The 113,391-nt window shown below is 60.6% G+C and carries 106 protein-coding genes (2 of these 106 running past the window's edge); 40 read left to right on the top strand and 66 right to left on the bottom strand.

Annotated features, from left to right (window positions below; genetic code table 11):
* A protein-coding gene (locus tag FHX06_RS21945) for a methyl-accepting chemotaxis protein (RefSeq protein WP_183880845.1) crosses the window boundary here: on the bottom strand, positions 1-570 show its 5' portion. Its footprint begins 1,374 nt before the window's first position; 570 of the gene's 1,944 nt are visible here — the first part of the coding sequence; it begins with the start codon at positions 568-570; its stop codon lies off the left edge, out of view.
* 311 nt (positions 571-881) lie between these two features.
* Between FHX06_RS21945 and FHX06_RS21940 the strand changes: the two genes are divergently transcribed.
* Positions 882-1,628, top strand: a complete 747-nt coding sequence (locus FHX06_RS21940) for a TlyA family RNA methyltransferase (protein ID WP_112543123.1) — start codon at positions 882-884, stop codon at positions 1,626-1,628.
* On the top strand, positions 1,625-2,875 hold the full coding sequence (locus FHX06_RS21935) for a class I SAM-dependent RNA methyltransferase (RefSeq protein WP_183880843.1): 1,251 nt from the start codon (positions 1,625-1,627) through the stop codon (positions 2,873-2,875). Before FHX06_RS21940 ends, FHX06_RS21935 begins: the two co-directional genes overlap by 4 nt.
* Before the next feature lie 4 nt (positions 2,876-2,879).
* Here the strand turns inward: FHX06_RS21935 and FHX06_RS21930 are convergent, their stop codons facing one another.
* The 4 genes from FHX06_RS21930 to FHX06_RS21915 form a co-directional block, all read right to left on the bottom strand.
* Positions 2,880-3,353 (bottom strand): SRPBCC family protein, encoded by a 474-nt coding sequence (locus tag FHX06_RS21930; protein ID WP_162733302.1) that lies wholly within the window; start codon positions 3,351-3,353, stop codon positions 2,880-2,882.
* A 4-nt stretch (positions 3,354-3,357) separates the two neighbouring features.
* Positions 3,358-3,720: an ArsR/SmtB family transcription factor gene (locus FHX06_RS21925; RefSeq protein ID WP_112542922.1), complete on the bottom strand. Its 363-nt coding sequence runs from the start codon at positions 3,718-3,720 to the stop codon at positions 3,358-3,360.
* A 294-nt stretch (positions 3,721-4,014) separates the two neighbouring features.
* Positions 4,015-4,767: a crotonase/enoyl-CoA hydratase family protein gene (locus FHX06_RS21920; RefSeq protein WP_183880841.1), complete on the bottom strand. Its 753-nt coding sequence runs from the start codon at positions 4,765-4,767 to the stop codon at positions 4,015-4,017.
* Between the two features lie 10 nt (positions 4,768-4,777).
* Positions 4,778-6,556 (bottom strand): acyl-CoA dehydrogenase, encoded by a 1,779-nt coding sequence (locus FHX06_RS21915; RefSeq protein ID WP_183880839.1) that lies wholly within the window; start codon positions 6,554-6,556, stop codon positions 4,778-4,780.
* Positions 6,557-6,865: 309 nt separating this feature from the next.
* Here FHX06_RS21915 and FHX06_RS21910 point away from each other — a divergent pair, with 309 nt between their 5' ends.
* Positions 6,866-7,858, top strand: coding sequence for a transporter (locus FHX06_RS21910; RefSeq protein WP_112542919.1), 993 nt, complete (start codon positions 6,866-6,868; stop codon positions 7,856-7,858).
* Positions 7,859-7,913: 55 nt separating this feature from the next.
* Here the strand turns inward: FHX06_RS21910 and FHX06_RS21905 are convergent, their stop codons facing one another.
* The gene (locus FHX06_RS21905; protein ID WP_112542918.1) at positions 7,914-8,399 is read right to left on the bottom strand and encodes a BA14K family protein; all 486 of its coding nucleotides are present in this window, start codon (positions 8,397-8,399) and stop codon (positions 7,914-7,916) included.
* A 143-nt stretch (positions 8,400-8,542) separates the two neighbouring features.
* The gene (locus FHX06_RS21900; RefSeq protein WP_112971118.1) at positions 8,543-9,787 is read right to left on the bottom strand and encodes an aromatic ring-hydroxylating oxygenase subunit alpha; all 1,245 of its coding nucleotides are present in this window, start codon (positions 9,785-9,787) and stop codon (positions 8,543-8,545) included.
* Between the two features lie 393 nt (positions 9,788-10,180).
* On the opposite strand from FHX06_RS21900, the gene FHX06_RS21895 reads away from it, so the two are divergent.
* From FHX06_RS21895 to FHX06_RS21885, 3 genes are all read left to right on the top strand, one after another.
* Positions 10,181-10,789, top strand: coding sequence for a DUF6656 family protein (locus tag FHX06_RS21895; RefSeq protein ID WP_112542917.1), 609 nt, complete (start codon positions 10,181-10,183; stop codon positions 10,787-10,789).
* An 89-nt stretch (positions 10,790-10,878) separates the two neighbouring features.
* A complete protein-coding gene (locus FHX06_RS21890) occupies positions 10,879-11,853 on the top strand; it encodes an L-threonylcarbamoyladenylate synthase (protein ID WP_183880837.1) in 975 nt (324 codons plus the stop codon).
* A 19-nt stretch (positions 11,854-11,872) separates the two neighbouring features.
* Entirely contained in the window at positions 11,873-13,303 is a 1,431-nt protein-coding gene (locus tag FHX06_RS21885; protein WP_183880835.1) for an FAD-binding oxidoreductase, read from the top strand.
* 67 nt (positions 13,304-13,370) lie between these two features.
* Here the strand turns inward: FHX06_RS21885 and FHX06_RS21880 are convergent, their stop codons facing one another.
* The gene (locus FHX06_RS21880; RefSeq protein ID WP_183880833.1) at positions 13,371-17,093 is read right to left on the bottom strand and encodes a DUF1217 domain-containing protein; all 3,723 of its coding nucleotides are present in this window, start codon (positions 17,091-17,093) and stop codon (positions 13,371-13,373) included.
* Positions 17,094-17,393: 300 nt separating this feature from the next.
* Between FHX06_RS21880 and FHX06_RS21875 the strand changes: the two genes are divergently transcribed.
* Positions 17,394-17,960, top strand: coding sequence for a DUF6101 family protein (locus tag FHX06_RS21875; protein WP_113213016.1), 567 nt, complete (start codon positions 17,394-17,396; stop codon positions 17,958-17,960).
* 76 nt (positions 17,961-18,036) lie between these two features.
* Here FHX06_RS21875 and ubiA read toward each other — a convergent pair whose 3' ends face one another.
* From ubiA to FHX06_RS21850, 5 genes are all read right to left on the bottom strand, one after another.
* On the bottom strand, positions 18,037-18,996 hold the full coding sequence (gene ubiA, locus FHX06_RS21870) for a 4-hydroxybenzoate octaprenyltransferase (protein ID WP_183880831.1): 960 nt from the start codon (positions 18,994-18,996) through the stop codon (positions 18,037-18,039).
* A gap of 167 nt (positions 18,997-19,163) precedes the next feature.
* Positions 19,164-19,973 carry a MipA/OmpV family protein gene (locus FHX06_RS21865; RefSeq protein ID WP_112971098.1) on the bottom strand — a complete coding sequence of 270 codons (810 nt, stop codon included), beginning with the start codon at positions 19,971-19,973 and terminating at the stop codon, positions 19,164-19,166.
* Positions 19,974-20,091: 118 nt separating this feature from the next.
* Entirely contained in the window at positions 20,092-20,670 is a 579-nt protein-coding gene (locus FHX06_RS21860) for a histidine phosphatase family protein (protein ID WP_112971099.1), read from the bottom strand.
* A gap of 48 nt (positions 20,671-20,718) precedes the next feature.
* Positions 20,719-21,978 (bottom strand): SAM-dependent methyltransferase, encoded by a 1,260-nt coding sequence (locus FHX06_RS21855; protein WP_183880829.1) that lies wholly within the window; start codon positions 21,976-21,978, stop codon positions 20,719-20,721.
* A gap of 133 nt (positions 21,979-22,111) precedes the next feature.
* Positions 22,112-24,421 carry a Tex family protein gene (locus tag FHX06_RS21850; protein WP_183880827.1) on the bottom strand — a complete coding sequence of 770 codons (2,310 nt, stop codon included), beginning with the start codon at positions 24,419-24,421 and terminating at the stop codon, positions 22,112-22,114.
* 238 nt (positions 24,422-24,659) lie between these two features.
* Between FHX06_RS21850 and glyS the strand changes: the two genes are divergently transcribed.
* On the top strand, positions 24,660-26,837 hold the full coding sequence (gene glyS / locus FHX06_RS21845) for a glycine--tRNA ligase subunit beta (RefSeq protein ID WP_113015045.1): 2,178 nt from the start codon (positions 24,660-24,662) through the stop codon (positions 26,835-26,837).
* 48 nt (positions 26,838-26,885) lie between these two features.
* Here glyS and FHX06_RS21840 read toward each other — a convergent pair whose 3' ends face one another.
* The gene (locus tag FHX06_RS21840) at positions 26,886-27,095 is read right to left on the bottom strand and encodes a tautomerase family protein (protein WP_113015046.1); all 210 of its coding nucleotides are present in this window, start codon (positions 27,093-27,095) and stop codon (positions 26,886-26,888) included.
* A 97-nt stretch (positions 27,096-27,192) separates the two neighbouring features.
* Between FHX06_RS21840 and FHX06_RS21835 the strand changes: the two genes are divergently transcribed.
* The gene (locus FHX06_RS21835) at positions 27,193-28,107 is read left to right on the top strand and encodes a LysR family transcriptional regulator (RefSeq protein ID WP_183880825.1); all 915 of its coding nucleotides are present in this window, start codon (positions 27,193-27,195) and stop codon (positions 28,105-28,107) included.
* 32 nt (positions 28,108-28,139) lie between these two features.
* Complete coding sequence (locus tag FHX06_RS21830) at positions 28,140-28,661, top strand: DUF523 domain-containing protein (protein WP_183880823.1); 522 nt, start codon at positions 28,140-28,142, stop codon at positions 28,659-28,661.
* Positions 28,662-28,698: 37 nt separating this feature from the next.
* Here the strand turns inward: FHX06_RS21830 and FHX06_RS21825 are convergent, their stop codons facing one another.
* The 10 genes from FHX06_RS21825 to FHX06_RS21780 form a co-directional block, all read right to left on the bottom strand.
* Entirely contained in the window at positions 28,699-30,522 is a 1,824-nt protein-coding gene (locus FHX06_RS21825) for a methyl-accepting chemotaxis protein (protein ID WP_183880821.1), read from the bottom strand.
* 279 nt (positions 30,523-30,801) lie between these two features.
* Complete coding sequence (locus tag FHX06_RS21820; RefSeq protein WP_183848139.1) at positions 30,802-32,625, bottom strand: methyl-accepting chemotaxis protein; 1,824 nt, start codon at positions 32,623-32,625, stop codon at positions 30,802-30,804.
* A gap of 348 nt (positions 32,626-32,973) precedes the next feature.
* The gene (locus FHX06_RS21815; protein ID WP_183880819.1) at positions 32,974-33,426 is read right to left on the bottom strand and encodes a plant virulence effector HPE1-like domain-containing protein; all 453 of its coding nucleotides are present in this window, start codon (positions 33,424-33,426) and stop codon (positions 32,974-32,976) included.
* Positions 33,427-33,625: 199 nt separating this feature from the next.
* Positions 33,626-34,897 carry a phosphoribosylamine--glycine ligase gene (gene purD / locus FHX06_RS21810; RefSeq protein WP_183880817.1) on the bottom strand — a complete coding sequence of 424 codons (1,272 nt, stop codon included), beginning with the start codon at positions 34,895-34,897 and terminating at the stop codon, positions 33,626-33,628.
* Positions 34,898-34,988: 91 nt separating this feature from the next.
* Positions 34,989-36,926: a DUF2207 domain-containing protein gene (locus FHX06_RS21805; protein ID WP_183880815.1), complete on the bottom strand. Its 1,938-nt coding sequence runs from the start codon at positions 36,924-36,926 to the stop codon at positions 34,989-34,991.
* 34 nt (positions 36,927-36,960) lie between these two features.
* Positions 36,961-38,232, bottom strand: a complete 1,272-nt coding sequence (locus tag FHX06_RS21800) for a 3-phosphoshikimate 1-carboxyvinyltransferase (RefSeq protein WP_183880813.1) — start codon at positions 38,230-38,232, stop codon at positions 36,961-36,963.
* Between the two features lie 83 nt (positions 38,233-38,315).
* On the bottom strand, positions 38,316-38,867 hold the full coding sequence (locus FHX06_RS21795; RefSeq protein ID WP_112972466.1) for a LemA family protein: 552 nt from the start codon (positions 38,865-38,867) through the stop codon (positions 38,316-38,318).
* Between the two features lie 103 nt (positions 38,868-38,970).
* Positions 38,971-39,930: a glycine--tRNA ligase subunit alpha gene (locus FHX06_RS21790; protein ID WP_112541957.1), complete on the bottom strand. Its 960-nt coding sequence runs from the start codon at positions 39,928-39,930 to the stop codon at positions 38,971-38,973.
* A 133-nt stretch (positions 39,931-40,063) separates the two neighbouring features.
* Positions 40,064-40,255, bottom strand: a complete 192-nt coding sequence (locus tag FHX06_RS21785; protein WP_183880811.1) for a hypothetical protein — start codon at positions 40,253-40,255, stop codon at positions 40,064-40,066.
* 18 nt (positions 40,256-40,273) lie between these two features.
* A complete protein-coding gene (locus tag FHX06_RS21780; protein WP_113206937.1) occupies positions 40,274-41,134 on the bottom strand; it encodes a S49 family peptidase in 861 nt (286 codons plus the stop codon).
* Positions 41,135-41,328: 194 nt separating this feature from the next.
* Here FHX06_RS21780 and FHX06_RS21775 point away from each other — a divergent pair, with 194 nt between their 5' ends.
* Positions 41,329-42,672 (top strand): Nramp family divalent metal transporter, encoded by a 1,344-nt coding sequence (locus FHX06_RS21775; protein WP_183848130.1) that lies wholly within the window; start codon positions 41,329-41,331, stop codon positions 42,670-42,672.
* Positions 42,673-42,732: 60 nt separating this feature from the next.
* On the opposite strand, the gene FHX06_RS21770 is transcribed toward FHX06_RS21775, so the two are convergent.
* Positions 42,733-43,509 carry a tRNA1(Val) (adenine(37)-N6)-methyltransferase gene (locus FHX06_RS21770; protein WP_183880809.1) on the bottom strand — a complete coding sequence of 259 codons (777 nt, stop codon included), beginning with the start codon at positions 43,507-43,509 and terminating at the stop codon, positions 42,733-42,735.
* A gap of 3 nt (positions 43,510-43,512) precedes the next feature.
* Positions 43,513-43,740 carry a DUF2007 domain-containing protein gene (locus tag FHX06_RS21765; protein WP_112541384.1) on the bottom strand — a complete coding sequence of 76 codons (228 nt, stop codon included), beginning with the start codon at positions 43,738-43,740 and terminating at the stop codon, positions 43,513-43,515.
* Between the two features lie 109 nt (positions 43,741-43,849).
* Between FHX06_RS21765 and FHX06_RS21760 the strand changes: the two genes are divergently transcribed.
* The 4 genes from FHX06_RS21760 (at position 43,850) to moaB (ending at position 48,351) form a co-directional block, all read left to right on the top strand.
* Positions 43,850-44,866, top strand: a complete 1,017-nt coding sequence (locus tag FHX06_RS21760) for a polyprenyl synthetase family protein (protein ID WP_112972471.1) — start codon at positions 43,850-43,852, stop codon at positions 44,864-44,866.
* Between the two features lie 201 nt (positions 44,867-45,067).
* Positions 45,068-46,900 (top strand): tetratricopeptide repeat protein, encoded by a 1,833-nt coding sequence (locus tag FHX06_RS21755; RefSeq protein ID WP_112541386.1) that lies wholly within the window; start codon positions 45,068-45,070, stop codon positions 46,898-46,900.
* A gap of 6 nt (positions 46,901-46,906) precedes the next feature.
* On the top strand, positions 46,907-47,800 hold the full coding sequence (locus tag FHX06_RS21750; protein ID WP_183880807.1) for a 4-(cytidine 5'-diphospho)-2-C-methyl-D-erythritol kinase: 894 nt from the start codon (positions 46,907-46,909) through the stop codon (positions 47,798-47,800).
* Positions 47,800-48,351, top strand: a complete 552-nt coding sequence (gene moaB / locus FHX06_RS21745) for a molybdenum cofactor biosynthesis protein B (protein ID WP_112972474.1) — start codon at positions 47,800-47,802, stop codon at positions 48,349-48,351. Before FHX06_RS21750 ends, moaB begins: the two co-directional genes overlap by 1 nt.
* A gap of 23 nt (positions 48,352-48,374) precedes the next feature.
* Here moaB and FHX06_RS21740 read toward each other — a convergent pair whose 3' ends face one another.
* Together FHX06_RS21740 and FHX06_RS21735 are read right to left on the bottom strand one after the other, a co-directional pair.
* A complete protein-coding gene (locus FHX06_RS21740; RefSeq protein ID WP_113014694.1) occupies positions 48,375-48,689 on the bottom strand; it encodes a hypothetical protein in 315 nt (104 codons plus the stop codon).
* Between the two features lie 181 nt (positions 48,690-48,870).
* Complete coding sequence (locus FHX06_RS21735) at positions 48,871-49,389, bottom strand: glycosyltransferase family 2 protein (RefSeq protein WP_112972513.1); 519 nt, start codon at positions 49,387-49,389, stop codon at positions 48,871-48,873.
* A gap of 138 nt (positions 49,390-49,527) precedes the next feature.
* On the opposite strand from FHX06_RS21735, the gene FHX06_RS21730 reads away from it, so the two are divergent.
* Both FHX06_RS21730 and FHX06_RS21725 read left to right on the top strand, forming a co-directional pair.
* Positions 49,528-50,685 carry a PA0069 family radical SAM protein gene (locus tag FHX06_RS21730; protein ID WP_113014695.1) on the top strand — a complete coding sequence of 386 codons (1,158 nt, stop codon included), beginning with the start codon at positions 49,528-49,530 and terminating at the stop codon, positions 50,683-50,685.
* Between the two features lie 280 nt (positions 50,686-50,965).
* Entirely contained in the window at positions 50,966-51,658 is a 693-nt protein-coding gene (locus tag FHX06_RS21725) for a ribonuclease HII (protein ID WP_112541391.1), read from the top strand.
* Between the two features lie 142 nt (positions 51,659-51,800).
* Here FHX06_RS21725 and FHX06_RS21720 read toward each other — a convergent pair whose 3' ends face one another.
* The 11 genes from FHX06_RS21720 to FHX06_RS21670 all read right to left on the bottom strand — a co-directional run bounded on the left by FHX06_RS21720 (position 51,801) and on the right by FHX06_RS21670 (position 63,080).
* Complete coding sequence (locus FHX06_RS21720; RefSeq protein WP_112541392.1) at positions 51,801-52,292, bottom strand: F0F1 ATP synthase subunit B; 492 nt, start codon at positions 52,290-52,292, stop codon at positions 51,801-51,803.
* A 3-nt stretch (positions 52,293-52,295) separates the two neighbouring features.
* Positions 52,296-52,916, bottom strand: coding sequence for a F0F1 ATP synthase subunit B (locus tag FHX06_RS21715; protein ID WP_183880805.1), 621 nt, complete (start codon positions 52,914-52,916; stop codon positions 52,296-52,298).
* Between the two features lie 78 nt (positions 52,917-52,994).
* Positions 52,995-53,222, bottom strand: coding sequence for a F0F1 ATP synthase subunit C (locus FHX06_RS21710; RefSeq protein WP_003588243.1), 228 nt, complete (start codon positions 53,220-53,222; stop codon positions 52,995-52,997).
* Between the two features lie 67 nt (positions 53,223-53,289).
* Positions 53,290-54,042 carry a F0F1 ATP synthase subunit A gene (locus tag FHX06_RS21705; RefSeq protein WP_112541394.1) on the bottom strand — a complete coding sequence of 251 codons (753 nt, stop codon included), beginning with the start codon at positions 54,040-54,042 and terminating at the stop codon, positions 53,290-53,292.
* 60 nt (positions 54,043-54,102) lie between these two features.
* Complete coding sequence (locus FHX06_RS21700; protein ID WP_112541395.1) at positions 54,103-54,441, bottom strand: AtpZ/AtpI family protein; 339 nt, start codon at positions 54,439-54,441, stop codon at positions 54,103-54,105.
* Between the two features lie 283 nt (positions 54,442-54,724).
* Positions 54,725-55,903 (bottom strand): cell wall hydrolase, encoded by a 1,179-nt coding sequence (locus FHX06_RS21695; protein ID WP_183880803.1) that lies wholly within the window; start codon positions 55,901-55,903, stop codon positions 54,725-54,727.
* Positions 55,904-56,270: 367 nt separating this feature from the next.
* Positions 56,271-58,169 carry a potassium transporter Kup gene (locus FHX06_RS21690; protein WP_112541397.1) on the bottom strand — a complete coding sequence of 633 codons (1,899 nt, stop codon included), beginning with the start codon at positions 58,167-58,169 and terminating at the stop codon, positions 56,271-56,273.
* Between the two features lie 18 nt (positions 58,170-58,187).
* Entirely contained in the window at positions 58,188-59,165 is a 978-nt protein-coding gene (locus tag FHX06_RS21685; protein ID WP_112972478.1) for a magnesium transporter CorA family protein, read from the bottom strand.
* A gap of 404 nt (positions 59,166-59,569) precedes the next feature.
* Entirely contained in the window at positions 59,570-60,709 is a 1,140-nt protein-coding gene (gene apbC / locus FHX06_RS21680; RefSeq protein WP_113211453.1) for an iron-sulfur cluster carrier protein ApbC, read from the bottom strand.
* Between the two features lie 564 nt (positions 60,710-61,273).
* Positions 61,274-62,005, bottom strand: a complete 732-nt coding sequence (locus FHX06_RS21675; RefSeq protein ID WP_112541401.1) for a LuxR family transcriptional regulator — start codon at positions 62,003-62,005, stop codon at positions 61,274-61,276.
* A 259-nt stretch (positions 62,006-62,264) separates the two neighbouring features.
* Positions 62,265-63,080 (bottom strand): IclR family transcriptional regulator, encoded by an 816-nt coding sequence (locus FHX06_RS21670; protein ID WP_113148452.1) that lies wholly within the window; start codon positions 63,078-63,080, stop codon positions 62,265-62,267.
* A gap of 112 nt (positions 63,081-63,192) precedes the next feature.
* Here FHX06_RS21670 and FHX06_RS21665 point away from each other — a divergent pair, with 112 nt between their 5' ends.
* The 5 genes from FHX06_RS21665 to FHX06_RS21645 all read left to right on the top strand — a co-directional run bounded on the left by FHX06_RS21665 (position 63,193) and on the right by FHX06_RS21645 (position 67,280).
* Entirely contained in the window at positions 63,193-63,954 is a 762-nt protein-coding gene (locus FHX06_RS21665) for an SDR family NAD(P)-dependent oxidoreductase (RefSeq protein WP_113148453.1), read from the top strand.
* Positions 63,954-64,871, top strand: a complete 918-nt coding sequence (locus tag FHX06_RS21660; protein WP_113211451.1) for a 2-dehydro-3-deoxygalactonokinase — start codon at positions 63,954-63,956, stop codon at positions 64,869-64,871. Before FHX06_RS21665 ends, FHX06_RS21660 begins: the two co-directional genes overlap by 1 nt.
* 31 nt (positions 64,872-64,902) lie before the next feature.
* The gene (locus tag FHX06_RS21655) at positions 64,903-65,535 is read left to right on the top strand and encodes a 2-dehydro-3-deoxy-6-phosphogalactonate aldolase (protein WP_113211450.1); all 633 of its coding nucleotides are present in this window, start codon (positions 64,903-64,905) and stop codon (positions 65,533-65,535) included.
* A gap of 4 nt (positions 65,536-65,539) precedes the next feature.
* Positions 65,540-66,427, top strand: coding sequence for an SMP-30/gluconolactonase/LRE family protein (locus tag FHX06_RS21650; protein WP_113014705.1), 888 nt, complete (start codon positions 65,540-65,542; stop codon positions 66,425-66,427).
* A 223-nt stretch (positions 66,428-66,650) separates the two neighbouring features.
* Positions 66,651-67,280, top strand: a complete 630-nt coding sequence (locus FHX06_RS21645; protein WP_113014822.1) for a PRC-barrel domain-containing protein — start codon at positions 66,651-66,653, stop codon at positions 67,278-67,280.
* 61 nt (positions 67,281-67,341) lie between these two features.
* Here the strand turns inward: FHX06_RS21645 and FHX06_RS21640 are convergent, their stop codons facing one another.
* The gene (locus FHX06_RS21640; RefSeq protein WP_409564432.1) at positions 67,342-68,682 is read right to left on the bottom strand and encodes a putative bifunctional diguanylate cyclase/phosphodiesterase; all 1,341 of its coding nucleotides are present in this window, start codon (positions 68,680-68,682) and stop codon (positions 67,342-67,344) included.
* Positions 68,683-68,837: 155 nt separating this feature from the next.
* Positions 68,838-70,550, bottom strand: coding sequence for a response regulator (locus FHX06_RS21635; RefSeq protein WP_113211449.1), 1,713 nt, complete (start codon positions 70,548-70,550; stop codon positions 68,838-68,840).
* A 183-nt stretch (positions 70,551-70,733) separates the two neighbouring features.
* Between FHX06_RS21635 and mutL the strand changes: the two genes are divergently transcribed.
* Together mutL and FHX06_RS21625 are read left to right on the top strand one after the other, a co-directional pair.
* A complete protein-coding gene (gene mutL, locus FHX06_RS21630) occupies positions 70,734-72,554 on the top strand; it encodes a DNA mismatch repair endonuclease MutL (RefSeq protein WP_183880801.1) in 1,821 nt (606 codons plus the stop codon).
* 67 nt (positions 72,555-72,621) lie between these two features.
* On the top strand, positions 72,622-72,849 hold the full coding sequence (locus tag FHX06_RS21625; protein ID WP_112541961.1) for a DUF2093 domain-containing protein: 228 nt from the start codon (positions 72,622-72,624) through the stop codon (positions 72,847-72,849).
* Here the strand turns inward: FHX06_RS21625 and lpxK are convergent.
* The 6 genes from lpxK to FHX06_RS21595 form a co-directional block, all read right to left on the bottom strand.
* Positions 72,846-73,889, bottom strand: a complete 1,044-nt coding sequence (gene lpxK / locus FHX06_RS21620; protein WP_183880799.1) for a tetraacyldisaccharide 4'-kinase — start codon at positions 73,887-73,889, stop codon at positions 72,846-72,848. The genes FHX06_RS21625 and lpxK overlap by 4 nt on opposite strands.
* Positions 73,890-73,993: 104 nt before the next feature.
* Positions 73,994-74,716, bottom strand: a complete 723-nt coding sequence (locus FHX06_RS21615; protein WP_113206950.1) for an HAD family hydrolase — start codon at positions 74,714-74,716, stop codon at positions 73,994-73,996.
* Between the two features lie 9 nt (positions 74,717-74,725).
* On the bottom strand, positions 74,726-76,045 hold the full coding sequence (waaA, locus tag FHX06_RS21610) for a lipid IV(A) 3-deoxy-D-manno-octulosonic acid transferase (protein WP_183880797.1): 1,320 nt from the start codon (positions 76,043-76,045) through the stop codon (positions 74,726-74,728).
* 166 nt (positions 76,046-76,211) lie between these two features.
* Positions 76,212-76,460 (bottom strand): DUF4170 domain-containing protein, encoded by a 249-nt coding sequence (locus FHX06_RS21605; protein ID WP_112541413.1) that lies wholly within the window; start codon positions 76,458-76,460, stop codon positions 76,212-76,214.
* 55 nt (positions 76,461-76,515) lie between these two features.
* The gene (locus FHX06_RS21600) at positions 76,516-77,322 is read right to left on the bottom strand and encodes a 3'(2'),5'-bisphosphate nucleotidase CysQ (RefSeq protein WP_113205167.1); all 807 of its coding nucleotides are present in this window, start codon (positions 77,320-77,322) and stop codon (positions 76,516-76,518) included.
* A 16-nt stretch (positions 77,323-77,338) separates the two neighbouring features.
* Complete coding sequence (locus FHX06_RS21595; RefSeq protein WP_183880795.1) at positions 77,339-78,688, bottom strand: TldD/PmbA family protein; 1,350 nt, start codon at positions 78,686-78,688, stop codon at positions 77,339-77,341.
* A gap of 114 nt (positions 78,689-78,802) precedes the next feature.
* On the opposite strand from FHX06_RS21595, the gene FHX06_RS21590 reads away from it, so the two are divergent.
* Complete coding sequence (locus FHX06_RS21590; RefSeq protein WP_183880792.1) at positions 78,803-80,614, top strand: monovalent cation:proton antiporter-2 (CPA2) family protein; 1,812 nt, start codon at positions 78,803-78,805, stop codon at positions 80,612-80,614.
* A gap of 68 nt (positions 80,615-80,682) precedes the next feature.
* The gene (locus FHX06_RS21585) at positions 80,683-81,072 is read left to right on the top strand and encodes a hypothetical protein (RefSeq protein WP_183880790.1); all 390 of its coding nucleotides are present in this window, start codon (positions 80,683-80,685) and stop codon (positions 81,070-81,072) included.
* 31 nt (positions 81,073-81,103) lie between these two features.
* Here the strand turns inward: FHX06_RS21585 and FHX06_RS21580 are convergent, their stop codons facing one another.
* Genes FHX06_RS21580 through FHX06_RS21570 form a run of 3 tightly spaced genes read right to left on the bottom strand, consistent with a single transcriptional unit; the run spans position 81,104 to position 84,659 of the window.
* Positions 81,104-81,985, bottom strand: coding sequence for a patatin-like phospholipase family protein (locus tag FHX06_RS21580; protein WP_112972492.1), 882 nt, complete (start codon positions 81,983-81,985; stop codon positions 81,104-81,106).
* A 21-nt stretch (positions 81,986-82,006) separates the two neighbouring features.
* Complete coding sequence (gene rsmD, locus FHX06_RS21575; RefSeq protein ID WP_112541417.1) at positions 82,007-82,567, bottom strand: 16S rRNA (guanine(966)-N(2))-methyltransferase RsmD; 561 nt, start codon at positions 82,565-82,567, stop codon at positions 82,007-82,009.
* A complete protein-coding gene (locus tag FHX06_RS21570) occupies positions 82,548-84,659 on the bottom strand; it encodes a pseudouridine synthase (protein WP_183880788.1) in 2,112 nt (703 codons plus the stop codon). Before FHX06_RS21570 ends, rsmD begins: the two co-directional genes overlap by 20 nt.
* Positions 84,660-84,749: 90 nt before the next feature.
* Here FHX06_RS21570 and FHX06_RS21565 point away from each other — a divergent pair, with 90 nt between their 5' ends.
* Complete coding sequence (locus FHX06_RS21565; protein ID WP_112972494.1) at positions 84,750-85,187, top strand: nucleoside deaminase; 438 nt, start codon at positions 84,750-84,752, stop codon at positions 85,185-85,187.
* A 63-nt stretch (positions 85,188-85,250) separates the two neighbouring features.
* On the opposite strand, the gene FHX06_RS21560 is transcribed toward FHX06_RS21565, so the two are convergent.
* Together FHX06_RS21560 and ileS are read right to left on the bottom strand one after the other, a co-directional pair.
* Positions 85,251-85,880 carry a hypothetical protein gene (locus FHX06_RS21560; RefSeq protein ID WP_112541420.1) on the bottom strand — a complete coding sequence of 210 codons (630 nt, stop codon included), beginning with the start codon at positions 85,878-85,880 and terminating at the stop codon, positions 85,251-85,253.
* A gap of 131 nt (positions 85,881-86,011) precedes the next feature.
* Entirely contained in the window at positions 86,012-88,918 is a 2,907-nt protein-coding gene (gene ileS, locus FHX06_RS21555) for an isoleucine--tRNA ligase (RefSeq protein WP_113211442.1), read from the bottom strand.
* A 473-nt stretch (positions 88,919-89,391) separates the two neighbouring features.
* Here ileS and FHX06_RS21550 point away from each other — a divergent pair, with 473 nt between their 5' ends.
* Positions 89,392-90,606, top strand: coding sequence for an MFS transporter (locus FHX06_RS21550; RefSeq protein WP_113211441.1), 1,215 nt, complete (start codon positions 89,392-89,394; stop codon positions 90,604-90,606).
* Positions 90,607-90,668: 62 nt separating this feature from the next.
* Here FHX06_RS21550 and FHX06_RS21545 read toward each other — a convergent pair whose 3' ends face one another.
* The 4 genes from FHX06_RS21545 to FHX06_RS21530 form a co-directional block, all read right to left on the bottom strand.
* Positions 90,669-91,652 (bottom strand): bifunctional riboflavin kinase/FAD synthetase, encoded by a 984-nt coding sequence (locus FHX06_RS21545; RefSeq protein ID WP_113211486.1) that lies wholly within the window; start codon positions 91,650-91,652, stop codon positions 90,669-90,671.
* A 14-nt stretch (positions 91,653-91,666) separates the two neighbouring features.
* Positions 91,667-92,515: a TIGR01459 family HAD-type hydrolase gene (locus FHX06_RS21540; RefSeq protein ID WP_113211440.1), complete on the bottom strand. Its 849-nt coding sequence runs from the start codon at positions 92,513-92,515 to the stop codon at positions 91,667-91,669.
* Positions 92,516-92,744: 229 nt separating this feature from the next.
* Complete coding sequence (locus FHX06_RS21535; protein WP_183881071.1) at positions 92,745-93,233, bottom strand: SRPBCC family protein; 489 nt, start codon at positions 93,231-93,233, stop codon at positions 92,745-92,747.
* On the bottom strand, positions 93,208-93,564 hold the full coding sequence (locus FHX06_RS21530; protein ID WP_112541424.1) for an ArsR/SmtB family transcription factor: 357 nt from the start codon (positions 93,562-93,564) through the stop codon (positions 93,208-93,210). The genes FHX06_RS21535 and FHX06_RS21530 overlap by 26 nt, the downstream gene beginning before the upstream one ends.
* A 147-nt stretch (positions 93,565-93,711) precedes the next feature.
* Here FHX06_RS21530 and FHX06_RS21525 point away from each other — a divergent pair, with 147 nt between their 5' ends.
* The 4 genes from FHX06_RS21525 (at position 93,712) to FHX06_RS21510 (ending at position 97,999) form a co-directional block, all read left to right on the top strand.
* On the top strand, positions 93,712-94,353 hold the full coding sequence (locus FHX06_RS21525; protein WP_113211439.1) for a dihydrofolate reductase family protein: 642 nt from the start codon (positions 93,712-93,714) through the stop codon (positions 94,351-94,353).
* A gap of 450 nt (positions 94,354-94,803) precedes the next feature.
* Complete coding sequence (gene groES / locus FHX06_RS21520) at positions 94,804-95,100, top strand: co-chaperone GroES (RefSeq protein WP_004675403.1); 297 nt, start codon at positions 94,804-94,806, stop codon at positions 95,098-95,100.
* A 56-nt stretch (positions 95,101-95,156) separates the two neighbouring features.
* Positions 95,157-96,794: a chaperonin GroEL gene (groL, locus tag FHX06_RS21515; RefSeq protein WP_112541426.1), complete on the top strand. Its 1,638-nt coding sequence runs from the start codon at positions 95,157-95,159 to the stop codon at positions 96,792-96,794.
* 758 nt (positions 96,795-97,552) lie between these two features.
* Positions 97,553-97,999 carry a hypothetical protein gene (locus FHX06_RS21510; protein ID WP_113014718.1) on the top strand — a complete coding sequence of 149 codons (447 nt, stop codon included), beginning with the start codon at positions 97,553-97,555 and terminating at the stop codon, positions 97,997-97,999.
* 112 nt (positions 98,000-98,111) lie between these two features.
* On the opposite strand, the gene FHX06_RS21505 is transcribed toward FHX06_RS21510, so the two are convergent.
* The gene (locus tag FHX06_RS21505; protein ID WP_113211438.1) at positions 98,112-98,822 is read right to left on the bottom strand and encodes a glutathione binding-like protein; all 711 of its coding nucleotides are present in this window, start codon (positions 98,820-98,822) and stop codon (positions 98,112-98,114) included.
* 203 nt (positions 98,823-99,025) lie between these two features.
* Between FHX06_RS21505 and FHX06_RS21500 the strand changes: the two genes are divergently transcribed.
* Positions 99,026-99,475, top strand: coding sequence for a DoxX family protein (locus FHX06_RS21500; RefSeq protein WP_112972501.1), 450 nt, complete (start codon positions 99,026-99,028; stop codon positions 99,473-99,475).
* A 72-nt stretch (positions 99,476-99,547) separates the two neighbouring features.
* On the opposite strand, the gene hisG is transcribed toward FHX06_RS21500, so the two are convergent.
* The 3 genes from hisG to hisS are packed head-to-tail and all read right to left on the bottom strand — an operon-like array spanning position 99,548 to position 102,877.
* Positions 99,548-100,243, bottom strand: a complete 696-nt coding sequence (gene hisG / locus FHX06_RS21495; protein WP_113205172.1) for an ATP phosphoribosyltransferase — start codon at positions 100,241-100,243, stop codon at positions 99,548-99,550.
* Positions 100,240-101,361, bottom strand: a complete 1,122-nt coding sequence (locus FHX06_RS21490) for an ATP phosphoribosyltransferase regulatory subunit (protein ID WP_183880786.1) — start codon at positions 101,359-101,361, stop codon at positions 100,240-100,242. Before FHX06_RS21490 ends, hisG begins: the two co-directional genes overlap by 4 nt.
* Position 101,362: 1 nt before the next feature.
* Positions 101,363-102,877 carry a histidine--tRNA ligase gene (gene hisS, locus FHX06_RS21485; protein WP_113211436.1) on the bottom strand — a complete coding sequence of 505 codons (1,515 nt, stop codon included), beginning with the start codon at positions 102,875-102,877 and terminating at the stop codon, positions 101,363-101,365.
* Positions 102,878-103,011: 134 nt separating this feature from the next.
* On the opposite strand from hisS, the gene FHX06_RS21480 reads away from it, so the two are divergent.
* The 3 genes from FHX06_RS21480 to FHX06_RS21470 all read left to right on the top strand — a co-directional run bounded on the left by FHX06_RS21480 (position 103,012) and on the right by FHX06_RS21470 (position 104,625).
* The gene (locus tag FHX06_RS21480; protein ID WP_113211435.1) at positions 103,012-103,767 is read left to right on the top strand and encodes a hypothetical protein; all 756 of its coding nucleotides are present in this window, start codon (positions 103,012-103,014) and stop codon (positions 103,765-103,767) included.
* 44 nt (positions 103,768-103,811) lie between these two features.
* A complete protein-coding gene (locus FHX06_RS21475) occupies positions 103,812-104,195 on the top strand; it encodes a hypothetical protein (RefSeq protein WP_113211434.1) in 384 nt (127 codons plus the stop codon).
* A gap of 70 nt (positions 104,196-104,265) precedes the next feature.
* A complete protein-coding gene (locus FHX06_RS21470; protein WP_112541434.1) occupies positions 104,266-104,625 on the top strand; it encodes a DUF305 domain-containing protein in 360 nt (119 codons plus the stop codon).
* 63 nt (positions 104,626-104,688) lie between these two features.
* Here FHX06_RS21470 and FHX06_RS21465 read toward each other — a convergent pair whose 3' ends face one another.
* Positions 104,689-105,738, bottom strand: a complete 1,050-nt coding sequence (locus FHX06_RS21465; RefSeq protein ID WP_113211433.1) for an aldo/keto reductase — start codon at positions 105,736-105,738, stop codon at positions 104,689-104,691.
* A gap of 255 nt (positions 105,739-105,993) precedes the next feature.
* On the opposite strand from FHX06_RS21465, the gene FHX06_RS21460 reads away from it, so the two are divergent.
* Complete coding sequence (locus FHX06_RS21460) at positions 105,994-106,698, top strand: HAD family hydrolase (RefSeq protein ID WP_112972508.1); 705 nt, start codon at positions 105,994-105,996, stop codon at positions 106,696-106,698.
* 17 nt (positions 106,699-106,715) lie between these two features.
* On the opposite strand, the gene FHX06_RS21455 is transcribed toward FHX06_RS21460, so the two are convergent.
* Both FHX06_RS21455 and FHX06_RS21450 read right to left on the bottom strand, forming a co-directional pair.
* Positions 106,716-107,213, bottom strand: a complete 498-nt coding sequence (locus FHX06_RS21455; protein ID WP_113211432.1) for a hypothetical protein — start codon at positions 107,211-107,213, stop codon at positions 106,716-106,718.
* Positions 107,210-107,839: a DNA-3-methyladenine glycosylase I gene (locus FHX06_RS21450; protein ID WP_112541438.1), complete on the bottom strand. Its 630-nt coding sequence runs from the start codon at positions 107,837-107,839 to the stop codon at positions 107,210-107,212. Before FHX06_RS21450 ends, FHX06_RS21455 begins: the two co-directional genes overlap by 4 nt.
* A gap of 210 nt (positions 107,840-108,049) precedes the next feature.
* On the opposite strand from FHX06_RS21450, the gene FHX06_RS21445 reads away from it, so the two are divergent.
* From FHX06_RS21445 to FHX06_RS21435, 3 genes are all read left to right on the top strand, one after another.
* Positions 108,050-108,802, top strand: a complete 753-nt coding sequence (locus tag FHX06_RS21445; RefSeq protein ID WP_113211431.1) for a L,D-transpeptidase — start codon at positions 108,050-108,052, stop codon at positions 108,800-108,802.
* A 136-nt stretch (positions 108,803-108,938) separates the two neighbouring features.
* Positions 108,939-109,610, top strand: a complete 672-nt coding sequence (locus FHX06_RS21440) for a L,D-transpeptidase (RefSeq protein WP_112541440.1) — start codon at positions 108,939-108,941, stop codon at positions 109,608-109,610.
* Positions 109,611-109,730: 120 nt separating this feature from the next.
* Positions 109,731-110,453 (top strand): outer membrane protein, encoded by a 723-nt coding sequence (locus FHX06_RS21435; RefSeq protein ID WP_281413420.1) that lies wholly within the window; start codon positions 109,731-109,733, stop codon positions 110,451-110,453.
* A gap of 69 nt (positions 110,454-110,522) precedes the next feature.
* Here FHX06_RS21435 and FHX06_RS21430 read toward each other — a convergent pair whose 3' ends face one another.
* The 3 genes in view from FHX06_RS21430 to FHX06_RS21420 are tightly spaced (at most 51 nt apart) and all read right to left on the bottom strand, a layout consistent with a single transcriptional unit that may run on beyond the window.
* Positions 110,523-110,963, bottom strand: a complete 441-nt coding sequence (locus tag FHX06_RS21430) for a hypothetical protein (protein WP_112541442.1) — start codon at positions 110,961-110,963, stop codon at positions 110,523-110,525.
* A 51-nt stretch (positions 110,964-111,014) separates the two neighbouring features.
* Positions 111,015-112,325, bottom strand: a complete 1,311-nt coding sequence (glcF, locus tag FHX06_RS21425) for a glycolate oxidase subunit GlcF (RefSeq protein ID WP_183880785.1) — start codon at positions 112,323-112,325, stop codon at positions 111,015-111,017.
* Position 112,326: 1 nt separating this feature from the next.
* Positions 112,327-113,391, bottom strand: the 3' portion of a protein-coding gene (locus tag FHX06_RS21420) for an FAD-binding protein (RefSeq protein ID WP_183880783.1). 141 nt of this gene lie beyond the right edge of the window; only the last 1,065 of its 1,206 coding nucleotides appear in the window; its start codon lies beyond the right edge, outside the window; its stop codon occupies positions 112,327-112,329.

Raw genomic sequence — 113,391 nt, 5'->3', positions numbered from 1 at the left:
CGTGGTCTTGAGGTCGCTGTTGGCATCCGCTTGCGCGGCAGCGAGAGCCGTCGACTTGTCACGAGCGAGCGACTTGATCTTGGCGGAAGCGGCGCGGAAGCCGTCAAGCTGGCCCTTGGTGGCGTTGACACCGATCTTGACGACGTCTGCGATCGGGGTCTCGGTTTCCTTGCGGGCCTTGGCCTGCGGCTCGGCAAGCTCATGGAAATAAAGGTCGGCAGCCTTCTGCATGTCGTCGATCATCGACAGCAGTTCGGGCTGGGAAGCGGCGGTCTGTTTGGCTGCGGCAATCGCCTTCAGCATACGCTCGCGGTTGGCAAAAATATCGCCATAGGTGCTGTCGCTGCGGAAGAGGATGAAGCCGCGCAGGTTGACGGCCTGCTCCAGCATGGCCTGGAGCGCGTCATCGATCTGGTTGACGAGAAGCTCGGACTTTTCCTGTTCGGCGGAAGCGCTCGCCGATGTCGTTGCCTTGGAATACACGAAAGCGGAAACGGAAACGAAAATAAGGATGAGTGCTGCGAAAGTGGCCGCAAGCTTACCATTCAAGGATATGTTTCGGGCGAACATCGGTCAATTTCTCCTGGCGACATCAGGCGCGACAAGGGGCGACCACGCAAATGCGCAGCCACAAGACTTCTTGATGAGGAACATGATCGGCGGGGAGGACGCGGGAGCCTTCATGGCACCAAGCGATTCAAAGGCGAACCGCTACAATCAATGTGAACCTAGGCGGGCCGGATTTAAAATTGTTTAAATTTGTGCGTCGCAGCACAAGTTGCTTCGAATTATTCCAGACCGACGATGTGAGACCGTGCCCGCGTATCGGCAATATCAACAAAATGCTTGCAACCCGAGGCTTTGCCGGTCATTCACAGCCAATGTCCGATCAGAACAGCCAACGCCTCGACCAGCTTCTCGTCACCCTCGGCCTTTTTGCGAGCCGTTCACGGGCACGGGACGCCGTGTCACGCGGCACCGTCAAGGTCGCCGGCAAGGTGGTGACGAAGGCCGGCGCCATCTTCGGGCCTGACGCGGCAATCGAGATCGACGACCCCGCGCAGGATTATGTTTCGCGTGCAGCATTGAAGCTCGTTGCGGCGCTCGACCATTTCGGGCTCGACCCGGCAGGGCGGCACTGTCTCGATGTCGGCGCTTCGACCGGCGGCTTCACGGAAGTGCTGCTCGAAAGGGGGGCTGTGCATGTCACGGCCATCGATGTCGGCCACGGGCAGATGCATCCGAGAATATCAACCGATACGCGCGTGACCAATATCGAGGGGCTCAATGCCCGCAACCTGACGGCTGAGGACATCGACCATGCGGTGGACTTCGTCGTCTCCGACGTCTCGTTCATCTCGCTGAAGCTGGCGCTTGCTCCCGCTCTCGATATTGCCGAAACGAATGCGATCGCCGCGATCCTCGTCAAGCCGCAATTCGAGGCGGGGCGCGAGGCGATCGGAAAGGGCGGGCTGCTCAAGGATCCGGCCTCCGGCCCCGACGTGGCGGCAGAACTGGAGCGCTGGTTTACTGAAGATATGGGCTGGAAGAGTTTAGGGCTCATCCCCTCGCCGATTTCAGGCGGAGACGGCAATCAGGAATTTCTACTGGCAGGGACGAAAGCGTGAGCACGGAAACCATCACCATCGACAGGCTCGGAGCACAGGGCGACGGCATTGCCGCCAGCCAGGACGGGCCTGTCTACGTTCCCTTCACACTGCCCGGAGAGACGGTGGCGATCGCCCGCGTCAAGAACCAGGGCACCGTCATGTCGATCGCCTCGGCCTCCGCCGACAGGCAGGAGCCGCCTTGCCGGCATTTCGGGCCTGACGGCATCAACGGCACCTGCGGCGGCTGCACGCTCCAGCATATGGCCGACGCGCCTTACCGCGCCTTCAAGCGGCAGCTTGTTGTCGACGCGCTGAAGTCCAAGGGGCTGACGCCCGAGGTCGGCGAAGTCGTCGCCGCCCATCCCGGCGAGCGACGGCGAGTGGTGTTTGCGGCGCGCAAGACCGAAAAGGACATGCTCATCGGCTTCAACCAGGCCGAAAGCCATCATATCGTCGCCATCGAGGAATGTCCCATCTCGTCGGCCGGGATCATCTCCCGGCTGCCGGCGATCAGGGCAGTCGGAGCGGCGATCGCGACCAATGCAGAGGCCTTCCGCATCGCGGTTCTGGAAACGCTCTCCGGCCTCGATCTTGCGGTCGAAGGCGTGAAGAAGCTTTCCGACCAACAGCGTCGCAAGGCGATCGAAGTCGTGCTCGGCCTTCGCGGCATCGCCCGCGTTTCGCTCGACGGCGAAATTCTCATCGAACCATCCAAGCCGATCGTCGAATTCGGTGGCGTGCAGGTCTCGCCGCCGGCCGGCGGTTTCACGCAGGCGACGAAGCCTGCCGAAGAAGCGATGGCGAAGCTCGTGCTTGCCCATGTCGGCAAAGCCAAGCGAATAGCGGATCTCTTTGCCGGCGCCGGTACCTTTTCGCTGCAGCTTGCCCGCCTCGGACGCGTGCATGCCGTCGAAGGAGACGCCAAGGCGATCGCCGCACTCGACCACGCGGCGCGCAATACGCAGGGCTTGAAGCCTGTCACAGTCGAGAAGCGCGATCTCTTCCGCCGGCCGTTGATGACATCGGAGCTCAAGGTCTACGACGCCGTTGTTTTCGACCCGCCGCGTGCGGGGGCCGAATTCCAGTGCAAGGAACTGGCCCGCTCGGCGGTGAAGAAGATCGTCGCCGTCAGCTGCAATCCGCTGACACTTGCCCGCGACCTCGCTATCCTCGTCGAGGGCGGCTACCGGATTACCTCGGTAACGCCCATCGACCAGTTCCTCTGGACCTCGCATGTCGAGGTGGTGGCAACGCTGGAAAAGTAAGCGGTCAGGCGACCTTCTCGCCGGCGAGGTAGCGGCCGAGCTGGTCGAGCTGTCCGGCGATGCCGGCTTGGCGATATTCGACCTTGTCGCCGCCGTCGAGGATCGTGATCTGTTCCGTTACCATGACATGCGTGCCTTCCGGCACCGGCGTCAGGCTGATCGTCGTCAGTGACGAGGAGATGCGTCGCTCGTTGTGCGACATCGTATAGGCATAGACGATACGGCGATCCCGGACGATATCCTCGTAGCGCGCGTCGGCGACATATTCGTCACTCTTGCCGAAATTGAACCGGCTGATATCGCGGCCGCCGACGCGGAAATCATTCTCGGTATAGGTGGTTGTGAAGTCCTCGCCGATCGCCTCCCACTGCAGGCGCGCCTTCGGATCGGACCAGGCGGCGAAGACACGCGGGGCCGGCACATCGTATGTGCGTTCGATGGAGAAGGTGGAATGGAGGGTACTGTACTCTTCCTGCATAGTCTTACTCCTTTTCGGTCTTTCCAGGGTTCTCCGGCATATCCGGATTGGCTTCGAGATAGGCACCGAGCCTGTCGAGACGGTGCTCCCAGAGGATGCGGCGCTCATTGATCCAGTCTTCGGCGGAGCGCAGCGCCTGCGGCTCTATCCGGCAGGTGCGAATACGGCCGGTCTTTTCCGAACGCACCAAGCCGCTCGCTTCCAGCATCTGCAGATGCTGGAGGACGGAAGGCAGCGCCATGGGCAGCGGCTCAGCCAGTTCTTTCACAGAGGCTGGCCCTTTGCAGAGCCGATCGACCATGCTGCGCCGGGCCGGGTCCGCCAGAGCCTGAAACATCAAATCAAGTGCATGCGATTGGTTAGGCATACGCCTAACTATAGGCACGGCAGGATCGGAGTCAATAAATAGTTTGGCAAACGCCTAACTATTCTGAGCCTGGAAAAGGTGCAGCCGGGATGCAGGCGGCCCAAAAGCTTCGCAGCGCGGGGGTTAAGCGCGCTGCGAACGGACGATGGCCGTGGGTGAATTCGGACAGAGGGTCGTACGAAACACGTCACGCCCGGACGGTTGGGGGGATCCGTCCTCTATTCAATAATTATTCTATGCTTAAGGGATGCTTTAAATTGACAACTGATAATATTAGCTGATTTTTAGGGGTACTCAGCGACGCATGAAAGCCTCGAAAGCCGCGCGGGCCTCAGCCGTTTTCAACCGCGCTGCGAAATGACGGGCCTCTTCGTCAATCCGCGCAATAATCTCCTCACGCGGGCCACGAATAAGATCGCGGGCAATCTTCAGCGCTTCCGGAGGCTTGGCGGCCAGCTTCGCGGCGGCAGAAAGCGTCTGGTGTTCTACCTGTTCCGCGGTCGTCACTTTCCAGATGAGACCGGCCAGCCTGGCGTCTTCCGCCGAGAAAGCCTCGCCGGCAGCGAGCATCGCAAAGGCGCGCTGCTGCCCCATGATGCGCGGAACGATCAGGCTGGAGCCCGCTTCCGGCACGAGCGCCAGATCGACGAAGGGCGTGCGGAACTGGCTGCGGTCGGAAGCGATTGTCAGGTCGCAATGCAGGTTGAGCGTGGTGCCGATACCGATCGCAAGACCATCGACGCCCGAGACGAGCGGTTTTTCGGCTTTGGCGAGTGCGTATAGGAAATCGATCAGATCCTGCCCCATGCTGCCGCCCATGGCTGCAGCGAGGAAATCGCCGATGTCGTTTCCGGCGGAGAAACAGCCTTCCGTGCCGAAGAACACAGTCACCCTGACGCCGTCATCGCTGTTTGCGGCATCCAGCGCATCCGTCATCGTGCGATACATGTCACGCGTGAAGGCGTTCTTCTTCTCCGGCCGGTTGAAGCGGATGACCTGGACAGCGCTGTTTTCCGCGTATCGCTCGATGATGACGGGCTCGCTCATTTTCATCTCCTCAGGCAAGGATGGCACGGGCTGCGGCAAGGCTATCGGCGCCGTTGACGACACGGTCTTTCAGCGCCGCCGTTTCGGACAGAAGATTTTCAGCAGCGAAGCGGCAGAGCGCGATGCGGCTCCCGCCTGCCCCGTCCTTGGTCTGGGCCAGACCACCCTTGGCAAGATAGCAGCCGGTGAGTGCAAGACCGAAAAGGCGCTGATAGGGCGTCGCGCCCGCCAGAGCCTCGGCGGACCTGCTCTCGGCAAGACGCGCGAGCAGCCAGCTTGTCGCCTGCTCCAGATCGGCAAGGGCGGAATCCAGCCTGTCCGCCGTTGATCCGAAACCGTCGAGGTTTGAACTGCGAACAGCCCCGGCGATCGCCTTCAACTCGGTGATGAGGCCCCCGACCTGCTTGCCATCAGACAAAGGCAGCTTGCGGGTGACGAGATCGATCGCCTGGATGCCATTCGTGCCTTCGTAGATCGGGGCAATGCGGGCGTCGCGCAGATAGCGGGCAGCACCTGTTTCCTCGATGAAGCCCATGCCGCCATGAACCTGAATGCCGAGAGAGGCGACATCCACGCCGGCATCGGTAGCAAAGGACTTGGCGATCGGCGTCAGGAGAGCGGCGCGTTCCTGCCAATGTTCACGACGATCGGCAGCGCGGTGCGCCATATCGATTGCGTGGGCGCAGGTATAGGCAATGGCGCGTGAGCCCTGCGTCAGCGCCTTCATGGTGAGCAGCATCCTGATGACATCAGGATGCTCGATGATCGGGCTCATGCCCGGGCCGCTCCAGCCCGGCGCCTTGCCTTGGGTGCGCTCCTTGGCGTAAGCGATTGCCTTCTGCGTCGCCGCTTCGCAGATCGCTACCCCCTGCATGCCGACAGCGAGGCGGGCGTTGTTCATCATGGTGAACATGCAGGCGAGGCCCTTGTTCTCTTCGCCGATCAGCCAGCCGACCGCCCCCGTCTCATCACCGAATTTGCCGTCGCCATAGATCATGGTGCAGGTGGGCGAACCGTGGATGCCGAGCTTGTGCTCCAGCGAATGGCAGTGAAGATCGTTGCGAGCGCCGAGCGAGCCGTCCTCGTTCACGAGGAATTTCGGCACGAGGAAGAGCGAGATGCCGCGTGTGCCTGCGGGCGCATCCGGCAGGCGTGCAAGGACGAGATGGATAATGTTGTCGGCAGCGTCGTGCTCGCCCCAGGTGATGAAAATCTTCTGGCCGAAAATGCGATAGCTGCCATCCTCGCGGCGTTCGGCACGCGCCTTCAGCACGCCGAGATCGGAGCCTGCATGGGGCTCTGTGAGGTTCATGGTGCCGGTCCACTCGCCAGACACCATGCGCGCCAGATATCTGTCCTTCAGAGCTACGCTGCCGTGCACGTTGAGCGCCTCGACGGCGCCGATCGTCAGGGTCGGGCAGAGGGCGAAGGCCATGGACCCGGAATTCCACATTTCGAGTGCCGCGACATTCAGCATGTGCGGCAAGGCCTGGCCGCCGAACTCCTCCGGCGCGGTCAGACCGTTCCAGCCGCCGGCTGCCCAGTTGCGGTAAAGATCGCGCCAGCCGTCCGGCGTTCTTACCTCCCCGTTGGAAAGACGGGCGCCCTGGCGGTCGCCGATGTCGGCGAGAGGGGCGATTTCCTCCGTGGCAAATCGTCCCGCCTCGGTCAGGATGGCATCGACCAGATCCTCGCCGAGATCGCCCAGAAGGCCGCTGCCCATCGCTTCGACCATGCCGGCAACATGCTTCAGCGTGAACGCGATTTCCTCGACAGGCGCCTTATACATCTTATTTTCCTCGCTTTCGGCGCACGCGCGGCAAAGCCGGCGCGCAAGCCCCTCCAGCTGAAGAGCTAATTGATTTTTACGTAAACGTCAATTTGGTTTCCGTCGATAACCTCTGACGTGCGCGCCTTTTCCCTTGTGCACTTGCACAAACAAACGTCATGGAGAAACTCTAAGCGTGTCGCGATCTTTCAGGTCGGCAGCCGCGCAGAAGGTCTTTGTTTTAAGCGTGCCGCTATTGCAAAACCGCTGTGCAGTTTTGAGCGACTTGCTTTAGTAGGATTGATCGCTTTCGCGAGAGGATCGGCAATAATGGATACCTTGCCCGTCAACATACCCGGTCTCGTATGGGCCTACCGTTTCTCGCCGGAAAGCAAGAAGGCCGTGCGGCTGCAAAACAGCGCTACGGCCGCGGAACTGACCGCCGATGACGGATTCTACTGGCTGCATCTCAATCTCGCCGATGCCCGCGTGCCCGCCCTGCTCGACACGCTCGGCGTGATGGATGACGCCAAGTCGGCGTTGACCACCCGAGACACGCATGCCGTCCTGACCGTCGATGAGCAGATGCTCTACGGTACGCTGGTGGACTGCCAGCGCGAATTCGATCAGGACACGGCCGATCTCGGCTGGTTGCATTTCGCCATCTCCGACCGTTTCATCATCACCACGCGCCTGCAGCCGCTGAGAAGCGTCGAGCGGACGCGCGTCATGATCGAGAAGAATCCGGGCAAATTCACCCGTCCCGTCGATCTGTTCGAGCTGCTTGTAACCGAGTTCCAGCGCACGTTGATCTCCGTCGTCATGGAACTCACCGAAGAGCTCAACCTCATCGAGGACTTCGTCTACGACAACGCGCCGCGTGACGAACGCCGCAGGCTAGCTCCCGTCCGTCGCACGATCGTCCGTCTGCATCGGCACCTCCGCACAGTGCTCGCGCTGATGCGGCGAGCCGCAGCCTCCGATGAAGACGAAATGCCCTTCGGCTTCGACGATATTGCCGGGCGGCTGACGAGCCGGCTGGAGACTGTCGACCATGATGTCTACGCGCTGCAGGACCGGGCAAGGCTGCTGCACGAAGAAATCGACTCCAAGCTCTCCTCGGAGACGAACCGCCACCTTTACATCCTGTCGATCATGACGGCCTTCCTGCTGCCACCGACGCTGGTCACAGGCTTTTTCGGCATGAACACGGCCAACCTGCCCTTCGCCATCGGCGACCACGGAACGGAATATGCCATCGGGCTGATCATCGCCTCCATCGTGTTTGCGTGGTGGCTCCTGAAGCGCGTGCATATCCTCTAAGAAAAAACGCCCGGCTCACAGGGCCGGGCGTTTCATCTTGGACTCTGGCTCCGCCTCAATAGTAGGGCGAATAGCACTGCTGGCGCGGACCGTTATAGGGCTGGAAAGTATTGTCGTAGGCCCTGTACGACCGGTAGCGGTCTTCACACCAGGCGACATGGCTCGGATTGATGCCGGTGGGCGCGGGCGCGGGTGCATAGTAGCGCGGCTGAGAGGCGATGGCTCCGCCGATGACTGCACCGGCACCGAAGGCTGCCAGCGGATACCAGTAGCCCTCATAGTGACGGTAGCCCGGGCGATAGTAGGAATAACCGCGATACCCGCCATACCAGCCGGGTCGATAGGCCGGACGGTATCCCGGATAATAGCCGGGGCGATAACCCGGACGATAATAGCGACGATATTGGACGTTTTCGACAGGCGAAGACTTTTCCACCTGCGGGGCGGCCGGCATCTGGATTGCCTGCGACGGCACAAAGCTCGTCACAACGACAGCGGCGGCCACAACCGCAGTCGCGACCTTCTTACTCAGCCCAAACATTGCATATCTCCGATCAAGAGCGAAAAAGCCTGCCGAAGAACGGATAAAACGGAGAAATGTTCCCGTACAACCCGTAAACGGCCCTCACGCTCATTTCTACCGGAGGCGAAATGAACCGGACATTAACCGGGTGATCTTTGCTCTCAGGCAACGACCGAGAGCTTGGCCTGATCGCCCTGCAGACGGTTGACCATGAAGTTCGAATACCATTCGAGGAACTGCATGACGCCGCCTTCATGGACCGACGAATAAGGACCAGGTTCGTAAGCCGGCGAGCGGATACCGAATGCGTTCTCTTCGACGATGCGGCGGTCCTGATCGTTGGTTTCGGTCCAGACGTGGGTCAGTTCCTCAAGATTATAATCGACGCCTTCGACGGCATCCTTATGGACGATCCATTTGGTCGTCACTGCCGTCTCATTGGCACTCAGCGGCAGAACGCGGAAGGAGATGGCGTGATCGCCGAGCAGATGGTTCCACGTCGTCGGATAGTGGAAGAGCAGCATCGTGCCGATACGGCTGATCTTGACGTCGTCGGAGAGCGGGCGCTTGACGGCGGGCCTGCCGGACATGGTGTAGCTTTCGGCGTCCTCGATCAGCGGCATGCGGGCGGTGCGGAACTGTCCATCTGGCGAGATCTGGAACTTGCTCGGCAGACCTGCGGCCTCGCAGCGCGCCCAATGGCCGGCGATCTCGGGATCGTCGGCACCACCATCCGTGCCGGTCACGCTCGGCGCTTCCGGATAGGTGCGGCAGAGCTCAGGATGATTTGCGGCGCAGTGATAGCACTCGCGGTTATTCTCCCATACCAGCTTCCAGTTGCCCTTCTCGATGATGGTGCTCTGGAATGCGATCTTAGCCTCGCTGATGTGATGAGGCGCCATATAGGGCTCGATCTTGTCGCGCACGGACTGGAAGTCCGGTGCGTTATTGGCGAGGCAGATGAAGACGTAACCGGCCACGATTTCGCAATGAACCGGCTTCAGTCCGTAGCCGCTCTTGTCGAAATCATCGCCCATGTGGCGTGCGAAGGCGAGCTTGCCGTCGAGGTCGTAGGTCCACTGGTGATAGGGGCAGACGAGGCGCACCGACGAGCCGTGCTCCTTGGTGCAGACGCGCGAGCCACGGTGGCGACAGCTATTGTGGAAGGCACGAATGACATTGTCGCGTCCGCGCACGATGACGACGGGGTATTCGCCAATCTGGACGGTAAAGTAAGCGCCCGGCTTCGGCAGTTCGCAATCATGGCCGATGAAGAGCCAATCGCGATAGTAGATCATCTCCATATCCAGACGGAAATAATCCTCGTCGATGTAGAAGGGCTGTTCGAGACTGAAGCCCTCGCGGCGGCTCTTGAGCTGGCGCAAAACGTTGCTGCGAATATCCATCTGCCTATCCTCGTGCATGTGGCTGCTACTCTTCTCAGAGCCCTGCAGCGGAAGCGCGCCCGCTTCCTTCTCCATCAGGAAAACTCGTCATGGCGTTATTTAAGCACCGAGCATGCCGGCCGTTTGGTTGTAAAGCGACATCCGCTTCGAAATTGACGACAGGGAACCGAGCGGCCCTCAGAAACACTCACCAGCCTTTGATTATCGTCAATTGCGACATTTCTTGGTGCTTCAGACACAAGCGAATCCAATGCGCCGGGCACAGCTCTATCGCATTTGCGACATGCGGCCCTCAACCTTCAGCTCCCGTGCCTTCTTCCCGTTATTTTAACAGGGCGTTAAGCATGAAATTCTATCCTTGTCGGCGACCCTTCACAGCGAAGACTGCAAGCCATGGCCAAACTTCGATATTTCGACACGCGGGAAGAAATCAAGCCTGCAGAACCGCGGCTTCAAACCAAGCATTCGGAATTCCTGCGCACCGGCCGTATCAGCCGCCGGCGCGAGGACTGGCTGCCGGAAGAACGCCGCTATCTCACACATGACGAAGTCGCCGAAAAGACCGCACGCAAGCTGCAGACAGCCGGCGAAAAGACCCATCAGAACATCAACGGCTTCCACCGCTCGATCCAGTTTCCCAAGCTGATTTTCCATAGGACGCTGGCCGATAGCCCCCATCTCGGCTACTGCCATGTCACGGCCGCACGCACCAAATTCGCCCGCTACGACGAAGTGGCGTGGGCCTTCTACATCGCCAACTTCTATTCCGACATCGGCGATAACGACAATTTCTTCGACAATATCGCAGTGCAGAATTCCCGCATGTATTTCGCCGTGGCGATCAAGGCGGGTGAAAGCACGCCGGAGAGGATGGTGGTCGACCGCTCGGTGCGCGGCAATGGCCTGCTCTTCCGTACCAACGATCCGCAGATCGCCATCCGCAACATCCTCCTGCTCGGTGCCCGCAACGAGCAGCTTCGCCAGATCATTCGCCAACTGTAGCTCCAGCGACAGCTGATCCACCGTTCCGGGCGGGATTGATCGCGCCGCAAGGAAGGCCTAATGACTGCCGCAGCAAAACCGGGCAGGACATGGCAAGAATAATCGACATCAAGGCGGACAGGCAGACGGCACTCGAAGCCGGCTGCGCGGCACTTGCCGAAGGCTTTGCGATCGCCATACCGACCGAGACGGTCTACGGCCTTGCCGCCGACGCCACCAATCCGGCGGCAATCACCCGCATCTATGAGACAAAGGGGCGGCCACGCTTCAATCCGCTGATCTGCCATATGGCGGATCTTGCCATGGCCGCGACCTATGCGGAATTCGATCCCATCTCCCGTGCCCTGGCAGAAGCCTTCTGGCCGGGCCCGCTGACGCTTGTACTGCCGCTGAAATCAGGTACCGCTATCCATGCGCTGGCGACTGCAGGCCTCGACAGCGTTGGGATCCGTATACCCAAAGGTTTTACCGGCGATCTCATTCGTGCCTTCGGGCGGCCGCTTGCAGCTCCGAGCGCCAATACGTCCGGCAAGGTGAGCGCCACGAGCGCTGCCCATGTCGAAGCCGATCTCGGGGGAAAGATACCCCTCATCCTCGACGCCGGCGCGAGTGCCGTCGGCGTGGAATCGACGATCGTCAAGGTCGAAAACGGCGAGCTGCGCCTCCTGCGGCCCGGCGGCCTGCCGGCCAAGGAAATCGAGCGCGTGACAGGCAAGCGTTTGCTGCGTTCGAAAAAGGCGGCAGCGGCGATCGAAGCACCGGGCATGCTCGCCTCGCATTATGCGCCAGGTGCGGCCGTCCGGCTCGACGCTACGGCACTGGAACCCGGCGAAGCTTTGATTGCCTTCGGTCCGGACAGGGTGGCGGGTGCCGAGCAGGCGGCTATCGCGCTGAACCTCAGCCCGCGAGGCGATCTCTCGGAGGCGGCCGCCAATCTTTTCGACTACATGAAGAGGGCCGATGCCAGCGGCGCGGCCGTCATCGCCTTTTCACCGATCCCCGACGAAGGGCTTGGAGAGGCAATCAACGATCGACTGCGGCGAGCAGCGGCTCCGCGCGAGTAAGGAAGAGGGACCGGGTTCCATGAGCAGCACAGGCATTTCTGCAGATATTGTCGATCGTTTCACCGCCATCGTCGGCGAGAAATATGCGCTACGCAGCGAAGCTGATCTCGCGCCGCACCTCATCGAAAATCGCGGCCTTTATCATGGCTCCTCCCCTCTTCTGCTGAGGCCCGGCACGGTCGGAGAAGTCTCTGCGATCATGAAGCTTGCCACCGAAACCGGCACGGCCATCGTACCGCAGACCGGAAATACCGGCCTTGTCGGCGGGCAGACGCCGCGTGAGGGCAAGGCGGACGTCATCCTTTCGCTCGAGCGCATGAACAGGATCCGCGATGTCGATCCGGTCGCAAACGTGCTCGTCGCCGACGGCGGGGCGATCCTGGCCGAGGTGCAGAAGGCGGCCGAAGCGCATGGCCGCCTGTTTCCGCTCTCGCTCGGCTCGGAAGGTTCCTGCCGCATCGGCGGCAACCTGTCCACCAACGCCGGCGGCACGGCAGTTCTCGCCTATGGCAACATGCGCCAGCTCTGCCTCGGCCTCGAAGTTGTCCTGCCCACGGGCGAGATCTGGGACGGGCTTCGTCGCCTCAAGAAGGACAATACCGGCTACGATCTGCGCGATCTCTTCATCGGTGCGGAGGGCACGCTCGGCATTATTACCGGCGCAGTGCTGAAGCTCTTCCCGCAGCCGCTCGGCCATCAGGTTGCCTTTGCGGGGCTTTCGTCTGTCGAGGATGCGCTCGCGTTCTTCAATCTCGCCTCCAGCCTCTGCGGAACTTCGCTGACCGGCTTCGAACTGATGCCGCGTTTCGGTGTCGAGATCACCGTGCGCAATATCGACGGCGTACGCGATCCGCTGGAGACGCCGCATGACTGGTATGTGCTTGTTGATATCTCCACCTCCGATTCCGCCGAGACGGCAGAGCGGATGATGAATGCCGTTCTGGAGCAGGGTTTCGAAGCAGGGCTCGTGCAGGATGCGGCAATCGCCTCCTCCGTCGCGCAGCAGAAGGCGCTCTGGCATATGCGCGAAAGCATGTCGGACGCTCAGAAGCCCGAGGGCGGTTCCATCAAGCACGATGTTTCCGTGCCGGTTTCGAAGATCCCGCACTTCATGAAGGAGGCCGGAGAGGCGGTGATGGCGGCAATGCCCGGCGCGCGCATCTGTGCCTTCGGCCATATGGGCGACGGCAATATCCACTACAACATCTCGCAGCCGGTTGGAGCCGATAAGGATGCCTTCATCGCCCGCTGGCACGAGATGAACCGTATCGTGCATGGGTTGGTGCTTGCCCATAGCGGTTCGATTTCCGCAGAGCATGGTATCGGTCAGCTGAAGCGTGACGAGCTGGCATCGGTCCGGCCCGCCATCGAGATGGAGCTGATGCGTCGCATCAAGCGCGCCTTCGATCCAGCCGGTATCATGAACCCGGACAAGGTGGTGAGCCTCTAAAGCGTGCCTTGCCACGCTTTAGGTGCTTGCTTCTGCACGTCGTGCGCTCCGGCAGGCTACACCATTATCAGAGCAGCGATGACGCCTGGCCGGTACCGCCGGTCAGGAGCTGGAGCGCCGGCGACTGCTGCGTGTTGTTCTTGATGTCGTACATGGCCGTGAAACGCTTGATGAGCTTGTCGACCTTCTTCGGATCCTGCAGGTCTTCGAGCTTCACGAAGCGACCGAGAAGGTCGACCTGCTTGGTCACGTCCATTGCCGAAATCTGCTGGGGCAGGCTATAGGCGGTCTGGATGACCTCATAGAGTGCCTTGTCACCGAGAATGTTGTAGAGCGACGTGACGTCACCGGCCTTGCGCTTGAAATAGAGCGCCAGGCGAACGCCATCGTTCTTTTCGCCCTCCTGGGTTTCCAGGGTCATCTGCACATATTGCTGCTGCGTGCTTGCTTCGGCCTGCTTGTCCTGGATGGCTCCCATCTTGGCACGGGTCAGGTTGCCGTCCTTGTCGAAATTGAAGGAGGCGACGATTTCCTTGAAGCGCGCGTCAGCCGTGGTGTTGAGATAGCTCTTCTTGTCGTCAGGATCGGAGGTGAAGATCTTCTTCAGCGTATCCTTGTCGTATTTCTTCGGATCGAGGCCATTTGCTTTCAGCACAAGATCCGTCAGGCGCTTGTCGGCCAGGAAATCATCGAGCGACGTTATGGTTGGAATGGTCTTGCCGAAGTAATCCACTTCCTTGGTCGCATCCTTTGAAGCGCGGTCCTTTGCAGGACCGTCCTTCATGAGCATGGTCACGTGCGACTTATAATCGGTCGCATATTTCGCCATGGTGGCAGCAGAGAGCGCCGACATGGGCTCGGCAGCCTTGCCATCGGCGCCGAAATTGAAAGCACGAACCATATTGGTGATGCGGTCATCCTTGAATGACGCGACATATCCCTTCGGATCGTAGGGGTCGCTGACAAGCAGCTTGCGCATGGTGGAGCGCGAGACGTCGTTCGTCGTCAGGCCATAGGCTTGCAGCGCTATCTGATAAAGGTCCGGATAGGAGTCGTTACCGAGGAGCGTATCGGCGGTCTTGTTGGTCTTCATGAAATCATTGACATTCTTCACGCCATTGGCGTCATCCATTCGCGACTTGTAGTTCGCGATGATGCGGTCGATGAGATCGTTGCCCTGATTGTTGGCGCGAGCGCCGTAATTGTCTGACGTGTTCGTCGTCTGCTCACCGGTCTGGGGCGAGGTCGAGGTCGGCAGCGACCCGTCCGCAGCGAAATTGAAAGCGGCGTTCAGATCAGCCTGGCCGACGGATGCTGCATGGGCCGGGTCGGTGAGAATGCTCTTCAGCTCGGCGTTGCTGGTGTCGTAGGCCAGGCCATACGCCATTTTGAGATAGTCAGTCAGGGATGAATCGGCGAGCAGCTGGTCGACATCATTGACGTCGCCCATCCGGTCAAGGGTGCTTTGCTCCCGTATGCTGGCAGCCGAGTTCAAGGAGGCCATCTGCGTGGTGGTCTGCGCCGGAAGACCGGGGGCAACGGTGCCGTCCGCCTGAAAATTGAACGCAGCCTTCACATTGGCATAGGGACCGGTACCGCTTTGATCGGTGAGGATGTTGCGCAGATCAGTGTCCGAAACGCTCGCCGGAATACTGAAAGCGTAACGGATGTAATTGTTGAGCTTCTGATCGGCCAGCAACTGATCGACGCTGGCGATCGAAGGCATCGTCCTGCCGTAATAGGAGGCGGCGTCGTCCGCCTTCGTGTTCATTGCCGCAACCTGGTCGGCGCTCTGCGAGAACGTGTTTTGAGCGACCGTCCCGTCCTGACGGAAGTTGAAGAGCTGGTAGACGTCGCTATAGCCCTGGGCCGCCGCGACCGTCGGATCGGTCAGAATGCTGCGAAGCGTAGTGTCGCTGACGTCGTCGCCGATCTGCAGGTTGGTGCGCAGGAAGCTGACCAACTTGTCGTCGGCGAGGAAAACGTCAACGGCCGCGGTCGAGCCGTTGTTCGAGAGATCCGGGAGCTTGGCCTGATAGTAGGACGCATTGGCCGCAGCGAGCTGATTGATGCTCTTGAGCTGCGCGGTGCTCTGGATCGTGCCGTTGATCGAACCATCCGCGTTGAAATTGAAGGCATCATGGATGTCCTGATGGCCCGCCGTCGTGGCGTAGGCGGAATCCGTGAGGATGTTCTTCAGCTCGGCATTGCTGAAATCCTGGCCAAGGCCGTAGGCATCCTTGATGTAAGAGGTCAGAGTCTTGTCGGAAAGCAGTTCGTCGACGTTGGTGATCGTGCTCGGACCGCTCGCGGGTATCATCTTGTTCGAGAAGTAGCCGGTAACGTTCGACGCGGCATTCACCATGCCCGTCAACTGATCATAGGATTGCGCGCGCTTCGTCGGGGAGACCGTACCATCGGACTTGAAGTTGAAGGCCTTGTAAGCCTCTCCCATATCGACCGAACGGGCATAGGTCGGATCTGTCAGGACGCTCTTCAGCTGCGTAAAGCCCGGATCCATGCCGAATGCGGCGCGAACGTAGTCTGCAAGCCGCTTGTCGTTGACCAATTGATCGACATTGGTGATCGTGCCGATCTTGGACTGATAGTAGCTCTTGTTGAGATCGGACATTGCCGGGCTGGTATAGTACACATCGCTGGCTGTGCCGTCGCGGTCGACGATCTGCGGTGCAGTCTTGATGTTATACTGTTCGATGACGTTGTTCTTCTGTGTCGCAGTCTGGGCGACGCCGCCAACTGCAGGCGCGCGGAACGCGTATAGTTCTGCGACCTCATCGGTCTGGCCGGAATTCTGGGCCGAACCATTGACCGAACCATCGGCTTGGAAATTGAAGTAAGAACGAAGTTCCTTGTATTTGTCGCCGACATAGTTGAGCGACGGATTAGGGTTGTTGAGCGGCGCGTCGCCGCCAAGTGTGGCCGGATCGCTTGTCAGCACCATCTTGATGAAAGCGTCATCGGCCGTTGCCGGATCGATGCCGACGGACTGGAGCGCCACCGTGCGCAGGCGCGGATCGGCGAGCAAGTCGTCGACCGACTGCACCGAACCGATATTGGCGCGAAAATACTGGGTGTCGCCATTGTCCGGCTTGAAGTTGAACTGCTGGGCGAGCGCATAGAGCTTGTCACCGACATAGGTCTTGGTCGGATCGTAGGCCGGATCGCTCGTATCGGGCGCATTGCCGCCAAGCTTGCTGATGTCCGTGGATAGGACGCTGGCGATGTAGTCCTTCGAGATGTAGGTCGGGTCGATGCCGACGCTCTTCAACGCGTAATTCAACAGGCGGGAATTGCCGACGAAGTCCTGGACGTTCTTCACGTCGTCCATCTGCGCGCTGTAGTATTTCGTTTCGGTGGCGGCCTGATCGGCTGCATCGGCGAAGGATTGCTTGTAGAGGCCGATCAGATCGTCTTCCTGCGCGTCCGTCTGAATATCCTTGGGCGGCGCGTGGAAATTGAAGGCGGAGGCAAATTCCTTGTAACGGGTGTCGGAAAGCTTGTTGGCGAAACTGTTCGCGTCCGTGAGATCGCTTTCCAGAACCTTCTTCATGAAGGCCTTGGCGTAGATCATGTCATCAAGCCCGTAAGCTTTCATGGCGTAGCTGTAGAGCTTGTAATCGCCAAGGAAGTCGTCGACGTCCTTCACCTTGTTGATGTTGTCGGCGTAATACTGGGCATCTTTTTTGACCTGCGTCTGATTGGCGACACGGTCGAGGCTTTTCGGCATATCACGAGACAGAATGACGTATGCCAGGGATGCCGTGATCATGAATGCGCCCTTTTCAGCAAAGTCTTTAAAGAATGACGGACTATTGGTGCGAGCATTTTGCCACGCAAAACTTACCCGAGACTTACCTGAAGCTGTCCTGCTCTGGCACGGGGCCGCGTTCATATTCCGGAAACCGTGCCATATTCGTTTTTGCTAACCATCCCCGGAGGCAGGATTTTCTTAACCGCAATTTTTAAGCTGTACGGAACGGGGGCCGCCTATTGTCGGGCCATAGAGGACGAAAAGTCCCAAGGAGAAGACCGGAAACCGGCTCTCAGGTAAGACAAGGGTAGAAATGAAATGAAGAATACCGTTCTGAAGCCCGTCTGGGCTGGCACGACATTGCGTCTTGATCCGTCTCGCTTTCCGCAGCAGGTAAGCTATGCCATCCACGACGATACCGGTGACGTCAGCATAACGATCGACGAACGCGGCGCAGTCCTGCGCAAGATTCTCCCCTCCAGCGGCCTGCCACTCTCCATCGCCCTGCCGCGACGTGTCTTCAAAGGCGTTGCAGCCCGCGCCATCGACCACGGCAATGGTGAAGTCACCGTGACGCTCGAACTGCATCACGAAGATCCGGAACTCTGCATCCCGCTGCTCGTCGCCCACGATCTCGGCGATATCGCCGCCGACTGGCGCAACTGGTCGGAAGCCTTCGGCATTCCCATGCTGATGGTGGAGGCCGATGGCATCGCCCGCCCCCTCGAAGAACATCTCGGCGGACTGCGCACCAGCGAAATGAAGCCGCGCCGCCGCCACTCCTATTTCGCAAACCGTCGCCCGCGCTTCCTCGTGCGCCGCACGACCGGCAAGCTCGGCGTCCTCATGAAGATCGAAGGCAAGGAAATCATCGCTCGCAACTGAGCGATACGTTCCGACCCGTTTTCAAACCCGGCCATCGCGCCGGGTTTTTCATTTAACGGACATTCCTCATTTCAGTTCAGGGAATGGCAAAAAGCAGCGAGACGAACAGGCCGAGGAAGATGATCCACCCAACTCGGGTGTTCGATTTGAAGAGCGCGAGGCACTGAGCGCCGTCGTCGATATCGAGCGTTCTGATCTGCCAGGCGAACATTCCGGCCGCAATCAGCAGGCCGATGAAGGCCAGAACGCCGACGCCGGCAAGCGCGAAGGACAGGAACATCAGCACTAGGGTCAGCCCGTACAGGCCGACAAGCGCAAGATGCGTACGCTCGCCGAACAGGCGGGCCGTCGAGCGAACGCCGATCAGTTCGTCATCCTCCTTGTCCTGATGGGCGTAGATCGTGTCGTAACCGATCGTCCAGACGACCGAGGCAAGGTAAAGCAGGACGGCAGAGAAGGAGAGGCTACCGAAAATGCCTGCCCAGCCCATGAGCGCACCCCAGGAAAAGGCAAGACCGAGGAAGAATTGCGGCCAGTCGGTAAAACGCTTGGCGAAGGGATAGAGGGCGACGACGCCGAGCGACAGAACCCCGAGAAGCACGGCAAACCAGTTGAACTGCAATAGCACGAAGAGGCCGACCAACGCCTGCAGTGCGATGAAGATCTTCGCCTGCCTGCGCGTAACACGCCCTGAGGGCAGAGGACGCGAGCGGGTGCGCGCGACCTGCGTGTCGATCTCGTGGTCGACAAGGTCATTGTAGGTGCAGCCGGCGCCGCGCATGGCGACAGAGCCTATGAAATACAGGAACAGATGGTAGAGAAGCAGGGCGCCGGAAAACACACGTGGTTCGATTGCCGCATTGGCGGCAAGGGTGGCCGACCAGAAGCAGGGCCACATGAGAAGCTGCCATCCGATCGGCCGGTCCCAGCGCGCAAGTTGCGCATAGGGCCACAGCCAGGGCGGCAGGATGCGATAAACCCAATTATCCGAGGGCGCATCGGCAACGCGCCCGTTGAGACCATCAATCTGTTGCATGCCGACATCTAGCGATGGGCGGCGTTGATGGTCAAGACTTCATCGCCTCCGAGGTCGCCCTTCGCGGCTCGATGGAGGTGCTTCGTCCCGCAAGGGAACTGCCCTGCGCGACAAAGGAAGTTCATCGCATCGATGGCCGGCTGGGTTTAGACGATTCGAATAGCCGATCAGTTCAGCGTGAAATTGAACTTGTAGCTTGCCGACACACCGATCAGGAACTGGTTCTTCGACCCTTTCTCCCGCACGAGGCTGCTGTCGGCTGCCGGACCAGCGAGGCGCTTATATTCCGCGAAGGCGCTCGTCGACAGGTTCTCCGTTGCGTTCCAGGTGAGTGCGGTGCCGGCGCCGTAAGACTGGATGCCGCCCGAGGGATCATATGGCTTCAGTCCGCTTGCGGCCGACTGTGCTTCGTTGACGCCATAATAGGAATGGAAATAGCCGCTGGTCGCAAAGGTGGCACGCGGGCCTCCCGATAGCTGCAAATCGGGCGCGATATCGGTGAAGGCATCAAGAGCCACGTCGGCCACAAGCCCGTCATGCGAGCGGATGCCCTGGCGCACTTCGGCGCGGGCGCGCAGCCAGTCGGTCGGATAGACTTCCGCAAAACCACCGATTTCGGCGCCCCATTTGACCTTCTTCAGGCCGCGGAGATCACTGTCGTCATCCTGGTCACGCTGCGGCACGTAGCGGCCGACGATACCGGCGCGGAAGCTGCTGTTATCAACAAGGGCGAACGAGGGATTGTCGTTGCGCGAGGAAAAGCGCGGGCCGGGACCTTGACGTCCTGCCGAGATCAGCGGGCTGAACTTGAATTCGTTGGTGGATGCGCCTTCGAATTTCGGTGCGGAAAAGCCCGATACGCCGACTTTCAGATACCAGTCACCCGACCACCAATGGCCGCCTTCCTGAGCAGAGGCGGTGCTGAATGAAGCAAGGGCAATAGCTAAGGAGATCGATACGACTGATCGATTAAACACAATCCGCACTCCAGAAAAACGCAATACAAGAACGGCCGCGGACGGCGGCGGTCGCTACATTTATAGCGAGGGTGTTACGTCATTCTTAACCAAGAGAGCGAGATCGAGGGGATCAGAATTACTTCTGGTTCCAGCGGCGGATGACCGGCTCGGTCAGATCGTGCTCGTAGCCGAGGACACTGACGCTCGTTGTATCCAGAATGAAGCGGGAGCCGTCTTCCGGCGGCAGGCCGAGCCAGCGGGCGCCGAGAACGCGCAGGAAATGCGAGCTCGAAAAGATCAGGATCGGCGCATTGGCCTCGCGCAGTTCGGCGATGATACGATCCGCACGGGCACCGACATTGCTTGCCGCTTCACCATCAGGGCAACCATCGCGAAAGAGCCGCCAGCCGGGACGCTTGGCGAGAATTTCCTTGGTGGTGATGCCTTCATAGGCGCCGTAATCCCATTCGGCGAGATCGGCCTTGATGATTGCCCTCTCCCCGAAACCAGCAAGCGCACAGGTATTGCGCGCCCTCTGCGACGGGCTCGACCAGACGGCGGATACCGAAAGACCTGAAAGCCGCGGAGCAAGCGCACGCGCCGCCGCCTCGCCATTTTCGGTCAGCGGGATATCGCTGCGGCCGGTATGCTGGCCGGACAGCGACCATGCCGTCTCGCCATGGCGCACGATGGTGATTTCAGGAAATGCGCTCATATCCGTCTCTCCAAAAAGAAAAAGCGCGGCCCAGCCGCGCTTTCGACATCAGAAGGTGAATTTTTCCAGGGGTGGGCGCGTCGCCTCGAATTCCCGGAGCTTCGTCTCGTTTTGCGGAATGTAATTCCGGTTATCGGGCGTCGCAAACTGGTTCTTGGTGATCTGGATCTGCTCGATGAAAAGTTCATCCCAGCGGAAGCCCATTTCGGAGCCAGCCAGATAGAATTCCCACATGCGGAAGAACTTCTCGTCGTAAAGTGCCACCGCCTCCTGCCTGCGGGCCACGAAGCGCTCGCGCCAGTGGCGCAGCGTATAGGCATAGTGAAGAGGCAGCACTTCGACGTCGCGAGTCAGCAGGCCGGCCTTTTCAAGCGGAACCAGCGTTTCGGCGATCGAGGGAATATAGCCCTGCGGGAAGATATATTTCTCGATGAATGCGTTGGTGGCGAAACTCGGCTTCGGACGCGCGATCGAATGCAGCAGCATGACGCCGTTGTCATCCAGCAGTTCGTACACCTTCTTGAAGAAGTTGCCGTAATTGCCGATGCCGACATGTTCGAACATGCCGACCGAGACGATACGGTCGAACTTCTTGCCCGTCAGGTAACGATAGTCCTGCAGCTCGAAGCGGACGCGATCGGCAAGACCGCGTTTCTGAGCCCGTTCGCGGGAAATCTTCAGCTGCTCTTCGCTGAGCGTGATGCCGGTAACATCAAGGCCGGGCGTCGATTCCGCGAGATACATGGCCATGCCGCCCCAGCCGGAGCCGATTTCCAGCACGCGCTGACCCGGTTGCGGATTGAGCTTGGCCGCGATGTGGCGCTTCTTGGCAACCTGCGCCTCTTCCAGGCCAATGCCCGGCGGATCGAAATAGGCACAAGAATATTGCCAGTCCTCATCGAGAAAGAGTTCGAAGAGCTTTTCCGACAGGTCGTAATGGTGGGCGACATTACGCTTGTTATGGTTGACCGGTATGCGGCTCTTGAGCTGCTGCATGGCGATGCGGCCGATGAGCAGGGCGGCCATCTTGAAATCGAAGATTTCGTTGGTGGTGTTCTGCTTCACCAAGGCGAGGAAGTCGTAGATGTTGCCGTGTTCAAGGATGAACCGGCCTTCCATATACATTTCGCCGAGCTTCAGCGTCGGATCGCGACGGATCGCATCCTCGGCCTCCTGATCGGCAAGACGAGCGGCAACCGGTTCCCCGGTGCCATCGCCAATCGTGTGGGTCTCGCCATTGGCGAGCGTAAGGGTCAAAGAACCCTTGCGGACAATTTTTTGGACAATCGATAAGAATGCCGACGCCATGGACGCCTCGCAAATGTGACAGGATGGTCACATCAACTTAATAGCTCTCTTCTGCCTTACAAGCGCCGGATTTAGCACTCCGCAGATTCAATTGCCAAAGTGTGACATTTTTGCAAATATAGGGGCTAAGCCCTTATTTTCGCTTCATGGCTTCGGCGAGCGCCGCGCCGAATGCGCCCTGGCTCTGTGGCTTGGACTGTGCCGGCTTGCGGTCCTGTTGCGGGCGCTGGCCGACATTCGGGCGCGACTCAGCACGCGGAGAACCCGCGGAAACGCCGTCATCCTTGCGCATGGAGAGGCCGATGCGCTTGCGCTTCACATCCACCTCAACCACACGAACCTTGACGACATCGCCCGCCTTCACGATTTCGTGAGGATCCTTGATGAAGCGGTCGGCAAGCTGGGACACGTGGACTAGGCCATCCTGATGCACGCCGATATCGACGAAAGCACCGAAGGCTGCGACGTTGGTCACCGTGCCTTCCAGCATCATGCCCGGCTTCAGGTCGCTGATTTCGTTGATGCCTTCGGCGAAGGTCGCGGTCTTGAAGCTCGGGCGCGGGTCGCGGCCGGGCTTGTCGAGTTCGGCGATGATGTCCTTGACCGTCGGCAGGCCGAACTTCTCGTCGATGAACTTGCGCGGGTCGAGCGCCTTCAGCGTGGCGCTGTCGCCCATCAGCGAACGCAGGTCACGGCCGCAAGCAGCGACGATCTTCTTTGCGACACCATAGGCTTCCGGATGCACGGAAGAAGCGTCGAGCGGCTCCTTGCCATCAGGGATGCGCAGGAAGCCGGCTGCCTGCTCGAAGGTGCGCTGGCCGAGCCGGGCCACCTTCAGGAGATCCTTGCGGCTCTCGAAAGCACCATTCTGATCGCGGTGCAGGACGATCGCATCGGCGATCGAACGGCCGAGGCCAGAGACGCGCGACAGAAGCGGCGCCGACGCGGTATTGAGATCGACGCCGACGGCATTCACGGCATCTTCGACGACGGCATCGAGCGAGCGGGAGAGCTTCGTCTGATCGACATCGTGCTGATATTGGCCGACGCCGATCGACTTCGGCTCGATCTTGACGAGTTCGGCGAGCGGGTCCTGCAGGCGCCGCGCGATGGAGACGGCGCCGCGCAGCGACACATCCAGCTGCGGAAATTCAGCGGCTGCGGTTTCAGACGCCGAATAGACGGAAGCGCCGGCTTCCGAGACGATAACCTTGGTGGGTTTGGGGGCCGGAAGGGCTGCGAGCATATCGGCCACCAGCTTTTCCGTCTCGCGGCTGCCGGTGCCGTTGCCAATGGCGATCAGTTCGACATTGTGCTTGCGGATCAACGAGGCAAGCTCTGCCTGCGTGCCGCGCACGTCATTCTTCGGCGGGAACGGATAGACGGTGGTCGTATCGAGCAGCTTGCCGGTGCCATCGATGATCGCGACCTTGACGCCGGTGCGGATACCCGGATCGAGGCCCATCGTGGCGCGCGAGCCGGCGGGTGCTGCCAGAAGCAGATCCTTGAGATTGCGGGCAAAGACGTGGATCGCCTCTTCCTCCGCCCTTTCGCGCAACTCGCGCATCAGGTCGAGCGACAGCGACATGGAGAGTTTCACGCGCCAGGTCCAGCTTGCGACATCCATCAGCCAGCGGTCGCCGGGACGAGACGCGCCGATTTCATAGGCGGTCGCAATCATGCGCTCGACCGGCTTGTTCGGCGAGACGATTTCGGCATCGGCCTCGATCGTCAACGTCAGCACTTCCTCGTTCCAGCCGCGCAGCATGGCGAGCGCGCGGTGGCCGGGAGCCGTCGCCCAGCGTTCGGAATGATCGAAATAGTCCGAGAATTTCTCGCCGGTCGCCTGCTTGCCATCCACGACCTTGGCTTTCAGAAGGGCGGCATTGCGCAGATGGGCGCGCAGCTTGCCGAGCAGATCGGCATTTTCGGCAAAACCTTCGGCGACGATGTCGCGCGCGCCTTCGAGCGCCGTCTTCACGTCGGGCACGTCAGCGGTGATATAGGCTTCGGCGAGCGTTGCCGGCTCCTTGCTGCGGTCGGCAAGGATCGCCTCGGCAAGCGGGCCGAGGCCACGTTCCCTGGCGATTTCGGCCCGGGTGCGACGCTTCGGCTTGTAGGGCAGGTAGAGATCTTCAAGCTCGGCCTTGGTGGCGGCGCCCGAAAGCTTCGCCATCAATTCCTCGGTCATCTTGCCCTGGCCGGTGACGGATTCGATGATCGTATCGCGGCGGGCTTCGAGCTCGCGCAGATAGACCAGACGTTCGGCCAGTGTGCGCAGCTGCGTATCGTCGAGACCGCCGGTCACTTCCTTGCGGTAGCGGGCAATGAACGGCACTGTCGCGCCTTCGTCCAGCAGCTCGATCGCAGCCTTGGCCTGATCGGGCCGGGCGTTGATTTCAGCGGAGATGCTTGCTGCGAGCGAACGAAGGTCAGCGGCCATGGGATTTCCTGCGGTTTGTTAGGGTGGGCGGACCATAGCGGCGAAAAGCGGCAAGGCAATGCCTCCCGCCGCTTTCCACAGTTGAAGGCAGCGCTCCCAGCGATTTAAGCGGCATGACTGAGGCGCAATTGAGCCTTCTTCTTCCTGTTTTTGCGGTTGTGCAGATGCGGCATTCTTTGGTAGCAGAGGCGACCATTTTTGATTGCCCCTGCCCTGCAGGCGCCAGGAAAAGAGTACCATGCCGAACCTGCTTCTCGAACTTCGCTCCGAAGAGATCCCCGCCCGCATGCAGCGCAAGGCCGCCGGCGATCTCAAGAAGCTCCTGACCGATGCCCTGGTGGAAGCAGGCCTGACCTATGAAGGCGCGCGCGAATATTGGACGCCGCGCCGCCTGACGCTCGATATTCACGGCCTGACGGCCCGCTCCGCCGATGTGCGCGAAGAGCGCAAGGGGCCGCGCACCGACGCCAATGAAAAGGCGATCGAGGGCTTCCTGCGTGGCGCCGGCCTTTCCTCCATTTCCGAAGCGCAGGTCGTCAGCGATCCCAAGAAGGGCGATTTCTACGTTGCCGTCATCTCCAAACCGGGTCGCAGCGCGGAAGAGATCATCGCCGAAGTCATGCCCGGCATCATCAAGGATTTCCCGTGGCCTAAGTCGATGCGTTGGGGCAAGGCTTCCTCGCAGCCGGGTTCGCTGCGCTGGGTGCGCCCGCTGCAGTCGATCGTCTGCACCTTCGGCAGCGAGCATGAAGAAACCGTTGTCATTCCCTTCGAGATCGATGGTCTCGTCGCCTCCAACGTGACCTACGGCCATCGCTTCCACGCGCCCGAGGCGATCACCGTCAAGCGTTTCGACGATTATGTCGCGAGCCTCGAAAAGGCGAAGGTCATCCTCGATGCGGAGCGGCGCAAGGATATCATCCTGCATGACGCTCGCGACATTGCCTTTGCCAGCGGGCTGGAGCTCGTCGAGGACGAAGGCCTGCTGGAAGAGGTCTCCGGCCTCGTCGAATGGCCGCAGGTGCTGATGGGCTCGTTCGAGGAGGATTACCTTTCGATCCCGTCGGAGATCATTCGCCTGACCATCAAGACCAACCAGAAATGCTTCGTAACCCGCAAACAGGGCGAAGAGACGCTTTCGAACAAGTTCATCCTCGTTTCCAACATCCAGGCGACTGACGGTGGCAAGGAAATCGTCCACGGCAACGGCAAGGTCGTGCGTGCGCGCCTGTCCGACGCGCTGCATTTCTGGAAGCGCGACCAGGGCAACCTGCCGGACCTCGAAACGCTGGAAGCTTCCGCGAAGAAATTCGGCCTCGACCTTGCCAAGCCGCTCGACCAGCGCATGGCCAAGCTCGACGCGCTGAATGTGACCTTCCATGCCAAGCTCGGCACGCAGGGCGATCGCGTCGAGCGCATCCGCGCGATGGCTGCCAAGATCGCCATGCCTGTTGGTGCCGATTACAAGGTCGTGGATCGCGCCGCGGTTCTCTGCAAGGCGGACCTGCGCACCGAAGCGGTCGGCGAATTCCCGGAACTGCAGGGTGTCATGGGCCGCAAATATGCGGCGCTGCAGGGCGAAGATGTCTCGGTTTCCACCGCCATAGAAGACCATTACAAGCCGCAGGGCCCATCCGACCGCGTGCCTGACGACAAGGTTGCGATCACGGTGGCGCTCGCCGACAAGCTCGATACGCTGATCGGTTTCTGGGCGATCGACGAAAAGCCGACCGGCTCGAAGGATCCGTTTGCATTGCGCCGTGCCGCGCTCGGCATTATCCGCATCCTGCTCGAAAAGCGCGCCCGCGTGACGCTATTGCCGCGCATCACTTCGCATATGCAGCGCATCGACATGGATATCGGAGCCAATATTGCTACCGACGACCTGTCGCGGCAGTTCGACCTGCTCTCCTTCTTCCATGATCGCCTGAAGGTCTATCTGCGCGACCAGGGCGCCCGCCACGATCTTATCGATGCGGTCTTGACGCCTGAATCCGACGACCTCCTGATGGTCGCCCGCCGTGTCGAGGCGCTGACCGCCTTTATCACCTCGGAAGACGGCATCAACCTTCTGGCCGGCACCAAGCGCGCGACGCAGCTTCTGGCCGCCGAGGAGAAGAAGGGCACTGTCGTTGCGGACGGTGTTTCCGAGGCCTTGCTTAAGCTTGATGCCGAGAAGGAACTGTTCGCGGCCATCAGCAAGGCTGCGTCGGAAGCTGCCGGCGCCGTTGCGCACGAAGACTTCCGCTCGGCCATGGAAGCGCTGTCGAAGCTGCGTGCCCCCGTCGACCGCTTCTTCACCGATGTGCTGGTCAATGACGAGGATGCCGCGATCCGCGCCAACCGTCTTGCGCTGTTGCGGATGATCCGGGCGGCGACCGGTACGGTCGCGGATTTCTCGAAGATCGCCGGCTGAGCGGCCGACAAAAAAATGGGGCCAGATGGCCCCATTTTGCTTTTGCCCTTATCGTCCCTTTTGCATCTTGGCGATGGTCAGCGTTTCGCCGGCGCGGCCATAGCCGCCGTCGACGACTTCATCGACGAGAACCATCGTGTAGGGACGCACACCCTCCCCGAAAAAGTCAACGAACATGGCCGTCGTACGCAGGATGATGTCCTCCTTCTGCTCCAACGTCAGGGTACCCTCGGGAAACTTGTAATTTGCGAATGGCATGATGAACTCCTGCCCGGTTTATGTTGCGACCGGGCGAAGGTAGCGCCGATCTCGGCATGCTTGAAATTGATATGGAGTATGTGCATTCATCCACGACATGGATTTATATGGAATCGATCTCAACCTGCTTGTCGCCTTCGACGCGCTCATGAAGGAGCGCAGCGTGACGAAGGCCGGCATTCGCATCGGCCGCACACAACCGGCCATGAGCGCTGCCCTGGCGCGGTTGCGAAGCCTGCTGAAAGACGAGCTTCTGGTGCGAGGGCCGCAGGGCCTGCAGCCGACGCCAAGAGCCCTTGATCTCGCCGAGCCATTGTCACGCGCCCTTGCCGACATCCAGCGCACACTTGATTTCACTCAGGCGTTCGATCCCGCGACCTCCTCTGCTGCCTTCACGATCGGCCTCTCCGACCACCCGACTTTCGCGCTTCTGCCGCAACTCGTTGCGCATTTCGCCAAGGCGGCTCCGGCTGCAACATTACAGGTCCGGAATTTCAGCGCGCGTAACGATGCCATCGATCTCCTGGATGCAGGAGAGGCCGATGTGACGGTGGGCGTGCCGGCAACGAAAACCGGGCGCATTCTGACCCAGCCTCTGTTTGAGGAGCGTTTCGTCAGCATCGTCAGGAAGGATCATCCGGCTGCAGGCAAGGCGCTCGATCTCGACGCCTTTCTGGCTCTTCCCCACCTGCTCGTCTCGCCTGAGAACGAGCGTTTCGGCCATGTCGATGCGGCGCTGGCCAAGGAAGGACTTCAGCGCCGGCTCGCGCTCACGCTTCCCAATATGTATGCCGCACCGCTCTTGATTGCCCGCTCCGACATGATCACAACCTTGATGGCCGGTGTCGTGGCAGCCTCCGGCCATGCGCACGAACTTGCCCTGTTGGAGCCACCGCTCATGCTGGAGCCCATCCCCTTCGTCATGTCATGGCATCGACGCAACGACGCCCATCCGGCGCAGCGCTGGTTTCGGAATTGCGTTGCCGAGGCTGTGCCTGACGTCAGGCAATGACGCCTGCAAGAATATCCACTAAAGCTCGTTCCATGATGTCGAAGATCCTCGTCAGTGCCTGTCTTATGGGCCACGCCGTCCGATATGACGGACGCGCAAAGCCGCTCGTCCATCCGGCAATCGAACGCTGGATGCAGGAAGGCCTGATCGTGACGATCTGTCCGGAAATGTCGGCCGGCATGCCGGTGCCGCGGCCACCTGCCGAAATCGGCGATGCGGCTGATGGCGAGGATGTGCTGTCAGGAGCTGCCCGCGTCGTGGAACTGACCGGTGGCGATGTGACAGAGGAATTCCTGCGGGCGGCGGAAAATGCCGTGCGGCTCGCGGTCGACAGCGGCTGTCACTACGCACTGCTGATCGACGGCAGCCCGTCCTGCAGTTCCCGTTTTATCTATGACGGCTCCTTCTCGGGCAACCGGCGGACCGGGAACGGCGTTACCGCGGCGGCACTGAAACGGGCAGGCATTGAAGTCTTTTCCGACCGCGAGATCGATCGGCTGATAGAACGCATCGGCGTCAACGGCACGGCCGCCGGGGATGCCGGCGGCCGCTAACTTCTTTCGTGATAAAATCCCTTGCAGTCGCCCCGTCTTAAGCGGCGCGGCGACCCTGATGCATGACCGGAGCCGCAGCGGCATTGCCGATGCGGAAGCCGCGGATGAGGTTCAGCAACTCGTCGGTATCGGCAGCCAGCGTTTCAGCCGATGCCGTGGTCTCTTCGGCCATGGCAGCGTTCTGCTGGGTGGCGGCGTCGAGCTGGTTCATCGAGGACGAGATCGAGCGCAGCGTCGTATCCTGCTCGGAGGCGCTGTGGGCGATCTTGGCGACGATCTCGTTGGCAGCCTTGATCTGGTCGGAGATGCGCTTCAGCGCTTCGCCTGCCTCGCCGACGAGGCGGACACCGTGGTCGACCTGGCTGGACGAGCGGGCGATCTGATCCTTGATCTCCTTGGCGGCAGCAGCCGAGCGCTGGGCCAGTTCGCGCACTTCCTGGGCGACGACGGCAAAGCCCTTGCCGCTTTCGCCGGCACGTGCTGCCTCGACACCGGCGTTGAGCGCCAGAAGGTTCGTCTGGAAGGCGATCTCGTCGATGACGCCGATGATCTTGGTGATCTCGGACGAGGACTTCTCGATGCCGCTCATGGCTTCGATTGCCTGGGTGACGATCGCATCGCTGTGAGTGGCTTCGGTGGAGACCGAGTGAACCCGCTTGCTGGCTTCATGCGCACCATCGGCGGTCTGGCGAACGGCGACGGTCAGCTCATCGAGAGCAGCCGAGGTTTCTTCCAGGCTGGCGGCCTGGCGCTCGGTACGCTGCGACAGCTCGTTGGAGGCACGGCGGATCTCTTCCTTGGCGACGCCGATGTCACCACCCTTGGCGCTGACCTGGGCCATGGCAGCTTCCAGATGCGAGAGCGCATCGTTGAAGTTGTCACGCAGTGCCGCATATTTCTGGCCGATATCGGCGCAACGAACCGTCAGGTCACCGCGGGCGATCTGTTCCAGCGCCTGGCCGATGGTGCTGACGACACGGGCCTGCAGCGAGGCTTCGTCCTGCTGATGGCGCAGGTTGCTTTCGCGCTCGCTCTCGAGAGCCAGCTGCTGGGCAGCCTCGCGATCCGACATCGCGTGGCGTTCCCGGATCTTTTCCTGAAGCGACTGCGTCGCCTTCGCCATCATGCCGACTTCGTTGTTCATGCCGGTATGCGGGATCTTCAGAGAGACATCTTCCTCGGCAACCGCCTGCAGCGCCGTGTGAACGTCCTTAAGCGGGTTCGATATGCCACGGATGACCAGATAGGCGGCCACGATGGCGACGAAGAACAGCACGATGCTGCCGGATAGTGCAGACAGGATCTTGTCGTTCACCTGGGCATCGAGATCGTCCATGTAGACGCCGGTGACGACGACGACCTTCCAAGGGTCGAAGGCCAGTGCATAGGCCGTCTTGCGATAGTCACCAACGGGCTGTCCCGGCTTGGCCGTGGAATAATATTCGACGAGACCGCCGCCCTGCTGCCCAACCTTGACCAGCTCTTCGCGATAGAGCTTGCCCTTGCTGTCCGGCTGACCCTTGTTGATCTGCCCGACCTTTGAGGCGTCGTAGTGGAACATCATCTGGATGTCGTAGCTGTAGCCGAAGAAATAACCGTCGGGGTCGTATTTCATGGCGTTCAGGGTGGAATAGGCCTGCTTCTGGGCGTCTTCCAGCTTCAGTTCGCCTGAAGTCACCTTCGCCTGATAGAGCTTGAGAACGGAGACGGCGGACTGGACCTCCGAGCGCAGCATGTCGTAGCGCTCCTTGTAGATCGCATTGACCGAGGAGCGGACCTGGAGGGTGGTTGCGATCGCAAACGCGATCATCAGACCGACGACCAGCAATATAAGCTGTTTCGATATTTTCAAATTTTTCATGATGCCTCGCAACGGGAATGGGTGGCTGCATTCCGGTGCGGTTTTCTACCGCCTGTGCGAGCGCGCCGGATAAAGGCGACGCATCTACCGCTGCTAAAAGAACATGCTGCGACCGGTTCGCTACGATTGGCATTCATCCTATAATAAAGCTTTAATTTTATTAGATTTTAGACAAAATTTCCCTACAAATCTGGGGGTATACCAAAAGCAAAACCGCCGGATATTCATCCGGCGGTCCGCTAATATTTTGGTGATGAAAAGGCTTGCAGTCGCCCCGTCTTAAGCGGCGCGGCGACCCTGATGCATGACCGGAGCCGCAGCGGCATTGCCGATGCGGAAGCCGCGGATGAGGTTCAGCAACTCGTCGGTATCGGCAGCCAGCGTTTCAGCCGATGCCGTGGTCTCTTCGGCCATGGCAGCGTTCTGCTGGGTGGCGGCGTCGAGCTGGTTCATCGAGGACGAGATCGAGCGCAGCGTCGTATCCTGCTCGGAGGCGCTGTGGGCGATCTTGGCGACGATCTCGTTGGCAGCCTTGATCTGGTCGGAGATGCGCTTCAGCGCTTCGCCTGCCTCGCCGACGAGGCGGACACCGTGGTCGACCTGGCTGGACGAGCGGGCGATCTGATCCTTGATCTCCTTGGCGGCAGCAGCCGAGCGCTGGGCCAGTTCGCGCACTTCCTGGGCGACGACGGCAAAGCCCTTGCCGCTTTCGCCGGCACGTGCTGCCTCGACACCGGCGTTGAGCGCCAGAAGGTTCGTCTGGAAGGCGATCTCGTCGATGACGCCGATGATCTTGGTGATCTCGGACGAGGACTTCTCGATGCCGCTCATGGCTTCGATTGCCTGGGTGACGATCGCATCGCTGTGAGTGGCTTCGGTGGAGACCGAGTGAACCCGCTTGCTGGCTTCATGCGCACCATCGGCGGTCTGGCGAACGGCGACGGTCAGCTCATCGAGAGCAGCCGAGGTTTCTTCCAGGCTGGCGGCCTGGCGCTCGGTACGCTGCGACAGCTCGTTGGAGGCACGGCGGATCTCTTCCTTGGCGACGCCGATGTCACCACCCTTGGCGCTGACCTGGGCCATGGCAGCTTCCAGATGCGAGAGCGCATCGTTGAAGTTGTCACGCAGTGCCGCGTATTTCTGGCCGATGTCGGCGCAACGAACCGTCAGGTCGCCGCGGGCGATCTGTTCCAGCGCCTGGCCGATGGTGCTGACGACGCGGGCCTGCAGCGAGGCTTCGTCCTGCTGATGGCGCAGGTTGCTTTCGCGCTCGCTCTCGAGAGCCAGCTGCTGGGCAGCCTCGCGATCGGACATCGCGTGGCGTTCCCGGATCTTTTCCTGCAGCGACTGCGTCGCCTTCGCCATCATGCCGACTTCGTTGTTCATGCCGGTATGCGGGATCTTCAGAGAGACATCTTCCTCGGCAACTGCCTGCAGGGCGTTATGAACGTCCTTCAGAGGGTTCGATATGCCGCGGATGAAGTAGAAGGCAGCGCCGATACCGCCAACGAAGACGATGGCGCAGGCCGTGAGAGCCTTCCACATCGTCTCATTGACCTTGGCCTGCAGGTCGTCGAGATAAACGCCCGTGCCGACGACGATCTTCCAGGGTTCGAAGGCCTTCGAATAGCCGCCCTTGAGAAAGACCTGGTCTTCCGGCTGGCCGGGCTTGGTCCAGTAATAGTATGTACGGCCACCGCCGGCCTTGCCATGGTCGACAAGGGCCTGGCTGAATTTCGCGCCCGTCTTGTCGACCTGGCCGCTCATGTCCTTGCCGAGATTGACCGGGCTCGGATGGAAGACCTGGATGACGTTGTAGTCGAAGCCGAAAAGATAGCCGGATGGCTGGAAGGTCACGCGCTTCAGAATGTCGAAGGCTTCGGCCTGAGCGGCCTCATGCGTCATCTGGCCGGCCTTCTCGCGTTCGTAGAAGGTGTTGAGGACGGAGATGCCCGATTCGACCTGCGTGCGCAGCATGTCGAAACGCTCATCATAGATCGCCTGCTCGGATGTACGGATTTCAAAATAGGTCGCGACTGCAAATGCAGCCATCAGAACACCGACCAGCGCAAAAAGCTGATGGGCAATCTTGAGCTTCTTCATGATTGACCTCACGGAAAAGGTGAAAAGCAATATCCCGGATCGGTCAACTCCCGACCTGCGCGCGAGAAATCGCGCGCCCAGCTAACGCGTTCATGCGCTCTCCGGTCCTCCCTAAGTAAAATTAGAGAGGATGACTAAATTATCATTTAACAAAGGCACGACTTCTACTCGAGCGGACTAGTAGAATTGATGGGTGTCTTCTTGCAGACTTGTGTAAGTTGCAATCAATTCGCGAATGCAATCATGTAAATTAGAATATACTTATTTTAATAGAAAAACGCACCCTGCTTCTGTTCAGAGTGCGTTCGCGGTGATCGAAACTTCGATCGGAGTGGCAAAAGGATCCGACTAGAAACGGAGCTCAAACGCGGAGACGTCGAGAGGCAAGGTTCCAACAACGCCAGCCGCCACCGGTTTGGCATCGCTGCCGATAACGGCAGCTGTCGCCACATTGTCGATGCCCTCGATGGGCGCCGACGGGGCCAGTGCAAGCATCTGCTCGGGCGTTGCCTTGCTCACGAAGAGGACGGGGGAACCACCCATCCAGTTTTCGGTGCGATAGATTTTCTTTTCTCCGTCGACATCACGGACCTCGGCCTGCTGGAAGGCGCCAGGAAGAAGTTCCGGCACCGAATAATCCTTCTTGGAGGCTTCCGTCTGAAGCGGCGGGCAGTGGTCGCAGGTTTCGGTAATGATGCTGCCTGTTTCCTTCGCCTTGCTCGGTCCGACCACTTCGATCGATCCCGCCATGACGGAACCAGCCGCCAGCAGGAATACCGCACTGAGGAAAATCCGACGCATCAATACTACTCCGTCTCCCTTGAGAGCAGCGACGGGAAAACGGTCCACCGCTCTCAGTTTGTTCGAGCATCGGCTGTCCGAAAACCGTTTCACACTTTTCGGTCCGATGTATTGGGAGCCAGATTAGCGCAGCTTTGTTTCCATCCCGTCAGAAGAAAGGGTAAAAATTTAGCGAAACGGCCCGTCGTCCGCCTGCTGCCTACGCCTTTTCGCGTTCGACTGCGCGCCAGCCGATATCGCGACGGCAGAAGCCATTTTCCCATTTCACGCCGTCGAGAAGGGCATAGGCACGGTCCTTGGCCTCACCGACCGTGTGGCCGGTCGCGGTCACGTTCAGAACGCGGCCGCCGGTTGCCACCAGAGCACCGTCCTTCAGCGATGTGCCGGCATGAAACACCTTCTCGCCCTCGCCGGCGGCCGGCAGCGCGAGGATCGGCGTGTTCTTCTCATAGGAACCCGGATAGCCTTTTGAAGCCATGACGACGGTCAGTGCCGGGTCGTCTGTCCATTCGGCCGCGACCTGATCCAGGGTGCCGTGAGCGCATGCAAGCAGCAGCGGCAGGAGATCGCTCTTCAATCGCATCATCAGCACCTGGCATTCGGGATCCCCGAAGCGGACATTGTATTCGATGAGTTCCGGCCCCTTGGCGGTCATCATCAGGCCAGCGAAGAAGACACCGCTGAAGGGATGGCCGCTTTCGGCCATGCCACGGATAGTCGGCTCGATGATTTCCTTCATCGTACGTTCGATCATATCCGCCGTCATGACAGGCGCGGGCGAATAGGCACCCATGCCGCCTGTGTTGGGCCCGGTGTCGCCCTCGCCGACGCGCTTGTGATCCTGCGCGGTTGCGAGCGGCAGGGCATTCTTGCCGTCGCACAGGCAGAAGAAGCTCGCCTCCTCGCCATCGAGATAGGCTTCGACGACGACTTCGGCCCCGGCCTGCCCGAAAGCACCTTCGAAACAATCGTCGACGGCGGCGAGCGCCTCGTCAAGCGTCATGGCGACCGTCACACCCTTGCCGGCGGCAAGGCCATCGGCCTTGACGACGATCGGCGCGCCCTGCTCTCGGATATAGGCCTTGGCCTTCGGAGCATTGTTGAAGCGCTGATAGGCACCGGTCGGGATGTTGTAACGAGCGCAGATATCCTTGGTGAAACCCTTGGAACCCTCGAGTTGAGCCGCCGCCGCAGACGGGCCGAAGACTGCAAAGCCCGCGGCACGCAGCCGATCGGCAATGCCGGCAACCAGCGGGGCTTCCGGTCCGACGACGATGAAGTCGATCGCCTTTTCCCGACAGAAGGTGACGACCGCATCGTGGTCGTCGACATTGACCGCGACCAGTGTCGCATGCTCGGCAATGCCGGGATTGCCGGGGGCGGCATAGAATTCCGTCATCAGCGGCGATTGCGCCAGCTTCCAGGCGAGTGCGTGCTCGCGTCCGCCCGATCCGATCAACAGAACCTTCATGCCTGATCCCTTTCCTGCCGGTCAGGCCTCTTGACCTGGCCTGTTGGTCTGGCGGTTAAGCGGGAAGGCCAAAAAGGTCAAGCGGGAATGCTTACCAGCCCCCGCCTCCGCCGCCTCCGCCACCGCCACCTGAGGAACCGCCGCCGGAAAAGCCCGAGGACGAACTGGAGGGCGGTGGGGACGGAATGGTGGAAGCAATGGTCGAGGCCATCGATGACGAGAAGCCGCCAATCCGGTCCGAAAAGCTGCCGCTGTTGAAGTTGCCGGAATACCAGCCAGGATTATAGGCAGCCGCGGCAGCGCCCGCCGAGGCTGCGGCCAGCCATGACTCAAAAGTCCGCGACCACGGCTTTTCGACACCGAGAGCCACCGCGTAGGGCAGCAGGGTTTCGAAATGCTGCGGCGACATTTGCGGCGCGCCGGCCATGTTCATGCGGTCCTTTTCGGCGAGCGTCAGATATTGCCTGAGGCCATCCACGCCGGCCGTCATCTTGGCGCCGAGCGGTGTCGGAGCACCCATGATGAAGAAATAGAGGATATTGAAGAGCACGATGCCGCCGACGGCAAACAGCATCGGCGTTTCGTGAAATTCCATCAGTGATGAGGCGAGCGCCAGCACGACGCTCGATAGAATGCTCAAGCCCACGAAGACGGCGATCGCAATGGCAATAACGGCGAAAATCTTGCTCACGAGCGAGCCGCCGCGATGCAGTGCCTTTGCGAAGCCCGCTACGAAAATGGACAGAAAGACCGAAATGCCGATCGGGATAACCATCAGTGCGATCGTATCCGGTTCCAGCGAACCGAAGACGAAGAGGGCCACCAAAGCCGCTGCACTCAGGATCACGCCGCCGGTGATATAGCCGGCATTGGAATTGTAGTATTTGCCGCGGTGTTCCCGTTCGATCGAGGAGCGGAAGCTCTGGCCGACGGATTTGACCTTCTCGCCGTGGGCCTTGTCGATGGTCAGCGTATCGCCGCTGCCGCCCACGGCTTTCAGGAGATCCGCCTCGCCTGCCTGCAGCTTCTCCTTGCCGAGCGGCTTGTCGGTGCGGCGTATGACGATGGCGTTCTTGAGGTCATCGAGCCGGACGTATCCGCGCACGGCGAGATCGAGAGCCGTGGCCGAAAGGGCCGTCCAGCCCTGGCCGGAAAAGCCTCTGTTGTCGATGTAGTTGACGAGGGCCGGCGAGATGCCGGAAGGTGGATCCCATCGCGGCACGACGATCTCACGCGCCGGATCACGGCCAACCTTCAGCCAGGAGCGCGTGTAATAGAGGAAGACGAGCATCAGGCCGCCGAACCCAATGAAATAATCCCGGTTATCGGTGAACCACCAGGACCTTTCCTGATCGGCACTCGGTGGATCGATCGCCCCCTTCGGCAGCTTTGCGGCAAAGGTCAGCCCCTCGCCTTCACCGAGAGGCGCGGTGGTCGCGACAACCAGCCTGTTGTCATCGATGCTTGAGCGAGCATTCTTATCCGTGGCCCCGAGCGGGCCGGTGAAGAACGTCACATCCTCTGGCGTCACCCCATGGGGAAAGGTGACCGTCGCCACGGCCGAGCGGATCGGGAATATCCAGCCATTGCCGGTGACGTTCCAATAAAGTTCGTCATGATCGTTGAAATAGCGGATCTGACGGTCGGTCCGATAGGTGAAGACATATTGGTGGCGGCCGGGAGAGATCGTGACATCTTCGGAGCCGGCATAAATGCGGATGCCGCCGGAGACGGATTCCGTATGCCATGGCTCGTCCCTGCCGTCACGCTTGACCGAGACGACGCTGAAATCGACGCTGCGACGCCGCCCGCTTGCATCCCTGAACGTCAGCGGAAAATCGCGGAAAATGCCTCGCCGTATGCGGTCGCCTTCGGCATTGACGGTGATCGTTTCCGTTACCGTCATCGCCCCGCTCTTTTCCACCTGGATGGCGGAATCGAAGGACGCGATGAATTCCGCACCGATCGCTGGCTGTGCCACAAGCGCGAGCAATAGCGCGAAACAAATGCCGAAAAACCGCCGGACCATGTCCCCTCCCGATTGCGGTCAGCCCTGGCTCAGCTCAGGCCTCGTCCTTGTAGGCAACCCCCAGCCCCGCAAGCGTACGCCAGTAAGCCGGAAAGGTCTTGCCGACACAATCAGGGTCCAGAATGGTAACGTCGTCGATCTTCAAACCGGCAAGCGCAAAGCTCATGGCGATGCGATGGTCGGCAAAGGTGTCGATATCGGCCGGCAGAGCCTGGCCCGCGAGCGCAGGGTCGGAATGGACGATCAGATCATCGCCTTCCTCGACCGCCAAACCTTCGCGGATATTGTTCAGCCCCGTGGATAGGGCGCGGATACGGTCGCATTCCTTGACGCGCAGATTGGCGAGGCCGACGAAGCGAACCGGTGTCTCGTTGAAGGCGGCAAGAACCGCGATCGTCGGGATGGCGTCCTGCATCTGCGAGCCGTCTATTTCGGCCGGCAGGTGCGGGAACTTGACGATCGTTTCATAGGCCTTGGCATCCGGCTGGGTGAAGGCATCATTCGCTACGCCGAGATCGATCTTGCCGCCGCTCAGCACTTCAGCGGCCCAGAGATATGTTGCCGCTGAGGCATCCGGCTCGATGACGAAATCGGTTGCGGTGTAGCCGGTCGGTTCGACGCGCCAGGTCGCGGCATCGAGTTGTTCGACCTTGGCACCGAAGGCCTCCATGGCTGCAAGCGTCAAATCCACGTAGCCGCGGGCACCGATATCGGTACCGGCAAGCGCAATCGTGACGGGCGCGTTGGCGCCCTGCTTGGCGAGCGGTGCGGCCATCAGAAGAGCTGAAACATACTGGCTGGAAAGACCGGCATCGATCTCGACGCGACCGGAGGCAAAATGCCCGTTGCCGCGCACGGTCACTGGCGGGCAGCCTGTCGGCGCCTCGGCATCGATGCCCAGCGACCTCAGCGCCGCGACCAGCGGGCCGATCGGCCGCTTGCGCATATGCTCATCGCCGTCAACCACGACCGTGCCGTCGACGGAGGCAACAGCGGCCGCCAGGAAGCGGGTGGCCGTGCCTGCATTGCCAAGAAAAAGCGGGGCTTTCGGCTGATGAAGCTTGCCGCTGCCGGTAACGACAAAGGTCGTGTCGTCGGGCTCTTCGATCTGCACGCCCATGGCCCGCAGCGCTTCGGCCATATATTTCGTGTCGTCGCTCTTCAGCGCGCCGGTCAGCCGGCTCGTGCCCTTGGCAAGACCTGCCAAAAGCAGGGCGCGGTTAGTGATCGACTTCGAGCCCGGAACCACGGCACGACCGGTGAGCGGCTTGCCCGGCGGGATGATGGTGAGCTTGGCTTTACTCATTGCGCTTGTCTCTTCTGTCCATTGCAGCGGCCGCGAGCGGCCTTGTCGGACTGCTCATAGCAGTTTTTGGGCAAAGACAAAGGTCAGAACTTGACTGACGGTACGGCGCGATCGGCCTCGTTGGTGATTTCGAAATATTCGCGCTTGGAGAATCCGAACTGGCCGGCAACGAGGTTCGAGGGGAAGCTTTCGACCTTGACGTTCAGATCACGGGCAGCGCCGTTATAATAGCGGCGTGCCATCTGGATTTCGCTTTCCATCGTTTCCAGCGAGGCCTGGAGTTCGGAGAAATTCTGGTTGGCCTTGAGATCGGGATAGGCTTCGGCCAGCGCCATCACCCGGCCAAGCGCCTGCCCGAGCAGACCTTCCGCCTGCGCCCTGCCGGCAACATCGCCAGCAGGAACGGCCTGAGCCTTATTGCGAAGCTCGACGACCTCTTCAAGCGTGCTCTTTTCGTGGGCCGCATATCCCTTGACGGTCTCGATCAGGTTCGGGATCAGGTCGGCACGGCGCTTCAGCTGCACATCGATTCCGGACCAAGCCTCCTCGGCCATCTGCCGGGAACGGACGAGGCCGTTATAGATGAAGATGACGTAGAGTGCGATCAGAACGATGACGCCAAGAGCGATATACATCGCGAATCCCCCCGAAAGCCAAGTCTTGCGGGAGACTACGCAGGTTTCACAGACATCGTCAAACAGTCAGAGGAGCGCGATCTTGGCTCTCGCCGCAGCAAGCTCAAGCCGCGGCGTTCACCAGATCGAAACCACCCGCATCCGTCAGCAGGAACGCTTCGCCGCAGGCCTTGGCCAGCGTGCGTACGCGAAGGATGTAACTCTGGCGCTCGGTGACGGAGATCACGCCGCGGGCGTCGAGCAGGTTGAACACGTGGCTTGCCTTGATGCACTGGTCATAGGCCGGGAAGACGCATTTGTGCAGGCGCTGGTTGGCATTGTCGCCAGGCGCGCCAGCAGCGAGAAGCGCCTGGCATTCCTTTTCGGCATCGATGAAGTGGCGATGCAGCATCTCGGTATTGGCGAATTCGAAATTGTGGCGGGAATATTCCTGCTCGGCCTGCAGGAAGACATCGCCGTAGCTGATCTTCTCGTCGCCTTCGCGGCCGTTGAAGTTCAGGTCGTAGACGTTATCGACGCCCTGAACATACATGGCGAGGCGCTCGAGACCATAGGTCAGCTCTCCGGCAACCGGCGAGCATTCGATGCCGCAGATCTGCTGGAAATAGGTGAACTGCGAGACTTCCATGCCATCGCACCAGCATTCCCAGCCAAGGCCCCAGGCGCCGAGTGTCGGGCTTTCCCAATCGTCCTCGACGAAGCGGATGTCGTGCAACAGCGGGTCGAGGCCGATCGCCGCGAGCGAGCCGAGGTAAAGCTCCTGCAAGTTCGGCGGGTTCGGCTTCAGGATGACCTGATATTGGTAGTAGTGCTGCAAACGGTTGGGGTTTTCGCCGTAGCGGCCGTCGGACGGGCGGCGGGAGGGCTGTACGTATGCGGCCTTCCAAGGCTTGGGGCCGAGCGCGCGCAGCGTCGTGGCCGGGTGGAAGGTGCCGGCACCAACTTCCATGTCATAGGGCTGCAGGACCGCACAACCCTTGTCCGCCCAGTAATTATGCAGGGTGAGGATCAGCGCCTGGAAAGAGCGCTTCGGGTTCATATGGTCTGGAATTGTCGCGGGCATGGAAGGATACCGATTGCTTGGAATGAGCGCGACAGGTGCCACGCAGCGCCGCAGGGGTCAAGGCTTTTGCGCCGTGTCCGGATAAAGCCGACAAACAGCCGGCCGGTCAGCGGCAATCATGACCCAATTCGGCCTATTCCTCTTCCCGTTTCAGGCGATACTCGCCCGTGGTGGGATCCTTCACCAGCGTGCCGACCGCTCCCGTCTGGCGCTCCTTCTCGGCGCGGCGGGATTTTTCAGCAAGCCTCTGCGCATCGGAAACAAAGCGGCGGTAAAGCCACCAGCCCGCGCAGACGAGGATCAATAACGTAACTAGCTGTGCCATGTCCCCTCGTTTCTCCCGTTAGAGCCCGTAGCGGCTCCACAATGCCCTTTCTTCCGCCGCTTCGACAAGCCCCGATGCGAGACCGGAAGCCGCCCCTTCAAGCGAGACCGGCGAGATGCCGGGAATACGGCGGCCGAGCAGGCCACGAGTGGCCGTAACGAGCTGAAGCTTCGTTTTCTGGCCATAGCGTTTTTTCAGTTCCTGACGCATGTCGCCGAGGCCATCGATGAGGCCGAGTTCCAGGCCGCGCGTGCCGCTCCAGAAGAGGCCGGAGAAAACTGTCGCATCGTCCGTCAGCTTGCCGGCGCGGCGCTCGCGCACCATCGAGATGAAGACCTGGTGGATCTCGAGCTGCAGGCTCTTCAGATATTCGATGTCTTTTTCCTTCTCGGGCTGGAAGGGATCTAGGATCACCTTGTTCTCGCCTGCCGTGTAGACACGGCGCTCGACGCCGATTTTCTTCAGGAGCTCCGGAAAGCCGAAGCCGCCAGAGACGACGCCGATCGAGCCGACGATGGAGGTCGGGTCGGCGATGATCTCATCGCCCGCGAGCGCGATCATGTAGCCGCCGGAGGCCGCCACATCTTCCACGAAGACCAGCACCTTCTTCTGCTTTTCGCGCGCCAGCTCACGGATGCGCGTGAAGATAAGGCGAGACTGGACAGGCGAACCGCCCGGCGAATTGATCGAGATGGCAACGGCCGGCGTGTCCTTCGCGGAGAAGGCCTTCTCCAGAACCGGCGCGACATTGGCGAGATTGAGGGTCGGGCGGAACTGACCGCCGCCGCTGATGATCGCGCCCTGCAGCTTGACGACGGGTATGACGATCCCATCCTTGCGAAACCGCTTCGGCATCAGCTTTCTCAAAAATCCAGCCATTTCTCTTCCTTCGATACGATCGGCGACGCCAGCATGCATATGCACATTACAAGGGCATTGCATGTATGCGCTGCAGTGACAAACGCAATGGCTGCGCTCTCAAAACATTGCCTCCGTATTTTCTTGTTGCGAATGACTTGCATTATCATTCTAATCAGGCATAGTGCCGGCATGGATAATTGGGTAAAAGTGGCATGGACATCATAAATCCGAACGCAAAGGGCGGCTGGCGAGCCGAGCGCGGGGAAGCCTCGCTCTCCGACGTTTACCGCACTGTTGGCACGGGACGGCACAGCTCCACATGGCGGCGCGCGGCCGCTTTCCTCGGCCCTGGCTACATGGTTGCCGTCGGCTACATGGACCCTGGCAACTGGGCGACCTCGCTCGCCGGCGGATCGAAGTTCGGTTATGCGCTGCTGACCGTCGCACTGCTTTCGAACATCATGGCGATCGTGCTGCAATCGCTTTGCGCGCGTCTTGCCATCGGCTCCGGCCGAGATCTGGCGCAGGCCTGTCGCGACGCCTATCCAAGCTATGTCGCCGTACCGCTCTGGGCCTTTGCAGAAATCGCCATCATCGCCACCGATATTGCCGAAGTGATCGGCACGGCGATCGGCCTCAATCTGCTTTTCGGAATTCCGCTCGAAATCGGCGTGGTGATCACCGCGCTCGACGTCTTCGTCATCCTTCTCCTGCAAAGGCTCGGCTTCCGGTGGATCGAGGCCTTCATCATCACGCTTCTCGGCGTCATCGCAATCTGCTTTGCGGTGCAGATCTTCCTTGCCGATCCGCAATGGGGCGCCGTCATCAGGGGCTTCCTGCCGACAACGGAGGTCGTCACCAATCCGGAAATGCTCTATCTGGCGCTCGGCATTCTGGGTGCTACCGTGATGCCGCATAACCTCTACCTTCACTCCGGCATCGTGCAGACGCGCTCCTACGGCCATACCGTGCCGGAGAAGAAAGAAGCGCTGACCTTTGCGACGCTCGACTCCACCGTGGCGCTCTGCTTCGCGCTGCTGATCAACGCCTCGATCCTGATCCTTGCCGCAGCCGCCTTCAATGCCAATGGCAAGACGGATGTGGTGGAACTTGGTGAAGCGCATTCGCTGTTGTCGCCGCTGCTCGGTCTTGCGATTGCGCCGACGCTCTTCGGCATCGCGCTGCTCTGCTGCGGCCTGAATTCCACGGTCACCGCGACGCTTGCCGGACAGATCGTCATGGAAGGTTTCCTGAAAATCCGGCTGAAGCCATGGGTGCGCCGCCTGATCACCCGCGCCATCGCGATCGTTCCCGCCGCTTTCGTGACGATCTGGTATGGCGATCAGGGCACTGCAGAACTTCTGATCCTGACGCAGGTGGTGCTCAGCCTGCAGCTTTCCTTCGCCGTCTTCCCGCTCGTCATGTTCACGGCCAGCAAGGCGAAGATGGGCGAACTGGTGGCACCGAAGTGGCTGAGCGCCGTCGCCTATGTGATCGCTGTCGTGATCGCCGGTCTGAACGTCAAGTTGCTCCTCGACTTCGTGACTGGTGGCTAAGCTTGTTCTGCGGCAATTCCTGAACTGGTTCTTTACGCAATTGCGAACGGTGGAATTGCTTCAGAGCCTGCCATAGGCCGCGCGGCCATTGTTGAAATCATCGACGAGAGGGGAGAACTTGTGGCTCCCCTCTTCGTGCATGACGAGAGGCGCGCGCAGGGAAAGCCTTGCCCGTGAGCCCTTGATCGCGGTCACCAGGATGCGGACGGCGTTTTCTCCTTCACGCGGATGAACGGCAGTGATCTCGATGCCGCCGAAGCGTCTGCCGCAGGCGTCGATGATCTCGGCGATCGATTGCGGCCTTGCGATCAGCGACAGTTGTCCGCCCGGTGTCATGATGGCCCCGGCCGTTCGGATCCAGCTTTCGAACAGGTCGTCCGTCATGGCATGGGCTTCGGCCTTCAGCGCATCCGGCGTCCTGCGGTCGCCGGCATCGTTGAACGGCGGGTTCATAATAACGTGATCGAAGCTTTCGTCGATGAGACCTGCGTCGTTTCGCGCCCTGGCCGTCAGCGTGACATCGGCCTCGACGACCGAGACGCGGCCCGCCATATGGGCGTTGCCAGGCAGTTCGATGCTGCGGCGGGCGTAGTCAGCCATCTCCGCCGATCGCTCGAAGAGTACGACCTCGGCCTTTGCAAGGCGCGAGGCGACGGCAAGGCCGGCTGCACCCGCTCCGGCACCGAGATCGGCCACCTTGATCGCGCGATCATCGGCAATAAGAGCGGCTAGCAGCATGGCGTCCATGCCGGCACGATGCCCCCTGCCCTTCGGCTGAACGATATGAAAAAGGCCGCGATGAAAGGCGTCTATCGTGTCAGTCACCGCCTGCGTCATCTTTCACTTCCGCTCGCGCAATTCGCCGCCGAGACCCGCATCGGTGAGGATGCGCCGGGCCTGATCGGCCATCGTCTCGTCAACCAGGAGGCGGCGCGGCAGCATGCCGAGCGATCCCTCGAGCACGCTCATGCCCTGATCGGCAATGAAGCACGCAATTCCCGCATCCTTCATGAGGCTCTCGGCAAAAGAGAGCAGAACGGGATCGTTTGCGCGGATAAGCTCATGCATTTGCCGTTATTTTCCCTTCCGAATTTGCTGGCAGCGACAATTCACCCCTTGCCGCCTCCATCGGCCCTTTCTATTGTCAAAGGCAACGAATGAACAGGAGTCCGGGTCGTTGGGCGTGGTCATACCGCTTGAAGAAAACAAAAACAAACTGGCTTCCATCAAGCCGCTGGTGGACCTCACCAAGGCTGACATGGAGCGGGTGAATCAGCTTATCCTTTCCAAGGCCGGCTCCGATGTCCAGATGATTCCGGAGGTGGCGAACCATCTCATCTCCTCCGGCGGCAAGCGCCTGCGGCCGATGCTGACGCTCGCTGCAGCCTCGCTTTTCGGCTACAGGGGCGAGAATCACATCAAGCTCGCCACATCAGTCGAGTTCATGCACACGGCAACGCTGCTGCATGACGACGTGGTGGACGAAAGCGACCTGCGTCGCGGCAAGTCGACCGCGCGTACGATCTGGGGCAATCAGGCGAGCGTCCTTGTCGGCGACTTCCTGCTCGGCCAGGCCTTCCGTATGATGGTCGAAGTCGGCTCGCTGGAAGCGCTCGACGTGCTTTCCTCGGCTGCCTGCGTCATCGCCGAGGGTGAAGTGCTGCAGCTCTCTGTTGCCAAGAACATGGAAACGACCGAGGATGACTACCTCTCGGTCATTCGCGCCAAGACCGCAGCCCTCTTTGCGGCTGCCGCCGAAGTCGGCCCGATCGTTGCCGAGACCAACAAGTCCAACCGCAACGCGCTGAAATCCTACGGGATGAATCTCGGCCTCGCTTTCCAGCTGGTTGACGACGCGCTGGATTACGGCGGCAAGGCTGCCGATCTCGGCAAGAATGTCGGCGACGATTTCCGCGAAGGCAAGATCACGCTTCCGGTGATTCTCGCCTATCGCCGCGGCACGCAAGACGAGCGCGCCTTCTGGCGCGATGCGATCGAAGGCGGCAACAGCAGCGATGCCAATCTGGAAAAGGCGCTTGGCCTGATCACCAAATACGGCACGCTCAACGACACGATCCAGCGGGCCGTGCACTACGGCACGATCGCACGCGATGCGCTGGCACCGCTGCCGGACAGCCCCTGGAAATCGGCCCTGATAGAAGTCATCGATTTCTGCATCGAGCGCGTGAACTGAAGCGTGCCTCGACGAGAAGCATGACTTTGCCGCAAGGCCGCCGTACGCTTTGGCGCGGCGGGCTTTAATCAAACGTCCTTGAACGTGGGCTGAATTTCTTGCAGGGCCGCTTCAAAAAAGCCATCCTGTTGTGAATCAGTGTTTGCAACTGATTTTGCGGTCGGCACGTTGTTCCGGCCGTCCCTGAAGAAAGGTTTTCTAATGCGGCAGAGATTTGTCACCCGTCTCCTTTCGAGCGCAGCCCTCGCGGCAGTGCTTTCGCTCGGCGGGATCGGCGGCGTGAACGCCGAAGACGCGGCCAAGGCGGATGATGCCGGCAAGACCGTGACCTTCGATCCGGACAGCGTTACCACGTTCTCGGGCGCGTTTCTCGCTGCCCGCACTGCCGATGTGGACCACGACTATCCGACAGCGATCGAGCTCTACAAGAAAGCCCTGCAGATCGAGCCGGGCAACCCGGAAATCCGCCAGCGCCTGATGATCTCGCTGCTGTTGAACGGCGACATCAAGGACGGCGTGAAATATGCGAACGACCTGAAGGGTGACCCGACCGTCGAGCGTATCACCACGATCGTGCGCGGCATGGATGCGATGCGCCGCGGCGAGTTCAAATCCGCAGAATCGATCCTGAAATATGACGGGCCGAACGATCTCGACCGCATGATGAACGACCTGCTGCTGGCCTGGGCGCGCGTCGGCGCCGGCCGCGGCAAGGAAGGGCTTGCGATGGTCGAGAAGATGAAGGGCCCGGATTGGGTCCGCATCTTCCAGAATTACAATGCGGGTGCGATCGCGATCGTCAACGGCGACGTCAAATCCGCCCGCCAACATCTCAATGATGCCGTACTGGACAAGGAAGGCGGCGCAACTGCGCCCGACACCTTCATGCGCGCCATCATGGCACTCGCACGCCTTGAAGCTTCGCAGGGCAACAAGCAGAAGGCGCTCGACGCTGTCTCGGTCGGCGACAACCTGCTGCCGAACTATACGCCGCTGAACGCACTGCGCGACAGTATCGAAAAGGGCGAGAAGCAGGAACAGCAAGTCAAGAGTGCGGAAGAAGGTGCAGCCGGCGTGCTGTTTTCAGTCGGCGGAGCGCTGAACCGCGACGGTGCCGAAGATATCGTCTCGCTCTATCTGCAGACGGCCAATGCGCTCGATCCGAACAGCGCCGACACGCTGGTTCTGCTCGGCGGCATTGCCGAAAAACAGGAACAGATGGACCGGGCCATTGCGCTTTACCAGAAGGTGCCGGCGAATTCGCCGATGCGCCGCATTTCCGAACTGCAGTTGGGCCTCGCGCTCGCGCAGGGCGGCAAAGTGGAGGAAGCCCGCAAGCACCTGCAGGCGCTGATCGCTTCAGACCCGAAGGATGTCAGAAGCTATCTCGCCTATGGCAGCGTGCTTTCCGACGCCAAGGATTATCAGGCGATGGCCGATAATTACGACAAGGCTGTCGAGGTGATCGGGCCGCTGCCAGGCCGCGCAGACTGGAGCGTCTTCTTCCAGCGTGGCATCGCCTATGAGCGGCTGAAGAAGTGGGATCAGGCGGAACCTAACTTCCGCAAGGCGCTCGACCTCAATCCGAACCAGCCGCAGGTTCTGAACTATCTCGGCTATTCCTGGATCGACATGAACCGCAACCTCGACGAGGGCCTTGAGATGATCAAGAAGGCCGTCGAGCTCCGTCCTGACGACGGCTACATCATCGATTCGCTCGGCTGGGCCTATTTCCGCCTCAGCCGTTACAACGATGCCGTCGACGAATTGGAACGTGCAGCGCAGATCAAGGCTGGCGACGCGACAATCAACGACCATCTCGGCGACGCCTACTGGCGCGTGGGCCGCAAGCTGGAAGCTGTCTATCAGTGGAACCGGGCACTCGCCTCCGAACCCGAGGAAGCCCAGATCCCGAAGATCAAGGATAAGGTCGCAAACGGCTTGCCGGCGCAGGACGATGATGCCAAGGCGGCCGACAAGAAGCAGCCTGACCCGCCGCCGGCGACGCCGCCGCCGGTCGACAAGAAATCCTGAGGCCGCATGCCTGAAACGGGCATGCTGCTTTCCGGGCTCGGCGATTTCGCCGTTGCTGAAGATGCCTGCGCAAAAATCAATCTTGCCCTTCATGTGACGGGCCAGAGGGCCGACGGCTATCACCTTCTTGAAATGCTGGTGACGTTTACGCGCCACGGCGATCGGTTGGGGTTTTCCCCAGCCGATGCCGATGACTTCACGCTTTCCGGCCAGTTCGCCGACGTGCTTGCCGATGACCCCGGCACCAATCTGGTGTTGAAGGCCCGCGACCTGCTGCGGGAAGCGGCGGGTGGTGCTCCGCCTGTGCGCATCCATCTCGAGAAGAACCTGCCGATCGCTTCCGGCATCGGTGGCGGGTCTGCCGATGCAGCAGCGACTCTGCGCGGGCTTATGCGCCTGTGGAACGTGCCGCTTCCGACAGAAACTATTGCTGCCCTCGCCCTGACGCTTGGAGCCGACGTGCCGATGTGCCTCAAAAGCACGCCGCTGATTGCACGCGGCATCGGCGAACAGATAGAGACGGCCGATGCCCTGCCCTCCTTCGCTGTGGTGCTCGCCAATCCGCTTAAAGGCGTTTCCACGCCCGAGATCTTCCGGCGGCTTGTCATCAAGAATAATCCTCGCCTGGTCCTGAAAAAGTCGCCGCACTGGATGGAAGCCATAAGAGCGACACGCAATGATCTTGAGCCGCCGGCGCGGGAGCTGGTTCCCGAAATTGCCGAGATTTCTGGCATGCTCGCTGCAGAAGGCGCGCTTTTCACCCGCATGTCCGGCTCTGGTGCGACCTGCTTCGGCATTTTCGAGACGCCCGTTGCCGCGCTGCGTGCCGCCGAGCGTCTTCACGCCGCGCGCCCGGACTGGTATTTCCAGGCGACGGAGACTTTCGCGGGAGGCGCGTGATGGCAGGCCTGGACGAAAAACGACCTTTTATTCCGCTCGGCATAGCGGTTCTGACCGTTTCGGATACGCGTACGCCGGCCGATGACAAATCCGGCGACACGCTGGCGGCACGAATTGCGGAAGCCGGACATCAGCTGATCGACCGCGATATCGTTCCCGACGACCGCGAGAGGATCACCGCCCGCGTGCGTGCCTGGACGGAAGCCAAGGAAATCGACGTCGTCATCACCACGGGCGGGACCGGTTTTACCGGCCGTGACGTGACGCCCGATGCGCTGGAACCGCTCTTCGAAAAGCGGATGGATGGATTTTCGGCCGTGTTCCACCGGATTTCCTACGACAAGATCGGAACGTCGACGATCCAGTCGCGCGCTACGGCAGGTGTTGCCAACGCCACCTTCATCTTTGTGCTGCCGGGCTCGCCCGGCGCCTGCAAGGATGCCTGGGACGGTATATTGAAGGCGCAGCTCGACTACCGGCAGATGCCCTGCAATTTCGTGGAGATCATGCCCCGGCTCGACGAACATCTGAAGCGCGGCGCGACGAAATAGACCGGCTGCGACAGCGATGTCCTCTATGTTGCCAGACCCGGCAGGGCGGGCATCGTTTCCCAGCTGTCGCCTGATAACAGCACGCAGCTTATGCCATGAACATCCGTGACGAGGAGCGTCCAAGTGCCGCTTTCGGCGGCATAGACCTCGAGAATGGCGTTCTGATTGATCAACCCGACTGCGGTGAGCTTTTCACCAAAGTTGCTGTCCAGAAATTTGACGATCTCGGATCGGCCTGCGCAACTGCGCATCATCTGCGATGCTGCCGGATGCGGATGCGCGATCAGCGATGTCGTCAGTATGGCGGCCAGCAGGCCGTGGACCATATTGCGTAGCATGACGCACCTCCTTTCGCCGGAAGCCGGGAGAAGAGGAGATTTTCGTTGACCTGCTCTGCCGCTCACCGGCATCTCATGGCCATCCGTTACGAAGCGAGGCGCTTCGGCGGCGCCATGCTCCAATTATAGCGCAAAATTCGATTGGGCGCCATTTTTGCGCAATGTCGCGGAAATGTCGTAGCTACCGCGCGGCACGGGCGACCCAGGAGGGAATCAATTCGCTGGAAAGCTGACGCGGCTTCTGTGCCTTGACGAATTCGGTCAAGCGCATGCCGCTCTTTGCCGCTGAAATGGCGAGCTTCTTCGGCATGAGCAGGCCGAGTTCGAGCGGCGGCCTTGAACGACCGACGCGCTGGAAGAAGGGACGTCGATAGCCGCGCGAGGCAGTGAAGCGCGCAGGGACCTTGTTCAAGGCGACATATTCCGAAACTTCGTCGATCCAGCCCGCCTGCGGTCTTGCGCCCGGCTCGACGAAAAGCAGCCATTCGCCACGGGCCGATCGGATGATGTCCTTGATATCCCACTGCGAATGGAAGCGGCAGCCGGCAGCGTCCGCCACCCGCGAGGTACCATCGCGGGAGCCGTGATCGAGCACGACCACGTCGCTGACGAGGCCCTCCACGGCGCCCGCCACCAATACCGATAGGGTCTGGGCCAGCTCAGGTTCCTGATCCTGGCATTCAAGAACAACAGTCAACATTGCCTGTTTATAGAGCGCCGCACAAAAATTTGCCAGTGCGACTTTCCTCATTTTGTTCTTGCATTGTTCTCTTTTTGCCGATAGGAATATAATCATCAAACGAGCGAAATCGAACGTTTTTCGCCGCTGGAGAATCCGATGAGACCACAGTCCCTTGCAGGACAGGCGGCATTTGCGCCTGCCAATAAGGCAGATATTGCCGACGCGATGATCGCGGCCTCGGGGCTGCGCGTCGAAGTCGACCGGCGACGCGGCCGCGGTGCGGGGCTGAACCCCACCGGCCGCTTCGAGCCGACACAGCGCGAGGCCTTCGATGATGGCTGGCAGACGCTCGAGGAACTGCCCCCCTTCAAGACGGATGTCCAGATCGAGAAGCCACGCACGGCGATTACCCGCAACGAGTCTCCCGATCTTTCCTTCGACAGGTCGATCAATCCCTATCGAGGCTGCGAGCATGGCTGCATCTACTGCTTTGCCCGGCCGACCCATGCCTATATGGGCCTGTCGGCAGGGCTGGATTTCGAGAGCAAGCTCTTCGCCAAGCCGGACGCACCGAAGCTCCTGGAGCGCGAGCTTGCCAAACCCGGCTACAAGGTGCGCGTCATCGCGATCGGCACCAATACCGATCCCTACCAGCCGATCGAAAAGGAATGGCGCATCATGCGGCAGATCCTCGAAGTGCTGAACAAGGCGAACCACCCCGTTGCGATCGTCACCAAGTCGGCGATGATCCTGCGCGATCTCGATATCCTCACGGAGATGGCGGCAAAGAACATCGTGCGCGTCGGCATTTCGGTCACGACGCTCGACCGCAAGCTTGCGCGCCTCATGGAGCCCCGAGCTTCGACGCCGACGCGCAGGCTGGAGGCGATCCGCGGGCTTTCCGAGGCCGGTGTGCGTACGTCCGTGATGGCCGCGCCAATCATCCCCGCGCTCAACGATCATGAGCTGGAACGCATTCTCGATGCCGCCAAAACGGCAGGAGCGGAAGAAGCGAGTTATGTATTGCTGCGGCTGCCATTGGAAGTAAGCCCCCTGTTCCGCGACTGGCTGCTGCAGAACTATCCTGACCGCTACCGTCATGTCATGTCGCTGGTGCGTTCAATGCGTGGCGGCAAGGATTATGACGCCGAGTTCGGCAAGCGCATGAAAGGCGCCGGACCCTACGCGTGGCAGATCGCCCGACGCTTCGAGATGGCTGCGAAGCGGCTGGAATTGACCCGTCGAAGCCTTGCCTTGCGCGATGATCTCTTCGTGCCGCCGAATGGAAGCGGCGTGCAGCTTTCGTTGCTGTGACTGGATATTTTCGTGCAATTCCGAAAACGCAAAACCGCGATGCACTTTTGCTGGAATTGCTTTGTTGTTTACGCAATTCCGGACGTGAAACCGCTACGCACTTTTGCTGGAATTGCTTGTGAGCTTGCGCAAGACGTGAAGAAGACCTGCCCTGCGTCTTCTGTCTTGCGCAATTCCTGCGGATGGCCCTGACCGCACCATCTGCCGGACTGCCCCCGGCCGTCGCCGCCCTGATCCGGGGGCTTGCAGGAAATCGGGTTGGCGTGCGAGGTTCAACCGCATGAAACGTCGCACGTCACCCGATTCTCCTCTGCTCTTTGAAGAGGTCCCCCTCGTGCCGGATTTCCGGCTGGAGCTGAAGGCTCGCAAGGCCGGCCACTGGCCCGTCGCGGGCGCCGATGAGGCCGGACGCGGGCCACTGGCGGGCCCTGTCGTTGCTGCAGCCGTGATCCTCGATCCCAAGCGCATTCCTGAAGGTCTCAACGATTCCAAACAGCTTTCGGCGCAGAAGCGCGAGGAGCTGTTCGTCCAAATTCTTGCAACCGCCACGGTTTCCATCGCTTCTTCCAGCTCCACCCGCATCGACGAAACCGATATCCGCAAGGCAAGCCTCGACGCCATGCGCCGCGCGATCTGCGGCCTTTCCGTACCGGCAAGTTATGTGCTGACGGATGGGCTCGATGTGCCTGTCGGGCTCGACTGCCCCGGGCAGGCTGTGGTGAAGGGCGACGCCCGATCGGTTTCGATCGCCGCCGCGTCCATCGTGGCGAAGGTGACGCGCGACCGGATGATGGCACGCGCGCATCTTGTATTTCCCGAATATGGTTTTGCCGCCCATGCCGGATATGGCACCGCGCAGCACCGCTCCGGTATCGAGAAGCATGGCCCTTGCTCGCTGCACCGGATGACCTTCCGGCCGCTGCGCAAGGATGGCGTAGAGATCGAAGCGAACGGCGAGATGCTCGGCGAATAACCGCGGTCGTGACTCGCATCTCAGGACCGCTCGGTCGTGCGAGACCGCCATCGCCGGCACGCGCATCACGCCAGACAACCCATACAAATAAAACAAAAAGCCCCGCCGAAGCGGGGCTTTTCCAATAGTATCGAGCTGCGGCTCAGTTCAGGCGGGTCTTCACTTCGCCGACGGCCTGACCGAAGAGTTCGGACTGAACCTTGCCATCGGCCTGTTTGCCGATAACGGCTTCGGCGGCTGCGATGGCGAGATCGACTGCGGCAGAGCGAACGGCCTTCATCGCATCGACTTCGGCCTGCTTGATCTTCTGCTCGGAAAGAGCCGTGCGGTTAGCGACGAATTCTTCCGTCTTTTTCTTGGCTTCAGCGGTCAGCATTTCGGCTTCGCGCTCGGCAGCCGCCACGATGTGGGCAGCTTCGGCTTCAGCTTCCTTGCGCTTGCGCTGATATTCGGCGAGCAGGTGCTGGGCTTCCTCGCGCAGACGCTTGGCTTCTGCCAGCTCGTTGCGGATCTGATCGGCACGGTCGTCCAGCGACTTCGCCATCATGCCCGGAACCTTCAGGTAAACCATCAGGGCCAGGAAGATAACGAGGCCGACAAGGGCGAAGAAAGTTGCATCAAGAGCAAATTCCATCGATCAAGCCTCCTTCTCGGCTGCTGCGACGGCAGCGGCAACGTCAGTCTTGGCAGCGGAACCGCCAATAAGCTGTTCGACCACAGCAGACGCGGTTTCCTCGGCGATGGCGCCGACATCGGCGAAAGCCTTTGCCTTCACATCGGCGATGCGGGCCTCGGCAGCCTTCAGCTTTTCGGTCAGGCTTGCCTCAACGGCGCGGCGGTCTTCCTCGGCCTTGACCTTGGCGGCATCACGAGCAGCAGTGCCGATCGAGTTCGCCTTGGCGCGGGCAGCGGCAAGTTCGCCTTCATAGGTTGCGACGGCGGCGTCGGCTTCAGCCTTCAGGCGGCCGGCCTCCTCGACATCCTGCGAAATGCGGCTGTGACGCTGCTCGATGATGGCGCCGATGCGCGGTGCGATGACCTTTTGCATGAGCAGGTAGAAAATGACAAACGTGATCACCAGCCACAGAAGCTGGGATGCATAGGTCGACGAATCGAAAGGCGGGAAAGGCCCACGCGCGTGCCCGCCTTCGGCGACGCCGGTCTCGGTATGAACCTCGCCGGCAGCCGGAGCGGCATGCGCATCCGTCGCGGTTCCCGCCGGTGCCTCTTCAGCGTAGGCCGGGGTCACAAAGTACATGCTCACCTCCAGGTGTACTGCAAATGCAAAGGATCACGGCTCGCTGTTCGCAGGCCGTGATCCATCAATCCACCGATATTAGACGGCGAAGAGCAGAAGGAGAGCAACGAGCAGCGAGAAGATGCCCAGAGCTTCCGTAACGGCGAAGCCGAATACCAGACGGCCGAACTGGCTGTCAGCTGCAGACGGATTGCGCAGAGCGCCGGAGAGGTAGCTGCCGAAGATATTGCCGAGGCCGAGAGCCGTACCGGCCATACCAAAGCAAGCCAGGCCTGCACCGATGAACTTTGCTGCTTCCGCTTCCATGTTGAACTCCTTTGAAATGGTTGTTGCGGCGAATGACTGACGCCCTTTGACGTCGATGTCGTTATCCTTAGTGCCCGCCCGGATGGATCGCGTCATTGAGGTACATGCAAGTCAGCACCGCAAAGACGTAAGCCTGGAGGAAGGCGACGAGGAACTCGAGACCGGTCAGGGCGACGGTCATGATGAGAGGAAGAACGGCTCCGCCGACACCGACTGCACCGAGGGCTCCAAGCGAGGCGACGAAGCCTGCGAACACCTTCAGCGTGATGTGACCAGCGAGCATGTTTGCGAAAAGACGAACCGACAATGAAATCGGACGGGACAGGAAGGAAATGATTTCGATCGAGACGACCAGCGGCAACAGAATGCCCGGCACGCCCGAGGGCACGAAGACATTAAAGAAGTGGAAGCCGTGCTTATAGAAGCCGTAGACGAGAACCGTGCCGATGACGAGGATCGCCAGTGCGAAAGTGACGATGATCTGGCTGGTAATCGTGAAGAAATACGGGAACATGCCGAGCAGGTTTGCCGTCAGTACGAACATGAAGAGCGAGAAGACCAGCGGGAAGAACTTCATCCCCTTGGTGCCCGCCCCTTCCTTCAGCATGCCGGCAATGAACTCATAGGACATTTCGGCAAGCGACTGCGAACGGCCCGGAATAATGGCGCGGCTCGTGGTCGAGAAATAGAGGAAACCAGCAGCGACAGCAGCCGAAGCCACCATGAAGAGAGATGCGTTGGTGAACGAGAAATCAATCCCGCCGATCTCGATCGGCACAATCTTGAAGATCTGGAACTGATGAGTCGGATCGTTTGACACCGGTTGCTCTCTCTCTTTGATCCGCCCGAAGGCGAAAATTGCACTGGACCAGAACGGCCCTTATTTCTCAGGTGTTCTGCGATCCAGGGGTTGGGAAACCTTCCCCGCGGCGCGCAGAACATTCAGTACGCCGGCACAGAATCCAAGAAGCAGAAGAACAATCAGCCCCCAAGGCGTCGTGCCAACAAAATGGTCGAAGAGCCAGCCGAGTACAGCACCAACAACAATGGCGGAAATGAATTCGCTGGAGAGCTTCATCGCCTGTGCATAACCTTTACGGCTCTGCTCGGCGCTGGCCTCCCGCGCTTCTTCCTTCCTGTCATCGACACGCTTGGAGGCGAGTTCCGCTTCCAGCTGCCGACGGCGCTGCTCAAGACTTTCTTCGCGGTCATCCGCCATCGTGCTCTCCTCCGCTCCCGTCGCCCGCAATCCCGCTACCCCGGTTTTCCGAACCACGGACGCAAAGGTTAAAGAACCTTCCGGCCCGTTCTGAAGTCGCGCGCAACATAGTTTTAGGGATTAGCATAGTCAAGGCGTAGACAGCCCGTGTCCAGCCATAAAATAACCGCAAAAAATCAATTATTTAAGCGGAATCTGGCCACCTGCGCCCGATTTCATCCAAAGAATCCGTCTTCGAACTGTGCCGGTCTGCATAAAATCCGCAATCAGCAGCCCTTTTGCCTCAGCTCCAACCGCCGCCGTAAGTCCGGTAGAAGACATGCATGCCGATGCGGCCTACCTTTTCCATGGTCCTGGCCCAATCGGGCCGGACGTAGACGGCATGGTAATGCGTGGCCGATCCAACCTGCGGCAGCCAGATCTTGCCGGCAGTCACGGCCATGGCAACGTCGCGGGCAACGCGCCAGTGATATTGTGAATTCACGCGGTCCTTGATGTTGTCGCAGGCGAAGGAAAACTGGCAGCGGTTGCGCCAGTCCTCGTTCTGGTAGACGACGCCGCAAATGGTCTTCGGATAGGCCGGGTTACGGACGCGGTTGAGGATGACCTGCGCGACCGCCGCCTGCCCCTTCACGGATTCGCCGCGCGCTTCGAAATAGATGCCCGAAGCCAGGCACTGCTGCTCACTGGCGGAGAAGACGCTTGGCGGCAGGATGCTGGCGGCCCAGGCATGGTCTTTTGGACCGATCTGCGGCACGAAGCGGCCTTCATCCTTGTCGGTCAGGATGGAATCGAAGGGGGACTGACGGGAATAATCCGGTGCGGCAGGTGCATAGGCTGTCGCCAATACGTCGGCCTTGTTGCTGGTCACGAGGCTTGCCAGCATTTCCGGGACGGCAGTGTCCTGCTGTTGCACCGGCTGTGTCTTGTAGAAGGCAGTCGCGATCTCGATCTCCTTGCCCCTGATCGCCGGCTTGACGAAGGCGGACTTGTCCTTGAGATCAAAGACCGGGCGGAAAAGGAGTTTCGTGCGCTCGAGGATGGAGCCGGCGGAGAAATCCTTCGGCGGCTGCACTCTTTCAACGGCAACGACGCGGCCCTTCTTGGCATTGCGATTGACGCGATCCTCGTCCGGGATGCCCTCGTTGCCTTTTTTGCCCGAAACGAAGGCGACCTTTCGGCCGTCCGGCAGCACCATGCCGGCGCCTGACGGGATCGAACCGGTGACCGCAGGATCGGCAAAGGCGAGTTCCGCCTGGTGAATGGAGCCTGCCGGCGAATTGGTCAGAACCATGCGCCAGCTTTCGCCATCATTATCGAGACCGGCGAGCATGGTGGCAAGATCGGCATGAGAAGCGACGCTCGGAAAGATCAGCCATCCGGCCACGCCGAAAATCGCGGGAGAGGCCCAATTCTGGGGCAAGAGACGCAGCTTGCTGCGAGAATGACCATTTCGACGCAACGCGGACTCCAGGCATGGGACGCAGGAACAGTCCCAAGAAAATCTCGCATTAACCTTGATAGCTGGTTAACGACCCGTGCCGGAATATGACCATGAGGATTCTTGCATATGCTAAAGCTGTTGGGATTTTAGGGGGATGGGAGTTCCGCCCGGCGAAAAGTCCCCTCCCCGACCCCTCCCACAGGTGGGAAGGGCTTAACCCGGAAAGAGCGCGTTGCCGCTTTCAAAAGGCTGAAGACATCGAAATCGTGCGCGGCAGCTTAAGTCCCTCCCCCTTGTGGGGAGGGGTTTGGGCGGGGTCTTTACAAACTCATGAAACAGCGCCGGCGCTGGATAAAGAGAGCGACGAAACGCCCTCTCGACCCCATCAAATTATGACGTGCGAGCCCAGTTCCACCACACGGTTGGCCGGCAGGCGGAAGTAGTCGGAGGGATTCGCGGCAGCGTTGGCGAGCGCGATGTAGAGGCGGTCCTGCCAGTAGGGCATGCCGGACTTCGCATCAGGCACCAGCTTGCGGCGGCCGAGATAGAAGGAGGTCGTCATGATGTCGAACTTCAGGCCGGTCTTGCGCAAGGCCGCCAGCGCCTGGGAGACATTCTGTGATTCCATGAAGCCGAAGAGCAGTTCCACGCGCGAAAAGCGTTCGGATATCTGCTCGACCTTGTAGCGCTCCTGCGGCGAGACACGCGGCTTGTTGACCGTGCGGATCGTCAGGATGACGTTGCGATCATGGAGCACATGATTGTGCTTGAGATTGTGCAGCAATGCGGCGGGTGCCGAGTCCGGATCGCTGGTCAGGAAGATTGCGGTGCCCGGAACATGGGCCGGCGAATGCTCGCTCTTGCGCTCGATGGAGCTTACGAAAGAGGCAAGCGGAATATCCGTATGGCGGGTCTTTTCCGTCAGGATTGCCGTGCCGCGACGCCAGGTCCACATGATGACGGTGAAGGCCGTGGCAATCATGATCGGAATGTAACCGCCGTCATGAATCTTCAGAAGGTTGGCGCCGAAGAAGATCAGCTCGAGAATGACCAGCGGCAGCAGCGCGATGATGGCAACAGGAAGCGACCAGTTCCAGCGGGCGCGGACGAATTCGAAGGCCATGATCGAGGTGACGACCATCGCGCCGGTGACAGAGATGCCGTAGGCGGTGGCCAGTGCATCCGAAGTCTTGAAGCCGAGCACGAGGAAGATAACGCCGAAGAACAGCACTGCGTTGACCGACGGTACGAAGATCTGCCCGGTATTGGTCTCGGACGTGAAGAGGATTTCCATGCGCGGCAGGAAGCCGAGGTTGATCCCCTGGCGCACGAGCGAAAAGGCACCGGTGATGACGGCCTGGCTGGCGATGATTGTGGCGGCAGTCGCAAGGATGACGACCGGCAGCAGCGCCCATTGCGGGTACATAAGGTAGAAGGGATCGGACATCGTCATCGGATTGCCGAGAACGAGCGCGCCCTGCCCCAGATAATTCAGCGTCAACGACGGGAAAACCAGCAGGAACCAGGCCCACTGGATCGGGCGACGACCGAAATGGCCGAGGTCCGCGTAAAGCGCTTCCGCACCGGTGACGGTCAGGAAAACGGCGCCGAGGACCACGATGCCGTAGAAGCCCTCATGCAGCAGGAAGCTGACGGCATAATAGGGGTTGAAGGCGGCGAGAATGCCGTAATCGTCCGAAATATGGGCAATGCCGGCGGCGGCCATAACCAAGAACCAGAGCGCCGTGATTGGGCCGAAGAAGCGTGCGACCGCGCCCGTGCCGTGAGATTGCACGACGAAAAGAAGCGCCAGGATCGCCACCGATATCGGCACGATATATTCCGACAGGCGCGGCGTGACCAGCTTGATACCTTCGACCGCCGACAGGACTGACAGTGCCGGCGTGATCATCGCGTCACCAAGGAAGAGTGCCGCACCCATCAGGCCGAGGAGCATCAGCAGCGCAGTATGGCCATTGGCGGTCTTCATCAGGAGGGCCAGCAGTGACAGGGTGCCGCCTTCGCCGTCGTTGTCGGCGCGCAGCAGGAAGAGCACGTATTTGATGGTGACGATGATGGTCAGCGCCCAGATCATCAGTGAAATAAGGCTGATAACCTCGAAGCGGGTGAGACCATCGTGAGCGACGGGCTTCAGCGCTTCGCGAAACGCGTAAAGCGGGCTCGTGCCGATATCCCCGTAAACGACACCTACGGAGCCTAGCGCAAGATAAAAGAGCTTGCGCGGCGTAAGGTCACGTTCTTGAGAATGGCTTTCTTCAGACATGAAGCAATTACAGGCTCCTCAGAGCCAGCCTTTCCAGCGGAAAAAGAAGAAGGGAACGACGGCGGAGATCACCATGAGACCGAGCGAGTAAGGATAACCCGCAGCCAGGTGCAACTCCGGCATGTATTCAAAATTCATGCCATAGATGGAAGCGACCAGCGTCGGCGGCAAGAACACGACCGAAGCAATGGAAAAAATCTTGATGATGGCATTCTGCTCGATGTTGATGAGGCCAAGCGAGGCGTCGAGCAGGAAGGTGATGTTGCCGGCGACGAAGGACGCGTGCTCCGAAAGGGACTGGATGTCGCGCGAGATCGTTCGGCAGAGTTCCTTGGTTTCCTGATCGTGCTGCACGACCGGAATCGTATAGAAGAAGGTGAGAAGGCGCGAGAGCGAACCGAGACTGTCGCGCAGCTTGCTGATCATCCTGTGATGGCCGGCAATGTCCTTCAGCTTTTCTTCCAGATAGTTCGAAGGCTTGCGCACCTTCTTGGCGCGATCACCGAAGACGTGGACGGAGAGGATGTCCAGGCGGGACACCGACATTTCCAGAACTTCGGCGGTGCGATCGACAATCGTTTCCAGGAGCTTGGCAAGCAGAGCTCCGCCGCTGCGCCACTGCTCGGGTATGCGGTGCAGGGCGGCGATAAAGAGGGCGAAGGATTTCGGATGGGCGTAGCGTATGGTCACCAGCTTGTCGCCGGCGAGGATGAAGGCGACATCCGTCAGGGTGGGTGCTTCCGTTTCTGCTTTCCAGATCAGCGAAGCGGTCATGTATACGGCATTGCCTTCGACGTATAGGCGGGCTGACGGCTCAATCGCCCTGAGGTCGTCCCGGGTCGGCACTTCGATGCCAAGGATCTTTTCGACATGCAGTTCTTCCTCGCGAGTCGGCTCGATCATGTCGATCCATACCATATCCGCCGGCAATTCCGGAGGATTGGCAAGATCACGGATCTCGACCGACTTGCAGTTGGAACAGTACGCTGTGATCACAGCCCGCATCTCCGGCGCCAGCGGCGCCCAACCGGTGTAACCATTTTTGTCGAAAGCCCTACCATGCCGTTGCGGGCGCGATGGCGCCTAGACGCACTCGCCATCGACCGAGACGGAAGGGGATAAAGAACGTTCATACAGCTCCGGTCATATCCGGCCTTTTCGGCCGGGTCGCTCCACCGCATCGCAGTCACCAATCCGTCGATCGACAAGCCAACTCCGAACATGCAGAGAGGCCGGAAACTTCATAAAGCAGCGGCCATACAGAGCATTTGCAGACGCGCCATCATGACGCCGGCGCGCATATGAAGCAAAGCCAGGAAATAATCAAGACATGTTACGTGAACTACGCCTTTTCATCTCATTTCGCCCACAATTCGGGGTGATCGGCGCGTGATTCGTTTTTATTCGAATACGATCGCAGGCGCCTCACGCAGCGGCTTCTCGCCGACCTGCTCCCAGACCTTGGCAGCGATGGCGCGGTAGATGCCGGCGACGATGCCATTCGGATCTGAGGCGACGAGCGGCGTTCCGGCATCGGACGTCTCGCGGATATTCATCGTCAGCGGCACTTCGCCGAGGAAGGGCACGCCGATGCGCTCAGCCTCCCTGCGGGCGCCGCCATGGCCGAAGATATCATAGCGCGTGCCGGTATCGGGCGCGACGAAATAGCTCATGTTCTCGACGATGCCGAGGACCGGCACTTCGACTTTGCGGAACATGTTGAGGCCCTTGCGGGCATCGATCAGCGCGAGATCCTGCGGCGTTGAGACAATCACAGCGCCGGCGAGCGGCACCTGTTGGGCCATGGTGAGCTGGGCGTCGCCAGTGCCGGGCGGCATGTCGACGACGAGAACATCGAGTTCGCCCCAGGCGACTTCACGCAGCATCTGCAGGAGAGCGGACTGAACCATCGGCCCGCGCCAGATCATCGCGGTTTCCTCATCGACGAGGAAACCCATGGACATGACCTTGAGGCCGTAATTCTCCATGGGATTGATGATGCGGCCGTCGATCTGGGTCGGGCGGCCGGAGATCTTCAGAAGCCGCGGCATGGAGGGGCCGTAGATATCGGCATCGAGAATACCCACACGAAGACCATTCGCCTGCAGGCCGAGCGCCAGATTGACCGCCGTCGTCGACTTGCCAACGCCGCCCTTGCCCGATGCGACGGCAATGATGGCGCCGATGCCGGGAACGCCGATCTTGGCAGTGCGCGGCGGCTGTGGGGCATGGGAATGGCTGTGATCAGCCTGCGCGGCGGGACGCGCAGCAGGCGCGCTGGCGGCTGCCTTCTTATCTGCCGTCAGGGCCACGAGCGCACCCTTCACACCCGGCATTTCCTTGATCACACGCTCGGCGGCAAGCCGCAGCGGCTCCAGTTCCTTGGCACGTTCGGCAGGCACGGTGATGGAGAAATAGACCTTGCCATCGGAAATGAAAACGTCGGAAACCATGCCGAGTTCGACGATATTGTGCTCCAGATCCGGTCCGCGCACGGTCTTCAGCGTTTCCAGAACCTGTTCCTTGGTGACCTCGGTCATTCCGCCCTCACTGCTTCTACCTCTTCAGTAAATAGTGGAGGCTGACAGCTTCGCCAAACGAAATCGGGCAGCAGACATAACTTGCATCACGGAAAGGCAATGCGTTCTCTCTCCGCTGCGGCCATCAAGTCCGCCGGGCTTTCGCCCTGATGGCCGCAACGGACTCCCCGAGAACCGACGCAATTCGAGGCGAACTAGCGCAACCGGAGAAAAAGACCAGAAAAATTTTACCGAAATCGTCCGTTTTCGGAACAGAGCAACGGGCGGTTGCCCAAACACAACAACCACCGCCGATATCGGAACGCCGGGAGAAAAGCGGCGCGATATCGGACGGCGGCATGTCGGTCGCGCCATTGAGCTGGCGCTGTTTCAAAGTCCCCTCTGGACCTCTGCCGATAACAATGCAGGAAGCGTGCCAAATGCTGAATTTGCGGAAAAGGATGGCAATCGTCAGTTCTGGCCCGCCTGTGAAGAGCCTGGCGCTCAGATATTGAGCAGCCTGGAGTCGACTGACGTAATTTTGGGCTGCAAGGCCTGCAAAACCGGCCTTACTAAATCAGGGCCTTACTTGATGAGGCCGATGCGCAGCGCCTTGGCGACAGCCTGCGTACGGTTGACCGTATCCAGCTTCTTCGTTGCTCGGTTCAGGTAGTGATTGACCGTATGTTCCGAGAGATCGAGGATTTCGGCAATCTCCGCACTGGTCTTGCCGGCGGCGGTCCAGTTCAGGCAATCGATCTCGCGATCCGTCAGCGTGTCGGTTATGCGCGTATCGAGATTGCGGATTTCCGCCAGCCGATCGAAGACATGGATCGCGATATAGCTCAGTTCCCGCATCTCTACCGCGGTGAAGGGCTCGCGGTCACCCGCGAAAGAGACTGCACCGCGCGCGCCTGATGGTTCGTGCGTCGGGAAATAGCCGCAGCGCACCATCTTGAAGCGTTCGAAAAGAGTCGCAACGATGCCAGCCTTGCCGTCATCGCGCGACCAGTTGGCGCGCGACGTGTCATGGAAGAACGGCAGCGTCGACGTTCGCAGCCGCCGCAGGACGGGGCTGTTCACCATCAGTCCTTCCTGATCGTAGATCGACAGCAATTCAGCGGGCCAGCTGGTGATGATCGTATTGGCCTGAAGGTCGAAGGAGGTAATCGGCGGCAGGTTCAAAACCATAAAGGCGCGGCTACGATATGCCTCTGTCACCCGCTTCATGAAGCGAAAAATGTCGAACTGGGTTTTTAGCCCGGCGACCTCCTGGACGTAGGCGTCTTCCACCGAAGTTTGCGGTAAACTTGCCATCAGATTTTTCGCCTCCGAACCGGGCTTTGGGTAAACCGCTGGCAGCCTGTGTGGAAAAGAGGCAGGTACAGGGTGGGTTACACAACGCCCGTCAGATCAATAGGTTCAGCCTCGGCGTGCAGCGCGTTCGGCCGGTGAATTGTCGATGATTTCGCGGACGACCCCAGTTGGCGTGATTCGCCGTCAAATCTCAATAACACACACATCATAAGCATGCTATGTATCCGACGTCCAGCAATTGACTATGGTCAAGCCCGTTTCAACGCCTTGGCCCGAGGCGGATGCGCATTTCGTCCATGATTTTCCGCGCCGTCACCTGAACCGGAACGGCCCATTCCTGGAGAAGTTCCATCGACAGGCGGTAAGCGGGACCGGTAACCGAGACCCCGCCGATGAAGGAGCGGTCGTCCGACCAGATCGGGGCGGCGACACAGCGGATGCCGGCCTCATGTTCCTCGCGATCGAAAGCATGACCGGCGGCAGCGATTTCGCCGATCTCCGCCAGCAGGCTCTCGGCATCCACATGCGTCGCCGAGGTATAGCGGTTGAAATGCAGACCGGGCAGGAGTGCATCGATTTTATCCGGCGGCAAAAGCGAAAGGGCGGCCTTGCCGACGCCGGTGCAATAACAGGGCGAGGCATTGCCGATCTGTGAATACATGCGCACCGGCTGGTGCCCTTCGACCTTGTCGAGATAAATAATGGAGGAGCCACGCAGCACGCCGAGATGAACTGTTTCGCCCGTCTCGCGATGAAGGGCCGCGAGGTGCGGCGCGGCGATCAGGCGAAATTCGTTGCGCGCCCAGCTGCGTGAGGCGAAGTCGAGCAGCCGCAGACCCGGCGCGTAACGCCCTTCGGCATCGAGCTCGAGAAGCCCCTCTTCGACGAGGTGCCCGAGCTGCCGGTGCAACGTGCCGCGCGGCTGATCGGCACGTGCGAGAATATCGGTGAAGCGCAAGGGAGCGTCGGCATGGGTGACGAGATCAAGCAGCACCATGAGCTTGCCGAGCGTGCCGGTATCACGCGACGCGCCCTTGTCATCCACATGCGCCATGCTGTCGCCTTTGGAGCTCATTACCTTTCCTACCCTTGACAGGAAAGCCAGCCTATTCGAATAATTCCATATAGTCAAATTAAGTTCCAAATAATGGAATTAGTGACATACGGGAGGAGAAACGGTGAGCGCTATGTCTGCACAATTTCCTGAATTCAGGGATCGCACGGTGCTGATCAGCGGCGGCGGCTCCGGGATCGGGGCCGCCCTCGTCGAGGGTTTCGCAAGACAGGGAGCAAAGGTTTCCTTCCTCGACATCGCCGAGGCGGAAAGCCGGGAACTGGCCGAGCGGCTTTCAGAAGAGAATGCGCACCCTGTCAGTTTCTACCATACCGATCTGCGCGATATCGATGCCATCAGGCGCGCGGTCGACACTGTCGTCGCTACATCGGGGCCGATCCGGGTACTTGTCAACAATGCGGCCTGGGACGACCGGCACGAATTCGACGATGTGACCGGGGACTATTGGGATAATAACCAGGCGGTCAATCTGCGCCACGTCTTCTTCACCTCGCAGGCGGCAGCCCCGTCGATGCGGGCAGCTGGCGGCGGAGCGATCATCAACATGTCGTCGATTGCCTTCAAGCTGAACATGGGCGTCTTTCCTGCCTATGCCGCCGCCAAGGCGGCAGTCGTCGGCCTGACAAAGAGCATGGCCGGAAGGCTCGGCCCTGAGAATATCCGCGTCAACTGCATTCTGCCAGGCATGGTGGTGACCGAGCGGCAGATGAAGTTATGGCTGACGGAGGAAAGCATTGCCCGCTCCGTGCAGGAACAATGCCTGAAGACCCCATTAAAGCCGGACGCGATCGTCGGTCCGGCTCTGTTTCTCGCATCCGACTGCGCAGCCGGCATGACCGCGCAGTCCCTTATCGTCGATGGAGGCGTTCTCTGATGGCAAATCCCGCTTATGTCGCGGTGGACTGGGGTACCAGCAGCTTCCGGCTATGGCTTATCGATGCCGGTGGCGCCGTTCTTGCCGAGCGCCGCAGCGGCGAAGGCATGACGACCGCCGCCAAAAGCGGCTTTTCCCAGGTTCTTGAAGGGCATCTCGCAGCCGTGGAAGCGCCTGACAACCTGCCGGTCATCGTCTGCGGCATGGCAGGCGCGCGGCAGGGCTGGGTGGAGGCGGGTTATATCGACGTGCCCGCTTCGCTCTCTTCGATCCTGTCGGGAGCAGTTTCGGTGCCCGGCGAAAGCCGCGACGTGCGCATTCTGCCGGGCCTTGCACAGCGTGATGCGGCGACGCCGGATGTCATGCGCGGGGAGGAAACGCAGCTTCTCGGGGCACTCGGGCCTACGAGCCGCGGCACCCAGGCCGTCTGCATGCCGGGCACACATTCCAAATGGGTGCATGTCAGTGACGCCAAGGTGACTGGCTTTTCCACGTTCATGACGGGCGAACTTTTCGACGCCATTACCAAACATACGATCCTCACGCATGCGGTCGCCGGCGCCGAGGACCAGCCGGCCGATACCGCGGCCTTCGAAACGGCGGTTGCGGCCGCCTTCAAGCGGCCGGCTCTCGCGTCGAACCTGATTTTCACGGCCCGTTCCGGCCAGCTTCTGCACGGTATTTCGGCTGCCGCCGCCCAAGCCAAACTCTCCGGCACGCTGATCGGCCTCGAAATCGCCGGTGCGTTGCAGGACGCCGGCAAGGATACTCCCGTTACCCTCGTCGCGTCCGGACGCCTGCAGGCGCTCTACGAGCAGGCCTTCCATACGCTCTCCCTTTCCTTCACCGCCATCGACGCCGATGCCGCCGTTCGCGGCGGGCTTTCGGCCGCTGCCCAAGCCATCTGGCCGAATTGAGCCATCTCGGCGAACTGAGAAAGATATTCTGATGAACCGTGTCCCCTTCCCCAAGATGAAGCGTCCGCTGATTGCCATTCTGCGCGGCATCAAGCCCGAGGAAACCGAAGCCGTGGTCGGCGCGCTGATCGAAAATGGTCTGACGGCGATCGAGATCCCGCTGAATTCGCCAGAGCCATTCAAGTCCATCGAAATCGCCGCCAAGATGGCGCCGGCGGAAGTGCTCATCGGCGCCGGCACCGTGCTGACGACAGAAGCCGTCGACAGCCTGCATGCCGCCGGCGGCAAACTGCTGGTCACACCGAATGTTGAGCCCGACGTCATCATCCGCGCCCGAGAATACGGCATGGTGACCATGCCGGGCGTCTTTACCCCGACTGAAGCGCTACAGGCGGCCCGCGCAGGTGCGACCGGCCTCAAGTTCTTCCCTGCAAGCGTTCTGGGGCCGTCCGGCATCACCGCAATCCGCGCCATCCTGCCGCCGGAATTGGTGATTGCTGCGGTCGGCGGCGTGTCGGACAAGAACTTTTCCGACTATACCAAAGCGGGCATTTTGGCTTTCGGTCTCGGCACCAGCATTTACAAGCCCGGAATGACTGAAGCAGAGGTTGCCGAGCGCGCCAAGGCGACCATCTTAGCCTATGACGCGGCCATAGGAGCATAGGCATATGACTGATATTTATGAATTCGAGGGAAAAACACTTTGCAATACCAATTCGGTTCTCGGTGAGGGCCCCACTTACGATCCCGTTTCCAATTCCGTCTGGTGGTTCAATATTCTCGGCAAGGAACTGCACGAGCTCAATCTTTCGACAGACGAGAAGAAGGTACATCCGCTGCCTGTCATGGCGAGCGTTCTGGCCCGCGTCGATTCTGGCCGCCAGTTGCTGGCGACCGAGGAAGGGCTGTTCGTGCGGGATATCGCGAGCGGCAAGTTGACCTTCTATGCGGCACTGGAAAACGACAAGCCGGAAAACCGCTCCAACGACGGGCGCACGCACCCCTCAGGTGCGTTGTGGATCAGCACGATGAGCAAACGCGCCGAAAACCAGGCCGGCGCGATCTATCATGTTGCCGCCGGCAAGGTGACGAAGATCTTCAGCGGCATCAGCATTCCAAACTCCATCTGCTTTTCCCCCGATGGTACGATCGGCTACTTCACCGACACCCGGATCAGCCGTCTGATGCGGGTCATGGTCGATCCGCAGACCGGCCTGCCGTCCGGTGAACCGATCGTCATGGTCGACAGCATGGACGAACCCGGCGGGCTCGACGGTTCAGTCTGCGATGCCGATGGCTATATCTGGAACGCGCGGTGGGGTGCCGGTGTCGTCGATCGCTACAGCCCGGATGGCCTGCGCATAGCTCGCTACAAGGTGCCGGCAGCGCAACCTTCCTGCCCGGCCTTCATCGGCGCCAATGCCGACCGGCTTGTCGTTACGACCGCCTGGGAAGGCCTGGATGAGGATGCCCGCTCCGCGCAGCCAAGCGCAGGCGCGCTGCTGGAGCTCGGTATCACGGTAAAGGGCGTTTTCGATCCTGCCTATGTGATCTGAACTGCGAAGCCCGCAATTTATGAAGGCGCTCCTTGCGGGGCGCCTTTTGTTTTTTTGGGGTTTTTCCGGTCAAGGTTCCGTGAAAACTGCAAAATTTTCCGTGTCTTCGTCCGGAACCAATAAGCTGATCGGTCATTTCATTCTTGAACCGGCGCGGCAGGTATTCCTGAAAAAGAGGCCCTTTCGCGCCAGGGATCACTCAAGAAACGAAGGTAGGTTCGAAATGACACGCAAACTTCTGACGACCGTTGCCGCTGGCGCATTGTTTGCCACGGCTTTCGCACCGGCAGCATTTTCGCAGACAGCTCCCCAGCCGGCTAACCCTGCTGCTCCGGCGCAGTCTGCACCCGCTGAGCCGGCCGCTCCGGCACCGGCAGAACCAGTCAAGCCGATGGCACCTGCAGGTGATGCCGCACAGGCTCCGGCCCCGGCACCGAGCACCGACACGGCCCAGGCAGGTGGCGACAGCTATCTGACGCAGCAGGCTCCGGACCAGATCAGTGCCAATACGTATATTGGCCAGTCGGTTTACAACGGCAACAATGAGAGCATCGGCAGCGTCAACGACCTGATCATGAAGAAGGATGGCGGGCTTGTCGCAGCAATTATCGGTGTCGGCGGCTTCCTGGGGATCGGTGAAAAGAATGTCGCCGTTCCCATGAATAAGATCACCGTCGCGCAGAATACGCAGGACGGCTCCGTCAAGCTGACGACGACGGAAACTGCCGAATCCCTCAAGGCGGCACCGGAGTTCAAGACACTTGCCATGCAGTCAGCCGAAAAGGCTCCGGCAGCTACCGGCACGGCCATGCCGACGGACAATACGTCGACAGGTTCGACAACCAACAAGTAATCCGTACGGAGAGTAGAGCGTAGGTGATGGCGTCCCATGGGACGCCATTGCTTTTTTGCCCCTATGCGCTGACGCGATCCTGTGCGCTCGTGTCGTAATAGTAGTTCTCGTGGAGGAAGCGCAGCGTGGCGATGCCATCGGCCGGCCGGCCGAAATGATAGCCCTGCCCCATGCCGCAGCCGAGCGTACGCAGCTTGACCGCTTCGGAATAATCCTCAATCCCTTCGGCCACGACCTCCAGCTCAAGGCCTTCACACATCGCAAGGATCGCCTTGATGATGTGTTCGGAAGCGCGGTCGGAATTGATGCGTGAGACAAAGGCGCGGTCGATCTTGATCTTGTCGAAGATGAAATCGCGCAGGCGCCCGAGGCTCGACTGGCCGGTACCGAAATCGTCGAGCGAGATGCGCACGCCGGCTGCCCTGAGATCGGAAATGATCCGGTGCGCCGTGTCGGCAGAACTCATGACAGCGGTCTCGGTAATTTCCAGTTCGAGGCGATGCGGGTCGAAGCCCACACGGCCGAGGATAGACAGGATGGAGGTGCTCGTGCCCGGATCCATCAGCTGGGCGGACGACAGATTAAAGGACAGGAACAGTTCGCGCGGCCAGGAAAGGGCCGCTTCCGCAGCCTTGCGCAAGAGCGCTTCCGACAGCGCGTCGATGAAGCCGCGCTCTTCGGCGAGCGGCACGAATACGCCGGGCGAGACGAAGCCGAGGTCGGGATCGTTCCAGCGGGCAAGTGCCTCGAAGCCCACCACCTGATTGTTGGCGAGCGAGACGATCGGCTGGAAATGTACGTCGATCGCATCGGAGATGATGGCATTTCGAAGCGCCTGTTCGAGCTGGGTCGCCCGTTTCATTTCCTGCGCGATCTCGCGGGAATAGACGGTGATCTGCCCGCGCCCGCGGCGCTTGGAACGATAGAGTGCGGTTTCGGCACTTTTCAAAAGCTCTTCGCAGTCTTCGCCGGCAAATGGATAGATCGCAAAGCCGAAAGAGGCGGAAAGGCGCACATTGCGGTCGCCGAGATCGTAGGGAGCCGAGAGCACCTCACGGATCATCTGTCCAAATTTCTCCGCGCTCGCGCGCTCGAAAATCAGCGGCAGAACGAAGGCGAACTCGTCGCCATCATGACGGGTGACCAGCGCACCATCCGGGATGCAGGCCTTCAAGCGATGGGCGACCTGACACAGGATTTCGTCACCGGCAGCAGAACCGAAGAGATCGTTGATGGGCTTGAAACTGTCGAGATTGGCGATACCGATGGTGAAGGGCGCCGGATCGCTGGCCCGCTCGGCCGAAATCTGCATCACCTTATCGCGCATGCGATTGCGGTTGCCCAATCCCGTCAGCGGATCGGTATAGGCCATCGCCTGTAGCTCATTCTGACTAACGGCCATGAATGGTATTTCCGGCGACACCATCAATCCAAACCTGAGATTTTCCTCCACACCCTGGTGAAGAATGACGGCCAAGTCTTAACAATTCGATAGTAAATCGAGCAGAATACAACCCCAAGCATTCCCAAAATCTGGGGAGTTGACCGGCCTGTTGTTTAGATTTGAGCTTTGATTGGCTCGTTCATCAGATGCTTCTGAAATACCGTTTCAAGGATGTCAGGGCTGACCGGTTTCATGATGACGTCATCCATACCGGCATTGGCGCATTCTGCACGATCGCGTTCGAAGGCTTGCGTCAGCACGCCAATAATCGGCGTTCGCGTGCCCTGTCCCTCTTCCATCTGGCGAATGAGGCGCGAGGCTTCAAAGCCGTTGAAGACCGGAAGCGAAATATCCATCAGCACGATCTGCGGCCGATATTCTGCCCAGAGACGAACAACCTCTTCGCCGGTTGCTGCGATCCGATGGCGGTAACCGAGCCCTTCTAGGATCTGCGTGAAGACGATCTGGTTGATGTCGTTATCCTCAGCGACGAGAACCTGAAGACCCACGTTTTCTTCGGTCGTGGTAATTTCCCAGTCACCCTCCGTGCCGCCGCGTCCGTTGCGGTTGAAGTGGCGGGCAATCTGGAAGGTCAGTTCGTTGGCGATCTGAAAGCCATCCATGACGAGAGTGGGAATGCCGTACTGTTCTCCAAGCTCCAGACAGCGCAAGCCCATCTGGTTGTCGATGATCAGAAGATCGAGCGAGATTCCCGAAGAGCTGGCAATCTCGAGGAAACGTTCCTCCTCATCCTCGCCGCGGACCGAGCAGGATTCGAAGCCGTATTTGGCGAGCGTGCGCAGTGCGGCAGTCTCGGCAGCGAGATCCGACGTGACGACGAGGATCTTTCGGCCGGAGAAATTTTCCGGAACGATCGCCTCCATCGCTGCCGGCTCGCGGCGCTGCGATGCGTTCGGCACCGGCACATAGGCACGGCGGTAGGTCTGGTTGCTGGAAGTGGTGATCTCGGAGGCCCGATGGAATTCGTCGAGATCGTCGCCGTCGCGCGGCAGGTCCTGCATGGTCGAGACGAGGAAATAACGTCCGGGCTTGCCGATCCTGTGCTTGCGGCTGACGATGTCGCGCTCGGTGCCGTCGCGGGCGATCTGGCGCTGGCGAGAGACAGACATTTCGCCGGTTTCCAGCACGTGGCGGTCGCTTTCCTCAAAGCGCTTGGCAATGTCAGGCGAAAACAGATCACCGCTCTTGCGACCCAGAACCTCGTCCGCTGTCGTCTGATATTTCTCGCAGAATGCCTTGTTGACGGCGACATAGGCGAGGTTGCGATCCTTGACGAAGAGCGGGAACGGCAGGTGGTCGAGAATGTCCTCGGTCAGCTGCACGCGCTCAAGATCGTACCGCCACTGTTCCTCGCGCTTACGCACCTCGGAAATATCGGAAATAACGGTCACGCCGTAACCGTTCGGCAGGCGGCGCTTGAGGAAGCGCACCCAGCGATCGGTACCGTGGCGCTCGACGGATTCAAAACGTTCGCGCCAATGGGAGGCGATGCGCTGGGACAACCAGTCCTCGCGACTGAGCAAACCCGGCTGGCGCTCGAGGGTCTGCTCGCGAATGCCGGTATCGTAGACCGCACCCAGGAAATCACGAAGGCGGGCGCCCGGGCGCAGCACGTCCTCCGACACTGGAAAGAATTCCAGGACCTGACGGCTGGCAAAGAGAAGAAGATCGTTGCGGTCATAGATAACGAATGCAGCAGAAAGACTGTCGCAAACCGCATCGAAAAGCACCGCTTGAAGATCAGCTTCAGGCGGCAGTGCGTCACTCACAGATGATGTGTCCGCCTTTTCGAAGCCGGCACTCATTCATTCACATCCCACATCTGTCCGATTTTCGCAGTCTCGGAGGTATATGAATAAAATGCCGTTTTTGTCTTAAAGGCCGCTTAACAGTAACGACCCCCAAATTTGGGGGAGAGGTCTTGAGTCATTATCTGCAGCTCGATGAAACCCCTTCCCTCCGGGCCGCGAATCCTCGAAAATAAGCCCATGGCCATCAGACAGCTCTCCGAAACGCTCATCAACCAGATCGCTGCCGGCGAAGTCATCGAACGCCCTGCGAGTGCTGCCAAGGAGCTGATCGAAAACGCGCTCGATGCAGGCGCGACCCGCATCGAAATCGCAACCGCCGGCGGCGGCAAGGCGCTGCTGCGCGTCAGCGACAACGGTTCCGGCATGGACGTCGCCGATCTTGAACTTGCCGTCAAGCGACACTGCACATCGAAGATATCGGATACGCTCGACGATATCCGAACGCTCGGGTTCCGGGGCGAGGCATTGCCGTCCATCGGTTCGGTGGCGCGGCTCAGCATCGCAAGCCGCAAACGTGACAGCGCGGCGGGCAATGAAATTTCCGTTGCCGGAGGCAAGATCGTGCATCTGCGCCCGGCAGCCGCCAATCCGGGAACGATCGTCGAAGTGCGCGATCTGTTCTTCGCGACGCCGGCGCGGCTGAAATTCCTGAAGACGGAGAAGGCGGAAGCGGCGGCCATCACCGAGATCGTCAAACGCATGGCGATCGCCTTTCCGGGCGTGCGTTTCGTGCTCTCCGGCCCCGATCGCTCGACGCTAGAATTTCCGGCAACCGGCGAGGATCATCTGGCGCGCATGGCGCAGGTGCTCGGAAAGGAATTCCGTGACAATGCCATCGCCCTGGATGCCGAGCGCGAAGACGTGCAACTGACCGGCTTTGCCGGCGTGCCGACCTTCAACCGGGGCAATTCGGCTCATCAATATGCGTTCGTCAATGGCCGCCCGGTGCAGGACAAACTCATCCTCTCGGCGATCCGTGGGGCCTATGCCGAAACGATTCCCTCCGGCCGTTATCCCGTCGCGGTGCTGTCGATCACGCTCGATCCGGCGCTGGTGGACGTCAATGTGCATCCGGCGAAATCCGACGTCCGCTTCCGCGATCCGGGACTGGTGCGCGGGCTGATCGTCGGCGCGATCCGCGAAGCGCTTGCACGTGACGGCAACCGCGCCGCAACGACGGGCGCAAGCGACATGCTGCGCGCCTTCCGGCCTGGCTTCCAGGCGGCGCCGCAGCGACCGCAGGCACCTTGGTCGGCGGCAACCTCCCCATCCCGGCCGTATCAGCCGGCCGCGGGTCTCAGCGAAAGACCGCAAGCCTCCTTCGACGGGCTTGCCCATCCGACGGCGCGTTCAGAGCCGGTTTTCGATCCCACCGCGCAAGTGCCGGCAGCAGCAACTGCGAGCGAACCGGCGGTGCGCTATCCACTCGGAGCCGCGCGGGCGCAGGTCCACGAAAACTATATCATTGCGCAGACAGACAACGGCATCGTCATCGTCGATCAACACGCTGCCCATGAACGGCTGGTCTTCGAGGCCATGCGCAAGGCGCTGCATTCGAAGCGGCTGCCGTCGCAGGTGCTGCTGATCCCCGAGATCGTCGACATTCCCGAAGAGGATTGCGACCGGCTGATGGTGCATGCGGCGGAATTTTCCGAACTTGGCCTTGCGATCGAGCGCTTCGGCCCAGGCGCCATTGCCGTGCGCGAAACGCCAGCGATGCTCGGCGAGGTCGATGCGTCTGGGCTGATCCGGCAGCTTGCCGACGAGATCGCCGAATGGGATACAGCCTCCGGCCTCTCGGCCAAGCTCGAATATGTGGCTGCAACAATGGCTTGCCATGGCTCGGTGCGATCAGGACGGCGGCTGCGGCCTGAAGAAATGAACGCGCTGCTGCGCCAAATGGAAGTGACCCCAGGCTCCGGCCAATGCAATCACGGGCGTCCAACCTATATCGAACTCAAGCTTGCCGATATCGAGCGACTATTCGGCCGGAGCTGAAAAAGCTGGCAAAAGGACGTTTCGGGGAGTATGGCAGACAGATGACAGACTGCGGGGAATGGAGCGCATGAACTTGTTCGAAGGATACGGAAACCGCGAGGCGAAGATCCGTTATCTGGACGGCGATTTCCAGATTCTGTCGCCCGGTTCCTATGTCGTCTGCGCACTGACAGGCAAACAGATCCCGCTCGATGAACTTCGCTACTGGAGCGTGGCGCGGCAGGAACCCTATGCCGATGTCGCCACCGCGCTTGAAGCCGACCGACGCGCCGGCATTCTGCCGAACCAGCGCTAGGCTTTCTTTTTCGCTTCCCTGAGCCGCCGCTGGCGGCAGGCTTCAAAGGCGCGATCGATAATGAGCCCGGGCGCAAGTGGATCTGTAAACGCCATCTCCACCTCTACGACGCGGCAGCGGGCCGCGAGCTGTGCCGCCTTGCCGTGATGGCCGGCGAGCCTGACGAAATCTTTAGAGGTGGTGACGAGCGTCAGATTCTGCTGGTCTGCCGTCATCAGTAGACCGTCGATCTCTTCTTCGCTCAAATGTTCGTGGTCGCCGAAGGAAGTCGCGACCTCGATGCTCGCGCCAAGCGAACGGACGGTGCGAAAGAATTTTTCTGGATCGGCAATACCCGCAAAGGCGAGCACTTTGAGGCCCTCCAGATAATTCTCTCCGGACACTTTCAGCTGGGCGGTGAAATAGGGTTTGGCAGCGCGCGCTGCGATCCGGACGATGCGGTCGGCCGCATTGCCTTCTCCGACCTTCAGAAGGGCGGTCGCCTCGCGCAGTTGCAGACGGATCGGCGCGCGCACCGGGCCGCCCGGCACTATATGGCCGTTGCCAAGGCCGCGTGTCGCATCGATTACCAGAAGCGCATAGTCGATTGCGAGGCGCGCACTCTGGAAACCGTCATCCATGATTATGAAATCGGCGCCCTCTTCGACCAGCCTTGCCGCACCCTCGACACGCCTGCGGGAGATTACCGTCAGTGCTTCCTGAGCCAGCAGAAGCGGCTCGTCGCCGACAGCGACTGCACGGTGATGAGAGGGATCGACGACGGTGGTGACATCGAGCGAGCCGCCATGGCCGCGACTTAGAAAACCAGGCTTGAGACCCTTTGCTTTAGCAGCACGGGCAATGGCAATTGCCGTCGGCGTCTTGCCAGCTCCGCCGACCGTGAAATTTCCGACGCAAATGACCGGGATCGGCACTGAAGCGCGGCTCGCATGGACCATGCGGTAGCCCGCCACGCGGCCATAAAGGAAAGAAAGGGGCGACAGAGCCCATGCCTGCCAACCTGCCCGCCTCCACCAGAAAGGCGGTGCTTCGGATATCATGATGCCGTCCGTTTCCCTTGCCCTCACCCCCCGTGGCGAGGTCTCACATAATCGACCGGGCGGATTGAGAAGCCAAAACGCGTGAAAATGCAAGTCTTTGGGTGTCAGGCCGGCTGCAGGTCCGGCAGCAGGGCATCGATATGCGTGATGTCGTCGAGGACATGGTCGGCGGAGGCCGAGAGGGATTCACGCGACCCGGTGCCAGTCAAAACCGCAATCGTCAGGCCGGTTTTCGCGTTCCTGCCCATATGGAGGTCGTGGTTGTTATCCCCGACCATGGCGACCTCTTCCGGCTGAAGGCCCGTTGCCGCGCAGAAGCCGAGCACCATGCCCGGCTCCGGCTTGCTGCCGAAGCCGCTGTCATAACCGGCGATGTAATCGACAAATTCAGAGATGCCGAAACGCTGGGCGGTCTGGCGGATCGAACGCTCATTGTCGCTGGAGGCGATGCCAAGCTTGAAGCCGCGCCCGTGCAGCCGCCCGAAGAAGGCGGCAAGGTCCGTCACCGGCACGGAAAATTCGGCGGCATTGGCAAAGAGATTGTCGAGCTTGATCGTCAGCTCGATCATATCGACCTTCGAGCCGGCAGCAACGAGCCCTTCGGCGATCTGGCGGGTATTGCCGGCAGCAAGCAGGCTGTCTGGAATGATATGGCCGGTGACCGGGTCCATGCCGCATTCGGCAAGAAGGTGGTCGGCAAGAACAGCGTCATCTTCGGCGGCGATCCGGGCAAGCTCACGGTTCACCGGCAGCCAGCTTTCGTCGTAGTCGAGCAGCGTGCCGTCCTTGTCGAAGAGGATGCCCCTGATCTTCGTCTGCGCCGACATGGCTGCTCCTCAGGCTTGCGCCACGGCCTTCGGCAGAAGGCGCGCCTTCACCGTCAGCGGGTTGATATAGGGCTCCAACCCCTTCAACGTGGCGCTCAACGCACCGCGCATTTCATGCACGGCGGCGATGCCGGCCTGGATCATCTTGCCGCGAGCCTCGTCATTGGTCAGAAGATAATGCACGCCCTTCGCCAGCATCTCGGTATCGCGCACCATGCGGGCACTGCCGCTGCGAGCGAGCTTCTGATAGGCCTCGCGGAAATTCTGGACATTGCCGCCCGACAGGATGGCGCAGCCGAGCATGGCCGGCTCCAGCGGATTCTGGCCGCCTTCGGCAAAGAGCGAGCGGCCGACGAAAGCGACTTCCGTCAGACGAAGATAAAGGCCCATTTCGCCGATCGTGTCGCCAAGGAAGATATCGACGTCGGGGGTCAGGACATCGTCCTGCGTGCGGCGGGCGACCTTCAGACCCTGTTTGACGAGGGCTGCCTCGATCTCGTCAGCGCGCTCGGGGTGGCGCGGTACGATGATGGTCAGCTGTTTGTCGCGATCGCGCAGCGCACGATGCACGATACCGGCGGCATTTTCTTCACCGTCGAAAGTGGAGATCGCGGCCCATGTCTTGCGATCGCCGATTTGCTTCTTGTAGCGAGCGAAAACAGCGCTGTCATAAGGCGGTGCATCCGTATCGACCTTCAGGTTGCCCGACGTGATGACCGGCACGGCGCCGAGATCGCGGAAACGTTCGGCATCGACATCCGACTGTGCAATGACGAGCGCCAGATTTTCGAAGAGTGCCTCGGCAAGCGAGGGCCGTCGCCGCCAGCGGGTGAAGGAGCGATCCGACATCCTGGCATTGACCAGGATCTGCGGGATGCGGCGATGGCCGAGTTCAAGCACCGTCGCGGGCCAGATCTCGGATTCGGCGATGATGGCGCAATCCGGCTGCCAGTAATCGAGAAAACGGCCGACGGCGGGCTTCAGGTCGAGCGGCACATATTGATGGATCGCATCATTGCCGAGGCGCTCGGCGGCAAGCCTTGCCGAGGTGATAGTGCCTGTCGTCAGGATCACATGGATGTCACGGCGGCGGATTTCGCGGATCAGGGGAATGACGGCGTTGGTTTCGCCGACACTTGCCGCGTGAAACCAGACGAGCGGGCCCTGCGGGCGATTGGCGCTCGCATAGCCGAAACGCTCCAGCCGGCGAGCACGGTCTTCCTTGCCCTTGGCGGTGCGATAGGTGATGTAGAGGCCGACGACCGGCGACGCCACAGTTCCCGCCAGACGGTACGCGTTCAGACCGATCCGCGCCATCCGAGAGCTCATTCAGCAGACCTCCGATCCATGCAGACCGACATCAATTCAATTCCCTAATTATCGTTGCGGCCGCCATGACCGATCAATTTGTTCAGAATGCGTCGAACGAGGGCGAGAACCGATGCACGAAGGCCTCCGCTGTGGACAGCGGAGGACAAGCCGATTGCTGCGCGGGTCACTTGCTCCCAGTCGTATCCTGCGGATCGAGCAAACGATGCATGTGGACGATGAAATAGCGCATATGCGCATTGTCGACCGTCTGCTGCGCCTTCGACTTCCAGGCCGTCAGTGCCGTGGCATAGTCGGGAAAAATACCGACAATATCGAGATCCTTCAGATCACGAAACTGGATGCCATCGAGGTTTTCGAGTTCGCCACCGAAGACGAGGTGCAGGAGCTGCTTTTTACCGCCGGAGTCCGTCATTCTCTTTCTGCCTATTCTCCTCCGGCCCCTCATCTGAGGGATTTTGACGGAAACGTCAACCGTCTCTTAGCTGAGTGAACAAGTCCAGATATTCGCGGAGACGCAGGACCGGTGAAGCGCAAAGCGCATCGTGGCTGACTTTCTCTCTATTATAGGTTGTCGGATGCCCCGAAAGGTCGACAAGACCGCCACCGGCACGCTCGAGGATAAGGTCGGCCGCCGCAATATCCCAGTCATGGGCATTGCGCCCGACAAACGTCGTGTCCAACCGGCCATCGGCCACCATGGCGATGCGGTAGGCGAGTGAGGGAATATATTTGACACGCTCGCTGCGGTCGCGAACCGCCGCCGGCAAAATCCTGAACAGCTCCTCACTGACGGCAAGCTGGCTGAGATCGGCTTCGCCGCGCGTAGAGACGGAAATCGGTTCGCCGTTCTTCAGCGCCACACCACCCTCCACTGCCTCGTAAAGTTCATCGAGCGCCGGCGCATAAAGCACGCCGGCAACGGGGCGGCCGCGATGGACGATGCCGACGCTGACGCACCAGAGATCCTTGCCGGCGAGGAAGGCCCGCGTGCCATCGATCGGATCCACGATGAACAGCGTCTCGTATTCCAGTCGGCCTGCGTCGTCGTCAGTCTCTTCCGACAGCCAGCCATAAGCCGGCCGTGCGCTGCGCAGGATGGCTTCGAGCTTTTCGTTCGCAGCGAAATCGGCGGCACTGACGGGAGAGCGATCCTCGTTCTTCCACCAGACCTCCGGCGACTTGTTGAAATAACCGAGTGCAACGGCGCCGGCCTGTCTTGCAGCATCGGCGATCAACGCGAGATCGCTCTGCCAGCGGTTTTCAGGGTCGCTCATCGTATCGATCCGTTTGTCAGCGGCCGGCAAGCGTCATGCCTTCAATCGCGAAAGTCGGAGCCGCCACACCGAACTTGCGATCGATGTCGTTGGCAAGCGTCAGCCGCATGAACATGTCCTTGAGGTTCGAAGCGATCGTCACTTCCGATACCGCGAAGGTGAGCTCGCCATTCTCGATCCAGAAGCCTGTCGCGCCGCGGCTGTATTCGCCGGTGATCATGTTGACGCCCTGGCCGATCAGTTCGGTGACGTAGAAACCGTTGCCGACGCTGCGGATCAGCTCTTCCGGCGAGATGTCGCCAGGCTCCAGCGCAAGATTGGTCGAGGCCGGCGTGACCGAGGTGCCGCCGCGGACACCGCGGCCGTTGGTCTCGAAACCGCCGATCTCGTTTGCGGTGGAGGTGGAGAGGAACCAGTGCTTGAGCACACCGTCCTCGATCATGACCAGCTTCTCGCCGGACACGCCTTCGCCATCGAAAGGACGCGAGGACGGGCCGCGCACGATCAGCGGATCGTCCGTGATCGAAAGGCCGGATTTCAGCACCTGCTGGCCCATCTTGTCACGCAGGAAGCTCGTCTTGCGGGCAACGGAGGCGCCGTTGATGGCGCCGGCAATATGGCCGACGAAACCCCGCGCGATGCGCGGATCGAAGATGACGGTAATGTCCTTGCCTGTCGGCACCTGACGCGGATTGATGCGCTTGATGGTGCGCTCGCCGGCCCGGCGACCGATTTCGGCGGGATCGTCTAGCTCGGCATAGTAGAGGCGGCTGTCGAAATCGTAGTCGCGTTCCATGCCGGTGCCTTCGCCGGCAATGACGCTGACGGAATTGCCGAAGCGCGAGGCCATGTAGCTGCCTTCGAAACCGTGCGACGTGGCAAGCACCAGCCCGCCCATGCCGGCCGAAGCGCCGGCACCCGAAGAGTTGGTGACGCCTTTGACCGCAAGGGCAGCGGCTTCGGCCGCAAGGGCCGCCTCACGCAGCTGGTGGGCACCGACCTCGGTCGTATCGAGAAGCTGCAGGTCGGGATAGGTCTTTGCGAGCCTGTTCTCATCGGCCAGGCAGGCGAAGGGGTCTTCCGGCGAGACCTTGGCCATGGCGACGGCGCGTTCGGCCAGAGCCGTGAGGTCGAAACCCGGATTGGCGGAAACGCTTGCCACGCGCTTGCCGACGAAGACTCGAAGCGAAAAGTCGTCGCTCTCGGAGGACTCAGTGCCTTCGACCTTGCCGAGGCGAACGCTGACGGATTGGGCGCGCGAGCGGACGACGACGGCGTCGGCGGCGTCAGCGCCTGCCTTTTTCGCCAGATCGATCAGTTGACTTGCGCGGGAAAGAAGTGTCGAGGAATCGATTTCAGAGGACATGATTTGGCCTTTCCTTCCCGTTCCATTTATTGTGCACTCCTGAAAGCATCAAGGCCGTGGATGCCGATTCTTTTCCTGGCTGCCTGCTTGCCCCGCCATCGAAAGAAATGAAGCATGTCCGCACCCAACGCGCTTTTCACGGAAACCATCCTGCTGCTCGGCGGCGCGGTCGTCGCTGCGCCGATCTTCAAGAAGCTCGGGCTCGGCACGGTTCTCGGTTATCTGGCGGCCGGCATCGTCATCGGGCCGATCTTCCACGGCATCACGGATGGCGAGCAGATCCTCGATGTTGCCGAACTCGGCGTCGTCTTCCTGCTCTTCATCATCGGGCTTGAGTTGAAGCCCACCCGCCTCTGGCAGATGCGGCGCGATATCTTCGGCCTCGGCACAGCGCAGGTGGTGGTGACGGGTCTGGTACTGACCGCACTCGCATGGGTCTCCGGCGCTCTCGACTGGCGCGGCAGCATCGTCGCAGGCTTCGGCCTGGCGCTCTCCTCAACCGCCTTCGCCATGCAGATCCTCGAAGGCGATGGAGATGTGAACACCCGCTACGGGCAGCGCTCCTTCTCCATGCTGCTCTTTCAGGATCTGGCGATCGTCCCGCTTCTGGCAGTCGTCACCATTCTCAATGGAAACAAGGGCAGCGGCAATCCACTGGTCGATTTCGCTATCTCGGTGGCCGCCGTCGGCGCGATGATCATCATGGGCCGATACCTGCTGACGCCCCTCTTCCAGATCATTGCGCGCACCGGCGCGCGCGAAGCGATGATCGCGGCCGCGCTTTTCGTCGTCATGGGATCAGCAAGCCTGATGCAGCTCGCCGGGCTTTCGATGGCGATGGGCGCTTTCCTCTCCGGCGTGATGCTGGCGGAATCCTCCTACCGGCACGAGCTGGAAGCCGATATCGAACCCTTCCGCGGCGTGCTTCTCGCTATCTTTTTCATTGCCGTCGGACTGTCGCTGCAGCTTCAGGTGCTGCTCGACAACGTGATCTTCATCATCGTTGCCGTGCCTATCATCATGGCCGTGAAAGCGCTCATCATCTATGCGCTCTGCCGCGCGACACGCTCCTCGCACAACGATGCCGTTCGCATCGCCTTCCTGCTGCCGCAAGGCGGTGAATTCGGCTTTGTCCTCTTCACCACGGCCGCCGTCGCGGGGCTTATGTCCAGCAGCACGGCTTCGCTGCTGGTGGCGATCGTCACCCTTTCCATGGCGCTGACGCCGCTCGGCGCCGCGCTTTCCAAGCGGATGCTTTCGGGAGAGGAGCACGAGGAGCTCGACGAGGATTTCGAGGGTGCGGGTGCCGACGTGCTGATGGTCGGTTTCTCGCGTTTCGGCCAGATCGCCGCGCAGATCCTGCTTGCCGGCGGCCGGAGCGTGACCGTCATCGACTTCTCCGCCGACCGCATCCGGCAGGCATCCTCCTTCGGTTTCCGCATTTATTTCGGCGACGGCACCCGCAAGGACGTGCTGCGCTCGGCCGGCATCGACCGGGCCAAGATCGTGCTGGTCTGTACCCAAAAGAAGGAGATCACCGACAAGGTGATCGAGCTGATCCAGGCCGACTACCCGCAGACGACACTCTTCGTGCGCTCCTATGACCGCATCCACTCCATCGAACTGCGCAACAAAGGTGTCGATTACGAGCTGCGCGAAACGCTGGAATCCGGTCTGCTTTTCGGCCGACGCACTCTGGAAGCGCTCGGTGTGTCCGAAGTCGCGGCCTATGAGATCGGCGAGGACATCCGCAAGCGCGACGAGGCGCGACTGGTCCTGCAAGTATCCGAGGGGTTGCAGGCGGGACAGGATCTGCTGTTTTCGACGCCGATCCATCCGGAACCGTTGGTCAAGCCGAAGCGGGCAGCCGATCCTTACAAAGGCGATCCGCTGGCAAATTCGGCCGATGTAACAGCGGATGCTTAGTTTCTTCGCAATTTCGAACCCAATTGCGCTATCGCTTTTTGCGCCAATATCTCTTGGATAACACGCTTATGAACGCGAGAATTCGAGCAAAAAGAATACTGAAGAATACCAAGCGATATGAATCCATGCCATCGCCTATCCAGCAGCAAAGGGAGGAATTTGGCCTCTTGATAGGAGTATATTCCAATCCAAGCCCAATCGAAGATAGGATATTTATAGCGGACAAGGGCCTGTTCTGGGGTGATGGCGAAGAGGGGAGGTCATTTCTATACACTGAAGTAAAGTCCGTGTCCGCTTCAGAAGGACAACATAGCGTTGAGATTGTTATCTTGACCAACCAGGACAGAGAGTTGCGAATCCCGGTCTATGGCCGGGACGGAAAATACTCTGACTGCATGGTGATGCTTCGCTTCGTCGATAGAATTACTGAGGATGCGAAGAAATATCCACACGAGTGACCCGCGCACCGATAGCCTTAGTCACGATAACCTACCGTTTCAGCCGCGCCTCGATCTCCCGGTCGAGGGCATATTTCAGCTCGTCCTTCACGCCTACTGACATGGCAAGCACGTCGCGCGCCTTCAGGAAATCCATGACGCCGGTGCGGCCGACGATGGGCCGCAGGAAGATATGTGGCCGCATGAGCTTCAGCTTCAGGGAAATCGCCGCCTGCATCATAAGCTGGCCGGACCCGAAAATGCTTTCCATGCGGTTCGGAATGTGGGTGCCGTCGCCTTCGGGCGCGCCGACGACGTCGATGCCGATGACGATATCGGCAAGGTCCATCAGACATTCATAGGGCACGGGATTGGCGATGCCGCCATCGATCATGACCCGCCCATGCAGCCGGACCGGCATGAAGACGGCCGGAATGGCCGATGATGCGGCGAGCGCCGGGAAGAGCTCGCCGTGCTCGGCGATGACCTCAGCCTGGCCGTAATAATCCGTGGTGATCACCTTCATCGGGACCAGCAGATCCTCGAACTTCTGGGGAAGCTCCGATGGCAGGAAGGCTTTCAGAATACGTTCGAGGTTGAATTGGCCGATGCGGATGCCCTTGGCGACGGCATCGCGCACGGTTGTCGGCCTCAGGCCCCAGATACGGCTGACGACGGCAGCCTTGTTACCCACGGTTGCCAGCGCATGTTCGCGGATTTCAGCACCCGACATGCCGGCCGCCATGCCGGCGCCCATGATGGCGCCGATGGAGGACCCTGATATCGCTACCGGGCGGATGCCGAGTTCATCCAGCGTTTCGATGATGTGGATGTGGGAGAGGCCGCGGGCACCGCCCCCACCGAAGGCGACGGCAACCGTCGGCAGATCGCTGATCGCAGGCGATTTCGGACTGATGATTTCCGCCTGCGGCACGATCTGCTCCCAACGTGCCGGCTACTGCGGCTGATACCGGAAGAAATGCACTCTTGTATCGCCGAATATCCGGCTTTCGAGGAAAACATAGGAAGGATGCACCGAAACGGCAACATCGGCGCGTTCTTCCAGAACGGTAATCGCGCCAGGCTTGAGCCAGCCGCCGTCGGCAGCAGCCGCAAGCGCCTTCTCACCCAGCCCCTTGCCATAAGGCGGATCGGCAAACAGCATGTCGAAAGGCTCGAGATTGCCGACGCTGCCGAGATCGGTCGCGTCACGGCGCAACATGCGCGTGCGGCCATGCAGGCCGAGCGCATCGATATTTTCCCAGAGAAGCGCCCTGCCCTCGACGCTGTTTTCGACGAAGAGCGCATGGCGGCAGCCGCGCGAGACGGCTTCGAGACCGACTGCGCCGGTGCCGGCAAAGAGATCGAGGATCCGGGTGCCATCGATGCATTCCGGATAGGCATGGCTCAGAATGTTGAACAGGCTCTCACGCGTCCGGTCCGCAGTCGGCCGGATATCGCTGGATTTTGGTACGGCTAGCGGCCGTCCGCGAAACTCACCGCCGACGATCCGCACCGCGCGTCATTCCCTTGCCTTTCGCACCACCTCTGGACGGCCCGCCGGAAGGCTTGCCGCCGCCATCGGGCCGATCGCCCTTCGGCTTGCCCGTGAAATTCTTTGCGCCACGCGGCTTATCGCCGAAGGGCTTGTCGCCAGAGGATCTTTCGCCACGGGGACGTTCCGAACGACCTTCGCCGCCGAAGCTGCGGGCTGGACGCGAGGAGCGTTCGCCGCCCTCCTCACGAGCGCGGAAGGGACGTGCACCTTCTTCACCCTCTGCCCTCGGACGGCGTTCGCCGCGGGGCTTCGCACTGAAAGGCTTGTCGCCACGCGGGCGTTCCGAGCGACCTTCGCCGCCGAAGCTGCGGGCCGGACGCGAGGAGCGATCGCCGCCATCCTCGCGCGAGCGGAAAGGACGTGCACCTTCTTCGCCCTCTGCCCTCGGACGGCGCTCGCCGCGGGGCTTGGCACCGAAAGGCTTGTCGCCACGCGGACGGTCGGAGCGACTTTCGCCGCCGAAACTGCGGGCCGGACGCGAAGAGCGTTCGCCATCCTCACGCGGACGATCACGGAAGGAACGCGGACGCTCCTCCCCACCCGTGCGCGGACGACGCTCGCCGCGGGGCTTGTCTCCAAATGGCTTGTCACCGCGCGGACGCTCGGAGCGACCCTCACCGCCAAAGCCTCGGGCCGAGCGCGGACGATCGCCACCCTCACCACGCGGCGGGCGATCGCCGAAAGAGCGCTTGCGGCCGAAACCTTCGTCCTCATCGCGCTTGCGGGGCTGTTCCTCGCTGGAACGGATCCACTCGCCATCCTCTTCGTGGACGCGATTGATCTGCGGGCGCGGACGATCCGGGCCGCGATCGGAGCGTTGTTCCTTCGCCGGGGAAGCCGTCTCGCCGCGACGACGCGCGGTCTGGGCATTCTTGGCAGCCTTGGCCGCCGCCTTCTCGCCGAGGGGACGCGCGCCGGGCGCCATCCAGACATTGGCGTTGCGACGGGTACCGAGCGCCGGGCGCTTCGGTTTGTCATCGTCGCCGCGGCGATCGTCACGACGGTCATCCCGCCTGTCGTCTCGCCTGTCATCACGCTTGGTGTCGAGGCGGCTCAGCGCACGTTCGCGCTTGTCTTCGTCGCGGCGCGGGCGTTCGCGGCGCTCGGGCCCCGGTTCCTCGGCCTCTTCGGCGGCAACGGCGGGCGCATTGTAGAGCGGCGCATCGAAATTCGCCTTGGCGTCTTCAATCAGGCGCGGGCCGAGCTGGTCGCGCAGCGTGCGGCCGCGCACCTCAATCACATGTCCTTCGGGCAGATCGCCGAGCTGGAAGGGGCCGTAGGAAATGCGGATCAGGCGGTTGACCTCGAGGCCGAGCGCGCCGAGCACGTTCTTGATTTCGCGGTTCTTGCCTTCACGCAGGCCCATGGTGATCCAGACGTTGGATCCTTGGGTGCGGTCGAGCGTGGCTTCGATCGAGCCGTAGAGAACGCCATCGACGGCAATACCCTCCTTCAGCTTGTCGAGCGCGTCCTGATCGATGTCGCCATGAGCGCGCACGCGGTAGCGGCGCAGCCAGCCGGTGGTCGGCAGTTCCAGGGCACGGGCGAGGCCGCCGTCGTTGGTCAGCAGCAGCAGACCTTCGGTATTGATGTCGAGACGGCCGATCGACATGACGCGCGGCAGTTCTTCCGGCAGATTGTCGAAGACGGTCGGGCGACCCTCAGGATCGGCATTGGTCGTTACCAAGCCCTGGGGCTTGTGGTAGAGCCAGAGGCGCGTGCGCTCGATGCCGCGGATCGGAATACCATCGACCTCGATCTTGTCTTCGAGCGTGACGTTTACGACGGGCGTGTCAAGGAGCTTGCCGTTCAAGGTGACGCGGCCATCCATGATCATGCGTTCGATGTCGCGGCGGGAGGCGACGCCGGCGCGCGCCATCACCTTGGAAATGCGTTCCGCCTTGGCGTCGCTGTCCGCTTCATTGGCTACCACTTTCGCGGAACCTGCCTTCGATGGCTTGCCGATACCGGCCTTCGGGCCGCCTTTCGGCCGCGCGTCGCGCGCAGGGGGCCGTGCGCCCGGGCGTTTTGGCTTGTCTTTGGGTGTCATTTGCTGTTTGCCTGCCTTTTGCGCCTGTCTATCAGGTCATGCACCTGCGGTTAAGTGGAAATTCTCGCGAACGTGAAGACAAATCGATTTATGGAGATGGCATTAAAGGAAGCGCGCGCTGCGGGAGATCGCGGCGAAGTGCCGATCGGCGCCGTCGTCGTCGTCGATGGCGTGGCGGTCGCGAGCTCCGGAAACCGTACGCGCGAACTCAACGATGCGACCGCGCATGCCGAGATCGCTGCTATCCGCATGGCTTCGGACAGGCTCGGCCAGGAACGGCTTGCCGGCGCTGATCTCTATGTGACGCTGGAGCCCTGCACCATGTGCGCGGCGGCTATTTCCTTTGCCCGTATCCGCCGGCTCTATTACGGCGCGGAAGATCCGAAGGGCGGCGCGGTCGACAATGGTGTGCGCTTCTATGCCCAGCCGACCTGTCATCATGCACCGGAAGTCTATTCCGGCTTCAACGAGACGGAATCGGCGGATATGCTGAGGGCATTCTTTTCGGAGAGACGAGACACGCAATAGTGCCGGTCGCAAGCGCCGCTATGCTGACGCCAAGCAGTTGATCGACGCTATTCCGCTAGAGCCTTACTGAAGGATCTGCCACCACTTTGTGCCGCTATTGGCGACGGCTGCATCCTTCTTGCGCTGCTTCGCCTTCTTCTGTTCCGGCGTGCCGAGATCATCGAGCTTTGCCGGATCTTCGACAGCGCGATATTCGGTCGGCGGATCGGAAATGTAGCGGCGCTGGTCGATATAGGCGCCCTTCTGCAGGGCGCGCGCTTCGCGATAGGCTTTGGTCTGGGCTTCCGTCGTCTGGCGCCCGCCTTCGATGGCGGAGCTGGCGAGCGGCGAACGATAGCTCGGATTGTCCGAGTTCTCGTCGGCTTCCTTGACGAGGCGCGTACGGGCTTCTTCCGGGGATTCAACCCACTGCGGATTGTCCTTGTTGGCAACAGTTTCCTGCGGCTGAACAAGGGTTTCCTTCTGGTCCTTCGCGGGCATGACGAGCGTCGGACGCGGCGTATATTTCACACCGGCATTTTTCGGGCCGGCGCCGGTCAGCGAAACCGACTGGCCGAGGTCGTCGGCAAGCTGCTCCATGGCGGTCTTGTCGGTGCCGTAAGTCGGGCTGCTGGCGCAGCCGGACATTGTGGAGCTCGCCGCCAGAACAACAGACAGGCAGGCGCCCAAACGGAACCAATGCGTCGCTAACATGAAAACCCTTCCCGCATGCCGGAATCAGTACTGCCCACCGGACAATCGTCCCCCTGACGCAAAAATCCGGCCATTTTCAGGCAGCTTTTACCGGATGAACACCATAAAGGCAATTCACCCGGCAAATATCTTCAGACCTGGGTGCCGAGTTCGCGCAATGCAGCCGCATCACGCGCCGAAACATCCGGGTAGTCAGGATCGGAACCGACATCGGTGGTGATGCGCCAGGAACGGGCGCATTTCACCCCTTCGGCAAGCTTCGGAACGACAGCGACTTCAGGCACTTCCGGCAAACGGAAGGCATCAGCCGGGCCGGCGTCCGCTTCGATCGTGATACCGGAGGTGATGCAGACTTCGCTGAAATCCTGTCCTTCGAGCGCCTTGCGCAATTCCGCGTCGGCAACGTGGACTACAGGTGCAGCTTCCAGCGACGAGCCGATGCGCTTGTCCTTGCGCTCGATTTCGAGCGCGCCGGTCACGACGCTGCGGATCGCGCGGATCTTCTTCCACTTTTCGGCCAGCGCCTCGTTGCGCCATTCCGTGGCTACCGGGGCAAACTGCTCCAGGTGCACAGAGACGGCTGAAGGATTGCGCGAGAGCCATGCCTCTTCCGTCGTAAAGGGCAGCATCGGCGCAAGCCAGGTCACCATGCAATCGAAGATCATGCGGATGACATAGAGGGCCGAACGGCGGCGAAGGCTGGAGGGCGCGTCGCAATAGAGCGCATCCTTACGGACGTCGAAGTAGAAGGCCGAAAGCTCGACATTGGCGAAGTCGATGAGCGCGCGGGCAATCTTCTTGAAGTCGAAGGCGTCGTAGTTTTCGCGCACGAGCTGGTCGAGCTCGGAGAGACGGTGCAGCATCAGCTGCTCCAGCTCCGGCAGATCGGCGAGCGCGATGACCTCGCCCTTGTCGTGGGCCAGCGTCCCGAGCATCCAACGGATCGTGTTGCGCAGCTTGCGATAGGCATCGACATTGGTCTGGATGATCGTCTTGCCGACGCGCAGGTCGTCCGCATAGTCCGACGTCATGACCCAGAGGCGCAGGATATCGGCGCCGGCATCCTTCATGACTTCCTGAGGTGCGGTGACGTTGCCCTTCGACTTCGACATCTTCTCGCCCTTCTCGTCCATGGTGAAGCCATGGGTGAGGACAGCGTCGTATGGCGCCCGGCCGCGGGTCGCAGCCGATTCCAGGAGCGAGGAGTGGAACCAGCCGCGATGCTGGTCCGAGCCTTCGAGATAGAGATCGGCCGGCCATTTCAGGTCGGCACGGTCTTCCAGCGTGAAGGTGTGGGTGGACCCCGAGTCGAACCAGACATCGAGGATATCCATGACCTGCGACCACTTGGCCGGATCATGCTCGTTGCCGAGGAAACGCTCCTTGGCGCCTTCGGCAAACCAGGCGTCGGCGCCTTCGGCGTCGAAAGCGTCAAGGATGCGCTGGTTGACCGCATCATCCTGCAGCACCTGGCCCTGTTCATTGACGAAGACGCAGATCGGCACGCCCCAGGCGCGCTGACGAGAAAGTACCCAATCCGGGCGCTGCTCGATCATGGCGCGCAGGCGGTTCTGGCCGGCAGCCGGCACGAAACGGGTGTCGTCGATCGCCTTCAGCGCACGGGTGCGCAGCGTCGTGCCATCTGCCAGCGTCTTGTCCATATAGACGAACCACTGTGGCGTGTTGCGGAAGATGACCGGCTTCTTGGAGCGCCAGGAATGCGGATACTGGTGCTTCAGGCGGCCGCGGGCAAAGAGCGCGTTGCGCTCGATCAGCGCCTTGATGACGCGGTCGTTGGCGTCACCCTTCTTGCCGTTGTCGTCGATGACGCGGGCGCCTTCGAAGCCGGGCGCGTCGGCGGTGTAGAAGCCGCCATCGTCGACCGGGAACGGGATCTTGGTTTCGATGCCGCGTGCCTCGATCTCGCGGCCATGCGCCATCCAGACATCAAAGTCTTCGCGGCCATGGCTCGGTGCGGTGTGCACGAAGCCGGTACCGGCGTCGTCGGTGACGTGATCGCCATCGAGCAACGGCACCAAAAATTCGTAGCCGCCTTCGAGGCCCTTAAGAGGATGAGCGCAGGTGGCGCCGGCGAGATCTGAAGCCGTGACGTCGGCGAGACGCTTGTACTGCAGCTTTGCCTTGGCAAAGGATTCCTCAGCGAGATTATCGGCAAAGATCAGCTTTTCGCCCGGGCGCGGGCCAAAATCGTTCTCCGCAGCCGTGACTTCATAGAGGCCGTAGGCAACGCGCGAGGAATAGGCGATCGCCCGATTGCCGGGGATCGTCCAGGGAGTGGTCGTCCAGATGACGACGAAAGCGTCCTTGAGGGCATCGGCGCCCTTCACCACCGGGAACTTCACCCAGATCGTGTCACTCTCATAGTCATGATACTCGACTTCGGCTTCCGCGAGCGCCGTGCGCTCGACGACCGACCACATGATCGGCTTGGAGCCGCGGTAGAGCTGGCCGCTCTTGGCGATCTTCAGCAGTTCGCCTGCGATGCGGCTTTCCGCGTGGAAGTTCATCGTCAGGTACGGGTTTTCGAAATCGCCAACGATGCCGAGGCGCTGGAATTCGCCACCCTGGATGGCGATCCACTTTTCGGCATAGGCGCGGCATTCGCGGCGGAATTCGATCATCGCCGACGGCTCGGTCAGGTCAGGCTTGGCCTTGCCCTTGGCGCGATAGTTCTCTTCCTCGATCTTCCATTCGATCGGCAGGCCGTGGCAGTCCCAGCCGGGAACGTAGTTGGAGTCGTAACCGCGCATCTGGAAGGAGCGGGTGATGACATCCTTGAGGATCTTGTTCAGCGCGTGGCCGATATGGATATTGCCATTGGCATAGGGCGGGCCGTCGTGCAGGACGAACTTTTCGCGGCCGGCGGCGGATGCGCGCAGCTTCTTGTAAAGATCCATCTTCTGCCAGCGCGCAACGAGCTCCGGCTCCTTCTGCGGCAGGCCGGCGCGCATCGGGAAATCCGTTTCAGGCAGGTAGAGGGTCTTCGAGTAATCGATCTTTTCGGCTGTTTCGGTCATGTGTGACAATCGCTTCTGGCGGCCCGAAAAGGGCACGCGGACATGAAATCTGTGGTGACGGAAAGCGCTCGCTCAGCTCAAGCGCCAAAAACCCGGACCTTCCGGCAACTTAGCGTGCGCGGAAGACCGGGCCGATAATTCGTATCGAATGCGCCAGCCGGAATTTACTCATCGCGCCGGTTCATAGGCGCTTTTGGGCGGAAAAGGAAGAGGGATTTCAGAGCCGCGACCTCACGAAAAGCTGCAAGGGGGATGCTTCGTCCCAACCGAATTCAGGAACGACACTCAGGCTCTCGCAGTTGCCTGTGCCGGTCGGCAAGTGCCGGAAACAGGCGGGAGCTGCGATATTGTTGTTCCCGAGGCAAAAAACCCAACACCCCGTGTCGATTTCCCGATTGCCCGAACGTCTTTGACTTGCGGGCATCAGAAATCCATCATGCCGATCAAACCCGCTCGCAAGGAGTGATGAGGATATGAGCAGTTCCTATCGTTGGGTTATCGTCGCGGCCGGCGCACTGATGACGTGCGTTGCGCTCGGCGCCATGTTTTCTCTCGCAATCTTCCAGCAACCGATCGCCGATGCGACGGGTTGGTCGCATGCCGGTATCGCCAGCGCCATGACGCTCAATTTCATCGTCATGGGCATCGGCGGCTTCTTCTGGGGTGCGGCCAGCGACCGGTTCGGGCCACGCCCGGTGGTGCTGATCGGCGCCGTCATCCTTGGGCTGGCGCTGATGCTTGCCAGCCGCGCGGAAACGCTGCTGCAATTCCAGCTGACCTATGGCGTGCTCGTCGGCCTCTCGGCCAGCGCCTTCTTCGCGCCGATGATCGCCGCGACGACAGAGTGGTTCGACGAGAACCGCGGCCTTGCCGTCTCGCTGGTTTCGGCTGGCATGGGTGTTGCTCCGATGACGATCTCGCCATTCGCGCGCTGGCTTATTACAGCCTATGAATGGCGCCCGGCGATGATGATCATCGGCATCGGCGCGCTGATCCTAATGATCCCGGCGGCACTTCTCGTGCGCCGTCGCCCGTCCCCGCCCCAGGATATGCATGAGGCCATAGTATCTGCGGATGGCGGTGCTCCCAATCTCTGGAAGGTTTTCCGCTCGCCGCAATTCATCGTGCTCGGACTGACCTTCTTTGCCTGTTGCGCAGCCCATTCCGGACCGATCTTCCATATGGTGAGCTACGCGACACTCTGCGGCGTCGCGCCGATGGCTGCCGTCAGCATCTACAGTGTCGAGGGCCTAGCCGGCCTTGGCGGACGCCTGCTCTATGGCACGCTGGCGGACCGGATCGGCGTGAAGCCGGTCATCATCGCAGGACTGCTGGTGCAGGCGGCGGCCCTTGCCACCTATCTTGCCGTCAGCAAGCTCGGGGAATTCTATGCGCTCGCGGTCATCTTCGGCAGCGCCTATGGCGGGGTGATGCCGCTTTATGCGTTGCTGGCGCGTGAATATTTCGGCCCGCGCATCATCGGCACCGTCTTCGGCGCGGCAACGATGCTCTCCAGCATCGGCATGGCATTCGGCCCGCTGATCGGCGGCTGGATCTACGACACCTATGCCAACTATTCGTGGCTGTTCATTGGCTCCGCCCTGGTCGGGCTCGGTGCAGCAGCGATTGCGCTGGCGTTCCCGCCGCTACCCCGGCAGAAGGCTCAGCCTGCGCTTGGCACTGCCTGAGCGGTTCTTCGTTTTTAGGCAATTCCGGACGCAAAACGCTCAAGCAGTTTTGCTGGAATTGCTCAGCCGAAACAGAGCTTCCGGTCGAGCTCGCCGAGCGGTCTCACACCTGCGAGAAGAGCCCTCGCCTCCTCCTCGTCGCGCTTGATCTGCGCGACGAGCGGATCCAACCCGTCAAACTTCAATTCGGGGCGCAGATAGCCGAAGAAGGAAACCGAACAGGTCTGGCCATAGAGATCGCCGCTGAAATCAAAAAGGTAGGTTTCGAGCAGCGGCGCACCATTTTCCGTAACCGTCGGGCGGCGGCCGTAGCTTGCCACCGCATCGTAGAGCCTGCCGCTTTCGGGGCGGAAGCGGACGGCATAAATGCCGGCAGCAAGTTCCGCCTCCGGCGGCAACTGCATGTTGGCGGTCGGGAAGCCGAGCTGGCGGCCGAGCTTTTCGCCATCGATCACCTTCGCCTGCACCGTATAGTGATAGCCGAGCATAGCGGCGACCGAGGAGACATCGCCTTCCTTCAGCAGTGCGCGGATATGGCTCGATGAGACGACATCGGTGTTCTCATCGCGGAAGGCGTCGATCAGGGTGACGCCAAAGCCATATTTGTTGCCGGCATCCATCAGGAAGGCAGGGCCGCCTTCCCGGCCGCGGCCGAAGTGGAAGTCGAAGCCCGTCACAACTTCGGAAGCGCCGAGCCAGTCCTTCAATATGGAGTGGATGAAATCCTCGGCCGAACGCTGCGAGAATTCGTAATCGAAGGGGTATTCAATGACTGCGTTGAAGCCCAGCTCTTCCAGGATACGGGCCTTGAAGGGCGCCGGTGTCAGGCGAAAGACCGGTGCATCCGGCTTGAAGACAGTGCGCGGATGCGGCTCGAAGGTCAGCACCAAAGCGGGAATACCGCGCTGCCGTGCAATATCGAGAGCCCGGTTCAGCACCGACTGATGGCCGCGGTGGACACCATCAAAATTGCCGATGGCAATGACGCCGCCCTTCAGATGATCGGGCAGCGGTTCGCGGGTTTCGTTACGGTGGAACACGGTCATCGGCTTCAATTCTCTTATGCGAGGCGCGGCATCCACCACTTGGGGGCGGCATTTTCCCGTTCGAGATAGGCGTGCAGGATCGCTTCGTCGGTCTCCCCGTTCAGCGTATATTCCTTAGCGTGGATACCGCCGCTGATGTAGAGAAGATCGAGGCCATAATTCAAGGCGCCGCGAACATCTGTCGGCATGCCGTCGCCGATCGCCAGAACGCGGTCAACGGGGAAATCGCCGTGCACTTCGCGCGCGGCGGCAAGGGTCGCCTCATAGATCGGCCGGTGCGGCTTGCCGGCGATGCGGGTGGAACCGCCGAGCTGCTCATAATAGGCAGCCATCGCGCCGGCGCAGGGAATGATGCGGTGGCCGCGCTCGACGACGAGATCCGGATTGGCGCAGATCATCGGCACGTTGCGGGCTTTGAAGTCCAGCAGCATGTCGGTGTAGTCCTCGGGCTTCTGCGTTTCATCGTCGAAGAAACCGGTGCAGACGACCGACGTGGCCTCACCGGCCGCCGCACGCTCGATATCGAGGCCTTCCAGGATCGGATTGTCGCGCTCGGGACCAAGCAGGAAAACTTCACGCGGTCCTTCGGCAATCAGCGCGCGGGTGACATCACCAGAAGTGACGATGCGGTCATAGGCGTCGTCGGGCACGCCGATCTGGCGCAACTGCTCGACGACCTGCCAGGAGACGCGGGGCGAATTGGTGATTAGGACGACCGTCAGACCCGCGGCGCGAGCGGCCTGCAGCGCCTCGCCCGCTTTCGGAAACGGATCGACGCCGTTATGCACGACACCCCAGACATCACAGAGCACCGCGTCATATTGATCGGTGATCTCGGAGAAGTTCGCAATCCGCTTTGCCATTCCGCTTTCCTGCTTCGCTTTCGGTCCCCGGTGACATTGCAAAGGCAGGCTTCATTGGCAAGGCATTTCCGCAGCGACGTGACAGATACAGCCAATGGCGGCTTTCGGCACGACTTGGGTTTTCGCTGACCCCACCGAACATGTTCATTTGTTGAAGGGTGAGCCTGGCGTGCCGGCTTCGGCGCATCGTCGAAACCGGCAAGGCATATTACAGGCACCTCTGATGACATCAACCGTCCAGCCAGGCGGCAAGGCCCTCGAGCGTCTGCAGCCCGTATTCCACCGCGCCGAAACCGATGACCACCTGACGCCGCTTGGCACTGGGGTGGAGCTGGCGCAGGGTCAGCACGGTCTTGCCGTCGGCCTGCTCATCAAAGGTCACGGTAACGCGGAAACGGTCGGGGTCATCAGGATCGGGCGTGCCGTAATCCATGACGATCCGCTCGTTCGGCACGATCTCCAGAAAACGCATGAGGTTCGCGAAACGATGCTCCTTGCCCTCGAACATGCCCACCATATCGAAGCGCCAGATCCCGCCCTCGCGGATATCGGCCTCGTGGCTCTCGATGCTGAGGCCGGCCGGGCCATACCATTTGGCCAGTGCCTTTGGATCCATCCAGGCGGCAAAGACCTTGTCGCGTGGGTGGTTCAGCAGCTTGACCAGCACGATTTCGCGATCGAGCGACCAGGTCTCAAACGGGTTTGCCATGTCCTTCATCATCCTCTTGCGTCTCGTCCAAATAGGCTTCCAGCCGATCCAGCCGCTCGGTCCAGCGCCGGCGCTCCGCTTCCATCCAGTCCGCCGCCTCGTCGAAGCGCGCCTGCACCAGCCTGCACCAGCGGCTGCGCCCGCGCTTCTCGCTGGCGATCAGCCCGCAATCTTCCAGCACCTTGAGATGCTGGGCGAAGGAGGGCAGCGCCATGTCGAAAGGCTCGGCCAGGACGCTGACCGGTACCTCGCCGGCAGCCAAGCGCGAGACGACCGCGCGGCGGGTCGGGTCGCTGAGAGCGTGAAAGGCAAGGTCGAGCGGTGTCGAGTGGTAGGGCATGTGGCCTATTAAAACGTCACCGATTGCCAGTCAAGAACAATAAGGTACTTGCCTTAGTGTTCGACCCTCGATACAAAGGCATATGCCTTAGTATCTGATCTGCAGATGGAGGCTGTCATGGTGCAACCACTCGCAAGGAGAACAACAGTGGTAGTTCGTGTCGATCTCATGATCTCGCTCGATGGTTTCGCGACAACGACGGACCAGACGCCGGAAGTCCCGTTCGGCGAGGACTGGTCGCGTCTCGTCGGCTCATATGTAGCAACCCGCACGTTCCGCGAGCGCGTATTCAAGGATACCAGCGGGGCTGGGACGACAGGCATCGACGACGACTACGCGAAGGCGTATTTCGAAAATGTGGGGGCCGAGATCATGGGCGCCGGCATGTTCGGTCTCCACAACTTTCCCGACGATCCGGACTGGCGCGGCTGGTGGGGTGACGAGCCGCCGTTCCAGTGTCCGGTTTTCGTCCTCACCCACAAGCCACGTCCTTCCCTGGAGATGGCTGGCGGGACAATTTTCCATTTCCTCGCCACTACACCTGCCGATGCGCTACAGCGGGCGGTCAGTGTCGCGGGCGGCAAAGACGTGCGGGTTGGCGGCGGTGCTACCGTTGTTCGCGACTTCCTAAAGGCGGGCCTTGTCGATCGCCTTCATGTCGCTATCGCTCCGATCCTGCTCGGGCGCGGCATACGCCTGTGGGACGAACTGCGCGGCCTGGAAGCCGGCTGCACGGTGAAGTCGGAAACCGCGCCGAGTGGCACCATCCACCTCACCTTCCAACGCTAGGCATTTTCTTGTGACTGGGGCGACCATGGCCGCGCACAGCGGTCATGATGTCGGCTTCCGTGCAGACCCTGACAATCTGCCTTGCCTGTCCAACCCGAGGCAAATGTCGACTTCCGCTGTAAAGCGGTCAACCTTGGAAGCAGGCGGGCAACGATATCGCCACGCATTGGCCAGATGATGCGTGGCGAGTTGGCCGGCCCGCCAGCCGCCAGCTCATGTTCGCCCGGACGGGCAAGCCTCGGAAAGGCAGGCTATGGAAGGCTCGGCGCCACGCGGGACAAATCCTGCATGTCTCCACAATTCCGGCACAAAAATCCGTGAAGGCTCTTCTTGACTCCTTCCGGAGCCATCCCTAAATGCACGGCGTTAGCACTCACAGGAGTTGAGTGCTAACATCCACCTTGTGGGCCACCCCGGTCCGCGAATGTCATTTGATCGAGGGATTAGACAATGGCAAGCACCAATTTCCGCCCGCTTCACGATCGCGTCGTTGTCCGTCGCGTTGAATCCGAAGAGAAGACCAAGGGCGGCATCATCATCCCGGATACCGCTAAGGAAAAGCCGCAGGAAGGCGAAATCGTCGCTGTCGGCTCCGGCGCTCGTGACGAGTCCGGCAAGGTCGTAGCACTCGACGTCAAGGCTGGCGATCGCGTTCTGTTCGGCAAGTGGTCGGGCACCGAAGTCAAGATCAACGGCGAAGACCTTCTGATCATGAAGGAAGCCGACATCATGGGCATCATCGGCTAATCAGCCGGTTGTCTTTCATCCGATATCGCTGACACCCCTTTTCAGGAGTTCTCAAAATGGCAGCTAAAGAAGTAAAGTTCGGCCGCGGCGCGCGCGAAAAGTTGCTGCGCGGCGTCGATATCCTCGCTGACGCAGTGAAGGTCACGCTTGGTCCGAAGGGCCGCAACGTCGTTATCGACAAGTCCTTCGGCGCTCCGCGCATCACCAAGGACGGTGTTTCGGTCGCCAAGGAAATCGAACTCGAAGACAAGTTCGAAAACATGGGCGCCCAGATGGTCCGCGAAGTTGCTTCGAAGACCAACGACGTCGCCGGCGACGGCACCACGACTGCAACGGTTCTCGCACAGGCCATCGTTCGCGAAGGCGCCAAGGCAGTTGCTGCCGGCATGAACCCGATGGACCTGAAGCGCGGTATCGACCTCGCTGTTGCTGAAGTCGTCAAGGATCTCCAGGCTAAGGCCAAGAAGATCAACACGTCGGAAGAAGTTGCCCAGGTCGGCACGATCTCGGCAAACGGCGAAAAGCAGATCGGTCTCGACATTGCTGAAGCAATGCAGAAGGTCGGCAACGAAGGCGTTATCACCGTCGAAGAAGCCAAGACCGCTGAAACCGAACTCGAAGTCGTCGAAGGCATGCAGTTCGACCGCGGCTACCTGAGCCCGTACTTCGTCACCAACCCGGAAAAGATGGTTGCTGACCTCGAAGACGCCTTCATCCTCCTGCACGAAAAGAAGCTTTCGAACCTGCAGTCCATGCTCCCGGTTCTCGAAGCTGTCGTTCAGACCGGCAAGCCGCTCCTCATCATCGCTGAAGACGTCGAAGGCGAAGCTCTTGCTACGCTCGTCGTCAACAAGCTGCGCGGCGGCCTGAAGATTGCTGCTGTCAAGGCTCCGGGCTTCGGCGATCGCCGCAAGGCCATGCTGGAAGACATCGCTATCCTCACGGGCGGCACTGTCATCTCCGAAGACCTCGGCATCAAGCTCGAGAGCGTCACGCTCGACATGCTCGGCCGCACCAAGAAGGTCTCGATCTCCAAGGAAAACACCACGATCGTCGACGGCGCCGGCGCCAAGTCCGACATCGAAGGCCGTGTTGCCCAGATCAAGGCCCAGATCGAAGAAACCACCTCCGACTACGACCGCGAAAAGCTGCAGGAACGTCTTGCCAAGCTCGCAGGCGGCGTTGCCGTTATCCGCGTCGGCGGTTCGACGGAAGTCGAAGTGAAGGAAAAGAAGGACCGCATCGACGACGCCCTCAACGCGACGCGCGCTGCTGTTCAGGAAGGTATCGTACCGGGCGGCGGCGTCGCTCTGCTGCGTTCTTCCACGAAGATCACCGCAAAGGGCGAAAACGACGACCAGGAAGCTGGTATCAACATCGTTCGCCGCGCTCTCCAGGCTCTGGTTCGCCAGATCGCTGAAAACGCAGGTGACGAAGCTTCGATCGTTGTCGGCAAGATCCTCGACAAGAATGAAGACAACTACGGCTACAACGCCCAGACTGGCGAATATGGCGACCTGATCCAGCTCGGCATCGTCGACCCGGTCAAGGTTGTCCGTACGGCTCTGCAGAACGCAGCTTCGGTTGCTTCGCTGCTGATCACCACGGAAGCCATGATCGCCGAGCTGCCGAAGAAGGACGCTCCGGCAATGCCGGGCGGTATGGGCGGTATGGGCGGTATGGACATGATGTGATAGGCCAACGGCCTCTCACAGCATCGTCCGTAAAACCGCCCATCATTTAGATGGTTCAGCGCGTCAAGCGCGCTGAACAAGCGGTATGGACATGATGTGATAGGCGTAAGCCGTCACTGACATCCATTCCGGTCTCCGGAATAGAAAGGGCGGTCTTCGGGCCGCCCTTTTTTTGCCGATTCGAAAATACCTGCGGCTTAAACCCTTAGGCCGGCTCCTGAGGCCGCTTCTTTGGCCCGAAGCTTTCGCGAGGCTTGCGCGCCGCGCATTTTCCCCTTCAGCGCAATTCGGTTTCCGAGCTGTCTAATTTTCGGAAGCTGCATGCTATGGTGGGTGTGAAACCGTTTCCACAACGCATAAATGAGACTTTTGACCACAAAATTAGCGGATAACGCGCAGTCCGGGTGAAAATCCAATCATAACGTCAGCCTAACGCCCCGGAAAAAGCCGTTGCCGTTTGCGCAAAAGTTCCTATAAATCCGCGCTGCAATTGACGTTCGCACCGGAAGAATTCTCGCAACAGACGAGACCGGATACGCCAAAGGCCACGCGTGAACATTCGGGCTTTCGAAGGTCTCCGCGAACATACGAGATGACATCTTGCGGGGAAATATTCGAGCGGCGACCGTCAGAGGCGCAGCCGACTAACTGTTTCCGCAGGATGAAAGCACAGGCATGACGCCTGGTGCTACGTGATCCTGTTTCTTTGTGTTTGCCGAGTGTGTGGCAGGGGAGCCGCACCCGAACTGGGGAACGCCTTGTTTAAGATCGCCAAAGCCAATGCTGCCGCACCATTGCTGCCCGGCTCGCTGGACTACAACAATCACAACCACGACATGTTGGCACAGTTCTCGGTCTCCGAAAGCTGGATCGGAGACTTTTCGACGGGCGTGATAAAGCTCGGAGAGTGGAGCGCAATGCTGCACGGTCTCTCGGCCCAGGAATGCGGCCTGTTGAGCCTGGTGCGCTGTTACGACACCAAGGATCGCAACCACGTCCTGCAACTCTTCGAACAGGCGGCAACGCTTTCCTCATCCTTCTGCTTCTCGACGACCATCATCATGCCGAACGGCTTCCGCCAGCCGCTTTTCTGCATGGGTGAATCCAATGGACTGGAAGAAAAGTACAGTGGCAGCATGGTCGGAGTTTTCATCTTCCCGCGTTTCAAGCTGGAAGGCGCCAGCCAGATCACCAGCCGGCAATAATCGTCCGAACGGCTCGAGGTAAAAAGGCCGGTCTCACGACCGGCCTTTCCTGTTACTTCGCTCAATTCCGCTCGTGAAACCGCTGCACGATTTTACTGCAACTGCTTCGTGATCAGGCCGGCTTCACCGGGATGTTCAGCCCCTTCTCGCTTGCAGGGCGGGCGATGCAGCGCTGCAGCCAGTCCATGACGGCGGGGAATTTCGCGTAGTCCAGGATCTCGCGGCCACCATAAAAAATGTCGGCGCCGCGGATCCACGGGAAGGTTGTGATGTCGGCGATCGTGTATTCGTCGCCCATTATCCACTGGCGGCCCTTCAGGCGGCTTTCAAGAACGCCGAGCAGGCGCTTCGCTTCATCGCGGTAGCGCTCCACCGGGTAGGAATTGTTAGCGACCTTGTCGGCGGCGAATTTATGGAAATGACCGAACTGACCGAACATCGGGCCGATGCCTGCCATCTGGAAAAAGACCCACTGGATTGTTTCATAGCGGCCTGCGGCATCGGCCGGGATCAGCTTGCCGGTCTTTTCCGCCAGATAGAGCAGGATAGCGCCGGATTCGAAGAGACCGATCGGCTTTCCGTCCGGGCCATTGGGATCGATGATCGCAGGAATGCGGCCGTTCGGATTGAGCGAAACGAATTCCGCCGTCTTCTGATCCGTCGTTGCGAAAGAAACATAATGGGGCTCGTAGGGCAGAGCGAGTTCTTCCAGCGCCACGGAGATCTTGACGCCGTTCGGCGTCTGAAGGGAGTAGAGCTGGATAATATCGGGGTTTTTCGCAGGCCAGCGGCTGGTGATCGGGAATGCGGAAAGATCTGCCATGGGTTTCTCCTTGGGTAGGGCGGCGACCATAGAAGATGGTCGCCATGCAAGGCAAGCCGCCCCATCGTTTCATATTAGTGAACAAACCGTCCGCTAGTGTTTATCTTTCCCTGACACCGAAAAAAGGCGAAATAGGTTGCATCCGAGGTCAACACGGTGCCGGGGCATCAAGACCTCAAGAGCCATTCAACGGAGCAACGTCCATGTCGAATACGAACAACGTCCTCATCCTTCTCGTCCGCATTCTTCTGTCCTTCATGTTCATCTTCGCCGGCTTCGGCAAGGTCACCGATCCTGCGGCCACCGCCGGCATGGTCATGGGTGCCGGCCTTCCGGCCGCAACCGCGCTGACCTATCTCGCCGGCCTCTTCGAACTCGTCATGGGTATTTCCGTGCTCATCGGCTATCAGGTTCGTTACACGGGCTGGCTGATCGCTGCCTTCTGTGTGTTCACCGGCATCGTCTTCCACCTGCCGACCGTCAATGTTCCTGACTTCCCGGCTGCTGCGAACGGCTGGATCAACAGCCTGAACTTCGTGAACTTCCTGAAGAACGTCACGCTTGCCGGCGCCTACATCATGCTCGCCACCAATGGCGCTGGCGCCTACTCGGTCGACGCCCGCCGCGGCCTGCAGGCGGTCGCTGCCCGCTAATTTCATACCCTCCCAAGCATGCAAAACCCGCCGTCGAAAGACGGCGGGTTTTCTATGTCACCAAGTTCGGTCTCAGAGAACCGAGCGCACGGCCTCGACGATTGCCGTCACCGTTGGCGTATCGGCATGGACGTCCTTGCGGGCACGCACCAGGCAGGCTTCCGAGCGCAGGATGACACCATCGGAAAGCACCTTCAGGTGGTTGGCGCGCAGCGTCGATCCAGTTGAGGTGATATCGACGATGATATCCGCCGAGCCGGATGCCGGCGCGCCTTCGGTGGCGCCCAGGCTTTCGACGATGCGATACAGCTGGATGCCGTGCTGGCTGGAGAAGAACTGCTGGGTCAGGCGCCAGTATTTCGTGGCGATTGCCAGGCGCCGGCCATGACGGGCGCGAAAATCGGCGGCGACGTCGACAAGATCGGCCATCGTATCGACATCCAGCCAGATTTCCGGCACGGCAACGACGACATCGGCATGGCCGAAGCCGAGCCGGGCACAGAATTCCACCCTCTTGTCGGCCTCCGCCAATCCCTCGCGCACGAGATCTTCGCCGGTGACGCCGAAATCGATCGAGCCATTGCCGAGTTCACGCGAAATCTCAGAAGCCGACAGGAAGGCGATTTCCACATCGTCCCAGCCTTCGACGCGGCCGCGATAGGAGCGGTCATTGCCGACGGCATAGATTTTCAGGCCGGCACGCTCGAAGATCGCGGAGCAGTCGTCCTTCATGCGGCCCTTGGAGGGAAGCGCGATGGTGATCGTCATGCGGCTGCCCTTTCGGTTTCGATACGGTCGAGCCAGAGGGAGAAGCCGACGGCGGGAATGCGGTCCTTCGCGCCGAGGAAGGTCATCAGCCTGTCGAAACGGCCGCCACCGGCGAGAACCGCCGGGGAATCTTCCGCCGTCACTTCGAAGACGAGGCCGGTATAATAATCGAGCGGGCGGCCGAAAGCGGCACGGTATTCGATGAGCGAGAGATCGACGCCGGCATTGGAGAGTGCTGCCACACGGCCATCGAAACGCGCCAGCGCATTGCCTAGCTTCAGCCCCGCCGCATCGGCGAAATGCGAGAGTGCCGCAGACGCGTTGACGAGCGATACGTTGAGCGAAAGAAACTGCTCCAGAACCTGGAAGGCCGCGTCATCCAGTCGGGTCTCGGAGAGAACGAGCTTTTCCTTGAGCCGCCGGGCAATTTCCTGCGGCGAGCGGCTGGCATTGGTGGAATAGCCGGTCGCCTGCATCGTCTCGTCGATATAGGCAATCAGCGGCGCCTCATCCTCGAGACCGACCAATTGCGCGATCTTGTCATCAAGACCGGTCACGAATTGCGGGCTGACGAGGCTCGCCAGCAGGCTCTCAAGCTGGGTCATGTTGCCGAAGGCATGGATCAGGCGCTTCTGCCAGCCGAGCGGTAGGCCGAGCGCCTGTACCACGGCCTCGAACACTGCCTGATCGCCGATGGTGACGGAGAGCGGCCGGCCGGGCAGCAGGCGCGAGAGGATGCCGACAGCATCACCGATCGCGCGGGCGTCGGCGCTGGCGATGTTGATATCGCCAAGGTCTTCGATGCCAGCCTGATAGAATTCGTTGCTGCCGTCACGTCGCTGGCGGAAGACCTCTCCGAGATAGGAGTAGCGCTTCGGCGTACCCGTGGCGCTTTCGATATGGCGCAGGCAGACGGGAATGGTGAATTCCGGGCGCAGGCAGAGGCTGGCGCCGGTTTCGCTTTCGGTCATGAAGATACGCCGGCGAAGATCTTCGCCGGCGATATCGAGAAAGGGTTCGGCCGGCTGGATGACCGGCGTGTCGATGCGTTCTGCCTTGCGGGCGGAAAACTCGTCCAGAAGCTCGCCGGAGAAATCAGGAAGGTTGATAAGGGCCATATCAGCCCGCCCTCTTCCGGTCCTCCGCCTGAGCGGCGAGGATTTCCTTCACCTTGGCAATGAGGTCGGCTTCCGCAACGGTTTCCTGCGCGACACGCGCTTCGCGCCAGGTCGTGTTGTCCTCGATCTCGCCCGACAGTCGCTTGCCCTCGATGAGGTCCTTGATCTGGACGACGCCCTGCGCACGCTCGTCGCCACCCTGGATGATGGCGATCGGGCAGCCGCGGCGGTCGGCATATTTCAGCTGGTTGCCGAACTTCTTCCAGTTGCCCTGGAACATTTCGGCGCGAATACCGGCGGCTCGAAGCTCCTGCGTGAAGCGCTGGTAGCGGCCCATGGCCTCGACATCGCCATCCATGACGGTGACGAGAACAGGCTCGATGATATCCTGCTGGCCGAGTTTTCCGAGGTTCTTCAGCGCCGTCATCAGGCGCGAGACGCCGATGGAGAAGCCGGTTGCCGGAACCGGCTGGCCCATGAAGCGGGAGACGAGACCGTCATAGCGGCCGCCGCCGCCGACGGAACCGAAGACGACCTTCTCGCCCTTTTCGTTGGTGACGTCGAAGAGCAGTTCGGCCTCATAGACCGGACCGGTATAATATTCGAGGCCGCGCACGACGGAGGGATCGATCTTGATGCGGTCCGACTGGTAGCCGGCGCTGGTGACGAGCGCGCCGATGAAATTCAGCTCCTCGACGCCCTCGACGCCCTTGCTTGTGCCGGCGACCAGTTCGGCGAGCTGGGCTGCACTTTCGGCATAATCCTTGATGCCGACGAAGAAGAGAACCTTGTCGATCTGGCTCTGATCGAGACCCGCACCCTTGGTGAAGTCGCCTGACTCATCCTTGCGGCCAGGGCCGAGCAGCAGGGCCACACCTTCCGGGCCGAACTTGTCGAGCTTGTCGATGGCGCGCAGGACATTGAGGCGCTGGCCGGCCTTGTCGTCGCCGCCGAGGCCGATCGCTTCCAGCACGCCGTCCAGAACCTTGCGGTTGTTGACGCGGATCACATAGTCGCCGCGCTTGATGCCAAGCGCTTCCAGCGTATCGGACATCATCATGCACATTTCGGCATCGGCCTGGACGCCCGGTGCGCCGACCGTATCGGCATCGAACTGCATGAACTGGCGGAAACGGCCTGGACCCGGCTTCTCGTTGCGGAAAACATAGCCGGCGCGATAGGTGCGGTAGGGAAGCTGGATCTCGTTGAAATTCTCGGCGACATGGCGGGCAAGCGGCGCCGTCAGGTCGTAGCGCAGCGACATCCACTGCTCGTCATCATCCTGCAGCGAGAAGACGCCCTCGTTCGGGCGGTCGCTGTCGGGCAGGAACTTGCCGAGCGCATCGGTATATTCAAGCAGCGGCGTTTCGACCGGATCGAAACCATAATGCTCGTAGACCTCGCGGATCTTCGCAGTCATTTCGTTGACGGCGCGGAGATCGGCTGCGGAGCGGTCGACAAAGCCGCGCGGAAGGCGGGCCTTGAGCTTTTGCGGTTTCTTCTGCTTGTCGTTCATTTCGGGGGATTTCCACATATGTGACAGTGGCGGTTTCCTAGCGGATTGGGCGGGGAGCGGCAAGGGCAAGGGCCTTGATCTGGCGCCCAGAATCGATGGATCGATGCGGAAAGACCTGTCGTCAGGATATCGCCATGATCGCGGAAGCGCTTCAATATCTCGCCACAGCAGCGCTTACGGGCAGCGCGCACCGCCGCTTCGTGCGCTATTCAGTCAATCTCTGGTCGCGCGCTGGCCGCTGCAGCCGGGATTGGGCAGCCCATGAGGCCAACAGCAAGGAGGCCATTTCCACCGCGATATCAGGCCTCACGCAGCAGCGGACCGCTGTCGTGCTTGGCTCCGGATTGCTCCGGGACGTGCCGATCGAGCAACTGGCCGGGAGCTTCGATACGGTGGTTCTCGTCGACCTCGTGCATCTGGCGTCCGTGCGCCTGCGGCTGAAGGGCAGGCGCTATCGGAACGTGCGGCTGATCGAACGCGATCTCTCGGGCTACGATGACCTGGAGGCAGGGCGAGAGCCCGAGCCGCTCGGCTTCCTCAGAAGCGTGCCCTATCTCGATTTCGTTGTGTCCGCCAACCTGCTCTCGCAGATCGGGCGGGGCGTCAAACGGCGATACGAGGCCGAAGCCTCTCCCGGAATGCCGGCGGATACAGTGGAACGACTGATCGCGGCCCATATTCATGGACTGGCCGACCTGCCCTGCCGGACCTGTCTGGTCACCGATATCTCCTACGCCGTCATCGATCGCACCAGCAAGGTGCATGAGGAAGCCGATCTGCTGCACGGCGTTAAGCCACCTGAAGGGAAAGCCGGCTGGGACTGGCCCGTCGCGCCATTCGGCGAGGAGAGCCGCGACTACCAGATCGTTCACAAGGTCATTGCCGCCTGATCAGGCCGCTTGGCTTTTCGCCTGCAGCTGCCTATGTTTCTCCCATGCGCGCTTTCGCCCTCATGACGATGTTCTTCGGCTGGCTGGTCTACAGCACCATGTCCGCATGGGCGGGTTGCCCGACCTGCGCGTCGATGAACATGGCAGTTCAGGCCGAAGCCGGCGCGGCGCATCTCCACACCGATGGCATGAACATGGGCGGCATTATGTCGAAGAGCGACATGGCCGCCAAAAACAATTCCGCGAAAGATCCTTGCGCCACGGGTGCCGCCCATATGCCGCTCTGCGCCGCCTGCATGGTGATGCCGCCGGCCTATTTCATTGCCGATGACGGCAAGGCGGCTTTTTCCTATCCGGCTCCGGCGCTCGACCGGGCATTGAGAGACAACAGGCCCGCACCTCAGGCGCCGCCTCCCCGCTTGATCTGACCAATACTTTGCAGAAAGGCAGCTTTTCACTGCCATCGGAACCTATTGTCAGACAGAGGAAGGAATACTCATGTCTCTGAAAATTATCACCCTTTCCACGCTCGTCGTCTTTGCGGCGCCGGCCTTTGCCGAGGATATGTCAACGATGGACATGTCCAAGCACATGGGCGGCCATGGTCCATCCAGCCAGGCCTTCACAGAGGCCAATGACAGGATGCACAAGGACATGATGATCAAACTGAGCGGCGATACCGATGTGGATTTCGTCCGCAGCATGATCCCGCACCATCAGGGCGCGATCGACATGGCGAAGATCGAGCTGCAATACGGAAAGGATCCCGAGATCCGCAAGCTCGCCGAAGGCGTCATCAAGGCACAGGAGGCAGAAATCGCCGAAATGAATGCCTGGCTGAAGAAGCACGCCAAGTAAGCCGCGCGAGGAATGCGAGGGCCGCCATCGGAAGCGGCGGCCCTTTTGTTCCGGCCTGTTTTATTAGGCCTTGGGCTCGAAATCGACCGGCCGGCGGCCGGCGGCCTGGCGGGAAAGCATCCAGCCCGGGTATTCCGAAGCGAGCGCGCTGGCCTCGTCGAGGCGCTTGATGTCGTCACCATCGAGCTTCAGCTTGACGGCTGCGAGGTTCTGGTCGAGTTGGTCGACACGCTTGGCGCCGATGATCACGGTCGTCACGAAGGGCTTGGCAAGAATATAGGCAAGCGCGACGGTGGCGACGCTCACGCCATGCTTTTCAGCGATTTCGCGCATGACGGCGACACAGGCCCAGGCCCGATCCTTGTCGACAGGAGGAAAATCGAAATTGGCGCGGCGTCCTTCGCCATTGCCCGGTGCGCCCGGACCATATTTGCCCGAGAGGAGGCCGCCGGCGAGCGGCGACCAGACCATGAGGCCGAGCTTTTCTTCCTGTAGCAGCGGCACGATATCGCGTTCGAGGTCGCGGCCCGCAATCGAATAATAGGCCTGGACGGTTTCGAAACGCGCATAATCCTTGCGCTCGGAAATGCCGAGCGCCTTGGCGATGCGCCAGGCCTGCCAGTTGGACACGCCGACGTAACGCACAAGCCCACGGGACACGAGATCGTCGAGAGCGCGCAACGTCTCGTCGATCGGGGTAACCGGATCGGTGGCATGGATCTGGTAGAGATCGATATGGTCCGTCTGCAAGCGCTTCAGGCTCGCCTCGACGGAATCCATGATGTGGCCGCGCGAGGCGCCACGATCGTTCGGCTTGTCGCCCATGACGCCATAGACCTTGGTGGCGATGACGACATCCTTGCGCGGAACACCGAGGTTCTTCAGCGCCTGGCCGAGCAGCCGCTCGGATTCACCGAAGGAATAGACGTCTGCGGTGTCGATGAAATTGACGCCTGCATCCAGCGAACGCTGCACGATCTCATCGGCCGCCTTCTGGTCAACATCGGCTATGGCGCCCCAGGGGGTCCCTTCCTTGGCCTCCCCGAATGTCATGGTGCCAAGGCAGATTTCAGATACGAAAAGTCCTGTATTTCCGAGTTGATTGTAACGCATGTCGAGAAATTCCCTTGTGTCTGCCGCAATAGGGGCTTGCGGACTGCTGAACTCTATTTTTGATTATTGGCCTGCGCGCAGCAGGAACAGCCGGGGCTGGCTGCAAGGTGAGGCATTTTTCATCTAGGTCGCCGACCCGCGTTTTTCAACGGAGCCCGGCTCTGTGCAGCGCTACCGCTACGCCCTTGTCTCGACACAGGCGAGGAATAAATTGCTTCTCGTATTTCTAGAGGGCGCATTTCAAGAGGTGCGCATATGACCGCCCGACCATTGACGACGATCGGCTTCGATGCCGACGATACACTCTGGCAGAACGAACATTATTACAGGCTGACGGAAGAGCATTTTACCAGGCTTCTTGCAGATTTCGCCGACGGCGCGAAGATTTCCGAACGGCTTCTCGAGGCGGAGAAACGCAACCTTGCCCATTACGGCTTCGGCATCAAAGGCTTCACGCTATCGATGATCGAGACGGCGATCGAGGTCACCGAAGGCAAGGTGCCGTCGAGCGTGATTGCCAAGATCCTCGATACCGGGCGCGACCTTCTGTCCCATCCGGTCGAAACCCTGCCGCATGTGCGCGATACGCTGGAAACGCTCGCCGGAAAATATCTGCTGGTCGTGATCACCAAGGGCGACCTCTTCGACCAGGAGCGCAAGCTCGCCCAGTCCGGGCTTGGCGATTACTTCGATGCTGTCGAGATCGTCTCAGACAAGACGGCTGTCACCTATCGGCGCATCTTTTCCAAGGTCGGTGATGGGCCGGAGCGAGCGATGATGGTCGGCAATTCGCTGAAGTCCGATATCGTGCCGGCCATCGCCGCCGGCAGCTACGGGGTCTTCGTTCCGCACGAACTGACCTGGGTGCTCGAGCATATCGAGGAACCAAAAGAAGCGCCGCGCTTCCGCAAGATCGTCCATCTTGGCGAACTGCACGGGCTGATCGACGGTCTCGGCTGAAGCAGCTTTTGCTTCAACTACTTTCGCTTCGGAAAGAGCGATGGCTGCTCCGGCTGTTCGGCCGCCGGCTTGGCCGGTTGCGGGGCGGCCGCGAGCGGCTCGATCAGAATGCTGTAAGGTGCGCCCAGCCCGCGCCGCGGCGAAACCTTGGAATAGTAGGGACGCAGCAGCCAGGTGGCGTTTTCCTTGACCGTCGTCTCATAGCTGGTGCCATCCTCGTCCGTGCCGAAGAAGGCCTCGTCATCTGGCTTCGACAGGTCGAAGATCGCCAGAAAAGCGAATTTGCTTTTCGTTTCGAAGCTGATCTTCACATGCTGGCCGGCACGCACCGGAAGCGTATAGACATCGCTATTGCCGAACTTGGTCCAGCCCTTCAGCTGCATGGTTACGGCCGGGAACTGCAGCTTTTCCAGCTTCTCGCCGGGATCGAGTTGCGGCGTCTGCGCAAGGGCAGCCGGGGCGAAGAGAAAAAGCGCTGCGGCAAGGGTGGCAATTGATTTGATCGGGGATTTCATGGGCGCACCAATGCTGCGCGCATCGCCTCCACTTCGGCGCGGCAGAAGCAGCCTTCGAGATGATCGTTGACGAGACCCATTGCCTGCATGAAAGCATAAACTGTGGTCGGTCCGACAAAGGTCCAGCCGCGCTTCTTCAAATCCTTGGATATCCTGACAGACGTCGCCGTTGTCGGATTGGCAACGATATGTTCCCGATCAACCACGGCTGGCCGGTCTTCTGCGCGCGGCTCATAGCTCCAGAAATAGCGGGCCAGAGAGCCGAATTCGCCTCTGAGATCAATCGCACGCCGCGCGTTGTTGATCGTGGAAACGATCTTGCCGCGGTGACGGATGATGCCGGCATCGGCAAGGCAGCGGGCGATATCCTCATCGCCGAAGCGTGCCACTTTCTCGAAATCGAAACCGGCGAAGGCAGCGCGGAAATTTTCCCGTTTGCGCAGGATCGTCAGCCAGGAAAGACCGGACTGGAAACCTTCGAGACAGATCTTCTCGAAGAGCCTGATGTCATCGGTGACAGGCCTGCCCCATTCCTCATCGTGGTAACGCAGATAGTCAGGGAGATTCGCATGCCAATGGCAGCGGCTCTTGCCATCCTCGCCGATGATGATGCCGGTTTCGCTCATGCTTTTATCTCTTTTTGCGGCTTCGAATCCGGCTTTACCATTTGCAAACCTTCTTTCCAAACCGAACGATAACCCTGACGAAAAGTTTATCCGGTCCTTCGTCTTTTAATGAATCCACATTTACCATTCGCTGGCTGACGCGGTGGCAGCATGACCGCAGGCGGACAATTTCGCCAGCGCATTTTCGGTCATTTGTAGAGAGTTCGTCCGATGATGAAACCCCTTGTTCTTGCCGCAGCCATGCTCGGCATTCTGTCCACGGCCGCCCTTGCAGACGACCGCTATGCTTCCCGTCCACCCGTGGTGCTGAGCCCTGACTTGACCGCCCCCTGGATCAATCAGCTCGGCGGCGGCCGGGTCCGTCCCGTCGTTTACGAGCGTCCCGTCGTCTATCAGCAGCGCGGCCTTTTCCAGCAGCGCCGGACATACATCCAGCGCGCGCCTCAGCCGGCGCCGCAAACCGTTTCGGCCGTCCGTCCCGGTATTCCCGTCATCCGCGGGCAGGTCGAGCCGCAGTTCCTGCCGCAGATCGTCGATTACGATAACAAGGAAAGACCCGGCACGATCATCATCGATACCAACAATCGCTTTCTCTATCTCGTGATGGACGGCGGCAAGGCGCGCCGCTACGGCGTCGGCGTCGGCAAGCCCGGCTTTGAATGGGCAGGCGCCCACAAGATTACCCGCAAGTCGGAATGGCCGGACTGGACCCCGCCCTCGGAAATGGTGAGCCGCGAAGCCGCCAAGGGCCATTATCTTCCCGCCCGCATGGATGGTGGCCCGGAAAATCCGCTCGGTGCCCGCGCCATGTATCTCGGCTCCACGCTCTACCGCATTCACGGCACAAACGCGCCCTGGACGATCGGCAGTGCCGTCTCCTCCGGCTGCATCCGCATGCGCAACGAGGACGTGGTCGACCTTTACGACCGCGTCAATGTCGGCACCCGCGTCATCGTGATGTAATGACCAAATAACACCGGCGGGCGACAAGAACAGCCGTCCGCCGGATAACAAAAAACCGTATCCCTCGCCTCGCCGGCTTGAAATTCAAACCGATTTGACTAGCCTCTACGCAGTCCTGAAGGAGAGGGTATCGAATATGAAGCAATTTCTGAGGCTCGCAGCGGCGGCGGCCGTTGCGTTGTCCTGTACGGTTGTGACCGTCAGCGCTGAACCGGTGATGACGGCAACGGACGCGGTGCGTGGCGTCAAGCAGACCCGCGAGATCAAGCCGCAGTTCCGCAAGCGCGTGGTTCGTCTATCCACCAGCGAGAAGCCTGGCACGATCATCGTCGATACGAACAACAAGTTCCTTTACCTCGTGGAAGGCAACAACCGCGCCACGCGCTACGGCATCGGCGTCGGCCGTGATGGTTTCGGCTGGTCAGGTGTGGTCACGGTCGGCCGCATGTCGGAATGGCCGAGCTGGACACCGCCGGCCGAGATGCGCGCCCGCGAGGCCCGCGAAGGCCACAATCTTCCTGCCGTCCAGCCCGGTGGCCCGGACAATCCGCTCGGTGCACGCGCCATGTATCTCTACAAGGGCGGCCGCGACACGATCTTCCGCATTCACGGCACCAACCAGCCCTGGACGATCGGCCTCAACATGTCCTCCGGCTGCATCCGCATGATGAATGACGACGTTTCGCACCTTTACAGCCGCGTTTCCGTCGGCACCAAGGTCATCGTCGTCGGCCCCGGCAACAAGCAGGGCAACGTCGCCTTCCAGGACAAGGGCATCGACATTCTGCGGACCATGTTTGGCGGTTGAGCAACACTTTCAATAAAAATAAAGGCGCACCCGGTGCGCCTTTTTCTCCTTTAAGATTGTGACACAGAACTCTGCCACAGAATTGAACCGATAACCTTTCTGGTGCTTCGGGGATATTCAATGGCATATGCATTGCGTCTTTCCACCTCGCTCTTGGCCACCTCGCTCTTGGCCACGCCGCTTCTGGCCCCCTCGCTTCTGGCAGGCCTTGCCTTTTCCGCTCTCGCGATGGCCGGCACGGCTTCGGCTGAAGATCTGGAATTTTCCATCTATGGCGGTTACCAGACGGCACCGCATAGCCATATCGATGTTTCCGATGGCACCTCCTTCAGCGCCGGCTGGGAAGGCAAATCCTTTGGCAGCCCGCCTTACTACGGGGGCCGCGTCACCTGGTGGCTGGGCGATTTCAACCTGCCAAACTGGGGTGTCTCTCTCGACTACACCCATGACAAGGTCTATGCCGACGACGAGACCATGGCGCGTTCACCGGGCTGGACGCATTTCGAATTCACCGACGGCCTGAATCTCTTGACCGTCAACGGCCTCTATCGCTTCAAGGACCCGGCTCGCCGCTGGACCCCCTATCTTGGCGCCGGCGTCGGCGTGAACATTCCGCATGTCGAAGTCACCCGTCCCCAGGGCACGACCTTCGACTACGAATTCGGCGGCGTAACCTTCCAGGCACAGGCCGGCGTCGACTTCCGCGTCACCGACAACTGGTCGACCTTCGTGGAATACAAGGGTACCTATTCGCGCGTCGATGTTCCGATCGACAGCGGCGACCGCCTGAAGACGAACATCGTCACCAACGCGGTCAATGTCGGTATCTCCTATCACTGGTGATCCGGAGCAATTCCAGCAAAAATGTCAGCGGTTTCGCTGGAATTGCGTCAAACGGAGAGAGGTCCGGGACTATTTCTTGCCGCAGCTCACCTTGCCTTCGACGACGAAGAAGCTTGTGCTGCCTTCGATCCGCAAGCTGTAGGTGCCGCCGAAATCCGGCGAAGTCTTGCCGTGCTGGCTTGCGAGAACCGCAAGATCCAGTGACTCGCTTTCGGCGTCGGCCCCTTCTGTCGTGAAGACTTCCAGGCGCAGATCGCCATCGCGCGACCAGCGGTTCGTCAAATCCTTCGATTCGAGGATCCGCTTGCCGAAATTCTTGGATTTATTGTCGTCCTTGAGCATCAGCGCACCGCGGAAATGGATCAGCTGATGGCCGCCTCCATCTTCAAAAGCGCTTTCGAGCGTGAAGCGCACATCCTTGTCGTCTGCAGAACAGAAATAGCGGCCGTCTGCGTGCGCCGCACCAGCCGCGCCGAGCAATACGGCAAGCACCATCAATCCACGCCACATAGCCAGAACTCCTGAGATCGGCCCACGAAATCGGCCAATGAATCGGTGTATTCAGGCTAGCGGCAAATCCCTTAATTTTTCAGGCACAGCACCACCGTAAGCCCAGTCCAGAAGCTCGACAGTGTGCAGGATCGGTATTGATGTGCCCGACCGGATCTGGGTGATACAGCCAATATTGCCCGTGGCGATGATATCCGGTTTCGTCGCTTCGATATTCCTGACCTTGCGGTCCCTAAGGCTTGCGGAAATATCCGGCTGCAGAATGTTGTAGGTGCCGGCGGAGCCGCAGCAGAGATGGCCTTCGGCCGGATCGCGAACGGTAAAACCGGCCGCCTTCAGCAGGTGCCTCGGCGCGGTGGTGATCTTCTGGCCATGCTGCATCGAACAGGCTGAATGATAGGCAACCGTAATGCCTTTCGGCGTGTGAGCGGGCAGTTCGAGGCCGGCCAGATATTCGGTGATGTCCTTCGCAAGCGCCGATACGCGCGCCGCCTTGCCGGCATAGGCAGGGTCGAGGCGCAGCATGTGACCGTAATCCTTGATCGTCGTGCCGCAGCCGGAGGCGGTGATGATGATCGCGTCGAGGCCGCCAGCCTCGATCTCGCGGATCCAGACATCGATATTGGAACGCGCCGAGGCGAGCGCCTGTTCTTCGCGGCCCATGTGGTGAACCAGGGCGCCGCAGCAAGCCTCGCCTTCCGGCACGACGACCTCGACGCCCAGGCGCGTCAGCAGGCGAATGGTCGCCTCGTTGATGGCGGGATCGAGAACAGGTTGCGCGCAACCTGTCAGGATCGCGACGCGGCCGTGACGCTCGGTCTGAGGCTGATGACGACCGGGCCGGGCAAAAAGCGATGGTGCCGGAACGCTTGACGGCGCAAGCGCCAGCATGGCTGCAAAAGGCTTCAGCGCCTCGCCGCGCATCAGGCCAGCAAACGGACGGCCGATACGGGCAAGCGCAAGGGCCGCGCGAAAGCGGCCGGGATAGGGTAGCACCGCCGCCAGAATGGCGCGCGTCAGCCGGTTCATGACCGGCCGCTTATAGGTCTTCTCGATGTGAACCCGGGCATGGTCGACCAGATGCATGTAGTCGACGCCGGAGGGACAGGTCGTGGTGCAGGCAAGGCAGGAAAGACAGCGGTCGATATGGGTGACGACCTCGGTATCGGCCGCACGGTCGTTCTCCAGCATGTCCTTGATCAGATAGATGCGCCCGCGCGGGCTGTCGAGCTCATTGCCGAGGGTGACATAGGTCGGACAGGTAGCGGTGCAGAAACCGCAATGGACGCATTTGCGCAGGATCTGCTCGGATTCGGCCACATGCGGATCGGCAAGCTGGGCGAGGGTGAAGTTGGTCTGCATTTCAGTGTCTCGCCATCTTGCCCGGATTAAGAATCCCCGCCGGGTCGAAGCTTTCTTTCACCCGACGCGACAGCAAGGCCACGGCCTCTTCCTCGGGATGGAAGGCCGATATCGCGGCTCTGGCACTGGCCGGGGCGCGGATCAGCGTCGTGTGGCCACCGCCGAGCGCCATGACGAAACGGCGGAGGAGATCAGCCTCGGGATCAGCCTCCATGCGCATCCAGACGAGCCCCCCCTGCCAGTCGTAGAACGCATCGACCCCAGCTTCGAGCCTTAACGCCGCGACCAGCTGGTGGCCGATGTCAGGTGCGACCGACACGCGCCAGACAGGTCGCTGCGTTTGATCGGCATAGGGGGCGACATCACGGATTTCCTGCCAGAGCTGACGGCTCGCCGTCTGGCCGAGCCTTGCGGCGTGGCCGAAGGGCACCATGGCCGACAGGAGCTTGTCCGCCCGCGCGTCTACAGAACCAGGCAGGCCCTCGATGCGCAGCACTGTTGCCTCTCCCTCCGGCAACTCGCCACCGAGGAATTTCCAGGTGACGGTCAAGGGTAGATGAGCAGCGCCGGAGACTTCCACCGGCAGGGCCATGGCTGCCGCCATCGCATTTGCGGCTTCGGCATCATTGAGGCCGGAGATGACGACGGTTTCCTCGGTCTTGGCGCGTGGCGGCACGCGGAAGGTCACTTCAGTGAGGAAACCGAGCGTGCCGTGCGAGCCGGAAAGCAACTTCACCAGATCGAGGCCGGTGACATTCTTCATTACGCGGCCGCCGGCCTTGACAATCTCGCCCTTGCCATTGACGAAACGTATGCCGAGCAGGCTGTCGCGCGCCGCTCCCGCCACGAGCCGGCGCGGACCTGAGACATTGGCGGCAAAGACGCCGCCGATCGTCGGTTCGCCCGACGTGCCCATCAGGGCGCGGTGGTCCATGGGCTCGAAGGCCATCATCTGGCCGTTTTCGGCAAGGGCCGCCTCGACCTCGGCGATCGGCGTGCCCGCTCTTGCTGTCATCACCATCTCGCCGGGATTATAGGCGACGATGCCGGAGAGGGCGATCGAGCG

The sequence above is a fragment of the Rhizobium sp. BK512 genome (assembly GCF_014194915.1).
Classification (GTDB): domain Bacteria; phylum Pseudomonadota; class Alphaproteobacteria; order Rhizobiales; family Rhizobiaceae; genus Rhizobium.
This window is presented reverse-complemented; position numbering and strand designations above follow the sequence as displayed.

Excerpts from the sequence above, each read along its gene's own strand:
- FHX06_RS21940 (WP_112543123.1), top strand. The coding sequence starts at position 882 with ATGTCCGATCAGAACAGCCAACGCCTCGACCAGCTTCTCGTCACCCTC.
- FHX06_RS21930 (WP_162733302.1), bottom strand. The coding sequence starts at position 3,353 with ATGCAGGAAGAGTACAGTACCCTCCATTCCACCTTCTCCATCGAACGC.
- FHX06_RS21925 (WP_112542922.1), bottom strand. The coding sequence starts at position 3,720 with ATGCCTAACCAATCGCATGCACTTGATTTGATGTTTCAGGCTCTGGCG.
- FHX06_RS21920 (WP_183880841.1), bottom strand. The coding sequence starts at position 4,767 with ATGAGCGAGCCCGTCATCATCGAGCGATACGCGGAAAACAGCGCTGTC.
- FHX06_RS21915 (WP_183880839.1), bottom strand. The coding sequence starts at position 6,556 with ATGTATAAGGCGCCTGTCGAGGAAATCGCGTTCACGCTGAAGCATGTT.
- FHX06_RS21910 (WP_112542919.1), top strand. The coding sequence starts at position 6,866 with ATGGATACCTTGCCCGTCAACATACCCGGTCTCGTATGGGCCTACCGT.
- FHX06_RS21905 (WP_112542918.1), bottom strand. The coding sequence starts at position 8,399 with ATGTTTGGGCTGAGTAAGAAGGTCGCGACTGCGGTTGTGGCCGCCGCT.
- FHX06_RS21900 (WP_112971118.1), bottom strand. The coding sequence starts at position 9,787 with ATGGATATTCGCAGCAACGTTTTGCGCCAGCTCAAGAGCCGCCGCGAG.
- FHX06_RS21895 (WP_112542917.1), top strand. The coding sequence starts at position 10,181 with ATGGCCAAACTTCGATATTTCGACACGCGGGAAGAAATCAAGCCTGCA.
- FHX06_RS21890 (WP_183880837.1), top strand. The coding sequence starts at position 10,879 with ATGGCAAGAATAATCGACATCAAGGCGGACAGGCAGACGGCACTCGAA.
- FHX06_RS21885 (WP_183880835.1), top strand. The coding sequence starts at position 11,873 with ATGAGCAGCACAGGCATTTCTGCAGATATTGTCGATCGTTTCACCGCC.
- FHX06_RS21880 (WP_183880833.1), bottom strand. The coding sequence starts at position 17,093 with ATGATCACGGCATCCCTGGCATACGTCATTCTGTCTCGTGATATGCCG.
- FHX06_RS21875 (WP_113213016.1), top strand. The coding sequence starts at position 17,394 with ATGAAGAATACCGTTCTGAAGCCCGTCTGGGCTGGCACGACATTGCGT.
- ubiA (WP_183880831.1), bottom strand. The coding sequence starts at position 18,996 with ATGCAACAGATTGATGGTCTCAACGGGCGCGTTGCCGATGCGCCCTCG.
- FHX06_RS21860 (WP_112971099.1), bottom strand. The coding sequence starts at position 20,670 with ATGAGCGCATTTCCTGAAATCACCATCGTGCGCCATGGCGAGACGGCA.
- FHX06_RS21855 (WP_183880829.1), bottom strand. The coding sequence starts at position 21,978 with ATGGCGTCGGCATTCTTATCGATTGTCCAAAAAATTGTCCGCAAGGGT.
- FHX06_RS21850 (WP_183880827.1), bottom strand. The coding sequence starts at position 24,421 with ATGGCCGCTGACCTTCGTTCGCTCGCAGCAAGCATCTCCGCTGAAATC.
- glyS (WP_113015045.1), top strand. The coding sequence starts at position 24,660 with ATGCCGAACCTGCTTCTCGAACTTCGCTCCGAAGAGATCCCCGCCCGC.
- FHX06_RS21840 (WP_113015046.1), bottom strand. The coding sequence starts at position 27,095 with ATGCCATTCGCAAATTACAAGTTTCCCGAGGGTACCCTGACGTTGGAG.
- FHX06_RS21835 (WP_183880825.1), top strand. The coding sequence starts at position 27,193 with ATGGATTTATATGGAATCGATCTCAACCTGCTTGTCGCCTTCGACGCG.
- FHX06_RS21830 (WP_183880823.1), top strand. The coding sequence starts at position 28,140 with ATGATGTCGAAGATCCTCGTCAGTGCCTGTCTTATGGGCCACGCCGTC.
- FHX06_RS21825 (WP_183880821.1), bottom strand. The coding sequence starts at position 30,522 with ATGAAAAATTTGAAAATATCGAAACAGCTTATATTGCTGGTCGTCGGT.
- FHX06_RS21820 (WP_183848139.1), bottom strand. The coding sequence starts at position 32,625 with ATGAAGAAGCTCAAGATTGCCCATCAGCTTTTTGCGCTGGTCGGTGTT.
- FHX06_RS21815 (WP_183880819.1), bottom strand. The coding sequence starts at position 33,426 with ATGCGTCGGATTTTCCTCAGTGCGGTATTCCTGCTGGCGGCTGGTTCC.
- purD (WP_183880817.1), bottom strand. The coding sequence starts at position 34,897 with ATGAAGGTTCTGTTGATCGGATCGGGCGGACGCGAGCACGCACTCGCC.
- FHX06_RS21805 (WP_183880815.1), bottom strand. The coding sequence starts at position 36,926 with ATGGTCCGGCGGTTTTTCGGCATTTGTTTCGCGCTATTGCTCGCGCTT.
- FHX06_RS21800 (WP_183880813.1), bottom strand. The coding sequence starts at position 38,232 with ATGAGTAAAGCCAAGCTCACCATCATCCCGCCGGGCAAGCCGCTCACC.
- FHX06_RS21795 (WP_112972466.1), bottom strand. The coding sequence starts at position 38,867 with ATGTATATCGCTCTTGGCGTCATCGTTCTGATCGCACTCTACGTCATC.
- FHX06_RS21790 (WP_112541957.1), bottom strand. The coding sequence starts at position 39,930 with ATGCCCGCGACAATTCCAGACCATATGAACCCGAAGCGCTCTTTCCAG.
- FHX06_RS21785 (WP_183880811.1), bottom strand. The coding sequence starts at position 40,255 with ATGGCACAGCTAGTTACGTTATTGATCCTCGTCTGCGCGGGCTGGTGG.
- FHX06_RS21780 (WP_113206937.1), bottom strand. The coding sequence starts at position 41,134 with ATGGCTGGATTTTTGAGAAAGCTGATGCCGAAGCGGTTTCGCAAGGAT.
- FHX06_RS21775 (WP_183848130.1), top strand. The coding sequence starts at position 41,329 with ATGGACATCATAAATCCGAACGCAAAGGGCGGCTGGCGAGCCGAGCGC.
- FHX06_RS21770 (WP_183880809.1), bottom strand. The coding sequence starts at position 43,509 with ATGACGCAGGCGGTGACTGACACGATAGACGCCTTTCATCGCGGCCTT.
- FHX06_RS21765 (WP_112541384.1), bottom strand. The coding sequence starts at position 43,740 with ATGCATGAGCTTATCCGCGCAAACGATCCCGTTCTGCTCTCTTTTGCC.
- FHX06_RS21755 (WP_112541386.1), top strand. The coding sequence starts at position 45,068 with ATGCGGCAGAGATTTGTCACCCGTCTCCTTTCGAGCGCAGCCCTCGCG.
- FHX06_RS21750 (WP_183880807.1), top strand. The coding sequence starts at position 46,907 with ATGCCTGAAACGGGCATGCTGCTTTCCGGGCTCGGCGATTTCGCCGTT.
- moaB (WP_112972474.1), top strand. The coding sequence starts at position 47,800 with ATGGCAGGCCTGGACGAAAAACGACCTTTTATTCCGCTCGGCATAGCG.
- FHX06_RS21740 (WP_113014694.1), bottom strand. The coding sequence starts at position 48,689 with ATGCTACGCAATATGGTCCACGGCCTGCTGGCCGCCATACTGACGACA.
- FHX06_RS21735 (WP_112972513.1), bottom strand. The coding sequence starts at position 49,389 with ATGTTGACTGTTGTTCTTGAATGCCAGGATCAGGAACCTGAGCTGGCC.
- FHX06_RS21730 (WP_113014695.1), top strand. The coding sequence starts at position 49,528 with ATGAGACCACAGTCCCTTGCAGGACAGGCGGCATTTGCGCCTGCCAAT.
- FHX06_RS21725 (WP_112541391.1), top strand. The coding sequence starts at position 50,966 with ATGAAACGTCGCACGTCACCCGATTCTCCTCTGCTCTTTGAAGAGGTC.
- FHX06_RS21720 (WP_112541392.1), bottom strand. The coding sequence starts at position 52,292 with ATGGAATTTGCTCTTGATGCAACTTTCTTCGCCCTTGTCGGCCTCGTT.
- FHX06_RS21715 (WP_183880805.1), bottom strand. The coding sequence starts at position 52,916 with ATGTACTTTGTGACCCCGGCCTACGCTGAAGAGGCACCGGCGGGAACC.
- FHX06_RS21710 (WP_003588243.1), bottom strand. The coding sequence starts at position 53,222 with ATGGAAGCGGAAGCAGCAAAGTTCATCGGTGCAGGCCTGGCTTGCTTT.
- FHX06_RS21700 (WP_112541395.1), bottom strand. The coding sequence starts at position 54,441 with ATGGCGGATGACCGCGAAGAAAGTCTTGAGCAGCGCCGTCGGCAGCTG.
- FHX06_RS21690 (WP_112541397.1), bottom strand. The coding sequence starts at position 58,169 with ATGTCTGAAGAAAGCCATTCTCAAGAACGTGACCTTACGCCGCGCAAG.
- apbC (WP_113211453.1), bottom strand. The coding sequence starts at position 60,709 with ATGACCGAGGTCACCAAGGAACAGGTTCTGGAAACGCTGAAGACCGTG.
- FHX06_RS21675 (WP_112541401.1), bottom strand. The coding sequence starts at position 62,005 with ATGGCAAGTTTACCGCAAACTTCGGTGGAAGACGCCTACGTCCAGGAG.
- FHX06_RS21670 (WP_113148452.1), bottom strand. The coding sequence starts at position 63,080 with ATGAGCTCCAAAGGCGACAGCATGGCGCATGTGGATGACAAGGGCGCG.
- FHX06_RS21665 (WP_113148453.1), top strand. The coding sequence starts at position 63,193 with ATGTCTGCACAATTTCCTGAATTCAGGGATCGCACGGTGCTGATCAGC.
- FHX06_RS21660 (WP_113211451.1), top strand. The coding sequence starts at position 63,954 with ATGGCAAATCCCGCTTATGTCGCGGTGGACTGGGGTACCAGCAGCTTC.
- FHX06_RS21655 (WP_113211450.1), top strand. The coding sequence starts at position 64,903 with ATGAACCGTGTCCCCTTCCCCAAGATGAAGCGTCCGCTGATTGCCATT.
- FHX06_RS21650 (WP_113014705.1), top strand. The coding sequence starts at position 65,540 with ATGACTGATATTTATGAATTCGAGGGAAAAACACTTTGCAATACCAAT.
- FHX06_RS21645 (WP_113014822.1), top strand. The coding sequence starts at position 66,651 with ATGACACGCAAACTTCTGACGACCGTTGCCGCTGGCGCATTGTTTGCC.
- FHX06_RS21640 (WP_409564432.1), bottom strand. The coding sequence starts at position 68,682 with ATGGCCGTTAGTCAGAATGAGCTACAGGCGATGGCCTATACCGATCCG.
- FHX06_RS21635 (WP_113211449.1), bottom strand. The coding sequence starts at position 70,550 with ATGAGTGCCGGCTTCGAAAAGGCGGACACATCATCTGTGAGTGACGCA.
- mutL (WP_183880801.1), top strand. The coding sequence starts at position 70,734 with ATGGCCATCAGACAGCTCTCCGAAACGCTCATCAACCAGATCGCTGCC.
- FHX06_RS21625 (WP_112541961.1), top strand. The coding sequence starts at position 72,622 with ATGAACTTGTTCGAAGGATACGGAAACCGCGAGGCGAAGATCCGTTAT.
- lpxK (WP_183880799.1), bottom strand. The coding sequence starts at position 73,889 with ATGATATCCGAAGCACCGCCTTTCTGGTGGAGGCGGGCAGGTTGGCAG.
- FHX06_RS21615 (WP_113206950.1), bottom strand. The coding sequence starts at position 74,716 with ATGTCGGCGCAGACGAAGATCAGGGGCATCCTCTTCGACAAGGACGGC.
- waaA (WP_183880797.1), bottom strand. The coding sequence starts at position 76,045 with ATGAGCTCTCGGATGGCGCGGATCGGTCTGAACGCGTACCGTCTGGCG.
- FHX06_RS21605 (WP_112541413.1), bottom strand. The coding sequence starts at position 76,460 with ATGACGGACTCCGGCGGTAAAAAGCAGCTCCTGCACCTCGTCTTCGGT.
- FHX06_RS21600 (WP_113205167.1), bottom strand. The coding sequence starts at position 77,322 with ATGAGCGACCCTGAAAACCGCTGGCAGAGCGATCTCGCGTTGATCGCC.
- FHX06_RS21595 (WP_183880795.1), bottom strand. The coding sequence starts at position 78,688 with ATGTCCTCTGAAATCGATTCCTCGACACTTCTTTCCCGCGCAAGTCAA.
- FHX06_RS21590 (WP_183880792.1), top strand. The coding sequence starts at position 78,803 with ATGTCCGCACCCAACGCGCTTTTCACGGAAACCATCCTGCTGCTCGGC.
- FHX06_RS21585 (WP_183880790.1), top strand. The coding sequence starts at position 80,683 with ATGAACGCGAGAATTCGAGCAAAAAGAATACTGAAGAATACCAAGCGA.
- FHX06_RS21570 (WP_183880788.1), bottom strand. The coding sequence starts at position 84,659 with ATGACACCCAAAGACAAGCCAAAACGCCCGGGCGCACGGCCCCCTGCG.
- FHX06_RS21565 (WP_112972494.1), top strand. The coding sequence starts at position 84,750 with ATGGAGATGGCATTAAAGGAAGCGCGCGCTGCGGGAGATCGCGGCGAA.
- FHX06_RS21560 (WP_112541420.1), bottom strand. The coding sequence starts at position 85,880 with ATGTTAGCGACGCATTGGTTCCGTTTGGGCGCCTGCCTGTCTGTTGTT.
- ileS (WP_113211442.1), bottom strand. The coding sequence starts at position 88,918 with ATGACCGAAACAGCCGAAAAGATCGATTACTCGAAGACCCTCTACCTG.
- FHX06_RS21550 (WP_113211441.1), top strand. The coding sequence starts at position 89,392 with ATGAGCAGTTCCTATCGTTGGGTTATCGTCGCGGCCGGCGCACTGATG.
- FHX06_RS21545 (WP_113211486.1), bottom strand. The coding sequence starts at position 91,652 with ATGACCGTGTTCCACCGTAACGAAACCCGCGAACCGCTGCCCGATCAT.
- FHX06_RS21540 (WP_113211440.1), bottom strand. The coding sequence starts at position 92,515 with ATGGCAAAGCGGATTGCGAACTTCTCCGAGATCACCGATCAATATGAC.
- FHX06_RS21535 (WP_183881071.1), bottom strand. The coding sequence starts at position 93,233 with ATGAAGGACATGGCAAACCCGTTTGAGACCTGGTCGCTCGATCGCGAA.
- FHX06_RS21530 (WP_112541424.1), bottom strand. The coding sequence starts at position 93,564 with ATGCCCTACCACTCGACACCGCTCGACCTTGCCTTTCACGCTCTCAGC.
- groES (WP_004675403.1), top strand. The coding sequence starts at position 94,804 with ATGGCAAGCACCAATTTCCGCCCGCTTCACGATCGCGTCGTTGTCCGT.
- groL (WP_112541426.1), top strand. The coding sequence starts at position 95,157 with ATGGCAGCTAAAGAAGTAAAGTTCGGCCGCGGCGCGCGCGAAAAGTTG.
- FHX06_RS21505 (WP_113211438.1), bottom strand. The coding sequence starts at position 98,822 with ATGGCAGATCTTTCCGCATTCCCGATCACCAGCCGCTGGCCTGCGAAA.
- FHX06_RS21500 (WP_112972501.1), top strand. The coding sequence starts at position 99,026 with ATGTCGAATACGAACAACGTCCTCATCCTTCTCGTCCGCATTCTTCTG.
- hisG (WP_113205172.1), bottom strand. The coding sequence starts at position 100,243 with ATGACGATCACCATCGCGCTTCCCTCCAAGGGCCGCATGAAGGACGAC.
- FHX06_RS21490 (WP_183880786.1), bottom strand. The coding sequence starts at position 101,361 with ATGGCCCTTATCAACCTTCCTGATTTCTCCGGCGAGCTTCTGGACGAG.
- hisS (WP_113211436.1), bottom strand. The coding sequence starts at position 102,877 with ATGAACGACAAGCAGAAGAAACCGCAAAAGCTCAAGGCCCGCCTTCCG.
- FHX06_RS21480 (WP_113211435.1), top strand. The coding sequence starts at position 103,012 with ATGATCGCGGAAGCGCTTCAATATCTCGCCACAGCAGCGCTTACGGGC.
- FHX06_RS21475 (WP_113211434.1), top strand. The coding sequence starts at position 103,812 with ATGCGCGCTTTCGCCCTCATGACGATGTTCTTCGGCTGGCTGGTCTAC.
- FHX06_RS21470 (WP_112541434.1), top strand. The coding sequence starts at position 104,266 with ATGTCTCTGAAAATTATCACCCTTTCCACGCTCGTCGTCTTTGCGGCG.
- FHX06_RS21465 (WP_113211433.1), bottom strand. The coding sequence starts at position 105,738 with ATGCGTTACAATCAACTCGGAAATACAGGACTTTTCGTATCTGAAATC.
- FHX06_RS21460 (WP_112972508.1), top strand. The coding sequence starts at position 105,994 with ATGACCGCCCGACCATTGACGACGATCGGCTTCGATGCCGACGATACA.
- FHX06_RS21455 (WP_113211432.1), bottom strand. The coding sequence starts at position 107,213 with ATGAAATCCCCGATCAAATCAATTGCCACCCTTGCCGCAGCGCTTTTT.
- FHX06_RS21450 (WP_112541438.1), bottom strand. The coding sequence starts at position 107,839 with ATGAGCGAAACCGGCATCATCATCGGCGAGGATGGCAAGAGCCGCTGC.
- FHX06_RS21445 (WP_113211431.1), top strand. The coding sequence starts at position 108,050 with ATGATGAAACCCCTTGTTCTTGCCGCAGCCATGCTCGGCATTCTGTCC.
- FHX06_RS21440 (WP_112541440.1), top strand. The coding sequence starts at position 108,939 with ATGAAGCAATTTCTGAGGCTCGCAGCGGCGGCGGCCGTTGCGTTGTCC.
- FHX06_RS21435 (WP_281413420.1), top strand. The coding sequence starts at position 109,731 with ATGGCATATGCATTGCGTCTTTCCACCTCGCTCTTGGCCACCTCGCTC.
- FHX06_RS21430 (WP_112541442.1), bottom strand. The coding sequence starts at position 110,963 with ATGTGGCGTGGATTGATGGTGCTTGCCGTATTGCTCGGCGCGGCTGGT.
- glcF (WP_183880785.1), bottom strand. The coding sequence starts at position 112,325 with ATGCAGACCAACTTCACCCTCGCCCAGCTTGCCGATCCGCATGTGGCC.